The organism is Paraburkholderia eburnea (assembly GCF_002917095.1).
Lineage (GTDB): Bacteria > Pseudomonadota > Gammaproteobacteria > Burkholderiales > Burkholderiaceae > Paraburkholderia > Paraburkholderia eburnea.
Genome location: NZ_PQGA01000008.1, coordinates 56,245 through 171,587, shown reverse-complemented (window position 1 = coordinate 171,587; position 115,343 = coordinate 56,245). Strand labels below are relative to the sequence as shown.

Sequence of the window (115,343 nt, the reverse complement as noted above, 5' to 3'; positions counted from 1 at the left end):
TGGCGCAAACGGTGAACCCACAAGGCGCTGAGGTCTGGGCGGTGCAAAGCGTACGGCTCACCCGGGATGGCGACGGCGCGGCGAACACGAGAGGAGTGAAGCCGTTCCACTCGCTCGACCACAGTGTTGGATTCGCGAGTTCCACGGATCGGCGGCCGTTGCTCTACTGGGTTGCGTCGCGCCCGGGAGGCCATGAGACGGCCGTTGCGGGCGGGGGCTGCATGCTGGAATTTGTCACCGCACTCGGGGAGTCAGGAGAACCGCTGCGGGACGAGCAGATTGATGCGACTCTGCTTTGCACCAACGGCGCCGGGCCCAGTTCGATGCAGTGGGGACAACGGGGCGGCGACTTCACCCTTGCTGACCGAAGCGTCGTTGCCCGGGTGAGCCTGCTGCGGCGGCCGACTGACGTCACCGCGCGCCCGGTGCCCAAAAGTCAGTATTGGTGCGTCGTCCGGAGTCTGTCCGCCGGGCCGTTCAGCCTCGATCAGAGCGGTTTGCCGGCTCTGAAGTCGTTGCTCGAAGCGCACGCACCAAACCGTGGCCAGACGAACGAGGACCAAATCGATGCCATAGTCGGGCTGTCGCGGGAGACTGCGATGGAGTGGATCGTCGAGAAACCCCAGTCACGGATGGTGCGCGGGCTGCGTGTGCGGCTGAGCGTCGATGAGCAAGGGCTGGCCGGGGTGCCGCTCACCATTTTCGCGCGGGTTCTCGAGAGCATCTTTGTGCGCTACGCCCCTGCGCACAGCTTCGTGCAGATCGTGATCGTTTCGGCGTCGAATGGAGCGGAGTTGGCGCGCGGGCAGCTCGTAGCGGGCGCTGTTCCGGTTCTATAAGACTCGACAGAGCAATGAAGCGCACGCCATCCGTGGCTCTGCCGCCCCGCTGACCTCCAGTGCGGATGCCAGGCTCGGCGCTGGTGCGATCCATGCAGCGTTACGCGCAGGTGTTTGCTGGCGACTCATGGGAAGGCATGTGGCCGGCGCAGCCGTTCGTTTGCACCCGCCGGCATAAAACGGTGATAGCGCCACGTAATCTGATCCGGCAACGGCTGGCAGGTTGCCGGGAGTGTGCGATCGAAGACACAACCGCGCGGCGGGTGCACGCGATGTCGGCGCAGGCCGGGGCGACGTGACTGGATGCCCCGTGGCGTGGCACTATGTATCACTGCGTCCGACGTCGCCGTAAGCGTGTTGATTGTCCGGGGACTTAGGGCGGCCCGGCGGATAGCTGGAATTGGGTCGTGCGCCGTCAGCCCGGAGCGAGTTTCCGCGACCGTGAGGAAGAGCCCCAGCATGCCGGGGCTTCTACTTTATATGTCTCGGTGCTTCGAGGCAGGCGCGGCAATGACTGCTCAGCTAATGGTAGCGGCCGAACAACTTCCCGCGACAATTGACCGTCTTTGGCCGGGATCTGTCTCACGAGATCGGCATTCGCGGCTTCGACAGCATTAGGTCGCGGTCGACTGCACACGACCCACAACGGACGTTCGCGGTTTCCGTACGTGGCCGTTCAAAATCAAGCAGAAATCTTACCTCTAATTATTCGCGCGGACCATTTTCATCGCTGCAATTACTGGTTCGATGAAGAACATGCGACCGGGCTGGCCCTGAACATCCCCGGCCATCAATTGGGTAAGTACCGGTGCGACATCTCCATTCGGCCTAGAGATGTTCCATGTTACGACCTCGGTTGCACCTGAAGCATCTGCCCCAACCACATGTAGTTGTTCTCCTATAATCGGCAGGGCTCGAATCGGGCGATCGTTATGTTCTCTGAGATCACGCAACCAAGTTTCGCTTGTCCAGATCATTGCATAAGCCTTGAGATAGAACGCACGGTCGGCAACATTTCGCCAAAAGAGGAACTTGTCAGCTTGGTCGGCAAAGGCTGTCGACATGAAGTCAATTTGCTTCCAATCCTTGTCATAAAGAACAAGCATTGGCATGTGATTTCCATGATGCTCGAATGTGAACTGAGCCATCTTGGCTTGTACCGCCACAATTTCGGCAAGCGATGAGGGCTTCGGAGCCGCTGTCAAATCTTCCTTTAGCTGTAGTAATGCCGGCGGTGGCTTGTAACTCGGGTCTGCGTCCACCCGGACAGTGGTATGCTTTCCCATGCCGGGCTTGCCAAATTTCATGAAGCGGACCTTCGCAACATCGGTCGACGAAGGATCGATGTCCGTCGGGTGTGGAATGGAAGCATCTAGCACCGAATCCAGGTGCGCAGCCAGATCGCTACAGACCCGATGGAGTTGAGAGTATGCGTACGTGAGTGCGTAGATAAGCTCATACGCAGGCAATGAGTTCGCTACCCACAACCGCTGGATCTTGAGTACAGCTGCATCGACAATTCCGGGCGGAAGTTTGCGGAGCGCCGCCAGAAGCAACTGCTCGATGTCCGCCTTCAGCAATTCTTTTCGACTAGTCTCAAGAACCATATCCTCATCGGACACATGAGAGAAGAGCACAGTTGCTCGCAGTGTGCTCTGCATTTCTAGGTCGCCTTCCTTCTCGATGACGTTTCTTGCGTCCTTGGCCCACGACATCACATGATCGTCTGCCCAAGACTGAAGCACATTTGCCTTGTACCAGGTATCAAATTCTGGAATCGTCGCTTTGTTTTTCTGGATGATGAAGGTAACTGTGCGTGATGTTTGGAGAAACTGATTGGTATTCAGTCGAAAGAGATCCGGTGAAAAATAAGTCTCACCGCAGTTGCGCAACAACTGGGCGAGATCGCGGAGACGGCGTTCCCATGGGCGTATGATGCTTCACTCTCGCGCGCTTTTCGGCGCTTGTTGGGTGGGTGATTTTCAGCAGAATCTTGTGATGTTTGCAGCCACATTGTCAACGATCTGGTGGCAGACGTCGAGCGACCGAAACTGGCCGGGCACGGAAGCATGCGGTTTGCATCGATGCGCACGCGAGTGGTTTAGCTGACCGGCGCAACTCGACCCCTGCCGGTCATCCAGAATTCTCCGCAACGGATATTCATGGCAGCAGCGCCAGGCTTGTTTTTTTGGACGGGCTATATTCGCTGAATCTCATCCAGGATCGGACAGAAGAAACCATGAGTCTTCACACGTACATGCTTTTTGTCGGTGCGAGCTTTGTTTTGTGCCTTGTGCCGGGCCCCGATATGCTGTTTTTGCTGGGGCGGACGGTGGCACAGGGACGTACGGCGGGTCTATGCGCCGCGCTCGGGATCAATCTAGGCGCTTACATGCACTTGCTTGCTGCGGTCACCGGTCTATCTGCGCTCGTTTTAGCATCAGCGACGGCGTTCACCGCCGTGAAGTGGGTGGGAGCTGCATACCTGCTCTATCTTGGATTGGGAGCGTTGCGGTCGAAGGGAAGCATTGCCTTTCCCGTCGGAGACACTCGGAAGAAAGCATTGCGGCTAATTTTCTGGCAAGGATTCCTGAGTGATGTTTTGAACCCGAAAGTCGCGCTGTTTTACATCGCATTGCTTCCCCAGTTCATGAATGCGCATGACCCAAGCCCTGTGAAGCATCTCATCGCGTTGGGCGTAACGGGCAACATGGTCGGAATTGCAACGAGCATCATCTATGTGTTTCTCGCCGCTCAGATGACAAGCGCACTTCGCCGTAACCGAGCTATATCGTCGTGGTTGACCAAGGCTATGGGGGCTCTGTTTGTTGGACTAGGATTTAGGTTGGCAACAGAGAAAATTTGATCCTGGTTTTCCTCCACCTGCGCGTAAATGGTCGCCGCCCCAAGGGCGCAGCAGTGTCAGAGTAAACGTTCGAGACCGGCTACCGTTACGGCGACTCAATGAAGCCAGGTTGTGTCCCGAATGACCCTTCATGGCCGCACGCGACCCAACGACGAGGGACCAGCGCCGATCCGTTCCGATCTTCTGACTCTGCGGCGATTCAACGGCCGATCCCGGGGCGAAGCGGTCGTCCTTGCGCCTGTATCCTCAAGCTTTCGGAGCCGGCGCCATTCAAATTGGCAATTTGTCTCGTGGGAAGTGCGAGGCGCACAACGCTTTGCGTGATTTGTCCGTTTGTGCTGTGAGCCTGTCGTTTCGGAATGCGTTTCTACTGCTAGTCTTGGTGTCAGCAACCGAATTCAGCCGCATCGCAGCATGACCGATCTGTCGCTTGTCCCGTGAAAAGGAGCTGGAACATGGAACAGACTTTCGATTCCGCGCAACAGCTTGACACGTGGCCCGGAAGCGCGGTGTATGGTTCTCTCGTCCTGAAGCTCTACGACGCATGGGTGCTGGGAATGTCCAACCGATTGGCCTGGCGGTGCAGTACCAAACGGGTGCTGCTACCGTTTTACCGGCACCATGTGGGCGAACACCATCTGGAGGTCGGGGTTGGGTCGGGTTTCTACCCGGCCCATGCAGACTTCCGCGCCGAACATCAGGCTACCTTGCTCGACCTCAACGAGCACACTCTCGCGACGGCGGCATGCCGACTCGGCCATACCCAGACCACGCAACTGGTGGGCGACATTATGAAACCGCTGACGATGCTTGATGGGTGCCGCTTCGACTCGATCGCGCTGTTTTACCTGCTGCATTGTTTGCCGGGCACCATGAGCGAGAAAGCGTGTGTGTTCGCACAATTGAAGGCGCATCTCGCGCCGGATGGCGTGCTGTTCGGAGCGACGGTGCTCGGCGACGAAGCAGGCCATAACCTGTTCGGGCGCGCGCTTCAGCGTATCTACAACCGCAAGGGCATCTTCGACAACCGGCACGACACGCTGGAATCGTTGCGTGCCGCACTCAGTCTTCATTTCGCCAAGGTCTCCGTCGATCAGGAGGGGGTGGTGGCGCTGTTCGTTGCAAGCGCACCGTTACAACGCGCAACGCAGGCCAGCATGTGTTGACGGTGATTTCGATCCGACTTCAATCGACGACCCATCCGGCGTATTGCTGGCGTACAACCCAGCCCGCCTCAATGTCGGCAAAGGCCGATGAAGGATCGTTCGTCTTTGACGAGTGGATGGCGGGTTACGGCGCGAAGCCGACGCCTGACCGTCCGACTAACGCCCCATACGCGCGCACGGTCGCATCATCTGCGGTCCCGCCGCTAACGTCCCCGGCAGGCCGCCAGGATGCCTCTCAGCAGATCGACAGGGGGCGGCGGACATCCCGGGATCGACACATCGACCGGCAGGATCGACGAAACCGGTCCGCACACGGCAAAGCTGCCGGCAAAAACACCGCCCGTACATGCGCATTCGCCCGCAGCAACAACGAGCTTCGGGGCGGGTGTCGCGTCATATGCGGACAGCACGGCCGCTCTCATGTTAAGCGTCACGGGCCCGGTGATGAGCAGCAGGTCAGCATGACGCGGGCTCGCGACGAACCTGATGCCCAGACCCTCGATGTTGTAGTAAGGATTGTTTAGCGCGTGGATCTCCAGTTCACAGCCATTACAGGAGCCCGCATCAATTTGCCGGATGCACAGCGCTCGCCCGAGGAGATCGAGTATTTCGCGACGAATCTCCTGTTCTTCATGTCGCCATGCCTCTTCTGCCGTCGGCGCCGGTTCGTCCGGAAGGCCGGTGCGCGCGAATTGCCGGATAAGCTGCCACATCAGAGATCGTGCCCCGCGTAGTTCAGGTTGAACGACTTGTTGATCAGCGGAAAATCAGCAACGATGTTGCCGATGATCGCGTGCTCAAGCGCGGGCCAGGCCTGCCATGACGGATCGTGGCAATGGCAGCGCGAAACCACGTCGCCCGCGTCCACCTCGATCGCGACGAACACGTCGCCGCGCCATCCTTCCACCCAGCCTGTCCCGCGCGAAGGTGTCGTGCAGGGTTTCATGTCGACGGCAACCGGTCCGGCCGGAAGGCCGGCCAGCAGCGCACGTATCAGGCGCAGTGACTCGTCGATTTCAGCGAAACGCACGGCAACGCGCGCGGCGACGTCGCCCCGCGGGTCGCTTGCCGCCTTGACGGCCACTTCGTCATACGGGGCCGGTTGCAAGGCCGCGCGCACGTCAAATGGGTGGCCGCTGGCGCGGGCCACCATGCCGCGCACGCCGAAATGCCCGGCAACCTCGGCAGTCAACCGGCCCGTCCCGGCGAAGCGGTCCTGCAATCCCGACTGGTCTTCGTAGATCCTGCGCAAGGCGTGGACTTCGCGCTCGATATGGTCGCACTGCCTGGCCAGCGCCGTTCCCGTCTCGGGGCGAATATCGACTGCCACGCCCCCCGGCACGACCCGGTCCATCAGATAACGATGCTCGAAGGCGTGTGCGTTCATCCGGATCCAGTCCTCCTTGAGCCGCGAGAACTGGGCGAGTCCGAAGGCAAACCCGGCATCGTTGCCTAGCGCGCCGAGGTCGCCCAGATGATTGGCGACACGTTCCCGTTCCAGCAGGAGGGCGCGCATATACAGCGCGCGGCTCGATATCGCGGTACCGCACGCCTGCTCGAGCGCCATGCAGTATGCCCATGAAAACGCGACGGTCGAGTCGCCCGCGATCCGGCCCGCGACCCGGTGGCCACCTGACGCCGGGGTTCGTTCGAACAGCCGCTCGACGCCTCGGTGCACGTAACCGAGACGTTCTTCAAGGCGCAGCACCTTCTCCCCGACGACCGAGAACCGGAAATGTCCCGGCTCGATGATGCCTGCGTGGACCGGCCCGACCGCGATTTCGTGAACGCCATCGCCCGCGACCTGCACGAATGGGTAGTCCGCCTCGCTCGACTCGAACCTTTCGACGCCGGTTGCCTGCTTTTGCAACGGGAAATAGTCACTGGGCCAGTTTCCGTGATTGAGCCACGGGCGGTTGTCCTGGGCGTCGCGGGCCCGCAAACCGGTGAGGTCGAAGATGGCCCGCTGCATGCGCGACGCGCACGGAAAAATGACCGCAAGATCGGGGAAGCTCCCGCCGGGATGCGGGCTACGCCCGGTCACGAGGCGCGCCCACAGTATCCCGTCTTCGCATTCGTACGCGGCGTTCGCCGAAAAAATCCCGTCGGGCGCTTCGTTGCCCCACATCGCAATGAGCCGGCTCCGATCGGATTGCGCGGTGCGCGCGACCTCGAGCCAGCCCGATTCGTCGACGTCCGCAATCGTTGCCGGAACCTGACCGGGACTGCGCGTGAGGCGAGTCGCTGCGCCGATCGGTAGCGATTCGAGTCGCATGCTTCAGCCCCCCAGTATCGTTGCGGCCTGGCGATACCATGTTGCCAGGTAAGGTGGCACATAGAGACCGAGCATCAGCCCGAGGCCCAGATGCACGAATACCGGCAGCAGTGCGGGGCTATGTTCGAGCGGTTTTGCCGTTGTCGTTCCGCCGAACACCATTTGCTGCACGCGCGCGAAGATTGCCGCAAACGCGACGGCAAGGCCGAGCAGGAGCAGAGGGGCCGTCCAGGGTATCGTATTCATGGCGGTCGTCAGGATCAGGAACTCGCTCGCAAACACCCCGAACGGCGGCAGGCCGAGAATCGCAAGCGCACCGAGCATCATCCCCCAGCCGACGGTCGGGCTGACCTGCAGCAGCCCGCGAATCCCTTCGATCGCCTGCGTGCCTGTCTTCTGTACCGCGTGCCCCACCGTGAAGAAGATCGCCGACTTGACGAGCGAATGGACGGTCATGTGGAGCAGCCCGGCGAACGTCGCGATCGGGCCGCCCAGTCCGAACGCGAAGGTCATCATCCCCATATGTTCGATCGACGAATATGAGAACAACCGCTTGACGTCCCTCTGGCGGAACAGCGAGAACGAGGCAATCAGCACTGACACGAGCCCGAACCCGACCAGCAGGCGCCCGGGCAGACCATTGCCCAGTGCGCCGTCGGCGAGCACCTTGCAGCGCAGTACCGCGTACAGCGCGACGTTCAGCAGCAGACCCGACAGCACGGCCGAAATCGGCGTCGGGCCTTCGGCGTGGGCGTCCGGCAACCAGCTATGCATCGGCACCAGTCCCACCTTGGTGCCGTAGCCCACGAGCAGAAACACGAAGGCGATCGATACGATGTTCGGGTCGAGGTGCGTCCTCGCCGCGGCCAGGCTTGTCCAGAGCAGTGCATCATTGCCGATCAACTGCTGGCTCGCAGCGAGGTAAAGCAGGATCGTGCCGAACAATGCCTGCGCGATGCCGACGCCGCACAGGATGAAGTACTTCCAGGCGGCTTCGAGGCTCGCGGCTGTCCGGTAGACGCTGACGAGCAGCACGGTCGCGAGCGTGGCGGCCTCCATCGCAACCCACAGCACACCGAGATTGTTGGTCAGCAGCACAAGCAGCATCGTGAACACGAAGAGCTGGTACATGCTGTGATAGAGGCGCATGCGCGTTGCCGTCATCCGGCCGCGCGCCTCTTCGACCTGCATGTACGGTCGCGAGAACAGTGACGTCGTCCAGCCGACGAACGCGGTCAGCGCGACGAGGTACACGTTGAGCGGATCGACGAAAAATGCCCGTCCGAACGCAAACGACGGCCCGTGTTCGACGGTGCGCGCGGCGAGCACGAGCGTCGCCGCGAATGTCGCAAAGCTGAAGGCGACGTTCAGGTGACGCGCGACATGGCTGGGTCGTGTGGCCGCCAGGCAGGCGGCGGCCACGAGCGGAATGCCGAGCACGGCGAGCACGACCTGAGCGTCACTCATCCTTGAGTTTCTCGATGTGATGGATGTCGAGGCTGTCGAACTGCTCCCGGATCTGGAACATGAACACGCCCAGAATCAGGAGCCCAACCAGCACGTCCAGCCCGATGCCGAGCTCCACGATCATCGGCATACCATTGGTCGCAGCCGTCGCCGCGAAGAACAGCCCGTTCTCCATCGACAGGAAGCCGATCACCTGCGGAATCGCTTTCGCGCGCGTGATCATCGCCATGAGCGACAGCAACACGCACGCGAGCGCGATCCCGAGTGTTCCGTGCGCAACCGAGGTCGCGAGCCGGCTGATTGGCGAGGCGACGTTGAACGCAATGATGACCAGCACGATGCCAATCAGCATCGTCGTCGGAATGTTGATGAGCGGCTCGACATCGGCCCGGACGTCCAGCCTGCGCACAAGCCGGTACAGGATCCACGGAATCACGCCGACCTTCAGCGCGAGCGTCAGGCTGGCGGACACGTACAGGTGCGCATCGCCCGTCACGAATCCGAGGATCAGGTTTGCCAGCACGAGTGCGATACCCTGCAGCGTGTAGAGGTGAATCAGCGAGAGGATGCGGCGCTGGCTCAGCATCGCGAACGACAACGCGAGCAGAATCGCTGCGAGGAAGTTGATGAGTTGCGTCGCGTAACCGTGCATTCATGCCCCCAGCAGAATATGCACGAGCATACCGATGACCGCGAGCAGGAAAGCGGTGGCGAGAAACTCGGGAACCCGGAAGATCCGCATCTTCGCGTTGACGGTTTCGACCACGGCAAGCGCCGCGCCGCCCACCATCAGCTTGATGAAGAGCACGGGCAGCGCAAGCAGCAGTGCAAGCGGGTTGCCCGCGCCTGCGATGCCCCACGGTACGAACAGAGCCAGGCCGATGCACGAGTAGGCGAACAGCTTGAGGCTCGCTGCCCACTCCATCAGCGCGAGATGTCGCCCAGAATATTCGAGGATCAGCGCCTCGTGGATCATCGTCAGTTCGAGGTGGGTGGCCGGATTGTCGACGGGTAGCCGCGCGTTCTCGGCGAGCGACACCAGCGTGAACGCAATACCCGCAAAGGCCAGGCTCGGATAGATCGCTAGCTCACCCCGGCCAAGTGTCGCGACGATGCTCGTGAGCAGCGTCGACTGCGTGATCAGCGAGGCGGAAAACAGCACCATCAGCAGCGCGGGTTCTGCGAGGAAGCCGATCAGCATCTCGCGGCGGGCGCCGAGCGTGCCGAACGCGGTGCCGACGTCCATCGCGGCGAGCGACAGGGCAACGCGTGCGAGCGCAAACAGGCCGACGAGCGCGATCGCGTCCGCAGCGGGCGACAACGGCAGTTCAGTCGAGAGCGTGGGCACGATCGCACACGCAAGCGTCATCGCGGCCCAGACGACGTAGGGTGCGCCACGGAACACCGGACTTGCGGTGTGTGCGACGACTGATTCCTTGTTGAACAGCTTGTGGAGCATCCGGTACGGCTGCCAGATGGATGGCGCACGCCGGTTCTGCAACCATGCGCGGCACTGGTTGATCCAGCCCGTGAGCAGTGGTGCGGCCGCAAGCGCCACGACAATATCGAGAGCCTGCGAGATCACGCCGGACAGGCTCACCATCGTTTCACCAGCATCAGGAGCAGGATCAGCACAGCAAAACTGTAGGTCAGGTACACCGCGATCTTGCCCGTCTGCAACCGGCCAGCCCATTGCGCCGCGCGTAGCGTGAGTGCCGCGATACGGTCGTAGAGCAGGGACCACGTGCGGTCGGTGACCGATACGCGGTAGACCGGCTGCGTGTCGTAAGGCGACGGCAATTGCCGCTCGACGCGCAGCAGCGGCGCGAAGATCTCCCGGATCGGTTGCCCGAAGCCTTCGGCCGTGTCCTGCATGCGTGCCGTTGTGAACGGAAAGCCGCAACTCCAGGGCGCCGCGCGCCGCAGCCGGCCGTGATAGAAGCGCCGCACCAGGACCCAGGCGAGCGTGCAACAGGCAATGAAGAAAAGCATGAACACGGCGGGCATGTAACTCGCCCGCGCAGTCGACACCGGCGCGAACATCAGCCAACCCTGGTTGTTCGCAGCGACGCCGCTCCCAACCAGCGCACGCGTGACGGGGTCCAGTATCTTGACGAATTGAACGGGCATCAGCCCGAGCAGCACGCCGACCGCCGCGAACCAGCAGAACGCCAGCCGCTCCCACGTATTCGCGTCGCGTGCGCGGGCCAGTTTCGCTTCCCTCGGCTGCCCGAGGAACACGATGCCAAAGAACTTGACCATCGTGTAGCCGGCCAGCGCCGCCGACATCGCGACCAGCGCGGCCACGATCGGCACCGTCATGGCGAGCACGGAATTGGGCCAGCCCGACGCGGACAGGAAGCTCTGCAGCAGGAGCCACTCCGCGACGAAACCGCTCAATGGCGGCAGGCCTGCGCTGGCCGCGACGCCGGCGAGCACGGCCCACGCGGTCCACGGCATGAAGCGGATCAGGCCGCCCAGCTTGCCGAGATTGCGCTCCCCGGTGGCGTGCAGCACAGCGCCCGTACCCAGGAACAGCAGACTCTTGAACGATGCGTGCGCGGCGATCTGGTAGAGCATCGCGGTCAGCGCCAGGGCCGACAGAAGCGGCATGCCGTAGGCACGAAACAGCACCGCGAGTCCGAGCGCGGCGATCATCAGGCCAACGTTGTCGATCGACGAATACGCGAGCAGGCGCTTCATGTCGACCTGGATCGTGCTGAAGACCACGCCGAGCAGCGTGGTGCCGACGCCGAGCACGAGCAGCAGCGCGCCCCACCACGCGATCTGCACGTGCAGCAGGTCGAATACGGTGCGCAGCATGCCGTAGAGGCCGACTTTCAGCACGAATCCGCTCAGGAGTGCCGACACGGGCGACGGCGCCGCCGGATGCGCCTCCGGCAGCCAGACATGCAGCGGGAACACGCCGGCCTTGGCGCCGAATCCGATCAGCGCGAGCAGGAACGCGAGCGATGCCCAGAATGCGTCGGGCGACTGCGCGCGCATGTTGGCGAAGGTGTAGTCGCCGGTGCGTGCCTGGAGAATGCCGAAGCACAGGAGCAGCGCCAGCGCGCCGACATGCGAAATCAGGAAATACAGATAGGCGGCGCGGCGGATCTCGCCGATACGGTGATTGGTCATCACGAGGAACGTGGCGGACAGCGTCAGCGTTTCCCAGGCAACCATGAACACGTAGGCGTCATCCGCGACGAGCACGAGCGCGATGCTCGCGACGCACAGGTGATATTCAAAACAGATGAGGCCAGGCGCGGTCCCTTCGCCTTTGCGGAAATAGCCGGCGGAAAAGGCGCCGATCCCCGCGCTGACGACGCCGAGCACGAACAGGAAATAGCCTGACAGCCGGTCGAGGCGCAGATGGAACGGAAGGCCGGGCAGACCGACTGGCAGCACCAGGGTGGACGGTTCGGCGAAGACACCGGCAACGCCTGCCGCGCCCAGCAGCAAGCCAGCCAGCGCGCCGAGCGGAAACAGGCCGTGCGCGACGAGCCGCGTGCGATGCAGAACCCCAAGGCCCAGCGCGCCGATTGCGAGCCAGGCAGCCACGGCCAGCAGGACGAAATGGATGACCGGTACGGGTGCCATCCGGAATGTCTCCAGTGCGCTCGGATTGAACGATGAGCCAGGACCGGGCACGACGCGACGGCCCGACCATGGCCATAATATTACATCGAAAGTTTCATATGGCTAGCAGGATATGATAATAGCGTTATCATATGAGCCACATGATGCCGAAAATCGGGCGCGTCCGGTGGACAGGCTGCGTCCGGCGCAGTGCTTCAAAGCCCCCTATGCCGGATACGTGTCCCTGATCCGGGCGATCGTCTGAAGATCCTATGCCAGCACGGTATTTTCGAAGTCTCACGGGAACAAGCCGCAGTGCAAGCGCGAACCGTCAACTCGGGGTGTCGCTTGCTTTTGTCGCCGGCGCAGCCAATGCCGGCGGCTACCTTGCGGTCGGGCAATACACATCGCACATGAGCGGTATCGTGTCGGAAATTGCCGACCAGACTGCGCTCGGCGATGCTCGGCTTGTGCTGGCCGGTATCGGTTCACTCGTGTCGTTTCTTGTCGGCGCGGGGTGCTCGGCCGTGCTCGTCAACTGGGGGCGACGGCGCAGCCTCCAAAGCCAGTACGTCCTGCCGTTGCTGGTGGAGGCCGCGCTGCTTCTTCTGTTTGGCCTGCTCGGCAGCCATCTCGCGTTATGGGAGGCGTTCTTCGTGCCTGTGACCGTCATTCTGCTGTGCTTCATGATGGGGTTGCAGAATGCGATGATCGCGAAGCTGTCGGGCGCGGAGATCCGCACGACGCACATGACCGGCATCGTGACGGACCTCGGGATAGAGTTGGGCAAGCTCTTTTACTGGAACGGGTCGGCAGTCGATTCAGATACGCACGCGGTCATCGCAAACCGTGCGAAGTTGAGGACCCATGGGACGATGCTGGCTTCGTTCTTCGTTGGCGGCCTGACAGGCGCAGTCGGGTTCAGGAGCGTGGGTTATGTGTCGACCGTCCCGCTCGCTGCAGTACTCGTTACCCTGGCGGTTGTCCCTGTAGCTGACGATGTGCTCGCGTATTTCTGGCGGCGGGAACGAGGACAGTAACCGGACAATGGGTTGGGTGACGGCCGTAACCCATTGTCCCGACCGTGTTGCTGGAACTCCGCCGATGTAGTCATGGACACATTCGATAAGTCGTGCGACCTGTTTTCGGTCATCGCCTTCAACGAGTCGCCTCATGAGTCACCCAGATCTCCGCGCATTAATTCAATTTAGGCAACCCACACCTTTTCACATAGTCTGGATGGCCTGCGCGCGATCGCATTACTGGTCTTCCCGTTTGTTCCGAGCCCCATCCCAATGGTCGTCCCATTTAACACCTCCCATATGGAGATGTTGCAACGACTGATTGAATCCGCCGTCTGCCTTGGCCACAAAGTGGTGGAGCAACTGGCGCTTCACACTTATTCAATACTGCCAGGTATTACTACAGAGAAAATAGACTTTCTGACGCAGTAAGACTTAGCGATCGTCTTGGCCATGGCGTGCGAGCGGAGGACAAAGTCTACCGATTCCGACCTGTTGCCGGTACGGGTATGTCCCAACCCGGGCGGATCACGAAGCCGCTGGGCAACGCGCTACGATAGCCGGCGCGGCATTGAAAAAAATACCATCGCCCGTACGAACTGTGTGCGGGCACTCATTTTGCTACTCAAAAGGATTTGCGGTACCCAGAACCGCCAGCGAAGGCCATGGCATTCCAGTACCATGGCAGGAGCCACGCCGATTGGCCCGCAAGGCCGGCGCGCTCGACGGCGGCTGGTGCCCGGTTCTGCAAGGAGACATCACGCATGCGTGCAATGCCTTATCTAGACGGCTCCACAAGTGAAGCACCGGTACGCGATCTTCGCCGCGTGCCCATTCATCCCGATTACTGGTATCCGCTCGCCTGGTCGCGGGAAGTCAAGGCGGGCAAGGCGCTGGGCGTGCATTTCGCGGGCGACCCGATCGTGCTGTTCCGCACGGAGTCCGGCAAGGTGTTCGCGCTGGAGGACCGTTGCGCGCACCGCCAGGTGCCGCTGCACAAGGGCGTGGTCGACGGCGAGTCGCTGCGCTGCGGCTACCACGGCTGGACCTACGATTGCTCGGGCCAGTGCGTGGACGTGCCGTACCTCGGGCGCGAGCGCTTGCCCAACGGCGTGCGCGCCTACCCGTGCCGCGAGGCGCACGGCATGATCTTCGTGTTTCCGGGCGACGCCACGCTGGCCGACGTGCGTCCGGTGCCGACGCTCGCCTCGGCGCAAGACAAGGCGTACAAGACGCGCCGCTTCGGCCGCCCGGTCAAGTGTCACTACTCGTTCATGCACGAGAATCTGATGGACATGAACCATCAGTTCCTGCACCGCCGTCAGATGGGCCAGATGCGCGCGCGCTCGCTGGGCCGCCGGCGCGGCGAAGGCTGGATCGAGGTGGACTACACTTTCGTGCGCATGGAGGGCAAGCAGCCCGCGGGCGAGGCACTGGTCTTCGGCGGCAGCAAGAAGCGCGAGGATCAGAGCGATCAAAGCGTCATGACCATCCGCACGCAATACCCGTTTCAGACGCTGCAGATCCATTCGAGCGACGGCACGCTGGTCATGGACCTCTGGATCAACTATGTGCCGCTCGACGCGCAGCAACGCACGAACCGCACGTTCGGCATGCTGTCGATCCGCCGGCCCTCCGTGCCGTTCCTGCTCGACCTGGGCTGGCCGCTGCTGGTGTGGTTCACCGAGCGCATCTTCGCGGAAGACCGCACCATCGTCGAACTGGAGCAGGCCGCGCACGACATGCAGGGCGCCGACTGGAACCACGAAGTCTTCCCCGTCATCAACGAGTTGCGGGATCTGCTGCGCAGTTGCGGCGCACGCGCGGTTATTCCGATCCGCGACGTGACGGATCTGGTGTGATGCGGCTCAGGCGTCCGCTTTCTTCGTCGGCCTTGTTGTTGCCGTGGCCCTGGCGGGCGCCTTCTTTGCCTTTGCCGCTTTCTTGAGCTGATTGAATTCGATGGCTGCGCGGATCAGCGCCTTGAGCGCCCGCGCCTTGATCCTGTCGCCTTCGAAGAAGTCGATCGCGCGTCGCGCGTTGCCTTCCAGCCCCGCGTTGAAGAGGCCGTCCGGGTCGGGCAGGCTTGCGCCGTACTGGAAGGTCAGCTTCACCTTGCCCTTGTGCGCGTTCGCTACCGCGATGATGCCGTCGCGTTCCCAGACCGGGCTGCCCATCCACTTCCATTCTTCGACGATGTTCTTGTCCGCTGCGAGGATCGTTTCGCGCAAGCTGGCAAACGTTTCGCCGCGCCAGTCGGGGATGCTCGCGATCAGGGCGTCGATCTGTTCGGATGGCGTCATGGTGTCTCCATGCGTGTAAAAACTACACGATACAACCCGTTTTAGCGTACTCAACGTACCCGAGCATCGGCACTACGGCGGACAGCGGTTCGGCAAGGACAAAAGCCGCGGCTGTTGCGGCGACCCGCGCAGCAGGCGCTTGACGGCCATGGTGAGCAGCAGCGAGTCCCGAGTGGCGGCAAACCCGGGTAGCGCCGCCGCGAGTGTATCGCCTGCTCAGTGCACCGTGAAGCTGTAGTGACCCGTGGTGCGGTGGCCGTCTGCCGCGACGGCAATCCAGGTGACCGTGTACTTGCCCGCGCTCAGCGCATTGAGCGGCACCGACATGCGCTTCTTGTTGGAGGCATCGACGGCGGCCTTGTCGCGGATCACCGACTTGCCCGCCGCATCGGCGACCTGGATCGAGCTGAAGGCGGGTTCGAGCGCGTCGTCGAAGTCGATCGTCACGGCGTTTTGCGCAGCCGTCACGGTCGAGCCTGCGGGCGGCTCCTGATGCGTCGGATAGGCGTGCGCCCAGGCGAGTTGCGCGGCGCCGAGCGCGAGCGCGGCGGCAGCAAGGCGGAAAGCGGCAAATTTCATGGCGGATTCTCCAAAAGAGCGATTACTGGAACAGCGGCTTGCCGACCGAGTTCGGCGCCACGTCGTCGAAGAAGATGTGCGTCTGCACGAGGATGCCCACATGTGAACCGCTCGCGCGATTGACCGGAATCTGCGCCTCGATGCCGAGCTGGCCGTAACGGTTGATCCAGATGAAGCCCGGATTGATCGTGCCGGTCGTTTGCCCCTGACTGCGCGAGAGCGGTACTTCCACGAGCGGGATGAGGTTCGAGAACGGCTGCGGCAGGCCGAGGTCGTGCACGTGCTGTTGCAGGTACGGCAAGCTGTACTGGAACGTGAAACCGTAGTTGAAGGCGTTGGGCTGGCCCGCGCCGGTGGTGAGCGACGGACCCAGCTCGCCGGTGATGGCGATCGGGCGCAGCCACGCGAGCGTGTCGGGCAGGTCGCCCATGCCTTTGCCCGCGTAGAGCGTGGGCGAAATGGTCGAGAAGTTGTCGCCGATGGCGCGGCTGCCGGTGCCGCCCAGTTCGGCGTCCACGCCCACCGAGGTCATGAACTCGTGGGCATCGTTCACGTAGAGCTGGTATTTGAGGCCGACGCCGAAGTTGTCGAAGCCGCGCGCCGTCGGGTTGTTCTGCATGACGTAGCCGCCGTCCACGGACAGCGCGAGGCGCGGCGTGAGCAGCTTGTCATATTCGAAGTCGAACGAGTTGATGCTCTGGTCGCCCGAATCACCGGGCACGCGCACGTGGCCGAACTGGAGATCGGCTTCGTCGCCGACGCCGGGATCGTCCACGGCCATCGTCGCCGGAAAGACGCGGTCGCCCGCGATCGCGTGGGCGTTCGCCGCCTGCGGCGCGCCGATGAGCGAGCCGAGAATCGCGCAGGCGAGCGTGATAGCCGTGCGCGGGAAAAGATCAGACATGATGGTCCTGGTGCTATGAAGGTGTGCGCGTCGTGCATGACGACATGCCGCGCGTGCAGACACGCGGCGACACGCGTATTCGTATCGCCGCAAGGTTGGGCACGATCAGGTCAAACCAGGGGCGGGGCGCGCGCGAGCGCAAAAGTCAGCGGTTCGACGCGCGCGAGGCGCTCGAAGCGCACGGCAACACGCGCATGTTCGAGGCGCATGGCCAGCGCCAGCGGCACGGGCACGCCGGGCATCGCCGGCAGGTGGGCGAGCAGGTTGCAGTAGCCGCAATCCTGGAGGTCGGCGTTGGGCGCTTGCGCGTGGTTATGTGTGCCGCTATTTCCGCTTATGCCTTGCGTATGACGCATCGACGGCATGTCGCAATGCGCTGACATCATGGACGGCTGCGCCGCGAGCAGATGCGAAATCATCGGGGCGAGCGTCGTCATGAGGATCGCAAGCGTCCCCAATAGACTGACCAGCCTGAGATGAAAACGGCGCATGGCGTAGCGAAAACGGCGGTAGAGACGCCGCGATTATGCCACGCGCGCTTCGGGCGTCGATCCGCGCAAGCGTTGCGTCGCGTCATGCACACATTTCGTCATTTAGCTAAAATTCAAAATGACACAGGAGATCGTATCGATGGATGACATCAGCCGCATCAGCGCGCTCGCCAATGAAAGCCGCCTTGCCATCATGCGCTGGCTGAAGGCGCCGCGCCGCCATTTCCCGGTGCAGCCGCACGGCGACATCGACGAACTGGGCGTGTGCTGCACCTTCATCACGGACAAGCTCGGCATTGCACCCGCGACGACCACGCGCCACATGCGCATCCTCGCCGATGCGGGTCTCGTGCGCGCCACGCGGGTCGGCAAGTTCACTTACTACAAACGTATCGACGCGGAGCTAAAAAAACTCAGCCGCGAACTTTCACAACTCTGAGCCAACGCAAAAGGTCCAGCATGGATGAACTCGCATTACTCGGGGACGCCGATCAGCGCGCCCATCGTTATCTGGCCACGGTTGCCCAGCGCCGCGTGTTTCCCGACGCCGGCGCGCTGGCCGGTCTCGCGGCGTTCGACGAACCGCTGCCCGACGAGGGCGCGGCGCCGTCCGACACGCTGCGCCTGCTGGACGAAGCCGGCTCGCCCGCCACCGCTGTTTCAAATGGCCCGAACTACTACGGCTTCGTCATCGGCGCCGCGCTGCCGGCTGCGGCCGCCGCCGAACGTCTGATGCTGGCGTGGGACCAGTGCGCTTCCACTTTCGATAATTCGCCGGCCGCCGCGACCATCGAGCGCATCGCCGGTCGCTGGGTGGTCGAGGCGCTGGACTTGCCGCGCGAGAGCGCCGTGGGCTTCGGCACCAGCGCGACGGCCTGCACGCTCGTGGCGATTGCCGCCGCGCGTCGCGCGCTGCTCGCGCGCAAGGGCTGGGACTTCGACAGCGACGGATTGACCGGTGCGCCAGAAGTCAAGGTCGTGATCTCCGAACTCGCGCATATCACGGTCAAAAAGGCGCTGCGCGTGCTCGGCTTCGGCCTGAAACGTTTGATTGTCGCGCCGGTAGATAGTTGTGGGCGCATCGATCTGGCACGTTTGCCCGCGCTCGACGACATGACGATTCTTTGCGTGCAGGCGGGCGAAGTGAATACCGGTGAATTCGATCCGTTCGCCGCGCTGATTCCGCGCGCGAAGGCGGCGGGTGCGTGGGTTCACGTGGATGGCGCATTCGGCCTGTGGGCGCGCGCATCGGCGAAATCGGCCTTGACCGATGGCGTTGAACAGGCGGACAGTTGGACCGCCGACGCGCACAAGTGGCTCAACACCCCCTATGACGGCGCGATGACGATCTGTCGCGACGCCGCTGCGCTGGCTGCAGCGATGAACGCCGATGCCGTGTATTCGATGGCGTCGCTCGATGCGCAGAAGAATCTGAACCTGGAGTTTTCGCGACGCCCGCGCGGCCTGCCTGTTTGGGCTGCGTTGCGCAGCCTGGGCCGCACCGGCGTGGCCGCGATGGTGGAACGGCATTGTGCGCTGGCGGCGCGTATCGGCGAAGGGCTACGGGAGGCGGGCTACGAAGTGCTCAACCGTGTCGTGCTCAATCAGGTGCTTGTGCGTGCGCAGAGCGATGCGCAAACCGTCGCGATTCGTGAAGCGGCGCAGGCCTCCGGCGAGGTGTGGTTCGGTGCAACGCTCTGGCAGGGGCGGCCCGCCTTTCGCATCAGTGTTTCGTCGTGGCGCACGCAAGAAACGCATGTGGAGCGGCTTATCGCACTGCTGGCGGCGTTGCGGGAGCGGCATTCGGGTTGATCCGATTTCCCATCACGACGTTTTAAAAGACCAGGCCCGGCCGCGCCGGGCCTTTCCCTTCCCGCGCGATTAGCTCTGTTTCAGGAAAGGTACTTTCGCGCGCGTCGTCTTAATTCTCTTGCCGCCTGCGCTGACAATCGCGATCTTGCGTGCGCACGGCCGTGCGCGCCCCGCCTTTACCAACAACAAAACGGGTATGCGGTGCATCGCGTGGTGTCTGCGCGCCGCCCGAACGCCTGCAAGACCAGCACATGATGAACAGGAAAGTCCTCTCCACCTGCGCCGCGGGCCTCTGCGGTCTGAGCGCGGGTGTCGCTCACGCTCAGAGCAGCGTCACCCTCTATGGTCTTATCGATACTTCGATATCCTATGTAAGCAACCAGCGCACCAATGACGCCGGTTCGTCCGGCAGCGGCAATGTGTCGATGACTAGCGGCAATCTCAGCGCGTCGCGCTGGGGGCTGCGCGGCAGCGAGGATCTGGGCGGCGGCGCGTCGGCTATTTTCATGCTCGAAAACGGTTTCTCGTCGGTCAACGGCAAGACCAGCAACGGCGGCAATCTGTTTGGCCGTCAAGCCTACGTGGGCTTGCGCGCGAACGGCTACGGCACGTTCACGATGGGCCGCCAGTACGATTTCATCCTCACCTTCGTCACGCCGCTGGGCGCGGCGGGTTCGGGCTGGGGCGGCAATCTGGCGATGCATCCCTACGACAACGACGATTCGATCCAGAACATCCGCATCAACAACGCCGTGCGCTACACGAGCGAAACGTATCGCGGCTTCACGGCGGGCGCGATGTATGGTTTCTCGAACACGCCAGGCAGCTTCGGCAATAACGCTGCGTACAGCGCGGGCCTCTCGTACGCGAACGGCCCGCTCAAGGCCGGCGCCGCCTTCCTCAAGATCAATCGCGATGGCCACGTCGCCAATCCGGACGGCGCGGTGAGCACGACCGATGGCTCCGCGACCATCACTGGCGGCGATCAACTGATTGTGGCCGTGGGCGCGCGCTATGCGTTTGGCCCGCATTCGGTGGGCGTGAGCTGGACCCATTCGGCCACGGATGATGTCACAGGCGTGTATCAGGGCGGCAAGATCGCGTCGCTCAAGGGCAATACGCTGATCTTCGATAATTACTCGATCGATGGCCGCTACGCCGTCACGCCGTCGCTGTATGTGTCGGCGGCCTATACCTATACGCAGGCGCGCTTCGATGCGGGCGCGGGTTCCGCGCGGCCCAAGTGGAACCAGGTCGTCGCGCAGGTCGACAAGCAGGTCACGCCGCGCACGGACCTCTATCTGGAAGGCGTGTATCAGAGCGTGAGCGGCGGGCGCAATGTCGCCGCATTCGACGCGTCCGTCTACACGCTCACGCCGTCGTCGAACAGCAATCAGGTGGTGGTGGCGCTGGGCATGCGGCATCGCTTCTGATTGACGCGTTTTCTCAGGCGCCTTTCGCCGACTCCAGCAGCCATTGCGCGAGCCGCTGCGCGCCGTCCGGCATTTCCGCGTCGGCGCGCCAGCACAGGTAGTAGTGGCGCCCGTCGTCCAGTTCGTGATCGAACAGCTTGCGCAACGCCCCCGAGGCCAGTTCGCGTGAGATCAACGGCGCGCGCAGCAAGGCCGCGCCCAGATCGGCCATGGCGGCGCTCAAGGTCAACTGGCCGTCCTCGAAAAGCGGGCCTTCGGTGCGCGTGACGTGACGCACGCCCGCGCTTTGCAGCCAGTTCGCCCAGGTGCTGCGGTCCTCGTCATGCACGAGCGGCACGCCCGCGAGATCGGCGGGCTTGCGCAGCGGACCGTAGCGGCGCTCGAAGCGCGGCGTGCACACGGGCACCATCGCGCCCGAAAGCAGCGGCGTGCTCGTGTAGCCGACCCAGTCGCCGGTGCCGAAGCGGATCGAAAGATCGGCGGCGTCGCTGCGGTAATTGCGGTGATTCGCGTAGAGCACCGTTACGTCCACGTCGTCGTTGGTCGCAAGAAAGTCGTGCAGGCGCGGAATGAACCAGCCGATGCCGAACAGCGGAATCAGACTGACCGTGATCTGGCGGCGAGAGGAGCGCTCGCGCACGAAGCCCGTCGCGCTGCGTAGCACCGAAAACGCCGCGCTGATCGAGCGGTAGTAATCGCGCCCCTCGTCGGTGAGCACCAGCGAGCGGCCGTTGCGAACGGTCAGCGGCGTTTGCACGAACGATTCGAGCAATTGCAATTGATGGCTCACCGCCGAGGGCGTGATTTCCAGCTCGCGCGCGGCCGCGACTACCGAGCCATGCCGCGCGAAGGCCTCGAAGGCGCGCACCGCGCGCAAGGGCGGATCGTCGGCGATATGCTGAATTTTATTCATGTATCGAATTATATCGAACGGCGCGCGGTCGGATGAAAATGCTATTTAAGTCGATAAATCAATTATTTATCGACTATCGTGGCACATGGGAATAATGATCGAACTAAAGATAATTTAGGCGGTTTGGCATCAAACCGTAATCTTTTTCATTATTCAAGGGCGGCGCGCCACGCGCCTTCCCGGTCCCCCATCGCACGCGTACTCACACATGAAAAAGACAACCCTGCTTTTGCCGATCGCCGCGCTGTCTGCGACCCTTTTCGCCACCCTCTTCGCGGGCGTCGCCCAAGCTCAGGATGAACAGGTCGTCCTGATTGGCCTGGCCGCGCCGCTCACCGGCGGTTCCGCGCGCATCGGCAAGGATCTGGAGAATGGCGCGCAGCTCGCCATCGACGATGCCAACGCAAAACATCCGGTCATCGCCGGCAAGCCCGTGCTCTACAAGCTGGCGAGCGCCGACGATCAATCGGACCCGCGCACCGCAGTGACGGTCGCGCAGCAACTCGTCGATCGTCATGTGATCGGCGTGGTGGGGCACTGGAATACCGGTTGCAGCGTGCCGGCCGCGCGCGTCTATCACGACGCGGGCATTGCGCAGATCGCGCCGGCCTCGACGGGGCATCAATACACGCTGCAAGGCTTCGACACATCGTTTCGCATCATGGGTCACGACGATGACGGCGGCGCTTACACGGGCGCCTATGCCGTGAAGACGCTCAAGGCGCAGCGCATCGTGGTGATCGACGATCAGACCGCGTTTGGCGCGGGACTGGCGAACCAGTTCATCAAGGGCGTGCAGGCCAATGGCGGCACGGTGATCGATCATCAATACGTGACCGACAAGACGATCGATTTCAGCGGCGTGCTCACCGAAATCAAGAGCAAGCGGCCCGATCTGGTTTTCCTCGGCGGCATCGATGTGGAGGCTGCGCCGCTCGTGCGCCGCATGCGCCAGTTGCACATCCAGGCGCCCCTGCTGGGCGCGGGCGGTTTCGTCAGCCAGACTTTCCTCAAGCTCGCCGGGCCTGCAGGTGAGAGCGTGACGGCGCTCGAACCGGGCCGTCCGCTCCAGCGCATGCCGGGCGGCCCCGCGTTCGACGCCCAGTACCGCGCGCGCTGGCACGCGCCCATCGAACTGCATGCGCCGTTTGCCTACGATGCGGCTGCAACCATCATTGCCGCCACGCAGCAGGCCAATTCGACCGATCCGAAAAAGATCGTCGCAACGCTGCACGCGATCCGCCGCGACGGCGTGACGGGCACTATCGCGTTCGATGCGCAGGGCAACCTCAAGGACCCCGCGTACACGATCTATCAGGTTCGAGGCGGAACGTGGGCCGTGGTGGACGTGCTGGGCGGCGGTGCGAAAGCCGCGGCGCACTGAAGATCGAGGAGTCGACCATGACACAGCAAGACGATCAGCATCCCGAACAAAATGAAGGCGTGAATGGCGTGACGCTTGGCATTCTGGAGCGCCGCCGCATCGAGGCCGAAATCATCAAGCCGATCTACGAAATTCTCAAGCGCGACTTCGGCGCGGATCGCGCCCAGGCCGTGATCGCCGAGGCCGTGCGCGGCGCGGCCGTCGATGCGGGCCGCGAGTTTGCGGCCCGCGAGCCCAATGGCACGAGCATCGCCTCGTTCGTGGCGCTCCAGGTGCTTTGGGAAAAGGACGATGCGCTCGACGTCGAGACGCTGCGCGCCGACGCCGATGCTTACGACTACAACGTCCATCGCTGCAGTTACTCCGAGATGTATCACGCGATGGGGCTGGGGGAAATCGGCCATCTGCTGAGCTGTGCGCGCGACAGCGAATTCATCGCGGGCTACGATCCGCGCATCGAACTCACGCGTACCAGCACGATCATGCAGGGCGGCAAGCGCTGCGATTTCCGCTATCGGATGCGCGATGCGCAAACCGTCGAAGATCGCGCGGGGAAAGCGCATGGCTGAACACAACCTCACGAATATCGCGGCGTTGCGCGTGAATGGCACGCGCCTGTGGGATTCGCTCGAACGCATGGCACAGATCGGCGCGACGGAAAAAGGCGGTGTCTGCCGTCTCGCGCTAACCGACCTCGATCGCGAAGGGCGCGATCTGTTCGTGCAATGGGCGCGCGAAGCGGGTTGCACGATCCGCGTCGATCGCATGGGCAACATTTTTGCGCGGCGTGCGGGCCGCAATCCGGACGCCGCGCCGGTCTTGACCGGCTCGCATGCCGATACGCAACCCACGGGTGGGCGCTACGACGGCATCTATGGCGTGCTGGGCGGTCTCGAAGTCGTGCGCGCGCTCAACGACGCGGGCATTGAGACCGAGCGCCCGCTCGAAGTGGTGATCTGGACCAACGAGGAAGGCTCGCGCTTCGCGCCGGCGATGATCGCCTCGGGCGTCTACGCGGGCGTGTATCCACTCGAATACGGGCTGTCGCGCTCCGACGCATCGGGCACGACGATCGGCGAGGCGCTCGCCCACATCGGCTATGCAGGCGACGAGCCGGTGGGCGGCACGCCGGTCCACGCGGCCTACGAACTGCATATCGAGCAGGGCGCGATTCTGGAGCGCAGCGGCAAGACGATCGGCATCGTCACGGCGGGACAGGGGCAGCGCTGGTACGAAATCGAACTCGAAGGCGTGGATGCGCACGCGGGCACGACGCCGATGGACCTGCGCCGCGACGCGCTGGCAGGCGCGGCGCGCATGATTGTGTTCGTGGAGGCGCTGGGACGCAGTCATGCACCGCATGGGCGCGCGACGGTCGGCATGATCGAAGCGAAGCCGAATTCGCGGAATACCGTGCCGGGCCACTGCTTTTTCACGGTGGAATTTCGTCATCCGGAGTCCGAAGTATTGGCGCAGATGGATGCGCAGCTTCGTGCCGAGCTGGCGCGCGTGGCGCAGGAAGCGCAACTCGCCCACAAGATCGAGCAGATTTTCAATTATGCGCCCGTGCCGTTCGCGCCCGAATGCATTGAGGCGGTGCGTCGCGCCGCGAACGAACTTGGCTTGTCCCATGCCGAAATCGTCTCGGGCGCGGGTCACGATGCCTGTTATCTCGCGCGCGTTGCGCCCACCGGCATGATCTTCGTTCCCTGCGTCGATGGACTCAGCCACAACGAAGGCGAAGCGATCACGCCCGAATGGGCCGAAGCAGGCGCGAACGTGCTGCTGCACGCGATGCTGGCTAGCAGTCTGGCGATCCCGGGTTAAAGATCGAGCACGAGCAGCAGGGCAGGAATGGATTGCCGGCTGCTTTTTTTCATCGGTTAGATAAGTGTCGCGATGATCGGATTGACCCTCGATCACGCGCATGAGACAGGTGCCGCACACACCTTGCGCGCCGGAGGTCAGCACCTCCGCGCATGAACCCACGCGGCCCGCAGAAATATAAATGGCTGCCAGCGGGCGCATTCGCCTGCATGGCCGCGATATCGAAACACGGCGCGCGTTTTTCTCTCATGCATGAGCGGCGCCTGGCAACGGGCGCCGTTTTCTTGGCGCCACATCTGCAACTAACCGCCAATCCCGGTCGATCTCATTGAACGCCGTTCCACGGCGCACCCTGTTGCTCACGGGCATCCCGGACGGGAAGTCGAGATATTTGCATTTTCTAAAGATGTCTGACGTCGTACTTATCTCGACGCTTAGCTGTTTTCGCTTCTGTTCGTTTTGTGCTCTATTTCCTATTGACTGCGTTCGAAAGCGAACATAGCATCGGTTTCGCGTCGAATGCGCCAAGCGATGCTTAGCGCATTCACGCGAAAGAAGTCGTTGCTTCTCCCAAGTAAGTTATACGACAACGTAACAGATCAAAACAAAGAAGGAGACAAGCGGTATGGAGGCAGTCTCGCAAGGCATCAAAGGATTGCGCTGGTGGATCATCGCGCTGGTCTGCATCGGCACGATCATGAATTACCTCACGCGCAACTCGCTTGGCGTGCTCGCGCCCGCGCTCAAGGGCGAACTCAACATGTCCACGCAGCAGTATTCGTACGTGGTGGGCGCGTTCCAGGTGGGCTATACGATCATGCAGCCGGTGTGCGGCATCATCGTCGATCTGATCGGGCTGCGGCTCGGTTTTGCGCTGTTCGCGGTGCTCTGGTCCGCGACCGGCGTGCTGCACGGATTCGCCACGGGCTGGACCTCGCTTGGCATGATGCGCGGGCTGCTCGGGGTGTTCGAGGCGGCGGCTATTCCGTCGGGCATGAAGGCGGTGGCCGAATGGTTTCCCGACCGCCAGAAGTCCGTCGCCGTGGGCTATTTCAATGCGGGCACCTCGCTGGGCGCCTTGCTCGCGCCGCCGCTGGTGGTATTTCTCTCGCTGCGCTATGGCTGGCAGTCTGCGTTTGTGGCGACGGGCGCACTCGGTTTCGTCTGGGCCGCCGTCTGGTACGTGCTCTATCGCTCGCCGGCGCAGCATCCGCGCATTTCAGCGCAGGAATTGAATCTGATCGAAAGCGGTCAGGCGCGTGTCGCGCCGGTGAGCCGCCGCCCGGTGCTCGATATTCTCGGCTCGCGGCGTTTCTGGGCGATTGCACTGCCGCGCTTTTTCGCGGAACCCGCCTGGCAGACCTTCAGTTTCTGGATTCCGCTGTATCTCGCCACCGAGCGTCACATGGATCTCAAGCAGATCGCGCTATTCGCGTGGCTGCCGTTCCTCGCGGCGGACATGGGCGGCATTCTCGGCGGCTATCTCTCCCCCTTCCTCATGCGCTATTTCCGCATGCCCTTGCTGTGGTCGCGCGTCGCGGGGGTGGTGCTCGGCGCGTTCATGATGATCGGTCCCGCGTGTATCGGCCTCGTTGCGTCGCCGTATACGGCGATCGCGCTGTTTTGCCTCGGCGGCTTTGCGCATCAGATGTTGTCCACGCTCGTCAACACGCTCTCCGCCGATGTTTTCGATCCCGACGAAGTCGCCACGGCCAGCGGCTTTGGCGGCATGGCGGCGTGGATCGGGGGCTTGAGCTTTTCGCTGGTGGTGGGCGCGCTGGCCGACAAAGTGGGCTTCGGGCCGCTGTTTGCGTGCCTGGGCGCATTCGATCTGATCGGCGCTGGCTTGCTGATTCTGCTCATACGCGGACAGACAAGAGAGGCGCGCGGTGCGTTGCCGGTTTCGAGCCATGCTGCCCGATATGCATCGGACTCCATAAAATAAAGGCGATCCACTAAAGATGAAAAATTCACACTTCTCGTATCGTACGTACCGCGGCAAGGCCCTCAAAACGTTGCTCGTTGCAGGTGCATCCATAGGCGCATTCGGCGCGCACGCGCAATCGAGCGTCACGCTCTACGGCGTGCTCGATGATTCGATCGCCTACGTCAACAACCAGAAGGGCCATTCCAACGTATATCTGCGCCAGGGGAATCTGTACGCGTCCAAATTCGGCTTCAAGGGTGCGGAGGATCTGGGCGGCGGCACGAGCGCGATTTTCGACCTGCAGGCAGGCTTCGATCCGAACAATGGCACGGCGTCGTCGGCGGGGCTGCTGTTCAATCGTCAGGCTTACGTAGGTTTGCAAAACAGGCGATGGGGCACGCTCACGATGGGCCGACAGTACACGCCGTACTTCCTGCTGGTCGGGCCGCTCGCTTCCAGCACGTATCTGACCGGCGCAACGGGCGCTCATCCTGGCGATATCGACAGTCTGGATACGACAGTGCGCATCAACAATTCGGTCACGTGGACGTCGCCCACCTGGCAGGGTTTTAGCGCGAGCGCGCTTTATGGCCTGAGCGGCATTCCGGGCAGCGTCGGTGCGGGGCAGACCTGGAGTGGGGCGGTGCGTTACGCGATCGGCGGCGTCAATCTCGCTGCGGGCTTTCTGCGGATGAACAACACCGGTCGCACTGCCGGTTTCGATGCGGGCGCGACCGGGTCGTTCGCGACATCGGCGCTTAATGCGGGCTATCTGTCGGCGCGCGCGGTGCAGAACGCGGCGGTCGCCGGGACGTGGACAACGGGCGCCCTGACGCTCGGCCTCACCTATACCAACGTCGAATATCTGTCCGGCAGCTATTCGGCGTTCCGCGATACCGCAGTGTTCAACACTTACGCGGCGCTCGCGTCCTGGCGTTTCACGCCCGCGTTCGATGTGGCCGCTGGCTACGCGTGGACGCTCGCCTCCAGGGCCAACGGCGTCGCGAGCGCCGCTCGCTATCAGCAGGTCTCGCTCAAGCAGGCATATCACCTGTCCAAGCGTACGACGCTTTACGCTTTGCAGGCATGGCAGCACGCGAGCGGGCAGACGCTCGGCTCGAACGGCGCCATCGTCGATGCCGTGCCGGACGTAGGGGATTCGCAGAATTCGTCGCCTTCGTCCACGCGCTCGCAATTCGTCGGGATGCTCGGCATCGCGACGGTATTCTGAAAAACTATCAAGCAATCCCAAGGAATCGCCAGATGGCATCGCTACTGAATCGCCCATTTTTCCGGCCGGTTGACGAAGCGCGCAACCGCCTGATGCTGCAAAGCGCGCAAGGCGCGACTCTCGAAGTCTTCGTGCTGGAAGAGGACATCGTGCGGGTGCGCGTGCTGCCCGACGGCAAGCCGCACGGCCCGCGCACCTGGGCGATTGCGCCCGGCATGGACGATGTGCCGCTCGAAGGCCGCGACCGGCTCGATCTTTCGGGCTTTGCGCGGCCGCGCTACGTCAGTGAGATTACGCCCGACTGCATGCGCGTGAGCACATCTAAAATCCGCTTGACGGTCAGGCTTGACGGCGGTTTCTGTTCGTGGGAAATCAATCAGGATGGAGAATGGTATGTGGCGATGGAGGATCGTCCCACGCAGGCCTATAACTTCGGCTGGTGGGACGAGCGCGTCTATCACTACGTGCGCCGCCTGCCTGGCGAGATGTACCTTGGGCTGGGCGAGCGCGCGGGCGCGCTCGATCGCGCCAATCAGTCGTTTCGCATGACCAATGTCGACGCGATGGGCTATAGCGCCAAAAGCACGGACCCGCTGTACAAACACATTCCGTTCTACCTGACGTGGCGCGCACAGACGCAAACGGGTTTTGGCCTCTTCTACGACACGCTCGCCGACTGCACCTTCGACATGGGCCGCGAACTGGACAACTATCACGGCCACTATCGTCATTTCGTGGCCGATCACGGCGATCTCGACTATTACTTCATCGCGTCGGCGGGCACGCCGCTCGATGCGGTGCGCCGATTCACGTGGATGACGGGACGCCCCGCGCTGATGCCGAAATGGGGCCTCGGCTATTCCGGCTCGACGATGACGTACACCGACGCGCCCAACGCCCAGGCGCGCATGAACGAGTTCACGGATCGCTGCGCCGAACACGACATCCTGTGCGATTCGTTTCATCTCTCGTCGGGCTACACGTCGATCGACGCAAAGCGTTATGTGTTCAACTGGAATCGCGAGAAGTTTCCCGACGTCGAAGGCTTCGTCAATCGCTATCTGGAGCACGGTGTCAAGCTGTGCGCCAACATCAAGCCGTGTCTGCTGCGTGATCATCCCGAGTTCGAGCACGCGCAGCGCGAAGGTCTGCTGATTCGCGCCGCCGATGGCGAGCCTGCCTGGGTGCAGTTCTGGGACGAAGTAGGCGCGTACCTGGACTTCACCAATCCCGCGACGGTGACGTGGTGGAAGGCGCGCGTGACTGATGCGCTGCTGCGCTACGGGATCGCCTCGACCTGGAACGACAACAACGAATTCGAAATCTGGACGCCGGACGCGTTCGCGCACGGCTTCGGCAAAGCGTTTCCGGCGCGCGAGGCGAAGGTGCTCCAGACCTTGCTGATGATGCGTGCCTCGCGCGATGCGCAACGCGCCTATGCGCCCGACAAGCGGCCCTTCCTGGTGTCGCGCTCGGGCTGTGTCGGCATGCATCGCTACGTGCAGACGTGGTCGGGCGACAACGCCACCTCGTGGGAGACATTGCGCTACAACCTCAAGATGGGGCTGGGGCTGGCGCTCTCAGGCGTCTCGAACATCGGCCACGATATCGGCGGCTTCGCGGGGCCCGCGCCGGAGCCGGAACTGTTTATCCGCTGGGTGCAGTTCGGCGTGTTCATGCCGCGTTTCAGCATTCATTCGTGGAATGACGACGGCACGGTCAACGAGCCATGGATGTACCCCGAACTCACGCCGCGCATCGCGCGCCTGGTGAAGCTGCGCTATCGGCTGATGCCGTACCTCTATCAGTTGCTGCACGATTCCAGCGCGCGTTATGAGCCGGTGCTGCGTCCTGCTTTCGCGGAGTTTCCGGCGGACCCGCAGTGCTATGCCGAATGCGACGACATGATGCTGGGCGCGTCGCTGCTGGTCGCGCCGGTCGTGGAGCCGGGCCGGCGCGATCGGCAGGTGTATCTGCCGGCGGGTGCGCGCTGGTTCGACTACTGGAGCGGCGAGGCCTTCGACGGCGGCCAGACCGTGACGCTGCCCGCACCGTGGGACGCGCCGGTCATGCTGATCCGCGAAGGCGGCGTGATCGCGCTCAACGTCGCGCAGCAGCATTTCGGCCAGCGCGCCGATCGCCGCGCGTTCATCGTCGCGCCGATGGCGGGTGAAGGCAGCGTGAGCGCGCAGTACGTCGAGGACGATGGTGAGACCCTCGCGTGGCGCGAAGGGGCTTGCGGCACATGGCGCATTGCCGTGCAGGGCGGCCTGGAATCGCTTTCGATGACGGTCGATCGGGACGGCGACAAGACGTTCCTGGCCACCACGATCGAACTGCATCTCCCGGCTCACGAATCGCGTCCGATCGTGCTGGGCGCGGGCCGCATCGTCGCAGATACGCGCGACGGCGGCTGGCGCACGCTGACGGTCGATCTGGGCGACTGAGGCGCGCTTTAGATCGTCATTGCGCGCACGTCGATGCGCGCAAGCCGCTTGACGTGGCGCGGTGCGGGCACGAGGTCCGCGCCCGAAAACAGCACGGGTGCGCCGTCGGCTTCGGTCAGCGGCTTGCCGCCACATTCGTAGACGACAATCGCCTGCGCGCCGACGGACGTGTTGAACAACTCGTGCCACGTGAAGGGCACCGCGTAGCCGTCATGGCCGATCGCGAGAAAGATCATCCGTTTGAATTCGCCGTGAACCTCGCAACGCAGCCCGGCATGTTCGATCAGATCGGTGAGCCGGACGCCGCGATACGGCTCGACGGAGCGGATGAAACGCTGCGTCGTGTAGCAGCGCAAGTCGAAGGGCGCGCAGGTCACCGAGGGGAAAGCGCGCAGCGCGTCAAGCGTGAGCGACTGCGGACGCAGCAGGCGGCCCGTCAGCAGCAGCGCGGTTGCCTGCCCGGTCGGGGCGATCTCAGGAGCGGTGGTCTGCGCGATATCCATCGTCGGGTCTCGGGGCCGTAGCGGCCAGTCAGTGGATCGAGAAACGGAGCGTTATGATCGCATGTATATTACGCACGGCGCGAACGATTCTTCAATGCGCCGTGCTGCATGGGCGTTATGTCGATGCGGTTATTTGAGGGGTGGGGTCGGAACGCTCAATCTTCCTCCCACGCCTCGTCGTCCAGCCCCCGCAACCCGTCCAGCCTTTCAGCAAGTCGCGCTTCCATGCCGCGCGGCACGGGCTGATACCAATGCGGCTGCGTCACGCCATCGGGAAAATAGCGCTGTCCGGCCGCAAGCCCGTGCGGTTCGTCATGGGGATTTCGATACCCGGCGCCTTGCCCGCCCGCGAGCGCCAAAGCCTGCGCCGCCACGCTCAAATGCGCCGGCACCGGCCGCGCCCCGTCTTGCGCGACAAATCCACGCGCGTGCATGAGCGCGACCCCGCCCGCATTGCTCTTCGCCGCGCAGGCCAGCAACAGCACGGCTTGTGCGAGCGCCAGATCGCCTTCCTCGCCGCCGAGCATCTCGCTTGCCTTCACGGCATCGCTCGCGTAGCGCAGCGCGCGCGGATCGGCGAGGCCGATATCGTCCCAACCGATCGCGATGATGCGCCGCGCGAGATAGCTGCGCTTCACGCCGCCGTCCAGCATGCGCGTGAGCCAATAGAGCGCGGCATCGGGGTTCGAACCGCGCACGGATTTGTGCAGCGCCGAGATCTGGTCGTAGAACTGCTCGCCGCCCTTGTCGAAACGCCGTGCGCCGCGCGTGAGCAGGCCTGAGACGAAGGCTTCGTCGATACTGCGCGTGCCCGTCGCCGTCGCCAGTGTGCGGATCTGTTCGAGCAGGTTGAGCAGCCGGCGCGCGTCGCCATCGGCGTAATCCAGCAGCGCGTTCACCGCGCCCGCGTCGAAGTCTAGATCCACCAGCGCCCGCTCGCGCGCGCGTTCGAATAACTGGCGCAATTCGCGCGCATCGAGCGGATGGAGCACATGCACGCGCACGCGCGCGAGCAGGGCGCGGCTCACTTCGAAGCTCGGGTTTTCCGTGGTCGCGCCGATCAGGATCACCTGTTCCGCGCGCACGAAGGGCAGCAGGGCGTCCTGCTGGCTGGCGTTGAGGCGATGGATTTCGTCGATGAACAGAATGGTGCGGCGGCCCGTGCGCGCGAGACGTTCCTGCACGCCATCAAGCGTGGCGCGGATCGCCTTGATGCCATCGAGCACGGCTGAAAGCGCGACGAATTCGCCGTCGAACGCCTGTGCGGCGAGACGCCCGAGCGTGGTCTTGCCGACGCCTGGCGGCCCCCACAGAATCATCGAATGCGCCTCGCCCGCCGCGAACGCGCGTTGCAGTGGTTTGCCCGCGCCGAGCAGATGCGCTTGCCCGATGACATCGGCGAAAGTCGCGGGGCGCAGGGATTCCGCGAGCGGCACACGTGGCTGGAGCGGCTGCGCCTGCGATGCGAACAAATCGGCCATGAAGCGCGAACCTCTCCCGTACCCTGAAGCGCCATGCGGAGCCGGGATTATGCCGCGAGTTCCACCGCGTTGCGTGGATTCACTCCATCTCGCCGCCATGCGCCTTGTGCTGCGCCGCAAGCTTGTCCTGCTGCGAAGGGGGCACGGGATCGTAGTGGCTCAACTGAATGCTGTAATTGCCATTGCCGCCCGCCATCGCGTTCAGCCGCGATTGATAGTCGTTAAGCTCCGCGAGCGGCACCTTGCCCGCGATCACCATCGCGTTGCCGTTCACGGTGCGCGTGCCGTGCACCTGGCCACGCCGCGCCGATAAATCGCCGATCACGTCGCCCATGGCCGCTTCGGGCGTCATGACCTCGATATCGACAATGGGTTCGAGCACCACGGGCTGCGCCTTGAGCACGGCGTCGATAAACGCCTTGCGCCCCGCCGTGACGAAGGCGACTTCCTTCGAATCGACCGGATGGCTCTTGCCGTCGAACACCGTCACGCGCACGTCCTGCATCGGAAAGCCCGCGAGCGGGCCGCTGTCGATGACCTGCTGGATGCCTTTTTCGACGGCGGGAATGAACTGCGTGGGGATCGCGCCGCCCTTGACGGCATCGACGAATTCGAAGCCCGCGCCACGCGGCAATGGCTCCACGCGCAGCATGACTTCGCCGAACTGGCCCGCGCCGCCGGTTTGTTTCTTGTGGCGGCAATGGCCTTCGGCGCGCCCGCCAATGGTCTCGCGCCACGCGATGGTCGGCGGGCGCGTCAGCACTTCGAGCTTGTGCTGGTCGGTGAGGCGCTCCAGCAAATAACGCAGATGCAGTTCGCCCAGGCCGCGCACGACGGTCTCGTTGGTGCCGGCCGGATGGCTGATGACGAGGCAGGGGTCTTCGGCGGCGAGCTTTTGCAGCACGTCCCAGAGGCGTTGCTCGTTGCCGCGCCGCGACGGCTCGATCGCCAGGCCGTAAATCGGATTCGGAAAATCGGGCGGCGTGAGATGGATGTTGCCGTCCTCGGGCGCGTCGTGCAGCACGTCGCCAAACGCGATGTCCTCGGCTTTCGCCACCGCGCAGATGTGGCCGGGGCCGGCACGCGCGATCTCGGTGTGGTCCTTGCCCTGCAGCATCAGCAGATGCGCGACCTTGAAAGGCTGGCGGCCATTGCCGATATAGAGCTGGCTGTCGCGCGTCACCGTACCCTGATGAATGCGGAACAGCGCCATCCGGCCGATATACGGGTCCACCACGACCTTGAAGACGTGGGCGAGTACGTGTTTGTCCGCGCGCGGTTCGGCGCGCACCGGCTCGGTTTTATCGGCGATTTCACGGTAGAACAGCGGCGGATTGCCTTCGGTCACGTTGGGCAGCAGGCGCACGAACACGTCGAGCAATTGAGCGATCCCCGCGCCCGTTGCCGCGGAAGTAAAGCACACGGGCACCAGATGACCTTCGCGCAGCGCACGCTCGAATGGCTCATGCAGTTGTTCCGGACGAATCGCTTCGCCCTGTTCGAGGTAAAGCTCCATCAATTCGGCGTCGAGTTCGATCACTTGATCGACGAGCGCATTGTGCGCCGCTTCCACCGAATAAAAATCCGCCTCGCCGGACGGATTGAAGAAGCAGTCGACCACATCGGTCGCGCCTTTTGCAGGCAGGTTGATGGGCAGGCACTGCTTGCCGAAGGTTTCCTGAATCTGCGCAAGCAGGGCAGGGAGATCGACCTTTTCGGCGTCGATGCCGTTCACGATGATCAGGCGGCAGAGCTTGCGCGCCTCGGCGGCGGCCATCATGCGGCTCGTGGTCATTTCGATGCCGGTGCGCGCGTCGATCACGACCGCCGCTGTTTCCACGGCCGGCAACGCGCCGATGGACAGGCCCGCGAAGTCGGGATAACCGGGCGTGTCGAGCAGATAGATGCGCGTGTCGCGATAGTCGAGATGCGCGAGCGCGGAATTGAGCGAGTGGTGATATTTGCGCTCGAGCGGATCGAAATCGCACAGCGCGGTGCCGCGGTTCACGCTGCCCTGCGCGTGCAGCGCGCCGCTCTGATGGAGCAGGGCCTCGGCGAGCGAGGTCTTTCCGCAGCCGGCATGACCGACCAGCGCGACTGTGCGGATGGCTTCGGGACTGTAATCCATGGTCGCCATCGTCCAGAAGTGGATGTTCGGGCATTATTGGCGAAAATCCACCGTACTGCCAACTAACTTCGCTTGGCGTGGGTCTGTGCCCGCGCTTTCGCTGCGGCGCAATATTTCAAGGGGGTTTCCGCTTTGCCTGGGTGACTACCCAGGCGATCGATGAGGACCGTAAGCAGATCGATCGGCAACGGAAACACGATGGTCGAATTCTTGTCGGCGGCGATCGTCGTAAGCGTTTGCAGATAGCGCAGCTGCATCGCCTGCGGCTGTAACGCGAGCCGTTGCGCGGCCTGCAGCAAGTGTTCGGACGCCTGCAATTCGCCTTCGGCGTGGATCACCTTGGCGCGACGCTCGCGTTCGGCTTCGGCCTGGCGCGCAATCGCGCGGATCATCGTTTCGTTCAGGTCCACGTGCTTGATCTCGACGTTCGAGACCTTGATGCCCCAGGCGTCCGTCTGCGCATCGAGCGTCTTCTGGATATCGGCGTTCAACTGCTCGCGCTCGGCCAGCAGCGCGTCGAGTTCGTGCTTGCCGAGCACCGCGCGCAGCGTGGTCTGCGAGAGCTGGCTGGTGGCCTCGAAATAGCGCGCTACCTGGATCACGGCCTTTTCCGGATCGACCACGCGGAAATAGACCACGGCGTTGACTTTCACCGAGACGTTGTCGCGCGTGATGACGTCCTGCGGCGGCACGTCGAACACGATGGTGCGCAAGTCGATGCGCACGGCCTGCTGCACGACCGGCAGGATGAACACGAGGCCCGGCCCCTTGACCTTCCAGAAGCGGCCCAGCATGAAGACGACGCCGCGCTCGTACTCGCGGAAGATGCGGATGGCGGAGACGGCGAGCCCCACCGCAAGCAATATCAGCAGACTCGAAAAGCCGAAGGTGAAACCGATCATGGCGATGCTCCTCCCGGATGGGGTTCGTTATGCGGTTGTTTTGGCGCGGCCGCGTCGCTGAGCGGCGCGACCGTGAGCATGAGGCCGTTGCGCGCCGTCACGCGCACGCTCGCGCCCGCCGCGAGCGGGGCCGCACACGCCACGCGCCAGCGCTCGCCGTGCACGCGCGCCCAGCCGGTCGCCGGGTTTGCGCCGCCGTGCTTGTTGCCGTGCTTGTCGCCGAAACCGCCGCCGCTTTCGATCTGCAAGCCTGCATCGATGATTTCGCCCACGCTGCCGATCATGGCTTCCGAACCAGTCACCACGGGTCTGCGCCGCGCGCGCAGCGCGACGGTGGAAACGCACGCGACGAACACCGCGCCGCCCAGCGCGAGTCCCGCGATCAGCGGCAGCGGAACGCCATAACCGGGCACATCGGTATCCATCAGCATCAGCGCGCCAACCGCGAACGCAACGATGCCGCCGAAGCCGAGCACGCCGAAGGTCGGCAGGAACGCCTCGGCGACGAGGCAGCCCAGACCCAGCAGCACCAGCCCGAGGCCCGCATAGTTCACGGGCAGCAGTTGCATGGCGAAAAGGCCGACCAGCAGGCAGATGCCGCCCGCGACGCCGGGCAGCACGAAGCCCGGATTGGCGAATTCGAAGAACAGGCCGTAGACGCCGATCGTTAACAGAATCAGCGCGACGTTCGGGTCGGCGATGATCGCGAGAAAGCGGCTGCGCCAGTCGGGCGCGACGAAGACGAGCGCGGCGTGCGCCGTCGCCAGCCGCACATTGCCCGCCGAGGTGGCGACCACGCGGCCATCGAGCTTGCGCGCGAGATCGGCGGGGTCCTGCGCGATCAGGTCGATGACGTGCTGGTCGAGCGCCTCGTTGGCGGACAGGCTGAGCGCCTCGCGCACGGCGCGTTCGGCCCACACGGCATTGCGCCCGCGCAGCTGCGCGAGGCCGCGAATGTAGGCGGCCGCGTCGTGGGTCATCTTGCGGGTTTCGGTGGAGGCGGTGTCGCCGGGCAGCGGCGCTGAAGCGCCCGACGCGGCGGACGGTCCGGGTATGCCTGGCGCGCCAGGTGAGGGAGGTGAGGGAGGAGAGGAGGGCGCGCCCATGCCGATCTGAACCGGCGACGCCGCACCGAGATTCGTCCCCGGCGCCATCGCCGCGACGTGGCTCGCATAGACGATGTAGGTGCCCGCACTCGCGGCGCGCGCGCCGCCCGGCGCGACGAACGCGGCGACCGGCACGGGCGAGGCGAGAATGGTTTTGACGATCTCGCGCATCGCGGTGTCGAGACCGCCTGGCGTATCGAGCTGGAGAATCGCGAGTGCCGCATGCTCCCGGGCCGCGCGGCCCAGTGTGCGGACGATGAAATCCGCGCTGGCGGGGCCGATCGCGCCATCGACGGTCATGACCACGACCTCGGCCGGCGCCGCGGCCCAGGCGCTCATGCGTGCGGCCAGCGCGCCGACGGCCACGAGCGCCACGAACAGCGCGACACGCATTCCCCGCGCCGATAGCAGCGGGTGCGCACGGCGGGGATGAGGCGGCAGCGTGTCGTGCTCCGCCGCCCGGGTGGGGCGATGAGCGCGCATCGGAACGTCCGGACGGGCAGTGGGGTGGCCCGATATTCAAAGCTTAGGCGCTTTGCGCACGTTTCGCCGAGGCGCCTGGTGGTCCTGCGAACCCTTACGCCAGCGCCCCTTCCTCACCGACCTTGAACACCGCCACCAGCCGGTCGAGTTCGGCGGCCTGCTGCTTGAGGCTTTCGGCGGCCGCCGCGCTTTCCTCGACGAGCGCCGCGTTCTGCTGCGTGACCTGATCGAGTTGCTGCACCGCATCGCCGATCTGGCCGATGCCCGCGCTCTGCTCGACGCTCGCCGATGTGATCTCGCTCATCATCGTGCTTACGCCCTGCACCTGCGCGACCACGTCGCCCATCACGCGGCCCGCATCGGCGACGAGGCGCGAACCCGTATCGACGGTCCCCGCGCTGTGTTCGATCAGCGCCTTGATCTCCTTGGCGGCCTGTGCGCTGCGCTGCGCGAGATTGCGCACCTCCGAGGCCACCACGGCGAAGCCGCGGCCCTGCTCGCCCGCGCGGGCGGCCTCGACCGCCGCATTGAGCGCGAGAATGTTGGTCTGGAACGCAATACTGTCGATTACGACGATGATCTCGGAGATCTTGCGCGAGGCCTCGCTGATCTGCTCCATCGTGCTGACCACCTGGCCGACCACCTCGCCGCCCTGCGAGGCGGCGGTGGACGCGGTGCTGGCCATCTGCGCGGCGGTGCGCGCGGTGTCGGTGTTGTTCTTCACGGCGGCGGTGATTTCCTCCATCGAGGCCGCGGTGCGTTCGAGATTGCTGGCTTGTTCCTCGGTGCGCTGGCTCAGGTCGGCGTTGCCCATGGCGATTTGCGTCGAGCCAATGGCGATCGACGTCGACGACGCGCGCACGCGGCGCACGAGCGTGCCCATCGTCGCCACGAAGCGGTTGAAGGCATCGGCCAGTTGCCCGAGTTCATCGCCGGTCTCGACCGCCATCTGGCGCGTGAGATCGCCCTGGCCGTCGGCGATTTCCGCGAGCAGCATGGCGGCGCGGCGCACGGGCGCGGCAATCGCGCGCCCGACCAGCAGGATCACGCCGAGCGCGGCAGCCAGTCCCACCACGGCGGCGATCAGCGTGGCCGTGCGGATCGTGCGCTCGAATGGGCCGAGCAGTTCCGCCTGCGGCACCTCGACCACGACGTAAGCGTCCAGCTCCGGAACGAACGATGTCGCGACATAGCGCGTGCCGCCGGGCGCGGGATAGGTCAGCGCCGCATAGGGCTTGCCGCCCAGCAGCGCGGCGGCGGTATCGGCGGGCATGCCCGGCATGTCCTTGAGGAAGTGCTTGCCGTCCACGAGGGAGGTATCGCGATGGATCATGATCGCGCCGTCCGGGTGGACGAGATACGCGAAACCCGTCTGGCCGATCTTGTAGCTGGCGATGCCAGCTGCGAGCGCATCCACGGAAAGCGCCATGCCCGCGACGCTGGCGGCGTCGCCCGCACCCTGTACGCGCGCGTTGATGAACATCATGTAGCCGCCGACGGCGACATCCCGGTCCATATTCACTTCATACGGTTTGCCCGTGGCGAGAAAAGCCTTGAGCCAGCCGTCCTGGTCGCCGATTTTGCGTTGCAGGCCGGCTTCGGTGTAGTAATTGCCGGTTTTCGCCGAAACCCACTGCACGCTGGCGGCTTTTTCCTCGGCCTTGATGCTGGCGGCGAGGCGCGTCCAGTTGGCCGCGCCGGCGTCGGGTTCGCCATCGGCTTCCCATTGCTGAAGGAAGGGATCGAGCGCAATGGCGCGCGCGGCGGTGATCGGGCCCGCGAGTTGGCGCTGCACTTCGGCGCGGATGCCGTTGACGGCCGTGGGCAGTTCATCCTGCACGACGCGCTCGCGCACCGTATCGCCGATCAGCCAGATGCTCAGCCCGCTCGAAATGCCGATGAAAATCAGCAGGCAAGTGGTCATGCTCAGGACCAGCTTGTTCTGGATGGAAAGTTTGCGCCAGATGGACATGAAAGTTTTTCGTCAGCTAAGGAACCGGGACCCGTGCAGACGTTATCGGTCGTTTGGCGGTGGAACTTCATGGGGTAGCGCGTATAGCGGGTATATGCCGGCGGGAGCGATGGCGACGGGCGCTTTGTGCATTCAGGCGCCCGAATGCGTTGTGCTGAATGCCGCCCTTATTTCTTACTACCGTCCCATGAACGAAGGCAGGGCGTTAAGCGGCACCATGCCGGCGGGCGGCGGCTGAAGGCGCGATTGCTGCACGATGTGCGGAACGCTGCTGTAAGTCATATGCGAATGAGTCGAGAACTGCGCGATAGGCATGGGCCGTGTCGCGCCGCCCTGATTGATGATGGCGGCCGTCTGTTCCGTTCCGGGCGTGTTGGCCCAATCGAACCATCCAGCCGTGGCGGGACCATGGGGAGTCACGCCTGCGTCGAGTTGCATGAACACCCATCCCGTCGAATAGGACAGCCACACACGGCGCCACTTCAGAAAGTCCATGCCGAGCAGCATATCCGCGGGGAACGTCGCATCGCTGACCTCCAGCTTGACGTTCTGAAACTCACGCGCGCCGATTTGAACCGTGTCGAAGCGGTGGATTGCGAGCGAAATCGCCGCGCCGTTAAGGCCATGGCCGGTTTTCTGCGGATCCAGTTGCAGTGTGTCTGCGTAAAGGCCCACGCGCTGCGCGCCGTAATGGCCGACGAGGGACGGCATCGCGCCGGTATCCAGTGTCGCCAGTATCGGATGGTGGTTGAGCGCCATCTGCATGATGAAGCGATGCTGACTCGTATAGATCGGCGAATAGCTCTGATAATCGCCTTGCCATGGGGCGAAGCGGCCGAGGCAGTTCTGCGCCGTATAGAGCGTCATCGTATGGTGCGGGAAATCGAGTTCGACGTCATAGCGCGACAGGACGTTAGCGCCCAGCACGCCGGCAGGGACGACGCCGTTATAGGCCGTGAAGGCATGCGCGCCGAAAGTCGGCACGCGCAGGTCGCTCCATTGAGCCGGACCGAGTTTCAGGGAAGCGACGATGCGCGGGTATTCCGGATCCGCTCGTGGTCCGACGCCTGCGAGGGTTTCGGCTTTCGACGTGTCGACAGGCAGGTTGAGCGCATCGGCGGCTTCGGGCGTCAGCGTGGTTTTGGCCGCGCTCGTGTCGACCGCCAGGGTTTGTGCAACGCCGTTGACCTCCACGTCGACGAGATAATGGCCATCGCTTTCGGTGAGGGGAAGGGTGGCGTCGGCGTGTAGCTGGCAGGTGTTGGCAGGTATTGTGGCCGTTTGTTGCGCAGACAACGACAACGGCAATGCGCAAATGCTCGCGACGGCGAGCACGACTGGTATCCGGATTGTGCTCTTCATTTTGAAATGCCAATGGTGTCCGTTTTTCGATGAATGAATTCTCCGAATTTATTGGTGAAACGGTGCGATTGATGAGGGCAATATGATTGCCATCAAAAATGCGGTCTTATTTAGTTGGTTTTATTTTTGATATTTACATCGTTTTATCGATATAAATGAAATTGTTGAGTGCGCGTTAGCGAAATGAAATGCCCATAACATCAGGAGTGTGAATACGTGCCATCGATTGCTCAGACGGCAATCGTTTGGCTACGCCGCGCTCGAAGACTCATGGATCGGTTGCCGCTGGCACATACCACGATCCTGCGTCGGGTAAAGCGCCTTAAGCCGGAGCTCGTCAAGCGCGGGAACCGGATTGGCATATCCATAGGCCGGTTATGGCGTGTTGACGAGACTTGTCTGAAGATTCGTGGCAAGCGGGTCTATCTTTACCGGGCGGTAGCTCGGGGTGACCCGATAGTGGACTTCATTCTCCGGGTGAAGCGCGACGTGAGCGCGGCCCAGGCCTTTGTCTTGATACAGACTTCACGCAATCCGGCACCGACTATTTTTTCTTTGCTGGTTTGATCGGAACGGGGGTTTTCGACGTTGCCGGCCATGCGCCCTCCACAGCAGGTGACAGCAACTTCTTGGGCTGCTTGGGCTTTTTCGGCTCGCGGTTACCGCGCAGTTGACCTTTTGCCATTCTATTTCTCCTGTGTTCTCAGTTGCGGAAGCAACTGCAATTATCCCTGCCTGGAGGTGCTTATGCAGACCTCATATGGCTAGAGAAATCCTCAGTCAATCGAGATCGAATATCTGTTTTGCGGGCCGCCTTTATACAGGTTTCTGGCCATTCCCAGGATTCGGTCGCGGTTGCGGTCGAATACCGCGAGCAACGCAGACTCGTCCGAACCCGTGTCTGGATTCAGCTTTGTCAGCATGGCGTCGTCGACCAGAAAGGCAATCTCGCGAGCGTTGTCGTAACCCCAGAAGCACACACAATGTCTGGACGCGTCGTGGATACGGCTGGGATTCGGGAAGTTGAGCACCGCATGACCTTTTCCCATTTCGTTACCGCTGGCTGTCATATCGCCACTTGTTGGCGTTGACATCCAGGAGGGCATCATTTTCGAGCCGCTTCTGGGCGCGCTCGCCTTCCGCTTTCTCCAGCGCAGCAGCGCGCGCTTTCTGTGTGATAGCGAAGTCACTTTGCCTGACGGGTGACGGTGAATACTGGTTGGTTCGTTTGGGCATACTGGCTCCATAAGGAATTCGGAAGGGCTTCGGCGGCGAACTGATTTCGGCATTCACCTTCGGTTCGAAACCCAGGCAGTCGCTTTAAATGCCACTCGAGCTTGTGCCCTTGCGATCAGTGCGCGTTATAGCCCCAGCCGGGTCATCAAATCGTTCGATTTGAGCGATTCGTGCAGGAAATTCTCGATCGGCTGAGAAAGGCCGTCGAACAAGACGGGGCGAATGTAGAGGGCACGACGCGCGAAATGCGCGAAATGCGCGAAAGATGTCGTCGCGATGTCTCTCGCCGTGATCGTTATGGTGTTTCCTTTTCAGGACACCATATTGATAGAAGCGGTAGAAAAATTGTGCGGCGTCGTTTCAGAGCCGACGACCGCGTGCCGAGTCCGATGAGAATGCGCTCTTTGGACCCGCAATGCAAGCGTAATTGCAAACTTTCACCGCGATCGCCTGGCAGACACCTGGAGAAATAATCCGCGAAACCCAGCGCTTATGCCTTGACGCTCCGGTTATCTGATGCTGGAAATGTTCGCAGGAACCGGATTCTGGCGACCCAGCGTCTTTCATGTGCCCGGTCTCCATCGCGGCATTGCGCTGCTTGCTGGTCCTACGAGTTTGACCCGTCCGGCAGGTTTAGAATGAGGAACCTGCGCGGCAGTCGGTACGGCATCGGACAGCGCGGGTCCTGGTACGGATTCCCTGGAGCAAGACATGATGGATGAACAGCGGTTGAGCGGCAACCACTTGCTCTCGGTCCTGCCGGCGGCCGAGTGGGCGCGTCTCACTTCGCATCTGGTTCAGGTGGACATGCCGCTGGGGCAGGTCGTATACGAATCGGGCGACCAGCTCAGCCACGTTTATTTTCCAACGACTTCGATCATCTCACTGCTGTACGTCATGGAAAATGGCGCATCCGGGGAAATTGCCATCGTGGGCAATGAGGGGATTGTCGGCATTGCCATTTTCATGGGTGGCGAAACGACGCCTAGCCGCGCGGTCGTCCAGAGTGCGGGCAAGGCGCACCGTCTCGACACCCGTTTGCTCAAGGAGGAGTTTAATCGTGGTGGTCCGATGCAACGGCTGCTTCTACGCTATACCCAGGCGCTGATCACGCAAATGGCGCAGACCGCCGTGTGCAACCGCCATCATTCGATCGATCAACAGCTGTGCCGCTGGCTGCTGTTGAGCCTCGACCGCCTTTCCTCCAACGAACTGAAAATGACCCAGGAGCTGATTGCCAACATGCTGGGCGTACGCAGGTCGGGTGTCACAGAAGCGGCGATGAAGCTGCAGGAAGCCGGATTGATCCGCTATAGCTACGGCCACATTGCGGTGCTGGATCGGCCGGGGCTCGAAAAACGTGTGTGCGAGTGCTACAGGGTGGTGAAGCGTGAATTCGACCGCTTGCTGCCCGATCTGAAAGCACTGTGAGGGGCCGGGAGCGCCGCGCGAATGGTTTTAGTGACCACGGGCATGTCGGTTCGCATCGAAATACCCCCATTGTCCAATGCCGTACAGATGCGGCGTCTGATTGTCGAAATGATCGAGCAAGGACAGACGCATGAAATGCCGGACTCACTCAGGACCGGCTGTCCGTCCTGAAAGACGGAAAAGGGAAAGCCGGCGAAACGCCGGCTTTTTCATGAAGCGTGTCCGTGACAAATCAGTGCGCTTATTCGTCACGTAGCTGGCGCGGCGTCTGAGGCAACGGTTCAGGTTCCGACCAATATCCTTCTCGGTTGTAGAACTCATGCAGGGCCACCTCGTAGCTTCGATGAACGGGTATCGAGTCGTCGTAAGCCGGGCTGCGCCGGATCATATCGCGTGTGAGCGGGGTAGACACGGTTGCGGCGAACCAATCGACGAGTTCGATCCAGCGCGTGGCGATCAGGACTTCCTTTCCTCCCGGCCACCAGTTGTGCGTATCGACCTTCAGATAGCGCAGGACCCACGCCCTATCGTCAAAGATGAAGTCCGAAACATGGCCGATGGTGCCGTCTATCGTTTCGATCTGATAGCCCCTGACTTCGTCCGTGCTGCGCAAATGGACGTCGGGCAACGCCCGGTTGGTATGCAGGGTGGGGCGCACGGGCACGGCAGCCTCCGAGGGCGTGGGATCAGCCGCGACGGGATCGAATGCGGGCCAGGCACCCATTCCCCATAGGTTCGGTCCACCCCAATACGTCGGATAGTTGTAGTAACGCAGGTACTCGATTTCATGCTGGCGCGAGACCGGCTGGTGCGTGTCGAGTGTCGGGCTTTCACGCACCTGTTGCCGTGTCAGATTGACATGGACTGTGTTCGATGACCAGTCCACGTGCTTGAGCGAGTAGGGAGAAATGAGCACCTGTCTATCGTGGAGCCAGTTTCCGGTATCGACCACAAGGTAGCGAACGCCCCATGCCTCGTCGTCGAAATAGACCTGATTGATGCTGCCGATTTCGCCGTCCGAAGCACGGATGCCGCATCCGTGCAGATCTTTTATGCTTCGCAACATGACGTCTCCATGATGTCGGAAACGGTGCGTCGATGGCATTCGAAGCGCCGGGCACGGCATCGATTAGCGTGAATTGAGCCGCGTAACCTTGATATCTCCGACGCTACGCCGAATCTCCTCTCGACGCGGTACGACACCGTACAAACTCGCTATCCGCTGTATTCGTTGTGCCCTGCCGGCGCGTGACGATTCACCTGGATTCGCCTCGAAAACCGCAGGAAAGTCCTGCACCGTACAGACAGGCAGCGGCGTGGGGCACATGATCGGGCTTCACGCGAGGGATCGCTCTCGTGTTAGTCAGGAGGCGTCTGTGCACTATCCCCTTTATGTCCAACGGCGTGATGGCAGCGGCTATCGCGGCACCTTCGCGGATTTTCCATGGCTCGAAATGGAAGGGGACACACTCGACAGTCTGGCACTGGATGCAGAGCGTTTCGTGCAACGGCTGTATCACCGAAGCGAATGCATTATCCCTGCGCCCACCTACGACACGTCGAAACTGCAAGCGCTGGAGATGGACGATGGAGACGGTTTGTGGATGTTCGTCGATATCGACCTGGCGGCCGTCCAGTCGCACTCCGTGTTCATTCAACTCAGCCTCGGCAAGAGCTTGCTGGAGGCAATCGGCCAGGCGGCGCGACGGCAACATATGGGCAGGTCGGCTTATATCGCACAGGCCTGTGTTCATGAATTGGCGCTTGAGGGGGATGACCGGGCGCTGCTGCGTTTCTGACCTGAAGGGAGGACAAGATGAGCCAGACACTTACCGGCTTCACGGCGGGCATCGCGGCGGTGCTATTCGTCGCGGTCTATCTGGCCGTGCGGTACTGGAGCCGGCAACGGTATCCCATGATGAAATCCGCTGTGTCGGACACTGCCAGCGGCACAAAGACCCAACGGCGCTCGCTGAGTGCTGACGCCCAACATCCCTCCATGGATGTTGATTGACGGAGGCATGACATGACAATCGCAGTATGGGGAATCGCAGCCGGAATGGCATGGATGTTCGGCTTTGCATGGTATCGGCGCGGTCATTGGGCGGACGCACGGCCGCGTCCTTGACCGGGGTGCATGAACACGCCCGTTGTCAATGTCGTTATCAATGTCATTGCCAACATGGACAACTTCGCGCGGCGCGATGCCGTACAAATTATTCGTACAACTACTGGTTTGAGACCGGCATGAGGAGTCTGGACCAGCCGACCAAGTGGCGGGTTTCCCGCTACCTTGATTCGACTTCGCCCTGGAACAGCAGGGAGCCCGTGCGCGAGGAGCAATTCGGCGAGGCACGTCTGGCGCAACACGCGAAAAATCTGGCGAGCGCGCAGAGCGTCTTTTCCGGTGCGCGCCAGCCCGTCTCTGGTCACGCGGTTCGCGTTAAAGGACAACGCGCGCCGTCTGATGCAGGCGTGGTTGGAGGGAAGCACAATCCAGAACGATGTTTTTCCATGCTCTTCCTGTCCTGTCGTGCGCAGGGTTGGAATTGGGCGCAACATGACTTGGGAATAGCACTGTCGAATTCGCGATGGTTTTCCCGGCGCGCTGGGGATAGATGATGGAAACGCGCCTTGACACCTTCAATGGCTCGATGACGCTTTAACTCCGCCTTTCGCGGCTGCAGGAATGCCATTGCGCGGACGATCAGCTCTCGCGCGAGCGAGCGATGCGGCCAGGCTTCCAGCTTCGCTTCGACACGCCTCACTTGTCCGAACGGCTCACGAAATGGTGTATCTGTTCTGGGGGCCGCTGGTATAGAGGGTTCGTGCGAGTTCCAGAATGCGGTCGCGGTTGCGGTCGAAGGTTGCGAGCAACGAGGACTCGTCAGAAATCATCTCGGGATTGAGTTTCAGCAGCATCGCGTTGTCGACCAGAAAAGCAATCTCGCGAGCTTTGTCGTAGCCCCAGAAGCACACACAGCGTCTGGAAGCATCGTAGATCCGACTGGGATTGGGAAAGTTGATCATCATGCCGCCTTTTTTCAAACTACTCTCCGGGATGGATTCGTGGCAGTCACGCGAGCGCATCTCGCGGTGAGGGCTGAAGCAATCTGGGGCGTCGATAGCGAACTGTAGGCGGCAGCACATTGCCCATATTCAGCATGCGCTTTTCACGACGGGGATGCAAGTGAGATCGCGCCATCTCGGTCGCATCGAGAGTCAGTATGCCGAGGCGATAGGGCAATTCGCTTATCCGCATAGCGGGCATCGCCAGTCTTCGGAAACTGTCGCCGACGCTGCGAATTTCCGCTGGCCTGTTCAGAGAAGGGCGACCGTGCATATGCCTGCAGCGACACCTACAATTCAGATACGGATGGCCATCGTGCAATCTGGTAGGAGAGCTTCATGTCACAGTCAATGATTGGTGTTGTAGTGGGTCTGGTTGTCTTTGCCGTTGTCGTGGTTGCATTGGTCCGTCGGTACAGAGTCGAGCATCCAGGCGAGGGAAGGTTCCAATGGATGGACTCACATCTTATGAGGTGGATGCATCGCAAACACTAGTCCCTTAACGTCATCGGCGGAAAAGGGGCTTGCGATGAATTGCGCCGCACGTCGCGCCCTCGGAAGGAGATCGCTATGAATAGGCCTTGGCTCAGCGTGGAGGCGATTCTCGAACAGTTTCGCTTAAGTGCCGAGGAATGTGCCGAGGAGTCCTCCGGCCGGCCTGCCCCTGCTGATTGCGTGCAGTGGCTAGCAGAGTTCCTGGCGCGCGAGCACGCAACGATGAATGCAGAAGACTGGGAGGCGCTTGTCCACGTGGGTGGCACGCTTTGGCGGGATGAAACGACGAAAATGCATTGAATTTCGTGACCGGTGGCATTAGATGAGGCTGGGCGGACACGGCAAAAGTCCGGTAGCGTACAGACGTGTGACCTGACTGGTCGCATGATGCGTTGACCTGTCCTGGAAGCGACTTGGGCAAAGAGCGCAGGAGATGGGGCTTCACGGAGGAGAAAGACAGGACGATGGCAAGCGATGACCGTACGAATTGACCGGTAGTGGAATCACCATCGACAGACATCAGCACATAAGCGCGAGGAAGACCAACGATCACTTGTGGGTATCACGCAGGAGTTCGCAAAGATGACGCAATACTATGCGGGAAAGTCGCACGATGATGAAGTGGCCGCTCGAGCCGGACGCCTACAGCGGGCGCACGAGCCGCCAGGCGGCAATATGGCGATAGAAGGAACCGAAGCGGACGCGCAACACAGTTGCGGCGAGTTGACGGAGCGAGGCAAGGAGGTTTGGCGTCAAGGAAGCGGCATCGATGGCGGCGGCATGGTGCTTGTGTCCACGCGACGCAAATCGCCTTGATCCAATCGAGTTGAAAGTCGCGAATGTAGTGGCCCGCTGATGGCGGGATACCTTGTAATTCGATTCAGCTTTCGCGGCGCACGCCGAAACTCACAGCGGAAATGGCAATGGACATAATCGAGATCTATTGCAGTCCGAACGGTGACAGATGGTTGCTTTGCGACGGCGCAAATGAGGTCGCGGTCATTCGGCATGTGCCAAATGCCGCGTCGGGTGGAATCGTCACGGAGGTACCCGTTGAAGCGTTTCTGGCAGCGGGAAGAGCGGGGCAAAGTGGGCCGCAATACGAATCGTTGCGGGAGTTTCTCGCTGGGGCTGAATCCTGCGACGCCCGGTACGATACCGTGCCGTCACTATCGCCCACAAACGTTGCGGCTATCGTTTCACAGATCCCCCAGGTCCCACAGCCCGCCGCTGAAGCTCTGCTGCTGAGTGCAGCCCGCGTACGTACGTTTGCGCAACAGCGTCATCTGACCAACGCGAGTGGGTTCTTTTTCATCCGCAACGATCGTCTTTTTCTCGTCACGAGCCGTCACGTTCTGATCGACTCGCCCAGCCTGCATTTTCCGGATCGTATCGAGGTCGAGCTCCACATCGATCGCGAGAACCTCGGCGCTTCGACGTGGTTCTCGCTGCCCCTGTATTCGGCGGGTACGGCGCTTTGGCGTCAGGCCTCGGACGACGGCGGGGATGTCGACGTCGCGGTGCTGGAAATCTGCAAGAACCGGTTGCCGCCAGGGGCTGTCTTCTCCGCCTTTGGCCCCGAAAACCTCCCCACGCCAGGCCGCGCGATGCCAGCTGGTGCTTCCATACTTATCGTTGGTTTTCCACTGGGCTTTCATGACTCGCTGCATCACCTGCCTGTCGTCAGGCAAGGCATCATTGCGTCCGCATTCGGACTTCGGTTTGAAGGCAGGGGCTGTTTTCTCACCGATGCGCGAACGCACCGCGGCACGAGCGGTGCGCCTGTGGTGACGAGCGCAGCATCGATGCAAGCGGACGGCGCAGGGTCATCGCTTCCATGGACACTGCTGGGTATTCATTCGTCGACAGTTGACATGGGAGCACGCGATAGGGACGTCGATGAAAGCCTGGGTCTCAACAACGCGTGGTACGCTGACGTCCTGATGACGCTGACGGCCAGTCACCCCGGGTGATGCAGTCACGCTGCCTATATGCCTTGTGACCGGCCGGGACAAGGCGCACCATGGGTTTGGGAATCGTACTTTCGATCTGCGATGGTCTTCCCAGTTCTCGACGGGAGGATTGATGGAAGTGAGTGTTGACACCTTCAATGGGTGGCAAACGAGAGCATCCGTCGAAAGCAGGCCAGAGTCACGCAAATCGCGCTACTACATGGTGCCGCCCTTTGCATACAAAGAATTTTCGATGGCCAAACTTGTTTATCCGGCGAAAGGGTGCTGTTTATGAATCGATCGATCCCCTATCGCGGTTTCGAAATCCACCTCAATCTGAATCAGGTTGCTCCCGACATGTATAACGTGACCTTCCAGATAACGGGCCACAATGTCGAGCGTCTCAGCGTTGATGGTGCGATCGTGCCTGTTCGTCATGGTCCGTTCAGTGAACGCTGGGCCTACCTCGTCGGGGAAATTGCGGGGCAGGCGGCGATCGACGTTCTCATTGGTCTGGAATCGTAGTTTGGCCAACACACCCGTATCTGTCGAAGCGTATAAATGGAGCGCGTCTGCGGCGCGTCTGAGGCGTACGGTGCGCCTGGTGCAAGACGAGCAGCGGTAAGAGGCTGCACGTCGTCGTGCCGCTCCATGGGAGGGCTACGACGATGCGCAAGCAGCTTGATTCGGCCTGAAGCGCAGGCTCAGACCGCGGTGAACTCGATCCGGTCTCGCCCGGCGCGCTTGGCCGCGTAGAGCATCTGGTCCGCGCGCTGATACATGTCCCACGGCGTGGCCGACGTCCCGTGCTCATGGGTGTGCTTGTGCGCGCGCCACGCGACGCCCATGCTGATCGTGAGCGCATGCCCTTGCAACTCGCGTTGCGGCGGCTCCAGCGTTCTCACCGCCTGTTGCAGGCACTGCGCCACCCGTAACGTCTCGCGCGCGGACTCCGCGAACAGCAGCACGCAGAATTCATCGCCGCCCAGCCTGAACAGATAGTCGTCGCCGGTGCGCAATCCGCCCGTCACGGCACGCGCGACGGCGCGCAGCACACGGTCGCCGGCGTTGTGGCCAAACGCGTCGTTGATGAGCTTGAAATTGTCGATATCGAATACGCACAGCGCAGCGGTATGCGTGCGTTCGCGCAGTCGCGCGTCATGCGCCAGCACGACTTCCAGATAACGCCGGTTATAAACGCCCGTGAGCGCATCGGTGACCGAGAGTTCGGCGAGTGTCGCATTCTCGGCTTCCAGTTCCCGGATGTACCGGATCAGACGCTGGCGCTCACTGCGCAAGCGCGTGGGGAGTATCGATGCAGGCGCAAAAGGTGTGGCGCGCGCACGGTGCGCGCGCCATTGCGCCGGCGGGGGATGGGGACGTGCGCGCGCGGCGTAGCTTGCGCGCTTCCTGAAGGCGTTCGTGTTGCGCATGAGGTCTCATCGTGTGGCTGTCAATGCCTGTCGTGACCGGTTGGACTGCTTTGCCGCCTGATTTTGCCGTCTAATGAAAAACTCAATAAGCAGGCGGATTAAGCTGGCTTGAATAAGCAAACCACCGGATGTTTTATTGCATTATCAGCGAGGCTTGCACACGGGACTGTCAGGCATTGTCAAACACGAACGGTCATGCATCGATATGCCTGTGACAGTGCATATCCTTACATTGGAATCTCGGATGTGAGTTTGATTTTTTGCATCGGAATATCGGTTTTAACACTTTGCACGCCGGGAATACGCGTCAGATAATCCATCAAAAAGCGGCGATATTCATCGAGATCGGCGGCCACGATGCGCAGCAGAAAATCGCAGTCGCCCGCCATCAAATGACATTCCACCACGTCGGGAAAATGGCGTACCGCCTCGGCGAAACTGTCCACCGTGTGCGCGTCCTGCCCCTTGAGCCACACGCGCGCGAACACGGTCAGCGCCTTGCCGACCTTGGCCGGATCGAGTACGGCCACGTACTTTTCGATCACACCGGCTTCCTCCAGCAGGCGCACGCGCCGCAGACACGGCGACGGCGACAGCCCAACCTGCTGGGCGAGGTCGACATTCTGCAAACGGCCGTCACGTTGCAGGGCGTTGAGGATGCGGCGGTCGATGGCGTCAAGCTTGAGATGGCTTTCCATATCGATATTTTGCGGATTCGTGGCATTGGGTGCCAAATTGTCCCGCCTGCATGGCCACAACGCAACCCGATTCGAACGCATTCGGCAGAAAATATCGCCTTTGCAGGAATTGTAATTGTCATGAGCAGTGTGCCTACCTCTGCCGCCTCCGCGCGGCGTTCCATCGATACTTCCGAAGTCGCGCGCGGCATGCGCGCGGCGCTGCCCATCATGATGGGTTTCATCCCGTTTGCATTGGTGCTGGGCGCCCAGGCGGCGCAAAAGGGCCTGAGCAATATTGAAGTTCCACTGATGACCGGCGTGAATTTCGCGGGTGGCTCCGAATTCACCGCGGTCCGCCTGTGGACCTCGCCGCCGCATATCGCGCTGATCGTGGCGATGTCGTTTCTCGTCAATGCGCGCCATATTCTGATGGGCGCGGCGTTCGCGCAATACATCCGCCACGTGCCGCTGCGCCGCGCGCTGCCCGCGCTGTTCCTCATGTGCGACGAAAGCTGGGCGATGGCGATGGCCGACGCGAAAGCAAGCGGCCACGGGCGCGTGAGCGTGGCCTACTACATGGGCGTCGCGATCAATCTGTGGCTTACGTGGGTGTCGTTCACGGCGTTGGGCGCGGTGCTCGGCCCCGTGCTGGGCGATGTGCAGCGCTATGGTTTCGACATGGCCTTCACCGCGGTTTTTCTGGTTCTGCTCAAGGGCATGTGGAAGGGTGCGCGGGCGAGCCTGCCGTGGCTCGTGAGCCTCGCGGCGGCAGGCGTGACCTATCTTTATGTGCCGGGCGCCTGGTATGTGGCGGTGGGCGCGTGCGCGGGCCTCGTGACGGCGGTGCTGCGGGAGCCGAGCCATGCTTGAAGGGTCAACGCTCGCGACGCTCGCCACCATCTTGCTGATGGCCGTGACGACATACCTCACGCGCATCATCGGCTACGTGGCGCTGCGCGATCGCACGCTCAGTCCGCGCATGCGCGCGGTGATGGAGAATGTGCCGGGCTGCGTGCTGATTTCCGTGATCGCACCGGCATTCGTGTCGCGCAATCCCGCCGATCTCGCGGCGCTCGCGATTACGCTGTTCGCCGCGACGCGGCTCTCGTTACTGCCTACGGTAGTGATCGGCGTGGCGGCGACAGGCATACTGAGGCATCTGTTCGGCTGACAGGCGTGGCCGAATTCAATCGACCACGAACACCGCATGACAATGACCGATATGACCGGGACTCAGGCGTTGACGCAGGACCATTGGATCGCGGGTCCCATGGGCAAGCTGTTCGCGCGTAGCTGGCAGCACGGAGCGCCCGTACGGCGCGCGCCAATCGTGCTGCTGCACGACTCGCTGGGCTGCGTCGCGCTGTGGGGCACGTTTGCGCAGACGCTTGCGCACGCAACCAAACGGCGCGTGATCGCTTACGATCGCGCGGGTTTTGGTGCATCGGATGCGCGTACGGACCGGCTGGGCGCAGGATTCGTGCGCGACGAGGCCGAGCGCTTTTTCCCGGCGCTATGCGAGCAGTTGGGTGTCGAACGCTTCATCGCCTTCGGTCATAGCGTTGGCGGCGGCATGGCGGTCGAATGCGCGGCGCAGCATGCAGGGCAGTGCGATGCGCTCGTGACCGAGGCCGCGCAAACCTTCGTGGAAGACCGCACGCTGGCCGGTATTCGTGCTGCACGCGAGCAGTTTCGCGATCCCGCGCAGTTCGCGCGTCTCGCGCGCTATCACGGTGACAAGACGCAGTGGGTGCTCGATGCGTGGATCGAAACGTGGCTGTCGCCGGAGTTCGCCGACTGGTCGCTCAATGCGGTGCTGCCGCGCGTATCGTGCCCGACGCTGGCGATACACGGCAGCCTCGACGAATACGGAACGCGCGCGCATCCCGAGCGCATTGCGGCGCGCGTGAGCGGACCTGGGCGCGCGGCGATCATGGAAGGCGTGCGTCACGTCCCGCATCGCGAGCAGGAAGCGCAGGTAGCGGCGATGGTGGCGGAATTCCTGCAGACGCTCGACGATTGATCGGCGCGGCTGCGAATCGGCTTTTTCGTCCCTTTCACATGGCTGCAAAAAATTCCCGGATTTTTTGGGCGCGGGTCTTCAAAAATCCAAAAAGAGTCGATACAATGCCGATCCCTTGCCTAGGTGGCGAAATTGGTAGACGCACTATCTTGAGGGGGTAGCGCCGCGAGGCGTTCGGGTTCGAGTCCCGACTTAGGCACCAGGATCAAAAGAAACCCGCGAAAGCGCAATGCTCTCGCGGGTTTTTTCATGGGCGATGGCATCGCGCATTTGCATACAGGCACAAAGCACGGAGTACACGTTGGGCAGGAAAAAGAGTGCGGAGAAGTTGAAGGTCGTCGCCGTGCGCGTCGATCCGGCCATCGAGCGCAGATTGCGGCTCCTTGCTGAGATCAGCGGCCGCAAGCCGTCGTATTTCCTGCAGCAGCTGATCGAGGGTGGCCTGGGTGCGCTGGAAGAGGCATGGCTGCCTGCGGACGTGCTCGCCCAGGTGCGGGCTGGAACAGTCCCCGAGCCGGCCGGCGCGCAATCGGGTCCGGATCTGTTCGGCGATATGGAACAATGACACTGGCGTGATTCAAGGTTGAATAAAGGTTGATTTAAGGCCGCGTTAAGGCGCTGTTGAATACAGTCGATAGTTTCCATTCTCACCATCGCCTGGTTGGAGATTGCGCCCATGAATTCCACTGTCAACGTCACTTTCACGCCCGAGCAGGCGCTCAGCAAGGTGCCTGCGCTCACTCTCGGCTTCTGGATCATCAAGATCGCCGCCACCACGCTCGGAGAAACCGGCGGCGACTGGGTCACCATGTCGCTGAATCTGGGCTATCTTGTCGGCACGCTGATTTTCCTTATGGCATTTATCGCGCTGGTATTCGCCCAGGTTCGCGCGGAGCGCTTCAACGCGTGGCTTTACTGGGCGACGATCATTGCGACGACTACGCTCGGCACCACGCTCGCCGACTTTTTCGATCGTTCGCTGGGCATCGGCTATCCCGGTGGCGTTACCGTCATCGTCGTTTTACTCGCAGCGAGTCTGGCGATCTGGTATCGCACGGAAGGCACGGTCGCGGTGGAGAGCGTCGCGACGCCGCGCGTGGAGTGGTTTTACTGGATCACGATTCTCTTTTCGCAAACGCTCGGCACCGCGCTCGGCGATTGGGTCGCCGGTGACGACCGTGGTGGCCTTGGCCTGGGATTCGAAATGGGCGCGGCCATCTTCGGCCTGGGCATCGTCGTCGTTGGGCTTTTGTGGCTGGGCACGCGCGTCTCGCGCACTTTCTTGTTCTGGGCCGCTTTCGTGCTGACGCGGCCGCTTGGCGCCACGTTGGGCGACCTGCTCGACAAGCCGCTCGCGCAGGGCGGCCTGGAAGTGAGCCGACTGTACGCCTCGGGCATTCTGCTGGTCTTTATCGTTGCCTGTATCGCGCTGATTCCGCAACGCGCCGCACGGCGCGTATCGTGAAATCGATGACGGGTATTTAAGCCGTCAACACCGCCTTCGGTTCGAGAAACGCCTCAAGGCCATATTTGCCATATTCGCGCCCGATTCCCGATTGCTTGAAGCCGCCGAACGGGGCCGCCGGTTCGTGCGCGAGCGTGTTGACCAGCACGCGGCCCGCGTCGATGCGCGCGGCCACGGCGCGAGCGTGCGCTGCATCGCGCGAGCAGACATAGGCCTGCAGTCCATAGGGCGTATCGTTCGCGATCGCGATGGCATCCTCGGCATCGTGATACGCGATGATGGAAAGCACCGGCCCAAAGATTTCCTCGCGGGCGATGGTCATGTCGTTGCGCACGTCGCTAAAGAGCGTCGGGCGCACGAACCAGCCCGACTCCACGCCTTGCGGCCGACCCTCGCCGCCCGCGATTAGACGCGCGCCTTCGTCGATGCCGATGCGGATATAACGCTGCACCCGCTCCCATTGCTTCTGGCTCACCATCGGACCGACGCTCGTGCGCGGATCGCGCGGATCGCCCGATTGAAACTCCGCAACTGCAGCGACGATCTTTTGCTCGAATTCCGCAAGCCGTGCTTGCGGCACCAGAATGCGCGTTCCGGCGATGCAGGCCTGGCCGCTATTCATGAATCCCGCCTGCAGCGCGAGCGGAACCACCTCGTCGAAGTCCGCGTCGTCGAGCACGATAAAGGGGGATTTGCCGCCCAGTTCCAGCGTGACGCGTTTGAGCGTTTGCGCGCCGGCGCGCAGAATCGATTTGCCCACCGCAGTCGACCCCGTAAACGAGAGCTTGGCGACATCGGGATGCGTGCTGATTTCCGCGCCCACCGTTTCGCCGCGTCCCGTCACGATGTTGAAAACGCCCTTGGGCAGGCCTGCTTCGTGCAGCGCTTCGGTGACGACGCGCGTCTGCATCGCGCTCATTTCGCTCGGTTTGACGACGGCCGTGCAGCCCGCCGCGAGCGCGGCAGCCAGCTTGCCGCAGATAAAGCCCGCATCGCTGTTCCAGGGCGTGATCAATCCCGCGACGCCCAGCGGCTGCATGACGACTTCCGCCGTTCCGGCGCGGCTCACGAACGAATAGGCTTCGAGCGTATCGGCGGCCTGCTTGAGCACGTCGCTCGCGTGGCGTGCCATCCAGCGGCCGCGCGAAACCGGTGCGCCGTATTCCTCGACGATTGCTTCGAACAGCGCGTCTTCTTTCGCCACCACGGCTGCGTGCATGCGCCGGAGCATCGCCACGCGCTCGGCCTTGTCCGTGCGCGAAAACGCGGGGAAGGCTCGCTTCGCGGCGGCGATGGCGTCGCGCGCGTCTTCGGCGTCGGCCAGACGCACCCGGCCGATCACCTGTTCCGTCGACGGGTTGAATAGGTCGAAGTATTCGTTCCCATGCGGCACGACGAAGGCGCCGTCGATATAGATGTGCTCGATGTTCTGCATATTCTGTCTGCCAGTGCGTTGTCCAGATCGCAAGATAGACCGATGCTATTGACCTGACTAGCCGTACAATCCGGGATAACCTATTGAGCGATCCAGGATAATGAAAACCTCCGGACTGACCGAACTGGAAGCCGTGCTCGCGGTGGCCCGCCGACGCAGCTTTCGCGCTGCCGCCGACGAACTGAGCGTCTCGACCTCGGCGCTCAGCCACGCCGTCGCGGCGCTCGAAGCGCGCATCGGTGTGCGGCTGTTCAATCGCACCACGCGCAGCGTGTCGCTTTCGGAGGCGGGGGCGCAGTTCGTGCAGACCGTGGCGCCGGCGCTCGCGACCATCCAGACCGCGCTCGATCAGGCGGGCAGCTTTCGCGACACGCCTTCCGGCACGTTGCGCATCAATACATCGGCAGGGGCGGCGCGGCAGGTGATGTCGGTATTTATTGCTTTTCTGCAGCGCTATCCCGAGATGAAGCTCGACATCGTCACCGAAGGACGGCTGGTCGATATCGTCGTCGAAGGGTTCGACGCGGGCATCCGGCTGATCGACACCGTGCCGCAGGACATGATTGCCGTGCCGTTCGGCGAAAGCCAGCGTTTTGCTTTGGTAGGGAGTCCAGAGTATTTTTCGAGGCATAAGCCGCCGCGCACGCCAGCGGATCTTGCCAGACATCGCTGCATTCGAAGCCGCATGCCGAGCGGAGTGATCTATCAGTGGGAATTCGAAAGGCGCGGCGAAGTCGTGCGCGTGGACGGCGAAGGCGCGCTCACGCTGGACGAGCCCAACCTGATGCTCGCGGCGGCGCGCGCGAGCCTGGGCCTTGCGTATCTGACCGAGTGGAACGTCAACGCCGATCTGGAAGCCGGGACGCTCGTGCGTGTGCTGGAGGGCTGGACGCCCGCGCTGGACGGCTTATGTCTGTACTACCCGGGGCGCCGCCACGTACCGGCGGGATTGCGCGCATTGATCGAGACGATCCGTGAGCACGCCGACGCAAATAAAGGAGGTGTCGCCAGAAAGACGGCACGCATCAAGCGCAGATCGCGGACCTGACGATGGACGAAGATCGGCTCGGCGAAAGCGCGTATCGGTGCTTCGTTGCGCGCGAGGAAAGTCCATTGCCCACGTGCGTGATGACGAGCAAACCGGCCTTCACCAGCGCGGAAAGATGGGCTGGCATGGCCGATTGGGCGAGTCCGCTGCGATTGTCGAGATTCACTTAACTTGGAACCGGCCGTCACGGCGCGACAGGGTTTTCCGGGGAGTCTGCTCAGACAACTTTGAACCCGTGGTTCGTTTAACTTTGAACTTTCCGGGTTTGGATTCGTTAAATTTTGAACTTTCAGTAAAGTCGACCCGATTGAGTGTGTCAAAACTCAGAATCCCCCGTTTTTCGGGTATACCGACCACGACAGCAGGACGCCAGCGGCTTCGAGCCGGAAATCGTAATGCAGGCGGCTGGCCCAATGCTTCTGGATCACAAACGACAGGGCGCCCTTTTTCCGGCGTGCTGTTCTTTTCGGCGCAGCCGGTTCCGGCGTCGACTCGAAATTGTGCTTGCGGACGTAAGCAGTTCGTAGTGAGCGCTTTACGAAGTGCGCAGCCCCAATAACCTGGTGGCGTTTTCCTTGAGTATCAGCGGCCGCACTTCGGGCTTGATATCGAGCGTATCGAAGTCTGCCAGCCAGCGATCTGGACGTATCAAGGGGAAGTCCGAAGCGAACAACACGCGCTCGCGCAGCAGCGTGTTCGCATACTTCACGAGCTCCGGCGAGAAGTATTTGGGCGACCAGCCCGAGAGGTCGATGTAGACGTTCGGCTTGTGCGTCGCGATCGAAAGCGCCTGCTCCTGCCAGGGCCACGACGGATGCGCGATCACAATCTTCATGTCGGGGAAATCGGCGGCTACGTCGTCAAGATAAATAGGCTCCGAATATTTCAGGCGTAAACCGCCGCCGCCGCGCATACCCGAGCCCATGCCAGAATGGCCGCTATGAAACACCGCAGGCAAGCCATATTCGGCGATGACTTCGTATAGGGGATACGCCAGCCGGTCGTTGGCGAAAAATCCCTGCATCGTGGGGTGGAACTTGAAGCCGCGCACGCCATGCTCCTCGATCAGCCGCCGTGCCTCGCGTACGCCGAGCTTGCCCTTGTGCGGGTCGATGCTGGCAAAGGCGATCATGATGTCCGCGTTCTGCTGTGCGAAGTCTGCGATCTCTTCGTTGGCGATGCGCCGCCGGCCGATGTTCGCCTCGCAGTCGACCGTGAACATCACGAAGCCGATCCTGCGTTCCCGGTAGTGCTCGATCGTTTCAGGAATCGTCGGGCGGCGTCCCTGTTTAAGGACGGTGCCGAAGTATTTGTCGGCGGCATCGTCGAACTCCTTCGCGAAGAGGTCGGGCGGCTGGCAGCACGACACTTCCGCGTGAACGTGCGTGTCGATGGCGACGAGTTGTTCGATATTCAAGGCTGTCTCCCCTTTATCCTTGATGCGCGGCGGCGCGCGTTGGCTATGCCTCGCGCATGACCCAGCCGTTCGTTTCCATCGTTTTCACGACTTCGTTGGCTGCCTGGGGCGTGATGAATGAACGCTCGGCAATCTGCGCATTCGACGAGCGTCCGCGCGCCCGCAATATAGAAAGCGCGGTGTATTGCGGCAGCGTGAGGCCGTGCCGCGCGAGCGTTTCGGAAAGGCGCCGAGAGACGGCGCGGTCGAGCTGGCCGATCAGATAGCTCAGGCGCGTGGGCGGCACGGTATGCGGGCTGGCTTCGGCGGATTGGCGCACAGTCCTCGCGCGGCGCCGAGGTGGAGGTTTTCTGTGTCATCGTGTTCGAGGCGTCTTACGTGAATTCGGGGTTTGTACCGACGAGATCATATTCTACTTTACATATCAGGTTGCCTGATAGTAAATTGATTTAAGGCCGCGAGTGCGGCAACGTTCACGGAGATAGACAATGAGTTATGAAGGTCGCTGGAAAACGGTCAAGGTTGCGGTGGAAGGCGGCATTGCCTGGGTGACGCTCAACCGCCCGGAAAAGCGCAATGCCATGAGCCCGACGCTCAACAAGGAGATGATCGACGTGCTCGAAACCCTGGAGCTCGATGCCGAGGCCCAGGTGCTCGTGCTGACCGGCGAAGGTTCGGCCTGGACGGCCGGCATGGACCTGAAGGAATATTTCCGCGAAGTCGACGCTGGCCCCGACGTGCTTCAGGAGCGCATTCGCCGCGATGCCAGCCGCTGGCAATGGCAACTGCTGCGCATGTATTCGAAGCCGACCATCGCGATGGTCAACGGCTGGTGCTTCGGCGGCGGTTTCTCGCCGCTGGTGGCATGCGATCTCGCGATTTGCGCCGACGAAGCGACGTTCGGCCTTTCGGAAATCAACTGGGGTATTCCGCCGGGCAACCTCGTAAGCAAGGCGATGGCGGACACGGTCGGCCATCGCGAGGCGCTCTACTACATCATGACTGGCGACACGTTCACGGGCCCGCAGGCCGCGAAGATGGGCCTCGTCAACAAGAGTGTGCCGCTTGCGCAGTTGCGTGAGGAAACGCTGGCGCTGGCTGCCAGGTTGCTCAACAAGAACCCGGTCGTACTGCGCAACGCCAAGCATGGCTTCAAGCGTTCGCGGGAACTCACGTGGGAGCAGAACGAGGACTATCTTTACGCCAAGCTCGATCAGGCCAATCATCGCGATCCTGAAGGCGGCCGCGAAAAGGGTCTCAAGCAGTTCCTCGACGACAAGAGCATCAAGCCGGGCCTGCAGGCATACAAGCGCTGAGTGAGCGTACAGAGGAGACAACGACATGCATGAAACCCGCCTCCTGATCGGCAGCGCGGCGCGAGCCGCGTCGACCGGCAAGACCTTCGAGCGCATCGATCCGGCCACGGGCGAGGTCGCCACGCGCGCCGCCGCCGCCTCGCTGGACGATGCCGATGCGGCCGTCGCCGCCGCAGCCCGCGCGTTTCCCGCATGGGCCGCGCTGACGCCCACGGAGCGCCGCAAGCGCCTGCTGGCCGCGGCCGACCGCATGGATGCGCGCACGCCGGACTTTATCGCGATCGGCGCCGCCGAAACGGGCGCGATGGCCAACTGGTACGGCTTCAACGTCATGCTCGCGGCCAACATGCTGCGCGAGGCGGCGGCGATGACCACGCAGATCGACGGCGCGGTGATTCCTTCGGATATCCCGGGCAGTCTTGCGATGGCCGTGCGCCAGCCTTGCGGTGTCGTAGTCGGCATGGCGCCCTGGAACGCGCCCGTGATTCTCGCGATGCGTGCGCTCGCCATGCCGCTCGCTTGCGGCAATACGGTGGTGCTCAAGGCATCGGAAGGTTGTCCGGGCGTGCATGCGCTGATCGGCGAAGTACTCAGCGAGGCGGGCCTGGGCGGGGGCGTCGTCAACGTGCTCACGCACGCACCCGAAGACGCGCCCGCCATCGTCGAGCGCCTGATCGCGAATCCGGCTGTCAAGCGCGTGAACTTCACGGGCTCGACGCGCGTGGGCCGCATCGTCGCCGAGCTTTCCGCGCGGCATCTGAAGCCCGCGCTGCTCGAACTGGGCGGCAAGGCACCGGTACTCGTGCTCGACGATGCCGATCTCGACGCGGCGGTGGAGGGCATCGCGTTCGGCGCGTTCTTCAATCAAGGGCAGATCTGCATGTCGACGGAGCGCGTGATCGTCGATCGAAAGATTGCCGATGCATTCGTCGACAAGCTCGTTGCAAAGGCGCGCACCCTCAAGGCCGGCGACCCCACGCAGCCGGGTTCGGTGCTGGGCACGCTGGAGAGCGAAGCCGCCGCGCGGCGCGTTCGCGCGCTCGTGGAGGATGCGCGGGAGAAAGACGCGAAGCTGCCGCTAGGCTGCGAGGTGAATGGCGCGATCATGCAGCCCGTGATCGTGGAAAACGTCACGCGCGAAATGAAGCTCTATGCCGACGAATCGTTCGGCCCGGTCGTGACGGTGCAGCGCGTGGATTGCGACGAAGAAGCGATAAGCATTGCCAACGATAGTGAGTACGGCCTTTCGGCGGCCGTGTTCAGCCGCGATATCGCGCGCGCGATGAACGTGGCGAAGCGCATCGAGTCGGGCATCTGCCACATCAACGGGCCGACCGTGCATGACGAGGCGCAAATGCCGTTCGGCGGCGTGAAGGCAAGCGGTTACGGTCGCTTCGGCAGCAAGGCGTCGATTGCCGAATTCACCGACCTGCGCTGGATCACCGTGCAGACCGGCCCGCGTCATTATCCGATCTGAGCGCGCGCGCCCATCACAACATGAACCATCGGGCCGGCTGAGGCAACCCAAGCCCGGCACCGGTCATCACAGGAGACAGGCTTTGGATTCGGAGCCGACCCCAACGCATGCCCGCGCCGGCGTGCCGCCGGCCTTCGCCGGTTATCGCACTGTCGCCATCGGCTCGGCCGCGCCGCACATCGAACGGCGTGGCGACTGCTGGTATCTGCGCTCCAGCGAGCCGCTCGGTGCTTTTCCCGAGCGCATCACCGACCGGCTCGTGAGCGGTGCGCGCGCTCACCCGGATCGCTGGCTCGTGGCGCGCCGCGACGCCGACGGGCAATGGCAGGGCATCAGCTACGCGCAGATGCTCGAATGCGCGCGCTCGATCGGGCAGGCCCTGATCGAGCGTGGCTTATCGGCGCAGCGCCCCGTTGCGCTGCTTTCGGGCAACGGCCTCGAACATCTGCAAATGGCCCTCGGCGCGCTCTGGGCCGGTGTGCCCTATGCGCCCATTTCGCCCGCCTATTCGCTCGTGTCGAGCGACTACAGCAAGCTGCGGCACACGCTGAGCGTGCTCGATCCGGGACTGGTGTTCGCCGCCGAAGGGCCGGCTTTTGCGGCGGCGCTCGATGCCGCCGTGCCCGATCATGTCGAGCGCGTGGTCGTGACGCCGTCCGGCAGCGCGCGGCGCGAAACCGCGTTTTCGGCGCTGCTCGAAACGCAGGCGGGCAGCATCGAAGCCGCGCAGGCGCGCGTGAATGGCGACACGATCGCGAAGTTCCTGTTCACATCGGGCTCGACGCGCCTGCCCAAGGCCGTGCCGACGACACACCGCATGCTGTGCAGCAATCAGCAGATGCTGCTGCAAACCTTCCCGCAGTTCGGCATCGAGCCGCCGGTGCTGGTGGACTGGTTGCCCTGGAATCACACCTTCGGCGGCAGCCATAACGTGGGCATCGCGCTCTACAACGGCGGTACGCTCTATATCGACGACGGCAAGCCTGTTGCGGGTCGCTTCGAAGAGACGCTGCGCAATCTGCGCGAAATCGCGCCGACGCTCTATTTCAATGTACCCAAGGGCTGGGAAGAACTCACGGCCGCGCTCGAAACCGATGCGGTGCTGCGCGAGCGGTTTTTCTCGCGCGTGAAGATGTACTTCTTCGCGGGTGCGGGTCTCTCGCAAGCAGCGTGGGACCGGCTCGAACGCGTGACCGAGGCGCACTGCGGCGAGCGCATTCGCATCATGGCCGGCCTTGGCATGACCGAGACGGCGCCGTCCTGCCTCTTCACCACCGGGCCGGTGATGGGCTCGGGCTATATCGGACTGCCCGCGCCGGGTTGCGAGACGCGGCTCGTGCCCGTGGACGGCAAGCTCGAGGCGCGCTTTCGCGGACCCAACGTGATGAGCGGCTACTGGCGCGCGAGCGCAACCGACAGTCACGACGTTTTCGACGAGGAAGGCTATTACCGCACCGGCGACGCCGTGCGGTTCGTCGATCCGCAGCGCCCCGAACTGGGCCTGCTATTCGACGGACGCATCGCGGAGGACTTCAAGCTCAGCTCGGGAACGTTCGTGAGCGTGGGGCCGATGCGGACGCGCATCGTTTCGGACGGCGCGCCATATGTGCAGGACGCCGTGATTGCAGGCATCGACCGCGACGACATCGGCGTGCTGATCTTTCCGCGGCTCGATGAATGCCGCCGGCTTGCCGGGCTCGATGCCGGCGTCAGCGCTCGCGATGTGGTGGATGCGCCCGCCGTGCGCGCCTTTTTCGCCGCGTTGATGGAACGCCTCAATCGCGAGGCGACCGGCAGTGCGACATCGATCACGCGCCTGTATGTGATGGACGTGCCGCCTTCGCTCGATCTAGGCGAGATCACGGACAAAGGGTCGATCAACCAGCGTGTCGTGCTGGGGCAGCGTGCCGCGCTGGTCGAAGCGCTATACGACGCACAGCTTGCCAATCCGCGCGTGATCCTCGCGCAGTATCTGCAACGGGCTTGAGGGGCGGTTACGATGAGTCTCGATTATCGGGTCCCGCTGCGCGACATGCGCTTCGTGATCGACGAATGGATTGGCGCGCCCGCCTGGTGGCGCAGCGTCCCGGTCTGGGAGGACCTGGACAGCGCCATGGCGCAGCAGGTGCTGGAAGAAGCGGCGCGTTTCGTCGTGGAACGGATCGCGCCGCTGAATGCGGCCGGCGATCTGGAAGGGTGCCGTTTCGAGGGCGGCGAGGTCACGATGCCGGCCGGTTTTCGCGAGGCCTACGCGGACTTCGTGGCGGCGGGTTGGCCCACGCTCGCGCTCGACACCGACGCGGGCGGCCAGGGCTTGCCGCAACTGCTCGAAGTCGCGCTTCAGGAGATGCTCGCGGCGGCCAATCACGCCTGGCTGATGTCGCCCGGCCTCACCCACGGCGCGACGGCGTGTCTGATGGCGCACGGCTCGGACGCACTCCAGCGCGACTGGTTGCCGAAAGTGGCGAGCGGCGAATGGCTCACGACGATGTGCCTGAGCGAGCCGCAGGCGGGCAGCGACCTCTCGCTGCTGCGCGCCCGCGCGATGCCCGAGCCGGAGCGCGACGCCTGGCGAATTCAAGGTAGCAAGATTTTCATCAGCGGCGGCGATCACGACCTGACCGACAACATCGTCCATCTCGTGCTCGCGCGGCTACCCCATTCACCGGCGGGCACCAGGGGTTTGTCGCTCTTCGTGGTGCCGAAGTGGATCGCCGGCGCCAACGGCGAGCGCGTGCGCAACGGCGTGCACTGCGAGGGCATCGAGAAGAAGATGGGCCTCAAGGCAAGCCCGACCTGCTCCATGCATTTCGAAAACGCGCTGGGCTGGCTGGTGGGCGAACCGCATCGCGGGCTCGCTTCGATGTTCGTGATGATGAACGCAGCGCGCCTGCAGGTGGCGATGCAGGGTGTAGGCCACGCGCAAGTGGCCTGGCAGCGCGCTCACGCTTACGCTCATGAACGCGCGCAAATGCGCGCCGTGAGCGCGCCCGCGAACTACGAGGGCGAGCCGGGGCAGGCCGCCCCGATTGCGTTCCATCCGGCCATGCGGCGCATCCTGCTCGATCTGCGCGCGACGGTGGAGGGTGAGCGGGCCATCGGCTACTGGATCGGCTATTGGCTCGACGTGGCCGCGCGGCACCCCGAGGCACAGGAGCGCCAGGCGGCGGGGCAGCTCGCCTCGCTGCTCACGCCGATCGCCAAGGCGTTCTTCACCGCCAATGGCTTCACGGCGGCCTCGAATGCATTGCAGGTGTTCGGCGGATACGGCTACATCCACGAATACGGTGTCGAGCAGACCGTGCGTGACAGCCGCGTGGCGATGCTCTACGAAGGCACGAATGAAATCCAGGGCATCGACCTGCTCGTGCGCAAGGTGCTCGGCGACGGCGGCGAGGCGCTGCGTGGGTTGCTCGCGCATGTGAATGGCGAGGCCACGTGCTGCGCGGCTTCTGGCGACGCGGTGCTGCACGACGTGGGCGCGCGTCTCCAGGCGCTGGTCGCCGAGGTGCAGCGCGTCACGGGTGAAATCGAGCGCGGCAGCATGGGCGATCGTGAACTGCCTTATCGCGTGGCCGACGACTATCTCGCGCTGCTGGGCTGGCTTCTGCTGGCTTTCGCGTGGGCGCGCACGTTGCGCATCGTGCTCGACGCAGCCGCCAACGATCCGTTTTACGCCGAAAAGCGTAGCACGGCGCAGTATTTCTTCGCTTACCCGCTTGCGGCATTCGATCATCGGCTGAGCCTGATCGAAGCGGGCTGTCGCGCGCCGCTGCCTCATGCGCAACACGCCTTCAGTGATTAGTTATCCAAACTAGTTACAGAGCGGTGAAAGGCTGCGCCAAGCCATTACAAAACCAGGAGACAACGTGTCGTCATCGACTACGCAAGTGAGCACGCGCACGGCGGCGGGCACCGCATGGGTATTGGGGTTATGCCTGATCGTGGCGGTGCTGGAGGGGATCGATCTGCAATCGACGGGGGTGGCCGCGCCGCGCATGGCGCGCGAGTTTGGCCTTTCGGTGAGCCAGATGGGGCTTGCGTTCAGCGCGGGCATGCTCGGGCTGTTGCCCGGCGCGATGCTCGGCGGCCGTCTCGCCGACCGCATGGGCCGCAAGCGCGTGCTGCTGCTTTCCATGGTGGCGTTCGGCGTGTTTTCGCTGCTGACCGCGCATGTGTGGAGTTTCTCCACGTTGCTGGTGGCGCGGTTCCTGACGGGGCTCGGCCTCGGCGGCGCCATGCCCAACGTGATCGCGCTTTCCGCCGAGGCTGTGGCGCCCAGGCTGCGCAATACGGCGGTCAGCATCATGTATTGCGGCATGCCGCTGGGTGGTGCGCTGGCGGCGCTGATCGGCGTGCTCAACGCGGGCGATACCGAATGGCGTCATATCTTTTATGCGGGCGGCGTGGGGCCGCTCGTCGTCGCGCCGCTGATCCTTGCCTGCCTGCCGGAATCCGCCGCGTACGAGGCAGCGGCCAGCCGGGCGCAGTCCACCCAGGGCGGACCGCCGCCCACCTTGCGCGTGCTGTTCGGCGACGGGCGCGCGGCCGTGACGGCGCAAATCTGGATCAGCTTCTTCTGCACGCTGATCGTGCTGTATTTCCTGCTCAACTGGCTGCCTTCGCTGATCGTGAGCCGTGGCCTCACGCGCAGCCAGGCCGGCATTACGCAAATCTTCTTCAACGTGGGCAGCGTGATCGGCGTGCTCGCCATCGGCATGCTGATGGATCGCCTGCGCCCTGTGCGCGTCGTCGCGGCGGTCTATGCGGGCATTGCGGTTTCGCTCTTCATGCTGGCCGGCGCGGGGAACCTGTTCTGGATCTCCGTTTCGGTGCTGCTGGCGGGCATGGGCGTGGTGGGCGCTCAGTCCATGCTCTATGCGCTTTCGGCCGCGAGCTACGCCACCGTCATGCGCGGTACCGGCGTGGGCGCGGCGGTCGCGGCGGGCCGCGTCGGCTCGATCGTCGGTCCGCTGGCCGCCGGGCAGTTGCTGGCAGGCGGCGCTAGTGCGACGACCGTCATTGGCGCGAGCGTGCCGGTGACGCTGGTGGCGGCGCTCGCGGCGCTGCTGGCGGTGCGCCGCGAGCAGGCGTCCTGACGCGTCGTATCAGAGGTCGAGCACGAGCATCGGCGTGCGCGCGCGCGAGCAGCACGGCAGCAACTGGTCGTTGGCGGCGCGTTCCTCGTCGGTCAGGTAGAGGTCGCGATGGTCGGGTTCGCCGGCCAGCACACGCGTCAGGCAGGTGCCGCACACGCCTTGCTCGCACGATACGGGCACCTCGATGCCGCCCGCACGGAGCGCCTCGACGATCGTCGTGCCTGCGGGGACGTCGATCACGCGCTGGCAACTGGCGAGCGTGACCTGGAAGGCGCCGTTTGCAGCCGTATTCGCAGCCGTATTCGCATCCGCGTTCGCTGGCGGCTGCGCAGCGCTGAAGTACTCGCGATGCACGTTCTGCGCGGGCCAGCCGGTACGCGCCGCGGCGGCGAGGACCGCGTCGATGAAGCCCGCCGGGCCGCATACGTAGACGTGGGCGCCGTCGCGCGGCTGCGCGAGCACGCGCTCCAGGTCGATGCGCGCCGCGGGACCTTCGCTGTCGAAGTAGAAATGCGTGCGCTCCGCAAAGCCCGGCTCGGCAAGGCGCTCGCGGAAGGCGGCGCGCTCGGGTTCCCGCGCGCAGTAGTGCAGCTCGAACGGGCGGCCGGCTTCGTTTAACTGTTCGGCCATCGCCATGAGCGGTGTGATGCCGATGCCGCCGGCGAGCAGGATGGTGTGCTGCGCATCTTCGTCAAGCGGAAAATGATTTTTCGGTGTACTGATTTCCAGGCTCGTGCCGGCGGAAAGCGCGTGCATTGCGGTCGAGCCGCCGCGCGACGCCGGATCGCGCAATACGCCGATGCGGTAAGCAGCGCCGTCGGACGGCCGGTTGCAAAGCGAATACTGGCGCACGAAGCCGCCGACGTGGACGTCGATATGCGCGCCCGCCGCGAACGCGGGCAACGGCGAGCCGTCGCCGTTGGCGAGTTCGAATACGCAGATGTCGGTGGCAACGGCAAGCTTACGGGTGAGGGTGACTTTCATGATGCGTGCGGTCAGGAGAAGGAAGAAGGCCGCGCACTCGCGCGCGGCCCGGCTATCAGACGGCCTCGGTCGTGGCGCGGTGCTCTTCGGCGATCAGCCGGTCGAGCACGCGGCGCGACTGCACGCCGCCCGCATCGATGTTGAGTTTCAGAATGGGCCGCTCGGGCCATGTGAGCAGGTTGCGCTGCTGCGATTCGAGCATGTCGAGATCCTCGGAGAATATCTTGCCCTGGCCCGTGCGGATCGTTTCGGTGAGCGCTTCGTCGTGCACGGCGAAGCTGCGCGCCATGCCCCAGAAGTACCAGATCGACGTTTCGGTTTCGGGCGTGATGAAGTCCACCACGATGCTCGCGGCCTTGTCGCCAGGGGCGGCGTCGTAGCCGCCTTTACCCGCGTGCGCGACGCCCACTTCGATCATCACGTGGCTGGGCGGCGAGAAGTGGCAGATCTGCCAGCGGTCGCAAGGCACATCGTCGGCGAGGCCGTTGCCGCGCAGCGCCGCCGCCCAGAACGGCGGCGGCATGATGTTGTGCATGAAGCGGCTGGTCGTGACCACATCGCCGTTGACCGTGGTCTTGGGCGGGGCTTCCTCGATTTCAGGTTGGCCGATGCTCGATGCGTGCACGTAGGTTTCGTGCGTGAGATCCATGAGGTTATCGACCATCAGGCGGTAGTCGCACTGAATGTGATAAAGGCCGCCGCCGTAAGCCCACGCGGGATTTTCGGCCCATTCGAGGTGGTGGATTTTCGAGGGATCCGCCTGCGCGGCATCGCCAGGCCACACCCAGATGAAGCCGTAGCGCTCCACGGCAGGGTAGCTGCGCACGGACGGAATACCGCCCACGCGCTGGCACGGCATGCTCACGCATTTGCCGTTCGCGCCCACCGTGAGGCCGTGATAGCCGCACACCAGATGGCCTTCGCGCACGCTGCCGAGCGAGAGCGGCGCGCCACGGTGCGGGCAGAAGTCTTCGAGCGCGGCGACGTTGCCTTCGGCCGTGCGCCAGAACACCATGCGCTCGCCACAAATCTGCCGCCCGAGCGGCTTGCCCTCGATTTCATCGGGGGTGCACGCGACATACCATGCGTTTTTCAGGAACATGCGTCTCCTCCATGGCGTGTAGCCACGCCTTTGGTTTCAGTATCAGTGGGGGGCGGCAAGCGTGCCGCCGGTGGTTTCAAGCCGGGGTTCGCGCCTTCAGCGCGGATTGCGGCGGATCAGGTTGGCGCCAAGCAGCTTCGTCATGGCGCGCTGGTTGTCGAGCACACGGCGCAGGTTCTGGTGCGCGATGTGCGAATGCTCGCGCATCAGCGCTTCCGCACGCGCGCCTTCGCGGCTTTCGATGGCTTCGAGCACGGCGCGGTGCTGGGCCTGCGCGACGATCAGCGTTTCGCGCGCGCGCGGGTCGAGCGATTGCACGACCACGAATGCGCTGGCCGAGGCGAACGGCAGCGTGGCGACTTTTTCGATCTGACGCGCAACTATTTCGCTATCCGAAGCGATGGCCATCAGGCGATGAAAGCGCCCATTCGCCTCGACATAGCGCGAGAACGTTTCCTCGGTCAACTCGCCCACGAGCAGTTCATCGATCTCGTCGATGCAGTCGTGCAGGTCACGGAACATCGAATGGGTGATGCCGCGCTCGGCCGCGAGGCGCGCAGCCAATCCTTCGAGCGTGCCGCGCAGTTCGATCGAGTCGCGTATTTCGCTTTCCGAAAACGAGCGCACGGCATAGCCACCGCTCGGGATGGGTTCCAGCAGTCCTTCTTCCTGCAGGCGAATGAGCGCCGCGCGTACCGGTGTGCGCGAGACGCCGAGGCGTTCGACCACGCCGAGTTCGGAAATGCGTTCGCCGGGAGAGATGTCGCCGCCGAGTATGAGTTCGCGCAGTCCGAGTTGTGCCTTGACGGTCTGCGAGGCGGCGGAGCCGGCGCGTGTGCTGGCGGGGGTGTCGTCGATGCCGTTCATGCCTAAGGGAACCGTAGAAAACGTAAGTGGGGCGAGTGCGGGGAGCATCCCTGCGCATCAGGCTTTGTTGTGTACTGATTGTATACATGAGCTTCGGATTTTCAACCGATAGCTCGATGATTTACGGGTAAACGTGGAAAAGTAAGGCGTAAGTAAAGATAAATTGTGTACAACCTGGGTGTTTTTTTGATTGACATCAATGATGGGCGTTTTTACGATCTCACTCGAAGTTCGATAAACGAAACAGCGTTCGCAATGCGAACACATAACAATCAAGGAGACTACCGTGTCGAGGCCTACCCCCACGCACGATCTGAAAAACGAACGCAGGACGCTGGTCCTGCTCGCCATCGGCTTTGGTCTGGTCGGACTCGACCGGTGGATGATCGCGCCGCTTTTTCCCCACATGATGAAGGACCTGGGCCTTGGCTATCAGCAGCTTGGCTCGCTGATCGGCATTCTCAGCATCGCCTGGGGCGTGTTCTCGATCGTGATGGGGCGTCTGTCCGACCGCATTGGCCGGCGCAAGATCATGATTGCGGCAATGGTGATGTTCTCGCTGCTCTCCAGCTTCTCGGGTTTCGCCACCGGTTTCGCGAGCCTGCTGCTGATCCGGGCGCTGATGGGCATTGCGGAGGGCGCATTCACGCCGACGAGCGTTGCCGCGGTGGGCGAGGCTTCGCACCCGTCGCGCCGTGGCCGCAATCAGGGTTTGCAGCTCAGCATGTTTGCGCTGATGGGCCTCGGCCTTGCGCCCATCATCGCGACGCAACTGCTGCGCGTCGTGCCCTCGTGGCACTGGGTATTCGCGGTTTCGGCGGTTCCCGGTCTGATCGTGGCGCTGCTGATTGCCACCTTGCTGCGCGACGCACCGCGAGCCGCGCCGGCGGCCGGTGCGCAGGCTTCGGCCAGCCCGCGCTGGAGCGAGCTTTTCGGCAGCCGTAATGTCCTGCTGGCCATGCTGGCGACATTCTGCGCCATGGCCGGCATCTTCGTGATCGGCGCGATGGTGCCGAATTATCTGGTCGACTACCTTCACCTCGACACTTCGCAAATGGGCTTTGTCGTGTCGGCGATCGGCTTCGGCGGCTTTCTCGGCGAGTTCGGCCTTGCCAGTCTTTCCGACTATGCGGGGCGGCGTCTGACTTCGGTTCTCGCATTCACGGGCGCCGCACTTTCGCTCTATGTCTTCGCCCGTATCGGCGCGAACCCGTGGACGCTCTTCATCGTGTTGTTCGTCGTGTCGTTCTTTGCGCTGGGCATGCTGGGCGTCCTCACCGGGCCAATCGCAACCGAAGCGGCGCCGGCGGGTCTGGTCGCCTCGGCCATCGGCATCACGTCCGGTGCGGGTGAGATTTTCGGCGGCGGCGTGGCGCCGGCCATCGCGGGATATATCGCACAGCACAACGGCATTCAGTTCACGCTGCAGTTCGCGCTCGGCGGCCTGATCTGCGGCATCTTCGTTTCGATGTTCCTCATTGAAACCGCACCGCGCGTGGTGGCGCGGCGCTCGGCGGTGGGCGCACTGCAATCGGACTGAAACATTGCCGCGACGGCGCGTTCTGACGCCGTCACACCGCCGGGAAGCGTTGAAGTTATTTCAATTAATAAGGTATCCGTAGTAATCGGATGGCGATAAAGGTAAAGGAGACGTCAATATGAAAAGCCTCGCACTGTGGTGCACGGTGATATCGACAATGGCTTGCGTGCAGGCGCACGCGGAAGGCGGCCCGGCGGGTGACAGCGTGACGCTGTACGGCATGGTCGACGCGGGCGTGTCGTGGGTCAGCAACGAAGGCGGTCACTCGAACCTCAAGTTCGACGACGGCATTTTTACCCCCAACCTGCTCGGCATTCGCGGCAGCGAAGACCTGGGCGGGGGGCTGCGTGCCGTGTTCGACCTGGTCGACCAGTTCTCGATGGCGACCGGCGCGATCGTGTCGGGACAAGGGATCTTTGGCCGCAATGCCTACGTCGGACTTGCCAGCGACCAGTACGGCAAGCTGACGATGGGCAACCAGTACGACTTCATGACCGATTCGCTGTTCTTCGGCCACGACGATGCGGCGATGGAAGTCGGCGGTCTCTATGACTTCCGTGCGGGGCCATTCGCGAAGATCGGGATCCCGGGCAATCCGCCGTTCGCGCAGCAATTCGACTGGGACCGTATGGCCGGCGCGACGGTCGAGAACTCGGTCAAATATCAGTCGCCCTCGATGGGAGGCTTCAGCTTTGGCGGCCTGTACGGCTTTGGCGGCATTCCCGGCGCATTCGGACGCGGCAACACCGTGAGCGCCGGCGCGAATTACGCCAACGGGCCGTTTGGCATGGGGGCAGCGTATACGGAAGTCAAATATGTCGAGGACGGCGAACCCGACGTCAATATCCGCAACTGGGGCGTGGGGGCGCACTACGACTTCGGCAAGGTCATGGCGACGCTGTTGGTCACGACCGTGCGCAACACCTCGAACGGCGGTGCGATCGCGCAGGGCGAGGTGGGCGCGAACTGGCTGCTGGCACCGGACTGGGCGATTGCCGCCGACTATATGTACATGAAGGGCAACGGCTACCTCGGCAACAATCATGCTCACCAGATGACGGCGATCGTCGATCACTTCCTGTCCAAGCGAACCGTCGTCTATGCGGAAACCGTTTATCAGCGTACGAACGCGGGCGCGCAGGCGCTCATCAGCGGTGTGCTCGATCCCAATGGAACGTCAGGCGGCCCGAACCAGTTGATCGCGCGTGTCGGAGTGCAGACGCGCTTCTGAGCGAAACAGCTGTTGAAGTTCGTAGTTGCTGCTAATGACGTCCCTTCCAGCGCTAATCGTGTCCGTCAATTCCGCTAACGCAACGTAAGCGCGTCCACCGTACCGTCTCGACGGTCTGACCAGAAGTTGCCGGAGTAGTCCCCACCACATCGAGTAGTGGGGACTACTTTGACGACAGAAACGCCGAAAAATCGGGCCGCAACGCACCTGCGCCGAGCCGGCCCATGTGCTGGTCTCCAGGTTCGCAGACCACGTGCCGCGCTACCGGCAGTCGGTCATTGCCGTGCTCTGGGCGCCGTTTAGCGCCCGAAAAAGACTTTGTAGACTTATAGCCATGCCATGAGAAGCATGGCTTGTCAGGTAAGCGATAGGGCGCGGCGGCACTTGCGTCGCCAGCCAATACGCTGCCTCATGCCTCAACGACGAATCGGCTCGAAGCCGCCGTGACGCTGTGATGGGCGCGTCGGCGTTCCCATGCACTCGCGAAGCCGGCATCCACTGCCAGCCTGTCCCACTTCCTCCCGCTAATTTCCTCCAGCTAATGCTATCCCGAGCGGGTAAACCACGAACAAGACATCATATGACTTTCTGACTTTATGAATTAGACTGGCTCCCAATGAGAAGTCAGTTGCGGCCGCCGGCACAGGTGTAGTGCCTCGCCACCGCATCATCGAAACGAGACAGGAGACGACGCGAATGCATACGATGTTGGCCGCTTATCTGCCCGGAAACGATACGGTTGAAATGCGCCAGGTTCCGGTACCGACGCCAGGCATCGGGCAGGTCCTGATCAGGATGCGGGCGTCGGGCATTTGCGGCAGCGATGTTCATTACATCTACCACGGGCATCGGGGCACGGCTTCGCACCCCGAACCGCTCTATCAGGGCGTGGTCAATGGTCATGAGCCGTGCGGGCAGATCGTCGCCGTCGGCGACGGATGCCGCCATTTCCGGCCGGACGATCGCGTGCTCGTGTATCACATTTCAGGCTGCGGCTTCTGCGCGAACTGCCGCCGCGGCTATCAGATCTCGTGCACGGGGCGGCAGAAGGCCGCCTACGGCTGGCAGCGCGACGGCGGCCACGCCGAGTTTCTGGTGGCGGAAGAACGCGACCTGATCGCGCTGCCCGACAGCCTCACTTACGAGGACGGCGCATTCATCTCCTGCGGCATCGGCACGGCCTACGAGGGCGTCACCCGCGCGGACGTATCGGGCAGCGATTCGGTACTGGTAGTGGGCCTGGGGCCGATCGGGATGGCAGCGGCCATGATCGCAAAGGGGCGCGGCGCGAAGCGCATCATCGGCGTGGATACGCAGCCCGCACGGCTCGACGCCATGCGGGCGCTGGGGCTGGCCGACTATCTGATCCCGGCAAGTCCCGACGCGCTGGAGCAAATCCGCGAACTCACCCGCGGCGGCGCCGATGTGGCGCTCGACTGCTCGGGCAACGCCGCGGGCCGCTTGCTGGCGCTGCAAGGCTCGGGCGACTGGGGCCGTGTTGTCTATCTAGGCGAAACCGGGCATGTCCAGTTCGAGGTCAGCGCCGATCTGATGCACCGTCAACGCCGTATTTTCGGCTCGTGGGTCACCAGCCTCGCGAACATGGAAAAGTGCTGCCACGATCTCGAGGACTGGAAACTGAAGCCGCATACGATGATCTCGCACCGTTTCCCGCTAGAACGCGCGGACGAGGCCTACGCGCTGATGGCCAGCGGGCGCTGCGGCAAGGTCGTCATCACATTCGACGTATGACCGTCAGCGAGTCTATTGCGAGCACAAAACCCATGGCGCTGATCGACCTTCACACAGAGCACCTGGACGCCACGGTATCGACGCTCGGCGGCACCCTGCTGCGCCTTGATGCCCGTCGTGGCGGGGAACGCCTGCCGCTGCTGCGGCCCGCGCCGCTTGACGCGACGATACCGGCGCTGCGCTCGGCCTGTTTTCCGCTCGTGCCGTTCGGCAACCGCGTGCGCGGCAATCGCTTCGCCTGCGAAGGGCGCCCGTACGCACTCGAGCCCAACCAGCTTTGGGACGAGCATTACCTGCACGGCGACGGCTGGCTCGGTCGCTGGAGTCTCGCGCAAAGCGATGCCAGATCGGCCACGCTCGTCTACGAACACCCCGCCGACGCGGCGACGCCGTACGCGTACCGCGCCACGCAGCACTTCGCGCTGAGCGGCGACACGATGACGATGACGCTCGCGGTCACGAATCTCGGTGCACCGTTGCCGTTCGGCCTGGGTTGGCATCCTTATTTCGTGCTTGAGCCGGACACGCGCCTGCAGGCGCCTGCCACATCGTACTGGACCGAACGCGAGCACTATCTGCCCGGAGACGAAGCGCCCGTACCCGAGGCGCTCGACTTCCGCGCGGGGGCGCCCTTGCCGCGCCGCTGGGTGAACAATGGCTTCGCCGGCTGGGACGGCGCGGCGCGCATCGTTTGGCCGGGCCGCGATCTCGCGCTCTCAATCGAAGCGCCGGGCGCCGGTTACTACTTCGTGTTCGTGAGCGACACCGGGTTCGATCCGCACTATCATCACGACTATTTCTGCTTCGAACCGATGACGCACGCGGCGGACAGCCATGCATCGCCCGACCCGCGCGGCCTCGTCACGCTGGCCACCGGCGCGGACATGGCGTTGACGATGCGTCTTACGGTATCGAATCTAGCCGGAGCGTGCAGATGAGTACAGACACCAACGCGGCACCGCCCGCACGCGACAGCGCCATGCCGCGCACGACGCTTAGCGAGCGTGTCGCTGCGAAGCTCGGTCAGTTGATCGTTGACGGCGTACATGCGCCGGGCAGCTTGCTGCCTACCGAGCCCATGCTCGAAAAACAGTTCGACGTGAGCCGGGTCACGATTCGCGATGCGGTCAAGCTGCTCGCGAACTGCGGGCTCGTCAAGGTGCGTCACGGCTCGGGCATGACGGTTCAGCCGCCGGAAAACTGGCAGTACCTCGATCCGCTCGTGCTGTTCGCCCACGTGAATTCGCCGCGTAGCCAGAAAATGCTCAACGAGATTCTGGAGGTGCAGCACTTCGCGGAAGCCGAACTGGCCGCGCTCGCGGCGCAACGGCGCACCGAGGCGAGTCTTGCGCGCATGACGGAACTCGTCGAGCAAATGCAAACGCATATCGGGAACCACGCGCGCTACACCGCGCTCGACCTCGAATTCCATGAAGCGATTGCCCAGGCGGCCTCCAACGATCTGTTGCGCAATATGCTCGCGCCGATTCACCGGGTCGTGCGCGACGGCTACATGCTGACGACCGAGCTGGTGGGCGCGCCCGCGCGATCGCTGGAAGGACACGCCAGGATTCTGCGCGCCATCGAGCAGCGCGATCCGAAGGCGGCCCGGGAAGCCATGAACGAGCACCTCGATCTTTTCCGGGAACACATCGACATGCGTTTCGGCGCAACCGGCGGCACGCAGCAGCTACGTCACGAGGCATCCACGCCTTCCTGATTCGCGGCACCCGCGCAGCGAAATCCGTTGCGCAAGCGAGCGGCATCCAGTCGATTCCGCTCCTTTAAAATTAATAAGGACTGCAATTCAAAGGAGACGAAAGTGAGCGTATTAACCTGGCGAAACCTGACCCGGATCGGACGCGCGGGCGCTGCGGCCTGCATCGCGCTGCTCGGCATTCTGAATAGTATTTCGTATGCCGAAGCAAAGGACGTTTCGGTCGGCGTGCTTTATCTCGACTCGCAAGGCTATTACGCCGGCGTGCGCAGCGGCATCCAGCAGGCGGCCGCCCAGAGCGGTGTGAGCGCACGAGTGCTCGACAGCAACTCGGGCGGCGACCTTTCGAGGGAAAGCTCGTTCATCGACTCGATGATCGCGAGCAAGGTCTCGGCCATCGTCGTTTCCGCCACTTCGGTCGATGGCTCCGTGCGCGCGATCCGGGCGGCGTCGCGCGCGGGGATTCCCGTCGTTTGCTACAACACCTGCATCAACCAGCGCGGTGTCGATCAATACGTGTATGCGTACGTCGTGGGCGATGCCTACGCGTTCGGCCAGAAGCTCGGCGAGTCCGCCGCTGACTACCTGCTCAAGGCCGGCGTGACGCATCCGCGCATTGGCATCCTGAACTGCGAGTTCCTTGAGGTTTGCACGCAGCGGCGCAAGGGCTTCGAAGAGGCGCTCAAGCGCCGCATCCCGGATGCACAGATCGTCGCCAACCAGGAAGGGACCATTCTCGACAAGGCAATTTCCACCGCGCAAGCCATGTTGGCGGCGCAACCCGGCATCAACGTGCTGGTCGGCGAATCCGGCGGCGCGACGCTTGGCGCCACCAAGGCCGTCGAGAAGTCCGGGCGCGCCGGTTCGGTGGTCGTGTTCGGTTGTGACATGACGGCGGACATTGCGAACGAACTGGCGTCAGGCACGGTGCTCAAGGGCATTGTCGACGTGTCCGGCGTCGAGGTCGGCAAGCTCGCCTTCGCACAGGCGATGGACGCGGCGCAGGGCAAGAAGCTCACGTCGAAGATCGTGCCGGCCACGATCACCGCCTACACGAGTCCCTCCGCCGCGAACGCATGGCGCAAGGCGCACGCCGACGGCCTGCCCTGATTTCGCGATGCGGTACCCATCGTTTCGTTCGAGACCGGAGACGTTTTCGTGAACACAGTATCATCCGATTCCGGCGCCGCTGCCGAGGCGGCTGTCGACGCAGTTGCGGAAATTCGCAACGCCGTAAAGCGATATGGCGGCGTGCTGGCGCTGGACCACGTCGATTTTTCGATTCAGGCCGGCGAAGTCCGCGCGCTGCTCGGCAAGAACGGCGCCGGCAAATCAACGCTGATCCGTCTGCTGACCGGCGCGGAATGCCCCGATGCCGGCGAGGTTCTCCTGTGCGGCAACCGCGTGCCGGACAACCCCGATACGCGTGCGCGACACGCCGCCGGCGTCGGCGTGCGAGTCGTCTATCAGGAGTTGAGCCTCGTGCCCGACATGAGCATCGAGGAGAACCTTTACCTCGGCGCATGGCCGCGAAAAAGTCTGGCGCTTGACTATCAGGCCATGCGTGCAGGCGCGAGGGCCGCTCTTGCACATCTCGGCCTTGATAACCTCGATCCGCGCCAAACGGTAGCCAGTCTGACCGCAGCCGAGCGCCAGCTGGTCGAAATCGCGCGCGCGCTGATGGGGCAGCCGCGCCTCGTCATTCTCGATGAACCCACGAGTTCGCTTACCGACCGCGAGGCGCGCCGCGTGCTCGACGCAGTCAGGAAGATGAGCGCAAACGGCATCGCTGTGATCTACGTGAGCCACCGGATGAAAGAGATCCGCGAAATCGCGCAGACCGCAACAGTCATGCGCGACGGACGCGCCTCGCCCACGCACCGCCTGGCCGACATGAGCGACGCCGATATTGTCGAACTGATGCTCGGCCACGGGCAGGCGATCGTGCAGGAAACGCTGCGCTCGCATGTGCTCGACGAGATCGCGCTGTCCGTCAGCGGCCTGTGCGCGCCGCCAAAACTCGCCGGTGTCGAACTGACGCTCAAGCGCGGTGAAGTGCTCGGCCTGGCGGGACTACTTGGCTCGGGACGAAGCGAACTCGTGCGCGCGATCGCGGGACTCGATCCGGTGAGCAGCGGCGAACTCGTTTTCCGCGGCGAGCGCTACACGCGCTGGAACTACCGTCAACTGCTCGCGCGCGGCCTGGGCTTTACGCCGGAAAGCCGCAAGGAACAGGGCATCTTCGCTCAACTGGGCGTTGACGAGAACATCGTGCTGACGGCGTTGCGCAAGGTCTCGCGCGGCCGCATGTTATCGGCCGCGCACGCCCACGATGCGGCCGCGGCCGTGATCCGCCGCATGGGCATCAAGGCCAGCACGCCCGCAATACCGATCAGCACGCTTTCCGGCGGCAATCAGCAAAAGGCGGTGATTGGCCGCTGGGTTCACGCGCAGGCACAGATCCTCTTGCTGGACGAACCCACACGCGGCGTGGATGTCGATGCGAAGCAGCAGATCTACGCGATCATGCGGGCGCTCGCGGCCGAAGGTAACAGCGTGATTTTCGTATCGAGCGAGCTTGAAGAGCTACCGCTCGTGTGCGACCGCGTGGCCGTCATCCGGGACGGACGCATCGCCGAGGAGCTTGCCGCTCCCGCCATCACCACGCAGGCGCTGATGTCCGCCTGCCTGTTCGAAACATCAACAGGAGATTGACGATGAACCTGTCAGCTGTGAGCGCCACGCAAGCGCGCCCGAATTTTCGTTTCAACCAGCATTTGAACGAGATCGGCCTGCTCGGCGTGATCGTGCTGCTCTATATCGTTTTCGGCGTGATGGCGAACGGCTTTTTCTCATTTGAAAACCAGATGAACATCCTGCGGGATGCCTCCACCATCGGCATTGCCGCCTGGGGTGCGACGATGATCATCATTGCCGGCGAGATCGATGTCAGCGTGGGGCCGATGGTCGCGTTCATTTCCGTGATTTTCGCGTATCTGCTGCGCTTTCATGTGCCGCTCGCGGCGGCGACCGGCCTCGCGCTGATTCTCGGCGCGGCGCTCGGTGCGGTTGCAGGCGCGCTGCGCGCGCTTTTTAACGTGCCTTCGTTCATTGCCACGCTGGGGCTGTGGAGCGCGTTGCGCGGGCTCGCGCTCTTCATGAGCAATGCGCTGCCCATCACTTTCGACGAAAGCGATTTTCTCGACCGGCTCGGCGACAACGTGCTTGGTGTGCCTTGCTCGGCGCTCGTGATGCTGGTGCTGTTCTTCGTATTCCTGTTCGTGAGCCGCAAAACGGCCTATGGGCGCTCGACTTTTGCGATCGGCGGCAACGCCCATGCCGCCGCTCTATGCGGCATCGACGTGAAGCGCATCCGCATGGCCCTCTTCGCAGTCGCGGGCATTCTTGCCGGCATCTCGGGCATCCTGTTGACCGCGCGGCTCGGCTCGGGCAACGCGGGCGCGGCCTCCGGTCTGGAATTCGACGTGATCGCCGCTGTCGTGGTGGGCGGCACGTCGCTCTCGGGCGGCCGCGGATCGATGACGGGAACCCTGCTCGGTGTGCTCGTGATCACGCTGATCGGCAACGGGCTCGTGCTGATGGGCGTGAATCCGTTCTTCCAGCAGGTCGTGCGCGGGTTCATCATCGTGGTTGCGGTGTTGATGAACATTGGCCTCAGCAAGCGGGGCAGCCGCTAATCCGGCGTGCAAGGGGCGTTGCCGGGCCGCACACGTTGCTTTCGCGGTGGCGTCCGGTGCGTCCGGTGCGTGCGCGCGCCTGCGCCCCGGTCCGCAGGCAGGGCGCCCGTGCCCTGGGCACAACCCGTGCGATTGCCGATCGCCCAGATGCGTCAGGGAGCGGGCGACCACGATCAGAATCGCTGGCGGATGCCGGCGGTCACGACCGTCTGCACGGAGCCCGTCGAAGGCGTCGAGCCGATGATCGCCGCCACGGCCGGGCGGCCGGTGGAGTCGGTCCCTGCCGCGTGCTGATAAACGCCGATCAAATAGAGGTCCGTGCGTTTGGAGAGCGCGTAGGTGGCGCCGAGATCGACCGTGTGATAGATCGCGCTGCCGTTACCCACACCCGTGCCGTTCGTGTAGTCGTACGAAACAGCGAGCATTAGCGCGGGCGTCACCTGATAGCGGACGTTCAATTCGGCGCTGTTGAACGCGGCATGGCCCGTATAGGCGCCTTCGTTCGGGCTAAGCCCCGCAACCGTTACCGAGCCGAGGTTCGCGAACCGCGTGTTGGAATAAACGGTGGAGACGGTCGCGTTGCCCAGCACATACTGGGCGCCCGCGGCTACGATGTGCTCGGAGCCAGCCGACGCATAGCCGCTGATGATCGGATTGGCGATGTTGCTCGCGGTGGTGCTGTCGTTGGCTTTGTCGCCCCAGAACGAAAAGTTCGGCCGGTTCACGTACAGATAGCCCGCAGCAAGCGTGAGGGGGCCATTCGCGTATCCGCCGCCTACCGACCAGATCTGGTTGCGCGAGACGCTGCCTGGCTGGCCGCCGAAGCTGTAAAACGCGCCAAAGCTCAGACCGTTCCACGTCGGGCTCTGATATTTGACGGCATTGTTGATGCGGTTCGAGTTGTTCAGGTTGTCGAGGTCGGCAGGGTGGGTACCGTAACCGGCGCCGGACGCGGCCCACGTCGAACCGGCGACGAGCGGATAGACATAATCGGCCTGCGACGAATACTGCCGCCCCAGCGTTGCCGTGCCATAGGTCTGGCTCGACAGCCCCACGAATGCTTGCCGCCCGAACTCGGTGCCGTTCTGCCCCATCGTGCCATTGGCCGGATTGAAGCCGGCTTCGAGCGTGAAGATCGCGCTCAGGCCGTTGCCCAGATCCTCGCTGCCGCGCAGCCCCCATCGCGACGCAGACTCGTTGCCGCCCGTCAGCGCGATCTGGCTGCTGCCTTTCGAGTTCGACGTGTAGGTGAACCCGGCGTCAACCACGCCATATAACGTGACGCTGTTTTGCGCGTGAGCGAGACCGCACGCGGCAAACGAGGCCGTGACAAGAATAGTCTTTTTCATCGACGATCATCCTTTTTTACATTATTAGTATGACTAAATAAATGAGCTAAAACAGCCATGAAAAATGGCCTGGGGGAACTCAGGAGAAAGCGTTTCTGCGAACGTCGGTGGCCGGACGGGGGTCACGGATGAAGATGCCGGAGAGCACGGCGCCTATGAGGGCGACGGCGCCGGCAAGCACGAATGCGGTTGCGAACGAGCCGCTGCGCTGGACGAGCAGGCCGGTGACCGCCGGCCCGATCACGCCGGAAAGGCTGCCGACGCAATGCATGCAGCCGCTCACGCTGCCGACTTTCGCGGGGTGCACGACGTCCTGGACGATGGCCCAGTACAGCGCGCCCGTGACGTAGAGCAGGAACAGGGCGACGGACATCAGCGCGATGGCATTGACGGCGGTATGCACCGAGCCCGCGACGGCCACGCATATCCCGGCCGCGACAAGGCAGACCACGAGCACGATCTTGCGCGAGAGCATGAGCTTGCCGGTCCAGCGGAAGATCGCATCCGAGATCATGCCGCCGGCGGCGAGGCCGACCGTGCCCACGAGCCAGGGCACGATCGTCGCAAAGCTCATCTGCTTGATGTTCAGATGGTGGGCTTCGACGAGGTAGCTCGGGAACCAGCTCAGGAAGAAGAACAGCACGTAGTTGTAGCTGAAGAACGCGACGGCGGCGGCGATGATGAGCGGCTGGCGCAGCCAGGCGATGAGCGGCAGGTTGGCGCTGGCGGAGTCGGCGAGACCGGCGGCGGCGTTCGGCGTGCCCGACTGGCGGCTCGCCGTCGGTGCGGCGTCCAGCGAGGTGACGAGGCGGCTGCGGCCGGGGTTGTCGGCGGTGACGGCGATCCATACGACCACCCAGACCAGACCGATCGCGCAGATGATCCAGAAGGCCGGCCGCCAGCCGAAGCTGATCGCGAGCAGTCCGATGACCGGTCCGGCGATGGCGCCGCCGAGCGGCGAGCCGGCGCTCAAAAAGCCCATGGCGGTCGCGGCCAGGCGGTGCGGCATCCAGTTGTTGACCATCTTGTTCGCCCCGGCGCAGAGCGGCCCTTCGGCCATGCCGAACAGCACGCGCACCACGAGCAGGCTCGCGAAGCCAACCGTCACGGCCGTGAGCCCGCAGAACAACGACCAGAGGCCGACCGCGAAAACGTAGACGAGCTTGGGCCCGAGCCGATCGCTCGCGAGGCCGCCGACGAAGTTAAAAAGCGCGTAACCGACGAAAAAGCTGCTGAATACGATCCCCATCTGCGCTGCATCGATACCGAGGTCTTTCTGGATCAGCGGCGCCGTGAGCGAGAGCGCCACGCGGTCCAGATAGTTGATGCCGTAGACGAGGAATAACAGGAACACCGTTATCCAGCTCATGGTGCGTTGCTTCATGCTGCGTCTCCTGAAATCACGTTATTGAGTTTGGTTTCATCGCCGGCGATGGAGCCGGCTGCGCTCGCGGTCCCGACCCGACCGCTTCGGCGCGGTTTCAGCCCCGATCGGCGATCAAGGCGTCGGTGCCATGTTTGCGCAGGGTCGTCAGATGGCCCGCCAGGCGTTCGACAAAGCTCTGCGGCCACGTGGCGGCGCCGAATACGCTCGTGTGCGCGAGCGCGGCTTCGACGGCATCGAGCGATGTGCTGGCCGCGCGCAGCCGCGACGCAAGCGCCTCGGCACCCGGATCGCTGATGACGAGCGGCTCGCCCGCATCGTTGCGTGCGGTCTCGAGGTAATGCAGCCACGCGGCCAGCGCGCGTTCGAGCCAGGGCCGCTCGATACCGGCCGCGAGGCTTTCGCGCAGCGCCGGCAGCCAGCGCACCGGCACCTTCTGCGTGCCGTCCATGGCGATCTGGCGCGTCTGATGCGCGAGCGTCGGGTTGCCGAAGCGGGCGAGCAGATCCCGGCAATAGGCCTCGACGTCGAAGCCCGGCGGCGCCATCACGGTGGCACGCAGGTCCTCGGTCATCACGCGGCGCACGAACGCGGCCGTCGCGGCGTCGGCCATCGCATCCGACACGGTGGCGAGGCCGCGCAGTTGGCCGACATAGGCGATGGCCGAATGCGAGCCGTTGAGCAGCCGCAGCTTCATCGCTTCGTACGGGTGCACGTCGGACGTCAACAGCGCGCCCGTGTCCTCCCACGCGGGCCGCGGGCCGCTGAAGCGGTCCTCGATGACCCATTGCGTGAACGGCTCGCAGACGATCGCGGCCTCGTCGCGCAGGCCAAGGCGGCGGCCCGCCTCGTCGAGCGTGGCGGCTGTCGAGGCCGGCACGATGCGGTCGACCATGGTGTTGGGAAACGCGATCGTCTCGTCGAGGCGGCGCGCCAGCGACGGGTCGAACAGCCCGGCGTACTGGACGAGTAGACGGCGCAGCGTGTCCCCATTCGCCAGTATGTTGTCGCAGCAGACGACGGTGAGCGGCGCATCGACCGGACGTCTGCGGATACCGGCGGCGAGCACGCCGAGCGTGGTCTGCGGCGCATCGGGGGTCACGATGTCGTGGCGGATGCCGGGGTCGGCGACGTCGAGTTCGGCGCCCGCGGGCGCGATGTTGTAACCCTTCTCGGTGACGGTGAGGCTGACGATCCGCACGCCGGGATCGGCGATGGCGTCGAGCACGCGGGACAGCGCCGCGGGCGCATAGAGCGCGCCGCACAGGGCGCCGACCACGCGGCTTCGCGAGATCTCGCCGTCGCGCTCGGTGACCGAATAGAGATAGTCCTGAGCGGCGAGGACGTCGGCCATGCGGCGCTCGCGCAAATGGACGCCGAGGATGCCCCAGCGCGTGTCGCCGCGTTCGAGTAACGGCTCTGTATACAGTGCCTGATGGGCCCGGTGAAACGCGCCGAGCCCCAGATGAATGATTCCCGGGCGCACGCCCCGGCGGTCGTATGTCGGGCGCGCCATGCCGGCAGGAAGCGCCGGTAGCGTCTGGTTGCTCAAAAGTGTCGCCATCATCTATCCAATATCTACCATGGTACGATTTGAGATGAGCGAAGCTTATGCGCTGCGAAGAAACGATTTTATCGGTGTAAACGCTACAATCGCACCGCGCCGTCCCGGTGCTACCATGGTACAAACAACTGGCAGCGTCTCAGAACATGACTACGACAACCCCCGTATCGCAGGAAGACGCCGTCCTCGCGGCATTAAGCGGGTTCAAGGCGAATCCCGAGCAGTCCTACCGCCCGCAGGTCCATCAGTTCCTGCGCGATACGATCGTGCGCGGCGTGTTGCCGCCTCACACCAGCCTCTCCGAAGCCGCGATCTCGGATGCGCTGGAGGTGAGCCGCACGCCTGTGCGCGAAGCGCTCGCCCAGCTTGCCGACGAGCATCTGGTGAACATCTACCGCAAGGTCGGCACGATCGTCGCGCCGATTTCGGTGTCGCAGCTGGAAGAAGGGCGTTTTGCACGCAGCACGCTCGAATGCGCGAACCACGTCCAGCTGGCCCAGACCATCACGCCGCAGCAGCTCACCGAGTTCGGCCAGATCGTCGAGCACCAGCGCGAGGCGGTTGCGGCCGGCGACGTCGATCACTTTTTCAGTCTCGACGAGTTGATGCACCGGAGGCTGTTCGAGTTCGCGGGCCGCGCGCATGTCTGGGAGATGCTGCAGCCGATGAAGCGTCAGTTCGACCGGGTGCGCTGGCTGCTGCTCGATCGAGTGGTCGATCATGCGGAACGCGCGCTGCGCGAGCATGAACTGATCCTCGCGCACGTGGCCTCGCGCAATATCGCGCAGCTCGGTGCGACGGTGGCGAGCCATATCGATCGGGTCGGTTCGCATCTGCCCGAAGTGCGCGGACGTGTGCCCGATTATTTCGTCGATTGAATCACCGCTTGAATCACCGCCTGAATCGTCGCTTGAATCGCCGGCTCAAGAGCCGCATGGGAATGGAGAGGACAATTGAAGATTGAACGGTTGCAGACTATCGTGACCTGCCCCGGCAGAAACTTCGTGACGGTGAAGATCGTCACGGACGAGGGTGTGTACGGCCTGGGCGACGCCACGCTCAACGGGCGCGAGCTTGCGGTGCACGCGTATCTGGAGGAGCACGTGTTTCCGTGCCTCGTGGGCCGCGATCCGCGCAACATCGAGGATATCTGGCAATACCTGTATCGCGGCGCGTACTGGCGGCGTGGCCCCGTGACGATGACCGCGATCGCGGCGATAGACATGGCGCTGTGGGACATCAAGGGCAAGCTGGCGGGTATGCCGGTCTATCAGTTGCTCGGCGGCAAGAGCCGTGACGGGCTGATGGTCTATGGCCATGCGAACGGCCGCGATCACGAGGAAGCCATTGACGAAGTGCGCAAGCACGTCGAGGAAGGTTATCAGGCTATCCGCGTGCAATCCGGCGTGCCCGGGCTCGACAAGGTTTATGGCGTGGGCAAGGTCAAGGGCGAATACGAGCCTGCGCAGAAGGGGCTGCCGCCCGAGGAGCCGTGGGACACGGCGCTTTATCTGCGTCATACGCCGGAACTTTTCCGCAAGGTGCGCGAGGCCGTGGGCTTCGAGCCGCATCTGCTGCACGATGCGCATCACCGCCTCACGCCGATCGAGGCCGCGCGCCTGGGCCGCGATCTCGAGCCGTACCGCCTGTTCTGGCTGGAGGACGCGACGCCTGCCGAGAACCAGGAGAGCTTCCGCCTGATCCGCAGCCACACCACGACACCGCTTGCGGTGGGCGAGATATTCAACTCGATCTGGGACTGCAAGGATCTGATCCGCGAGCAGTTGATCGACTATATCCGGGCCACCATCGTGCACGCGGGCGGCATCACGCATATGCGGCGCATCGCCGACTACGCGGCGATGTATCAGGTGCGCACAGGCTTTCACGGCGCGACCGACCTGTCGCCGGTGTGCATGGCCGCAGCGGTGAACTTCGGGCTGTGGGCGCCGAACTTCGGTGTCCAGGAACTGATGCCGCACAACGCGCTGACGGACGAGGTGTTTCCGCATCGATACCGCTTCGAAAAGGGCTTCCTCGTGATGGACGACGCGCCGGGCCTGGGCGTCGACATCGACGAAACGCTGGCGGCCAGGTATCCGTATGAGCGCGCCTACCTGCCCGTTGCGCGCCTGCGCGACGGGTCGATGTGGAACTGGTAAGGATATCGAATGAAACCGGAAGGAAGGGACCTGAATATGTTGAGCGTCGTTGTCGATCGTCCGAACAGCCTTGCCGTGCGAGAGATGCCGCTTCCCCAGCCCGCCGAGGGCGAGGTCCGCGTGCGCGTGCGTTATGCGGGCATCTGCGGCTCGGACCTGCATATCTATCGCGGACACAATCCGTTTGTATCCTACCCGCGCATTATCGGCCATGAGTTCGTGGGCCGTATCGAGTCGGTAGGGGCGGGCGTGGATGCTGCCCGCGTCGGAGAACTGGTCGCCGTGGACCCCGTGATCAGTTGCGGGCAGTGCCATGCCTGTCGTATCGGGCGGCAGAACGTGTGCCGCAATCTCGTGGTGCTGGGCGTGCATCGCGACGGCGGCTTCAGCCAGTACGTCTGTGCGCCGTCGAAGAACTCATTTCGTATTCCTGACGGAATCGCCGATAGCGGTGCGGCCATCGTCGAACCGTTTGCCGTAGCCGCAAACGTGACCGAGCGCACCGGAGTATTGCCGGACGACGTTGCACTGATCTACGGTGCGGGCACCGTGGGCCTCACGATCCTGCAGGTGCTCAAGCGCGTGTACGGTGTGCGCGCGTTCATTACCGACCAGCTCGACGAACGGCTCGAACTGGCGCGCCGCTGCGGTGCGGCCGAAGGCGAGACGATCAACACGCTTCGGGAGTCATTGCCCGAGGCGCTGCAAAAGCGCGGTGTCGATGGTGGCCCGACGCTGATCTTCGATGCGGTCGGCCATCCTTCGATCCTTGAGGAAGCCGTGCGGCTCGCCGCACCGGCCGGGCGAATCGGCCTGCTGGGTTTTTCATCGACGCCTTCGGCAATCCCGCAGCAAGAACTGACGAAGAAGGAGCTGACGCTTTGCGCGTCGCGCCTGAACTGCGCGATGTTCCCGACGGTGATCGACTGGCTCGAACGCGGCCTCGTGACGCCCGAGTCGATCGTCACGCACAAGGTGGATTTCCGCGAGGTCGATCGCGCCTTCGATCTGGCCGAGCACAGTCCGAAGGACACCTGCAAGGTGCTGCTCGACTTTGGTGCGTGAACCGCTACGTGTTTTTAAACATGAAAATATGCAAGCGATGCCAGGCATCCTCGTGCCGCAGCGCTCCGGCATCAACAGCGTCGCACAGATCAAGGGCCGTACCGTAGTTATTTCATCGGTGCGCGGCAGCATTTCGGAGTACCGCGCCTCGCGCCAGGTCATCAGCAGGTCCAGATTCTCACCGGCGCGCAGCCGCCGGTGGGCATCGAAATCGCTTTTCGGCGGCTTTGTAAAGCGCGCGTTATACGCCGCCATGAAGGAGGGTGCCCTGGCATTGGCTTCGGCAAGCGTGTTGATGCCGCGCAGCCGCAGTTCCTTCACGTGGCATTCCCGCAGCTTCTCGCCCGCCAGCGTGGGCCCAAAATCCGCGTAGCGCTCACGGACGATAGAAAGCGCTCGATCGGCCGTCCTCGCATCCAGCCGGTTGTTGCCTGGCCTTGAGCGTTTGCGTGACACGAGGCCGCGGGTCCATGTTCGCGCAGCCGCGCTACGAGCCGGCGAATCTGCCGTGTCGTCAGCGCCTGACGCTGCGCTGCGCGCCACGGTTTGAGCCTGCCGTCCATCACATCCTGAATAAGCTTGAGTCTGTCCAGTTCGCGCATTGTCATTGTTATCCGTTCTGTTGCGGCTGCCATCGAAGCGCCCGAAGCTGGATCTCTAGCGAGCGGCAAGCTTACGATGAACGCGAAGCGGACTTTTGCAGGGTTCAGGTTTTGTCTTTTACGGGTTGCAGCTCATGCAGTGTCGAAGATCGGATCATGAACGAGCAGGGCATCCGCGCCCGTTCCACTGACAGTTGCTGACCGATTGCCTGGTTCGCAAGGTTCCCGTAACGCCACAAGCGAGACGATGCCTGCGGTCAACCAGGGGAGGACGAATGTGGCTGCAAAGAGATGATGATCGCCTGACGGTCTGCAACCGTTTGCATGCAACCAGTTCACCAGAGTAATCGCAGCGATGGTCAATGGTCCGGTGAACGCGATAGTTATGCGAAAGGCATAAATCGTCAACCTGGTGCCGACGTTCGATTCTTGTCGGTCGTGAGGGCGCTTTCAGCGACGCGGAGGCGTTCGAGGTTCATGAAACCACGAGCTATTCCTCAACGAAGCGTCGGAGTTTCGATAGTTCGAAGGGGTCTCGCCCGCTAAAAATTTCGTTGAGCGAACGACGCGATGCCCCGATTAGACCGCGCTGGAACACGTCTTCAAGCGCTGTTCTCTGTTGGATTGCTGCTGCTGCGTTTGTGGGCTAGACATAACCGTGGACTTTTATTGACACGGTGAAGACGCTGCGACTTATAGCCTTCGTCCGCTATCAACGCCTGAAGAGTACAGGCGCGTATGATGATCGAAGGTACACCTAAGCGCAGCTTTACAACCGACCGTGCGACTGCAAGGCAGGGTGTCGTCTCGAAGGGGTGTTTGCAATGTCACCACTCCTGCTATATGCACGCAAACAATCAATCCTGGAGATAACGAAATGCCCGCTATGATGAAAGCAGCCGTGTTCGTCGAACCCGGTCGCATCGAACTTGCCGACAAGCCGATTCCCGATATCGGTGCCAATGACGCATTGATTCGCATCACCACCACCACGATTTGCGGTACCGATGTCCACATACTGAAGGGCGAATATCCGGTCGCCAAGGGCCTAACGGTCGGTCACGAACCCGTTGGCATTGTCGAAAAACTGGGGAGCGCCGTGGTCGGTTATGAAGAGGGCCAGCGCGTGATTGCCGGTGCGATTTGCCCGAACTTCAATTCTTATGCTGCGATGGACGGCTATCCCTCGCAGGACGGCAGTTACCTGATCGCAAAAGGTCAATGCGGTTGTCACGGCTACAAGGCAACGGCGGGCTGGCGTTTCGGAAACCTGATCGATGGCACCCAGGCGGAGTATGTGCTCGTGCCCGACGCTCAGGCGAACCTCGCGCCGATTCCGGACGGCCTGACCGACGAGCAGGTGTTGATGTGTCCGGACATCATGTCGACCGGCTTCAAGGGCGCGGAGAATGCCAACATAAAGATCGGCGACACGGTGGCCGTGTTCGCGCAGGGGCCGATCGGCTTGTGCGCCACAGCGGGTGCGCGCCTGCTCGGCGCGACCACCATCATCGCGGTGGACGGCAACGATGCGCGACTGGCAGTCGCCAAAAAGATGGGCGCCGATGTCACGCTCAATTTCAAGAAGTGCGACGTGGTCGATGAGATCATGAAATTGACCGGGGGACGTGGCGTCGATTCGTCGATCGAAGCGCTCGGCACACAGGGTACCTTTGCCTCGTGCCTGCGGATACTGAAGCCCGGCGGTACGCTGTCGAGCCTGGGGGTGTACTCATCGGACCTGACGATTCCGCTGTCGGCATTCGCGGCGGGGCTGGGCGATCATAAGATCAACACCGCACTGTGTCCGGGCGGGAAGGAGCGGATGCGCCGCTTGATGAACGTGGTCGCATCGGGGCGACTCGATCTGGGGGAACTGGTGACGCATCACTACAAGCTCGACGACATCGTTGAGGCGTATGATCTCTTTGCCAATCAGCGCGATGGCGTGCTAAAGGTGGCGATCAAGCCAATCTGATCAGTTGGACCGGGGCGTGCGTTGCGGGTTCTTTTAACGTGGCGCACTTCGGAGTTCATTGTCAGCCTTCAGTTTGGCTTCGCGCAGGTTCGTTTCAAGCGTGGCAATCACGTGGAATACGAAAATCCGGGGTACGCTCCGGGCCCGGTTGGCGACGATCTTGGCTCACTGACCGCATGACCGGAATTGGGTGCGGATTCAACCGGCCATTGGATTCGCCTTCAGCATAGTAGCCACGGATCACTGTGCCGCTGAACGTTCGCAACTTTATCCTGGCACAGTGAGGCCGACTTACGGCTTCCGCCGCAGCCTCGGGACGGGGAAGTCTCTTTCATTCTCCAAGTTCGGGCGCGACTGGACCTGCAGCCTTTACGTCGATTCTTCCTGACCGAACTCGCCGGTGCCGACCTATCCCTCGTGTCCCTGCACGACACGATTCCTTCCACCGTCCTTGGCCCGATAAACCGCCTCGTCGGCGATCTTGAACAGTTTGTCGAAGTCGCACGGCTGCGGTGGGGTGATTGTGCTTACACCGATGCTAGCCGTGATGTCGAGGTCGCCCGGCCGCAGCGATCGCAGCGCTTCTAGCAGCCGCTCGGCATAGGCCAGCGCCTGAGTCTTGCCGCAATGGGGCAGCAGTACGATGAACTCTTCGCCGCCGAAGCGCGCGGCAAAGTCCTCCTCACCGCAGCGTTCCCCGAGGAGTTTGCCGAGGCCGGCCAGCACGCGGTCGCCGCGGTCGTGGCCGTACGTGTCGTTGATGGCCTTGAAGTGATCCAGATCGACGATCAGCAGGCTGAGCGGCTGCTGATCGCGCTCAGCCTGCACACACAGTTGGGGCGACCTCTCGGCGAGGTAGCGCCGGTTGTACACGCCCGTGAGCGGATCGCGGATGCTGTGCTCGCGCAACTCCCGGCGCTGCGCGAGCACCTCATCGAGCAGTTGCTTGGCGGACACGAGGTTGCCGACCCTCGCGATGAACTCCTCCTCGATCACCGGTTTGGACACGTAATCGTTCGCGCCTAGCTTGAGCATCTCGATCTTGCGGGCGGCATCTTCAGTGGCCGACAAACCGAGAATCGGCGTGCGCGCAACCTCGCTCTCCATCGCGCGGACCGACCGCACGAGGCCGAGCCCCGAGATCTGCCCGGCTAGCATGATGTCGCTGACGATCAGGTCGTACTGTCCGTCCGGAATCGCGTCGAGTGCGGCTTCGGCCGTATCGAACTGATCGACGGTCAGCGACATCCGGGTCAGCATGTGCTTGAGCAGGGCGGCCGTGGTCGGGCTGTCTTCCACCAGCAGCACGCGGCCCTTGTACTGGCGCTGCATGCGTTCGATATAGTCGCGCAGCGAAACCTGGATTTCGGCAAGCCGGGTTTTATGGAACAGCTCGGTCACGCCGGCTTCGAGCGCGCGCTGCAGCAGCAGCTCGCTCTCGTCCGACGTGAGCATCAGCACGGGCAGCAAGCGGTGGGCCGCGTTGGTCCGCAGGGTGCGGCAGAAGTCGAGGCCGCTTTGATCGGGCAGATTCAGGTCGAGAATCACAACGTTGAAGGTTTGCCTGTCGAGGGTCGCCGTCGCTTCGGCGGCCGTGCCGACGGTTGTCGTCTGAAAGCCCAGCGCCTGCAGCGTGTGCTCGATGATTTTCACGAAGACGGGCGAGTCCTCGATGATCAACGCGTGCATGTCAGGACTCCTGAAGCGCTGCCTGGGCGGCGACGAGTCGACCAGGCAATTGGGCGAGGGGAAGGACTTCGTCCACCACGCCCGCATCGACGGCAGCCTGCGGCATGTTCGGCACGACGCAGTCGCCTGGACTTTGCGCGAGCGTCAGCGCGCCGCGCTCGTGCATGTGGCGTAATCCGTCGGTGCCGTCGCAGCCCATGCCGGTCATGACGAGGCCGATTGCCCGGGCGCCGCAAGTTCGCGCCACCGAATCGAACAGCGGGGTGGCGGAGGGCCGGTGGCGCACGACCGGAGGTCTGCTGGACAGCGTCGCGACGAGGAGCGGTCCCTCGGTGTCGACCTCCAGATGCACGTTGTCGGGTGCGAACATCACGTGTCCCGGAAGCAGGGGCTGGCCGTCACGCGCCACGCTGCAGCGCAGCCTGCAACAGCCGGTGAGCCACTCGGTCAGCCCGCCGACGAAGCCGGGCGAGATGTGCTGGACCACCACGATCGGCAGGCGGAAAGTATCCGGCAGGCCGCCCAGCAGGACGGCCAGTGCCTGCGGGCCTCCGGTCGATGCGGCAATGGCCAGCAGCTTCGGAGCTGGCCCCGGTTTGCGCGCGGGCGGTGCGGCCGATAAAGGCGAAGCGGGCGGTGCCTGCGGCACTGCGGGAGCGGGCGCCTCGGCGGCGGGCGGCGTCGCCGGCGGCGAGCCGTTCTGCCTCCGGCGGATCACACGAACGCCCGCCATGGCCCGTACGGTCTCGATCAGTTGCCGCGAAGCCGCGGCGAAGCCCGCATGATTCGGCGAGGGCGGCTTTTCGACGACGGCGACGGCGCCGTAGGCGAAGGCGCGAAAGCTGATATGCAGCTCCGGGTCGTCGAGCGCAGCGCTGACCACGACGATCGGGGTGGGCGCGCGCTCCATGATGAGGCGCGTGGCCTCGATTCCGTCCATCCCCGGCATCCGTACGTCCATCGTGATTACGTCCGGGTGGAGCCGCTCGGTCAGTGCAACGGCCTCTTTGCCGTCGTGTGCAGTGCCGGCCACGTACAGTCCAGCCTGCCGGAAGATCTCCTGCAGCAGCAAAGCCATGCTGGGCGAATCCTCGACGATGAGAACACTAACCATTGATGCTCCGTCAGATTAATTGGCGCAGGGCGTCTAGCATCGCCTGGGATTCGAATTCACTCTTCACGATGTAGGCGTTGGCGCCGACGTTGACGCCTCGCAAGCGGTCTTCCTCGCTCGCGAGCGAGCTGACGATGATGACCGGTAGGTCCGTATGGTCCTGGCTGTGGCGGATGCGCTCGGTCAGCTCGAAGCCGTTCAGCCGGGGCATCTCTACATCCGTGACCACGACGTCGAAGCTGCCGCCCTGAAGCAGCTCCCAGCCCATCTGGCCGTCTGTGGCCAGGGTTACGCGATAGCCTTTCGACTCGAGCAGGTTCTTTTGCAGCGTGCGCGTGGTGATTGAGTCGTCGCAGACGAGGATATGGGGGGCGTAGGCCGTGCTCTCGGCCTGTACGTCGTGCAGGGGCGGCAGGACGGTCCGGGCCTCGTCGCGCAGCGCCCGTTCAGCGAGATCGTCGATGTGCAGGACCATGACGATCTCGCAGCTGCCGGTAAGCGTTGCGCCGCTGATGTTGGGAACGGAATGCAGCGGGGGTGGCAGCTGCTTGATCACGATCTCGCGCTCGCCCACGACCTCGTCCACGAGGAAGGCGACCTGCGACCACCCCCGTGAGACCACGACCACCTGCAATGCGGCGTCCGGCTCGGCATCTTCCCGTGCGGGCAGTTCGAGCGTGTTGGCGAGGTCGCGCAGCGGCACCGGCTGTCCTGCCAGCAGCAGTGCCTGGCTGCCGGCAACTTCGAGAATCTCGCGGCGCGCGACCTCGACCACGCGGTCAACGGAAGTGCTCGGAATCAGCAGATTCTCGCGGCCGGCACGTACGTGCAGTCCGCGCTCGGTGGAGAGGGTCAGGGGCAGTTCGAGCGTGAATGTCGTGCCGCGGCCCGGCACGGTGTCGAGCCGTATCAATCCCTTGAGCTTGCGCAGATTGGCCATAACTACGTCCAGACCGACGCCGCGGCCCGACAGCTCGGTGACGGCCTCCCGGCTCGAAAACCCGGGCCGGAAGATCAGGGCCAGCATCGCCTGTTCGTCCATTTGCGCGAGTTCGTCCGCCTGGATCAACTGCTTGCGCAACGCGACTTCGCCAATTTTGACCGCGTCTATGCCGCGGCCGTCGTCGCGGACCGTCAGCAGGACCTGGCCACCCACGCGGGCGACATCGAGCCAGATGTTGGCGGTCTCGTCCTTGCCCGCAGCGCGGCGTTCGTCCGGCGTTTCGAGCCCGTGATCGACGGCGTTGCGCAGCAAGTGCATCAGCGGATCGCGCAGCCCGTCCAGCACGGCCCGGTCCACTTCGATCTGGTCGCCACTGATATGAAGTTCGACGGTCTTGCCGAGCTCGCGGCCAATGTCGCGTACCACACGGGCCATGGGCCGCAGCCGGTTGGCGACGGGTACCAGTTGTAGCAGCCGGATATCGCCCTGCAGGGCTGCGCTCAAGTGACTCGTGCGGTTCAGCGTGGCGCGCATGCCCTTGCCCAGCGCGGCCGCGTGGCGGCGCAACTGGATCAGCGCAGGTAGTGCGTCCCTGGCCGCCTGGCTGAGCCCGGATGCGGCGGCGTCCTGCGTACGCAGCCCCCGAACGACATTGCGCCAGGGCTGCAGCAGCGTTTCGAGCTTGCTCAACTGCCGTTCGAGTGACTGCACGTCCTGGAAGTGCTCGCTCATGGCGATCTTTGCCATCTGCAGATCCTCGGCCAGTGCCGCGATGCGCTGCAGCCGGCCCGGGGCGATCCGCAAGGCTTCCTGATCGGCATCCTCGCCCCGCGGGCGCGCGCGTCTCTCCGGCCTGGCCATTGGCGTTTCCGGGGGCACCCGTGCGGAAGGCGGGGTTGCCTGCCCGGCCTGCGGCGTAGCGGCCGCAGGTGGCGTATTGGCCACTGCGGCGGCCCGGAACCGTGCCTCGGTGTCGGCCGACGCCGGGACGGAACTCGCAGCGGGGGGCACCCCGGGTTCGGACGAGGCCTCGCGCAAGCGAGCCATCAGTTCGACGGGAGGATCGGGGGCATCCGTGCGGGCTATTTCGCGCAGTGCATCCACGGCCTGCAGGCTCAGGTCGATCAGGGCGGGCTCGACGGGGCGGCCCGAGCGGAACGCACTGAACAGCGATTCGATCTGGTGAGCCAGATCCGCGATGTGCGTGGCGTCGATGCCGCGCGCCGCGCCTTTGATGTTGTGGGCGCAACGGAACACGCTGTTCAGGACGTCCTGCCGAGCGTCACCCGCAACGCCTTTCTCAAGGCGGAGCAGCCCGTCGGCGATCTGTTGCAGTTGGTCGGCCAGTTCTGCCCGGAAGGTTTCCCGCAGCAACTGCATGAACTCGGGATCGAAGCTCATGGGGGACATCGCCTCGCGGTGGGATCAGGACTCGAGCCGGTAGATGCGCACGCTGTCGAGCATCTCACTCGACAACGCGCCCAGTTGCTCGGCCGACTGTTTCGTCTGCTGGGTCGAGTCCACGGCCTGGCGTGTCGCGTTGTTGATCTCGCGCATGGCCGTGGCGATCTGGTCGATGCCGATGCCCTCCTGGCGCACGGCCGCGACGATTTGCTGGCTCGACAGCGCGGCTTCGCGGATCGCTTCCATCAGGCTCTGCATGGCGTCGCCGACCATCTGCACCATCTGCGTGCCGCGATCGACGCCCTTGCTGCCCTCCTCGGTCGCCATGACCGCCTTGTCGGTGGCGCGCCGGATGTCCTGAAGGATCGCGTTGACCTGGATCGTGGCTTGCTGCGACTGCTCGGCCAGCTCCTTCACTTCGGCCGCCACTACAGCAAAGCCTTTGCCGGCCTCGCCGGCCTTGGCGGCTTCGATCGACGCGTTCAGCGACAACATCTTGAGCTGTTGCGCGAGGCTGTTGACGGTGCCGGTGATTTCTCCGATCTGGTGGGTCTGCTCGCTCAGCGCGAGGATCTTCTCGGCGATGTCGCCCACCTGGGCGCGCACCAGCTCCATGTCATGCACCGTCTTGTCGACGATTTCGGCGCCGCGTTCGCCCTCGGCACGCGTGCGCTCGGCCGTCACGCCCAGTGTTTCGGCCTTTTCCTGGGTCTGGCGCGAGATTGCGCGGATTTCCTCAAGGGTGCTGGTGGTCTCGTTGATGGCTGCGGCCTGCTGGCTCGCGCCCGACGACTGCACGCCGACGGCGTCCAGAAGCCCGGTCACCATACTGGTCAGCCGGTGGCTGGCGTTGCCGGTGCGCGAGGCCATCTCCGAGAGGCTCGTGGTCATCTCGTTCAGGCGCAGGCCGAGGCGGGCCAGCTCTTTGTTGGCGGGCAGCGCGACCCGGCTGTCCAGCTGTCCAGCGGCGACGCGCTCCACGAACGCCGTGTAGTCGGACAGCGCGCCGCTCAGCTCGGAGGTGACGCCGTGCACGTATGTGTCGATGACGAGCTGGGAGTCGAGGCTGATGATCTTGTTGAATGCCTCGATCGCTCGTTCGGCCTTGAACGGCCGCCAGCGGTAGCGGCGCGAGATCAGCGGCACGATCATACGGGTGTAGCCTGCATAGCTGCCGAGAAACCACTGCGGCCCGAGTCCGATTCGATTGTGCACGACGCCGATGCCGAGTCGCCGCGCGAAATAGGATTCGCCGTAGTCACCGCCGAACATCTCCAGCAGGTAGGTGCGCTGCTTGGCCTTGAGCCGCTCGACGGTGGAGCCGGCGCGCTCGATGATGTCGAGCAGGACGGGATGCAGGGCGACGTTCGCATAGAAGGCGTCGACGATACGCTCCGCGTGTGGCTTCACCACGGGTTCCAGCTCGTGCAGCAACTGGGCGTCGGTCTCGGTGAAGCCGATGAAACGCAGGCGCAGCTCACGTTCGGCGGCGGAAACGTGGAACTGGCGGCTGTCGTGGGATTCAGCATTCATTCGTGGCGTTCCTCGGGGCTAAGGTCGGAAAGGATCCGATCCATGTCGAGCAGCGTGATCCGCCTCTTCAGCAGGCCGGTCACGTAGGCGGGTGGCAGCTTGCCGTGGGTGGGCGGCGGCGGCCCAAGCGTGTCGAGCGGATAGGTGTCGATGTCGATCGGCTCGTCGACGTGCAGGCCGATAGTGAGTCCGGCCGCGCTGACGACCACGATGCCGATTTTGGAGGCGCCGGTGGCGGTCCCGGCATCGGGAGCGGGGCCGGGTTCGAGGCCGAACAGGCGCGCCAGCGCGAGCACGGGCAGCATTTGCCCGCGTCGGTTGATGACGCCGGAGAAGGCCGGAGGCGCGCAGGGCACGCGCGCCACGTGCTCGACCATGAGCACTTCGTCCACGATGCAGTACGGCACGCCGTACTCCTCCTGGCGGCCAAGCCAGAAACGCACGTAAGGTTCGAGCCGCTGCGGCGCCACGGGCTCGGGCGGTTGTGCGAGTTCGCGCGCGCGACGCTGCAGCAGCTTCGCGCTTTCGGGGATGGCCAGCAGCGCGGCGAGGGGGGAGAGCGGCGGCTTATCCGGGGCGGGACTCATGATGGAGTGACAGTTCGTTGTCGATAATTTGGGCAAGACGCCCGCAGCTCATGTGTTCCGCGCCCTGCAGCGCGCGGTCCGCTGGGGCCGCGGCCAGGAGGTTGCGCACGTTGTACAGGCTGCGCAGGCCGCCTTCGCGGCGCCCCGCGCCCAACTGTAGCAGTGCGTATTGGTAATGCGCCAGCACGAAGTCCGGCTGCAGGAAAATGGCGCGCCGAAAGGCCTTCAATGCCTCCTCGACGCGACTGGCCTCCTGCAACAGCAACGCGTGGAGGAAATGCGCATCCGGGTCGGTCGCCGCAAGGGGCAGCGCGCGTTCGCACCAGCGCAGCGCCGCGTCCTGCTGTCCCAGGTTGCCGAGCGCCCGGGCCACCGCGAGCGAGGCTTCGCTGCTCGTCGCGAAGCGGTCTGCCTCCCGTTCGGCGAATTCGGCGATCTCCTGCCAGCGTTGCGCGGCTACCTGTTCCTGCAAGGTAGCGAGGAAGTCGGCGTGACGGTCGGCAACCGCCGGGCGCGACGCCTTCGCCACAGGACGGCTACCCGACGGCAAACCCGCTGCGTGGCGCGCGCCGCCCAGCGAGCCTGGCACGGCTGGCTTGTTGGGTCGCTTCGGCGTGGGCGTTTGCGGCGACGCGTGCTGCAGCGGCTTGCGGTAGAAGCACATTCCGGGGCGCATCTCGATGTCGAGGCCCGGGATCTGCGGATTGACGAGATCCGACGCGCCGAGCAGCAGCACCCCGCCCGGCGCCAGCGTCGCGACGATGCGCTGCAGGATCTCGCGAACCCGCACGGCATCGAAATAGATAAAGACGTTGCGGCACAGGACCAGGTCCATCGCGTGCAGGTCATTCAGCATCGAGGGGAACGTGTCCGCCGCGAGATTCTGGTAGATGAAGCGCGCTCGGGTGCGCATCCAGGCCTTCACTTGCCGGGTGTCGTGTTTGCCGGTGGAGTCGAAGTAATGCAGCCTTCGGATGTTACTGAGGCCGCGCAGGCTCCAGTTCGAATAGACGCCCTCGGTGGCCCTGCGCAGTGCCTCCACGTTCAGGTCGGTGCCGAGCAGATGCAGGTTCCAGTCGTCGGGACGGTCGATCAGCTCGTCGAGCATGATGGCGACCGAGTACAGCTCCTGGCCCTCCGACGCGGCGGCGCTCCAGATGCGCAGCGTGCGGCTGCTGCTCTGCCGCCGCGCAATCAGGTCGGGCAAGAACTCCTGTTCGAGAAAGGCCATTTGCGCGCGGTCGCGGAAGAAATGGCTTTCGCCGATCGTGACGTTCGCGATGAGATGTTCGACGACGGGCGCGTCGTCCGGTGCCGTGGACAGCGCTCGCAGCAACTCAGGCGGATCCGCGTAGCCGAAGCGCCCGCAAGCCTCCGCCGCAATCCGGGCCAGTTGCTCTCGCTGGTGATCGGCGACACGCAATCCGACGCGGCGCTCGATCAGCGAGCGCAGGTCGTGCATCCAGCCTGCTTTGTCTGCGTCGAGGGTAACGTTTGACATGATGGGCTCAGGCTGGAAGCAAATCCGCCAGGACGGCTTCGGTATCGAGCATGAAGACGAGGCCGTCGCCGTTGTCGAACACGGTGACGAACGGCGCCTGCGTGTCGCGCACGACTTCGTCGACGCGCCGCCGGCGCCCACTGACGAGCCTCACGCCGTCCACGCTTTCGACGACGAGGCCACAGCGTCGCCCGTTCGTCTCGCACAGCACGACCGGCGTATCGGTATGCCAGGCGAAAGCCGGTCGCTGCAGATGCCGGCCGAGGTCGATGACGGGCACGGCCTCGCCACCGAGGTTGAGCAGCCCGACGAAGTGCTGTGGCGCCGAAGGCACCTCCTGCAGCGCCATCAGGGCCAGCACCTTGGTCACATGACCAAGAGGCATGCACAGGCGCAGTCCAGGCAGGGCGAAGTAGAGGGCGAGCAGGTTGGGCACGTGAACTATCCCTTGATCGGTACGTTAATCCGGCGACGAACGGCGGCCGCGCCCGGCGTCCAGCCCCAGTATCGCCGCGAGCTTCGGCCAGCGACGGGCCGCGTGGCGCCAGGCGTCCTCGGTCTGCCGGTCGAAATAGCGCGCCGGGTCGAAACCGTCGAGATGGCCTGCGAGATGGACGATATCGTTGGGGCCGGTCAGATCCGGTGCGGACTTTCGGTGTGGCATCACTTGCCCTCCATCCAGACGTTGTCCGAGGTACGGATCACATAGCCGGTCGGCGTCGTCAGTGTGATCGTCGCTTCATTTTCGCCCACCATGCGCGTTTGCGGCAGGTTCTGTGCGTACTGCGCGAGAGGTGGCGCCTGTGGGGCGAACGGGTTTTGCGCAACGAGGTTAGCCAGCAATTGCGCGAGCGCAAGGAAGCTGGTCGGCGTGTCGATGCTGATTGCCGTGTGCGGTGCGTCGGGCGCGCTGGCGGCGCCGGTCACGCCGTTCGGCTTGGGCAGGCCGATCAGCGTCACCCCGACCGGCAGGTGAATGATCCGCGGCGTAGGAATCTCGCGCATGCCGGCGATCTGGTTGGCGTCGCCGCGCAGCGCGGCACCGTGTTCAGGGACGAAAACGAGCACGGCCTTGCGGCCCGATTGCTGCACGAGGTCGATCAGCTTGTCGATGTCGTCGAGCAGCATCTTCAGGCGCAGCGGGTACGACTGCAGGCTGTTCATGTTGTTGCCGGGAATGCGGTTGCCGTCGTGCAGCGTGACCGTGTTGTAGTAGAGCGCGACCGGGCCACCGCCGGCGGCGAGGCGCTGCTGATACCAGCGAGACAGCACGGCGTAGTCGCCCACGAGCGGCGAGTTGTCGAACTCGCGCATCACGACAGGCAAGCCGTCGTTGGGGAGCAACTTCACGCCGGTTTCACGCTCCACGATGCCCTTGAAGTCGTCGAACTGGCCGTTGTGGTTCAGCAATGCCTGCGGCGTGAAGCCGAGCTGCGCGAGGTCCGCGAACAGGTGGCACTGCGCCGGCGCCGGGCCGTAGAGGTCGCGGTGGGCTTCCTGCCCGCAGGCGGCGCGCAGCACACGCAGCGCGGCGGGTCCGCTGTAGCTTGCGGCGCCGCTGAAGTTCTGGAACACATAGTCGAAGCGCGAGAACAGTGGGCTGTTGCGTGCGTTCACGACGTCGAGATCGTCCCACGACAGCGAGCATATGTGAATGACGATGATGTCGAACTGGTCGAGGCCGCCGACCGAGTAGTTCGACGTGGTGCAGGCGAGCGTGCGGCCATCGGGCAGGAGGAGCGTGGCCGGCACGTGCAGGGGGATGCGGTGCGACACGCGCACCTGGCGCGCTTCCTGCGCGACGCCGACCGCCGCGCCGAGCACGATCATGTTGATGGCGCCCCACGCCATGTTCATCAGCACGGTTTCCGGCTCGGAACTGTGCAGGAACACGATCCGGAACACGCCCGCGAGCATCGCGGCGACGTTGATGCCGAGCAGCACCAGATACGGCTTCGAGATCGTCCAGTCGAGGTATCCCTCGTCGATCTGGCCGCCCTTCGCGGTGACGTTGAATTTGCCCAGCTTCGGGTTGATGAGCGCCATCGTGGTTGGCAGGATGATGTACCAGGCGAGCACCGACTCATAGACCTCGGCCCAGAACGAGTGACGATACTGACCTTGAATGCGCGAGTTCGCGAGATTCGATGTGACGAGGTACGGCAGCACGTACGCAAGGATGATCGTGGCCCGCGTATTGATCATGTGCAGACCGAAGAACAGGTACGCGCCCGGCATCAGCAGGAACACAAGCCGCGGAATGCCGTAGAAGAAGTGGAGCATCGCGTTGCTGTAGCAGATGCGCTGGAAGAACGACAACCCTTTGCCGAACCACGGGTTGTCGACGCGATCACTGGCGAGAAGCGCGTTTGACAACACGCCCGGGCGCACCTTGCACCGCTTCTTTTCACCGTGCAGCATTCCCGTCGCATATGCGCTCCCGGAGCCATGCATCGAAAGATCCCCTCAGTTCCGGGTGGCACAGGGCAAAATCCACGGTCGCTTTGAGGTAGCCGAGCTTGGTGCCGCAATTGTAGTGGGTACCGTCGAAGTTATAGGCGAGCACCTGCTCATCCTTGAGCATGGACTGGATGCCGTCGCTCAATTCGAGCTTGCCGTTCACGCCCGGTAGTTGTGCGCGCAAATGCCGGAAAATACTGGGCATCAGCACGTAGCGGCCGGCCACCCCGATGTTCGATGGCGCCGCGTCCGGCGCAGGCTTTTCGACTATCTTGCCGATACTCATCACCCGTTCGTCCCAGTAGCGGCCACTCACGACGCCATAGGCCGAAGACTCCTCGGGTTCGAACTCCTTGACGGCCACAACCGAACAGTCGTAGTGACTGAACACCCGCACCATTTGTGCAAGGACAGGTGGTTCGCCGACGAGCAGATCGTCGGCCAGCACAACCGCAAACGGCTCCTTTCCCACCAGTTTTCCGGCGCATAGGAGCGCGTGCCCGAGCCCAAGCGGCTCCGGTTGCCGCACATAGACGCACTCGACGTGGCTCGGCTTGATGTTCTGCACGAGATCGAGCAAAGCCTGCTGGCCCTGTAATTTGAGCACCTGCTCGATTTCGTATGACTTGTCGAAATGATCCTCGATGACCCGCTTGCCGCGACCGGTCACGAAGATCAATTGCGTGATGCCCGCGGCGACGGCCTCTTCGACCGCATACTGAACCAGCGGCTTGTCGACGACGGGTAGCATCTCCTTGGGACTAGCTTTGGTCGCGGGAAGAAATCGCCTGCCGAAGCCGGCGACCGGAAACACAGCTTTTCTCACGCTGAGCATGGTGTCACCTGTTCGACGGATGGGGGTCAGCTAACGGCAGGCCTTGATGCCGTCGAGTCATCAAGGCGGAACGTCGGGCGGCTCATCTTTCTGGTTTTCTTTAACGGCATTATGCCCAACTCCGGGCCATACGGTTCCTCCGGGCAAGTTCATCCCGGTCGCCGATGAGAGTGGCCTGATTTAAGCGAATTTCGACAACGGGCTCCGCACACGATTTCCATTGCACTGGAATTAAAATCCATTATACTGGATTGATGAATGTCGAAGCCCTGCTTGCCAAACGTGTTCGCGACCTGCGCAAAGCGCACGGCCACACGCTGGACGATCTGGCCGAAGCCAGCGGTGTGAGCCGTTCGACGATCTCGCTGATCGAGCGTCAGGAGATCAGTCCCACCGCCGTCGTGCTCAACAAGCTGGCCGATGCGCTGGGCGTGACGATGGCTGCGCTCTTCGCCGACGATGCCAATGGCGTGGCGCAGGAGCCGCTTGCGCGCCGTGCGGATCAGCAAACCTGGCAAGACCCCGCCACGGGCTATCTGCGCCGCCATGTGTCGCCGGTGAGTTTTGCTTCGCCGCTCGAACTGGTCGAAGTGAGTTTCCCGGCGGGTGAGAGCGTCACGTTCGATAACGTGACGCGCCTTGCCGTGACGCATCAGCAGGTCTGGGTGCTGGAAGGCGAAATGTCCATCAGCATCGGCGAGACGGCATGGCATCTGAAAGCCGGCGATTGCCTGGCGATGGTGCTCGACCAGCAGATTGTTTTTCACAACCCGGGCCGCAAACCCGCGCGTTACGCGCTGGCGTTGACGACAGTATCCACGACTCAAAGGACAACGAAATGAGCGATCACATCATCGTGCAATGCACCCATGAGCGTCATGCCGATGCGATCCTGGAGATCTTCAACGACGCGATCGTCAACTCGACCGCGCTTTACGAGTACAAGCCACGCGACGCGCAGAAGATGGCCGCCTGGTTCGACGCCAAGCGAGCGGGAAATTTCCCGGTGATTGGCGTGGAAGACGAACACGGCACGCTGCTGGCCTTTGGCAGCTACGGCCCGTTCCGCGCATTTCCGGCGTTCAAATACACGGTCGAGCATTCCGTGTATGTGCACAAGGATCATCGCGGTCGTGGGCTTGGCCGCGTGATCATGGATGCGGTGATCGCCGCTGCGCGCGAGAACGATGTGCATGCCCTGATGGGTGCCATCGACGCGACGAATGCGGGCAGTGTCGCGCTGCACGAGCGGCTGGGTTTCAGGCATGTCGGCACGCTGCCGGAAGTGGGCTTCAAGTTTGGCCGCTGGCTCGATCTGGCGTTTTATCAATTGCTGCTCGATACGCCGGTGAATCCCGTCGACGGCTGAGTATCGACAGATCGGCCGGAGCGGCCATTTGCTTTCGCGCGCTGTGTTCGATTCTCCGCGCTTCCCACACTCCCGCTACACTTCAGCCGATATAGCGGCTCATATTGCCGGCCTTATTTCGTGCGGTCTGTATGACCGCATCGAAGCCTTCTAATCCGCAAATTCGCGGCGCAATTCGGCAAACATACGCGGCTCCCATTCCCGCGTGCCGATGAGCAAGCCCGTGCCGCGCCGATGCGTGAGCGGCGCCGACGCCGACTCGTCATGCAAGGCCGCGAATTTGCTGCGCAGCCGCCGCAATTCCACCGATAGTTCCGCGCGCGCCGCCTCGGTCAGCATGCCTTGCGTGAATTCGAGCGATTCGCTTACGCCACCGAAGCTGTCTTCGAGAAAATCCCCCAGCCCGCGTGCCTTGAAGTATTGCCGTATCGGCCCACCGGGAATCCAGTCGAAATCGCGCGCCACCAGCAGGCGAATGCGATCGCCGGGCAGCAGCGCAATCAGGCCCATACGATCGAGCGAGAGCAGCAGCTTGAGGCATTCCGCGCGCGTGACGGTGTAGGTCGCGACGATATCGTCGAGCGACCAGTGGTTGAGCGCGCAGACGCTCACCAGCAGCAGCCGTTCGTTCGAAACGAGTTGTGCTTCCTGCGCCTGGGTGAGGATGCGCAGTTGCGGTACCGTCGCCGCGGCTTCCTGCACCAGTTCGGCGAGCGTGAAGCCCAGCAGTGCGCCTATTTCTTCGAGCCGATCGAGCGTGAATCGCCCCTTCGAAAAGAGCCGCTTGACGCTGGGTTCGGAAACGCGCAGCGCCTGCGCGACGTCGCGATAGGTCAGACGCCGTGCGCGTAGTTGTCGCTTCAGCGTTTCGACCAGTTGGGTGGTTTGGCTCATCGAAAGTATTAAAAAATGATACGTAAGGTGGCAACCGAGGTCACTCTAGCATGAATTTGCGACTTATTTGATCCTCGTCGGCATACTGCCTTACAACTTCTGACCACGCGTGCGTCGCCGATGGCAAGCTGTAACGCGCTCCCTTTGACCGATCATTCTGCAAGCTCACGAGCCTCCCATGACCTCTACCGCAAGCCGCGAACGCCGTGATGAACCCTCGCAGTTCGCCCTGTTGCGCGAGCGCCGCTTCGCGCCGTTCTTCTGGACGCAGTTTCTCGGCGCGCTCAACGACAACGCCTTCAAGATCGGCTTCACGTCGCTCGTGACCTACGAGGCGTCGAGCTTCGCGGGCGTCGATGCGAAGACGGCGGCGTTCGTCATTCCCGCGCTGTTCGTGCTGCCCTTCGTGCTGTTTTCGGCGACCTCGGGCCAGATCGCCGACCGCTTCGACAAGGCCACGCTTACGCGCTTCGTGAAGAACTTCGAGATCGTCGCGATGCTGACCGGCGGTGCGGGTTTCATGCTGCATGGAGCCGCGCTGCTTTATCTCTGCACGTTTCTGATGGGCGTGCATTCGACGCTATTCGGACCCGTGAAATATGCGTATCTGCCGCAGCATCTCACCGATGCGGAGCTCGTGGGCGGCAACGGCCTCGTAGAAATGGGCACTTTCGTTGCGATCCTCGTCGGCACGGTGGCGGGTGGTGCGGCCGCCGCTGAGGGTGTACATGGCGTGACGCTGCTGGCCGGCCTGTGCGTGGCGCTGGCGATCGTGGGACGCATCGTGTCGGCGCGCGTGCCGCAGTCGCCCGCGCCACAGCCCGATCTGCGCATCAACTGGAACCCGATCGGCGAGACGTGGTGCAATCTCAAGATCGCCCGCGAAGATCGCACCGTGTTTCTCGGTCTGCTCGGGATTTCGTGGCTCTGGTTCGTGGGTGCGACGTTTCTTTCGTTATTCTTCGGTTTCGCGAAGGACGTGCTCAGCGCGAATCCCGACGTGGTGACCGTGCTGCTGGCGACATTTTCGGCGGGCATCGGCATCGGTTCGCTGCTGTGCGAGCGTCTTTCGCGTGGACGCATTGAAATCGGCCTCGTGCCGCTTGGCTCGATCGGCATGAGCGTGTTCGCCATCGACCTGTTTTTTGCGAGTCACGCGCTGCCGGTGCATGCGCATCTGCAATCGGTCAGCGAATTCGTGAGTGCTGCCGCTCACTGGCGTGTGCTCGCCGATCTGTTTTTGCTCGCGATGTTCGGCGGTTTTTATAGCGTGCCGCTTTATGCGTTGATCCAGAGCCGCAGCAAGGCGACGCATCGTGCCCGCATCATCGCGGCGAACAATATTCTCAATGCGCTATTCATGATTGGGTCGGCGCTGATGGGTGTGGCGCTTGGCGCGGCGGGCGTGGGTATTCCGGGTCTTTTCCTCGTCACGGGGCTGTTGAATATCGTGATCGCCGTGTACATTTACTCGCTCGTGCCTGAATTCATGCTGCGTTTTATTGCATGGGTACTGGTGCGCACGTTTTATCGCGTCAGTCCCATCGATACGCAACGTATTCCGCACGAAGGCGCTGCGGTGCTCGTCTGCAATCACGTGAGTTTTGTCGACGCCATCGTGATCATGGCCGAAAGCCCGCGTCCGATCCGCTTCGTGATGGATCACCGCATATTCCGCTCGCGCCTGGCCGGCTGGTTGTTCCGCCATGTGAAGGCGATTCCGATTGCCCCCGCGCACGAAGATGCCGCGCTCCTCGATCAGGCTTATTCGCGCTGCGCGCAAGCGCTTTCGGAAGGCGAACTGGTCTGCATTTTTCCGGAAGGCAAGCTCACACGAACGGGTGAGATGAATACATTCCGCCATGGTGTCACGGAGATCCTGCGCCGCGTGCCCGCGCCGGTCGTGCCAATGGCGCTGCAAGGGCTGTGGGGCAGCGTGTTCTCGCGCGACGAGCAGGCCCGCATGCCGCGCCCGCTGCGCCTCGGGGGAATGAGCCGTCTCACGCTGGCCGTGGGCGAGCCGCTTGCGCCAGCCGATGCCTCGCCGCAACGGCTGCAGGAAATCGTGCAGACGCTGCGCGGCGCGCAGCCCTGAAAAATGCACGACACACGTATTCAGCAAACTCATTTAGTTTCCTCGACCCCATCATGAACAAACCCTGGCTGAATTCCTACCCGTCGGGCGTGCCGCCTGAAATCGACCTGTCCCGCTACGGTTCCATCACGGCGCTTTTCGAGGAGAGCTTCCGGCAGTATGGCGAACGGCCTGCGTTCGCATGCATGGGCAAGTCGATCAGCTATGCGCAACTCGATGCGCTTTCGCGCAGGCTGGCTGCGTGGCTGCAGTCGAGGGGCCTCGCACGTGGCGCGCGTGTTGCGATCATGATGCCCAACGTTCTGCAATATCCGGTCGCGCTGGCCGCGATCCTGCGCGCGGGCTATGTAGTCGTGAATGTGAATCCACTCTACACGCCGCGCGAACTCGAGCATCAACTCAAGGACAGCGGCGCGGAAGCCATCGTGCTGCTGGAAAATTTCGCCACCACGCTGCAAGCGGTCGTGCAGCACACGTCGATCAAACATGTTGTGGTTGCAACGATGGGTGATCTGCTCGGCATGAAGGGCTGGCTCGTGAATTTCATGGTGCGGCGAGTGAAGAAGATGGTGCCCGCATGGAGCTTGCCGGGCTATACGAGCTTCAACGCGGCGATCGGCGAGGGGGCGCGTCAGTCGTTTCAGCCCGTGCAGCAGGGCCTGGACGATATCGCATTTCTCCAATATACGGGCGGCACGACGGGTGTGTCGAAGGGCGCGACACTGCTGCATCGCAATCTCATCGCCAACCTGCTGCAGACACAGGCGTGGCTCGCGCCGGCGCGCGCAAAGCGTCCTGACGTCATGCAGAACGTGACCGTTGCCGCGCTGCCGCTCTATCACGTCTTTGCATTGACGGTGTGCGGCTTGTTGAGCATTCATACGGGCGGTCTTTCGGTGCTGATTCCCAATCCGCGCGATATGGCCGGTATGATCGAGACGCTGCGCAGCTACCGCATCACCATGTTCCCCGCCGTAAACACGCTCTATAACGCGATGCTCGATCATCCCGACTTCGACAAGCTCGACTTCTCGCAGCTTTTCGCGGTCGTGGGCGGTGGCATGGCCGTGCAGGAGGCCGTCGCGAAACGCTGGTTCGAGAAGACCGGTGTGCCCGTCGTGGAAGGCTACGGCCTGACCGAGACTTCGGCATGCGTGACCTGCAATCCGGCGGTTTCCGTGACCTGGAGCGGGACGATCGGCCTGCCGCTGCCTTCGGTGGAAGTGTCGATTCGCGACGACGATAACAACGCGCTGGGCGTCGGCGTGGCGGGCGAGTTGTGCATTCGCGGGCCGCAGGTGATGGCCGGCTACTGGCAGCGCCCTGACGAAACCGCGAAGGTGATGACGCCCGACGGCTTCTTCAAATCAGGCGATATCGCGGTGATGGATGAAAGCGGTCTCGTGAAAATCGTGGACCGAAAGAAGGACATGATTCTGGTATCGGGATTCAACGTCTATCCGAACGAGATCGAAGACGTGGTGGCGCAGCACCCGGGCGTGTTCGAAGTGGCGGCCGTCGGCGTGCCTGATCGCCATTCGGGCGAGGCGGTGAAACTCTTCGTGGTGCGAAGGGACCCGGCTCTCACCGACGCGGAAATCTTCACCTGGTGCAAGGAGCGCTTGACGGGCTATAAGCGGCCCAAGCTGGTCGAGTTCCGCGATGGACTGCCGAAGAGCAACATCGGCAAGATTCTGCGGCGCGAACTGCGCGACGGGCGTGTTCGCTATCCTGAGTGACGGCCCAGTGCGTAAGAGGTCGGCCATTATTGCAATGAGGCGGTGGCTATAAACCCATAACCGACAGCAATGGCATGGAGACACGCGATCCGGACTATCTGTTCGAAGTCCAGCATCGCGGAGGAATCGGCGGCGCAGCGGCTGGTGGAGTTATTGCAGCGCGCGAAGCCGGAGGTGGGGGCGTGCCGCTGGGGTAGGTGCATTTACGACATGTGCGGCCACGTATCTGTTCATAATAGGGATGGATTCCGGGTTAGCGGCCACGCGGCTGTATTCAAACCACTTCGCTCGCATGTATGCCTTTAGCGCGAGGAGAAAAATTGTGCCCCTCCGAAGTGTCACTGCGCCATTTGCCTACGCGGGCCGCGTTCTGCGCCGCTGGTCGCGTGGCCTGCTGGCCATACTCGACGCGCGTCCGGGTCTGATCTGTGTCGCGGGCGTGTTGTGCGCCATCGTGGTGCTCGCCAGCATGATCGCGTGGCTCATCGCCGATCATACGGACCGTATCGAGCGTGCCCACGGGCGTGCGCAGAGCGTCGCTTTGCTTGTTGCGGGCGGCCTGAGCGCCAACATGCACATCTACGATGCGCTGCTCGACGACATGGCGGCCACGCGCGACCCGGAAGCGCCCCTGGCAGACAACGTTCGCGAACGTATCCGTTTCGGTCAGGCAATCTCGCACGAACTGCTCGACGATGCCTTCATCGTTGGTGCGAACGGTATGCTCGAAGCCCCCCTCGACAACCCGTCGGCACCGAGCGTCGATCTGCGCGACCGCGACTACTTCAAGGCGTTTGCGCGTGGCGATTCGCACGACCTCTATGTTTCGGAACCGCTCGTTTCGCGGATCCGCGACGGCAGGCGTTCGATCGCGCTCGCGCGCCGCATCGAAGCGCCGGACCATGCTTTCGAGGGCGTCGCGGTGCTGGCTGTGGGGCTCGACAATTTCCAGCGCTTCATCAGCAGCTTCGAATCGCGCGATGTCGTTGCGGTGCGCGTCGTGCGTCTGGATGGCGTCGTGCTGGGAAGTGCGGTACATCCGGACAATGCACCGTCTCTGGCTACAAAGGAGGTAGCGGACGGGGCAATCGAGCGTATTGATCTTGCCCGCGTGAAATGCTGCGTAGCGCATGTCAGCGGGGCACCGCTCGCCGTGATCGCGACGCCATCGACGGAGCTGACGCTGGGTCGATGGAGGAGTCAGGCGATCTGGCAGGGCGCGTTGGCGGCGGCATTCGCAACGACGCTGGTGCTCGGCTCGATGGCGCTGGAAAGCGTAATGCGCTCGCGTTACGAGGCACTGGCGGAGCTGCGCAAGATATCGCTCACTGACGCGCTGACGGGCCTGAGCAACCGTCGCGCGCTGGATAGCCGACTCGACGAAGAATGGCATCGTGCAAGCCGGAATAATCGTAAGCTATCCATATTATTCATTGACATCGATCGCTTCAAGCTCTTCAACGACGAATACGGCCACGCCGTGGGGGACGAAGTGCTGCGCAGCGTGGCGCAGGCCATCGGTGCGCAGGCGCGGCGCGCGCAGGACATGGCCGCGCGCTACGGTGGCGAGGAATTCGCGGTCGTACTGCCCGATACCGACGCGCCGGAAGCCGCACGCATGGCGGAGCGCGTGCGTCATGCGGTAGAGGAGTTGCGTATCGAACACGCAAAAAGCGACGCAGGGGCGGTGACGGTCAGCGTGGGTTGCACGACTGTCACGGCTACGGCAGGCGTCGAGCACGCCGTGGAAAAGCTGCTGGAGGCCGCCGATGCGCAATTGCTCATTGCAAAGGCGAGTGGGCGCAACCGCGTATGCGCAAGCGTGTTGGATACGTTCGCATAATACCCAGGCGCGCAGCGCACGTTATTGTCTGACTGAACGGTCTTGCCGAGCTCACGCATCGACCTTCGTTGCAGTGGCGCTGTCCTGCCGGCCAGGCGCCGCGAGCAGGCGCGGGATCTCGCTCTTGTCGTGCATGCCCAGCTTGCGATACGCGCAGCGCAGATAGTGCCGCACGGTGGTCGGCGAAATGCCCATGCGCTGGGCGACTTCCTTGTGCGATAGCCCGTCGCCGTAGTGCTGGATCGCGACGAGTTCTCGCGGACTCAGGCGATCGAGCGCGGAGCGCGTGCGGGCCTCCAGTTGAAAGAGGCCCGCCGTGGGCACGCAATGGACGGTGACGCGCTCGCCCGTATAAGGCTGCGCTCCGCCGCCGTGCAGCCAGTCGATCAGCGGCTGCGGCAAAGTCTGGTTCGCGTAGAGCGGCCAGTCCTGGCGCAAGGTGGTTTCGAATGCCTTGTCGGCCTGATGCACCGCGCCGAAAGAATCGCAGATCGCGCGTGCGGGCGAGGCGCCAGGCGTCGCGCCCCGTTCGCGCGTGAGCTGGAACGAGCGATTGATCGTCAGCGCGGCAGCAAGATGCGCGATCACGTTCGATACCTTGTGCGCGTCATCGGCGCTGAACGGCTTGTCCAGTGCGCGCCGGTACACCGAAAGAAAAGTCGTGAGTCCGAAACGGTGGTCATGCGCCGTCACCACCATCAATTGCGCGAGCCCATGTTTGACGGCCCAATTGCGAAATCGCGGGGGCACCTTGGGATCGACGACGGAGATCGCCATTGCGCGTCCATAGACGCCGAGCGTGCCGATCGCGAGCGGGTCGCAGTCGCGCACCTTGATCCAGTCCGGAAAGAACGAATCGGGCAAGCCCCACGTGAAGCTGTTGTGCATGATGGGGCCGCCGGGCGTGTGCGTGGTCACGCCGGTCCAGCCCGCGTCGAAATCGAGCAGCGCGCCCAGCAGGCGGAAAAAACCGTTTTCGAATTCGCCGATGCCGGTCTGGTTGGCGAGCGCATAGAGGTCCAGCAGCAGCACGCTCAGATCGCGCACAGCGCTGCCGTCGCTGCAGAACGGGCCTTCGAAATCGGCGCTGCGTGTGGACGGCGCGCCCGTTGCGTAGGTGTCGATGGCGATCGCGGCGGGCATGTCCGGGGCGCTGTCGAAGGGCATCGGCCGGTCTGCGTTGCGTATCAAGCGCTTCTCCTCTGCGATGCTTTTATCGTGTCTCGCGTTGCGTCTCTTGGCGCACCGATTTCCTGATTCCCGAACGATTATACGTGCCGCCGATTTTCGGCGAATAGCGTTGCGGATGGCGCCATTGCCCCCTGCATTTGAACGGGGCGGTGCGCGATGCGGTGCATGCCGCGATCGCACGCAAGCCGCCGCAAGCCCGTCTTTATGGGGCGGCCCGCCCACATCAGGGTTTTCCACAGCGTTCACTTGAACGTCTATTCACGATTTTTCCTGCTACCGACACTGCACGCAGATCCGGATACGCCGACACGGCGGCTATCGGACGAAAGCTGTTCATCACAACAACGTCGTACGGTTTGGAGAGGCGGTCGATGAAACAATGGGATGGATTTCGGCGAGTGCGCGCGAGAGCATTGGCCACGGCGATAACGCTCGGCATCGGCGCCACGGCACATGCGCAGTCGAGCGTGACGCTGTACGGCATTCTCGATGCGGGCATTCAGTACCGCACGCACGCGGACGGCGAACACAGCGCCGTGAATCTGCAGAACTACGGCGTGCTGCCTTCGCAGATCGGCATTACCGGCACCGAGGATCTGGGTGGCGGTCTGCAGGCGATCTTTCGCCTCGAACAGGGGCTGAATCTAAACGACGGCACCGCCACGGTGCCGGGCATCGCGTTCTTCCGTGGCGCCTGGGTGGGGCTCAAGGGCGGCTTCGGCACGCTCACGCTGGGGCGTCAGTTCAGTGTGCTGTTCGATCGCACGCTCTTCTACGATCCGCTGCTTTATGCAGCGTACAGCGGTCAGGGCGTGCTCGTGCCGCGGGCAGAGAATTTCATCGATAACGCCGTCAAATATCAGAGTCCCGATATCGCGGGCTTTAGCGGCGAAGCGCTGGCCGCGACGGGCGGCGTTGCCGGCAACTCGCGTTCGGGCCGCGTGCTGGAGGCGGGCGCGCAATACGCGGGCAACGGCTTTGGTGTGAGCGCGGTGATCCATCAGTCGTACGGCACGGTGTCGCCGGGCGCGGACACGTCGTCCGAGCAGCGCGTCGTCGGTGTGCTGGCCGCGCACTGGGACATCGACAAGCTGTCGCTCTACGGCGGCGGGGAACGTCTGACCGGCTCGCTCGACCCGGCCAGGACAGTCGCCTGGGGTGGCGCGCGCTACCGGCTCGATCCGGCGATCGGCTTCGCTGCGGGTATTTATCACACGTTTTCGAACACGCCGAGCGTCGGGCATCCGACGCTCTACATCGCGAGCGGTACCTACGCGCTCTCGAAGCGCACCTTCGCCTACGTGAACCTCGGCTACTCGCACAACACGAGCGGCAGCACGCAGCCGGTCTACGAATACGACTCGCTGCCTGTCGCCGGGGTCTCGCAGTTCGGCGCGATGGCGGGCATGTCCCACACGTTCTGATCCAGCGGCTCCTCATTCGCGAACTTTAACGGAACCACGACGCCATGAAAAATCCTTCTCCATCCTTCGCTGCGGCCACGTCGGTTGATTCGGCCGATGCGGCGCCGCGCGGTTTCGCCAACTCGACGCTGCGCTCGCTCGTCGTGTTCGCGGCCATCACGCCGCTGCTGTTGCTGGTTGCGCCCGCCGTCGCGGCGCAGCTTGCCGTGCAACTCGGCTTGTCCGCGTCGCAGATCGGCACGTACTTTTTCGTTGAACTGGGCGCGTTCAGTTGCGCGACGCTGCCTTCGCTGCTGTGGCTCGGACGCGTTGACGCGCGCCGCGTCGCGGCCGTCGCCACGGCGGTGTTCTGCGTGGGCAACTTCGCGACGGCACTGGCGATGCCGGGCTTCGCGGGCCTGCTCGTGTTGCGCACGTTCACGGCGCTCGGCGGCGGCACGTTGATGGTGTTGTGCATGACGAGCGCCGCGACCAGCACGAACCGCGACCGCGTCTATGGCCTCTGGGTCGTCGGTCAGCTCGTCGCGGGCGCGGTGGGGCTGTTCTTGCTGCCGCATGTGTTCGCGGGTTACGGACTGCGTGCGCTTTATGTCGTGCTCGGCGTGCTGGGTTTGTGCGCCGCGCCGCTCGTGCGCGGCTTCGATCCGGCGTTGGGCCGCGCGAAGCACGCGGGCGGCGCGGTTGCCGCTGCAAAGGCTCCGAACGCGGCACGCGCGGCGCTGAACGCCGCGCTCGTGATCGGCGGCGTGCTGGCGTTTTATGTGGCGATCGGCGGCGTCTGGACCTTCGCGAGCAAAGCCGCCGCGCTCGCGGGTTTCGATGCCGCGCATACGGGCGAAGTGCTTGCCGCCGCGAGCGTGATGGGCATCGTCGGCGCGGGCTGCGCGTCGCTCATCGGCGGGCGGCTGGCGCGGCTCGCGATGCTGCTGGCGGGCTACGCGATCCTTGCCGTGTCGCTGGCGGGACTCGCCACGCAGCCGGGGACCACGGGTTATGTGGCCGCCGTGTTCGCCTTCAAGTTCGCCTGGACCTTCGTGCTCCCCTTCATCCTCGCCGCCGCCGCGAAGCACGACCGCTCGGGACGGCTGGTCGCGTCGCTGAACTTCGTGATCGGCGCGGGCCTTGCGGCGGGACCGCTGATCGCGGGTGTGCTGCTCGACGCGGGCGCTTCACTGGCAGCGCTGTTCGCGGGCGCGGCGGCTATTTGCGTCGTCTCGTGTCTTTGCCTGCTGCGCGTCGAACGCGCGTGATTTCCATCGCCGATTTTCGGACCTAGAACCACCACCAGCAAGAGAATCTCATGAGCAAAACTGCCTTCTTCACTGACGAACGCACCTTCTGGCACACGGGCGGCACGCACGCGCTGTTCTTTCCCGTCGGCGGCTGGGTGCAGCCGCCTGCCGCGAGCGGCTACGCGGAATCGCCCGAATCGAAGCGCCGCCTGCTGGCGCTGATCCAGGCGTCGGGGCTTGCGGCGTCGCTCGACATGGGCAGCGCGAGCGCGGCTAGCGACGCAGACCTGCTGCGTATCCATCCGCGCGATTACCTCGCACGCTTCAAGGCGGCGAGCGACGCTAACGGCGGCGATCTGGGCGATCTCGCGCCGTTCGGCAAGGGCAGCTACGAGATCGCGGCGCTGTCGGCGGGCCTTGCCATGAGCGCCGTCGATACGGTGCTCGCGGGACGCGCGGCGAATGCGTTCTCGCTTTCGCGCCCGCCCGGCCATCACTGCCTGCGCGACAAGCCGATGGGTTTTTGCCTGCTCGCCAACATCCCGATTGCGATCGAAGCGGCGCGCGCGAAGCACGGTATCGAGCGCGTTGCCGTGATCGACTGGGACGTGCATCACGGCAACGGCACGCAATCGATCTATTACGAGGATGCCAACACGCTGACGATCTCGCTGCATCAGGAAGGCTGTTTTCCGCCCGGCTACAGCGGTGCGGAAGAACGCGGCGCGGGGCGCGGCGAGGGCGCGAACATCAATATTCCGCTGCTGCCGGGCGGCGGGCACGACGCGTATCTCTACGCATTCGAGCGCATCGTGCTGCCCGCGCTCGATCGCTTCAAGCCCGATCTGATCGTGGTGGCGAGCGGTCTGGATGCGAGCGCGGTCGATCCGCTTGCGCGCATGCTGCTGCATAGCGAGAGCTACCGCGCGATGACACAGCTCGTGCGCGACGCCGCCGAGCGCCATTGCAGCGGGCGCCTCGTTGTCGTGCACGAGGGCGGCTATTCGGAGGCCTATGTACCGTTCTGCGGCCATGCGATCGTGGAAACGCTCGCGGACGTGCGTACCCAGGTGGAAGACCCGATGCTCGAACTGGCCATCCTGCAGCAGCCGAGCGCGCGTTTCGCGGCGTTCCAGCGCCAGTTGATCAATGAAATGGCTGAGACGTTCGCACGCTGATGGCGCGGGCGCGTTGTCATCCTTCTGGTTGATGCCGCGCGGTGGGGCGGCTCCGTAAAGTGTGAGTCGCGCCGCCGCTTTCTGGAACGAATTGAGCGGCCGTCGAAATCAATTTATGGAGTCATCCTTATCATGTCGTCACAACCCGTCTTTATCCAGGTCGGCGCACTCGCCGAAGGTTTTGCGCCCGATAGCCATAGCCTGGCGCCTACGGGCGATCTCGAAGGCCGCCGGTTTGCGCTCGAATTCGCGGATGGAAGCGCTGCATTGTTGCATTTCGTGGGCGCACAGAGCGTGGAAGTCGAGCGTAGCGTCGGCGCACAGCGGCATCGTGCGCGTCATGAATGCCGTGTGAGTTCGGTACGCGATGGTATCTATTTCGTCGATTATGTGGGCGCCGATGAAGCGCTAGTCGATGGCGAAGGCCGTGCGCGCAACGTTTCCACGAGCTATGTACTCGATTTGCGGCGCGCTTTGTGTACGCTGGTCGTGGGCGCGCTGCCGAGCGAGGCGGAAACCCACATCGACGCTTTCACGCGCGTCGAACGCGGTATGGAACTGACTGGCGTGCAGGCGCAATTGCACCACGGCCGTATCGTGGCGGGCGAGGGCGTGGAGCCGACGCAGGCGGCGCTGCACGCTCCCACGCGCGAGTTGATCGGCATGCGCAATCTCTACACGTATAGCGCGACGGAGCGCTACGAGCACGTCTATCTGAACGAGAACTTCTATGCGTGGCAGTGTCTGTCCGGTGTGGAAGCGGGTCTTGCGGACGTGGATCGCTGTCATATGATCGCTATCGACGAAAAGCTTTATCTCTTCGTGTGGCGCGAGAAGATCGTGCCGACGCTTGGCGTCATCATGATCGACCTCGACCGTATGAAGACCGACGGCAAGATCTTCGGTTATCAGGGCAGCCGTTTTGATGCGTTGTCGAATTTTCCGGTGGGCGCGCACGCGCAGGTGCTTAACGTCACGCGGTATCCAGCATGACGCGCGAATTCGAAGGACGCACCGTGCTGGTGACGGGCGGTGCCCAGGGCATCGGGCGCGGAATTGTTGAGGCGTTCGCGCGTGCGGGGGCGAGTGTTGCTGTTGCTGATTTGCAGGCTGATTTGGCTCGGGAGTGGCTGGGTGAGATTGAGGGCGGTTCGCGGCGAGCGCATCGCGCTTATGACGTCGATCTTGCTGAATGCGGGCAGATTAATGCGCTAGTCGCGCAGGTGGAGGCCGATTTTGGACGGCTCGATGTGCTTGTGCATAACGCCGCGTATTTTCCGCTTACGCCGTTTGCTGCGATTACGCCAGAGGTGCTGGAGCGCACGCTTGCCGTGAA

Annotated in this window: 99 protein-coding genes, 1 tRNA gene and 4 pseudogenes (2 of these 104 only partly in view); 55 read left to right on the top strand and 49 right to left on the bottom strand. The window is 63.3% G+C overall.

The window, feature by feature from the left end; translation table 11 throughout:
* Window positions 1-839 carry the 3' end of a type VI secretion system baseplate subunit TssF gene (gene tssF / locus B0G62_RS16850; protein ID WP_103705351.1) on the top strand. The gene continues 1,009 nt to the left of window position 1, outside the view, so only the last 839 of its 1,848 coding nucleotides appear in the window; the start codon falls outside the window, past its left edge; it ends in the stop codon at window positions 837-839.
* A 701-nt stretch (window positions 840-1,540) separates the two neighbouring features.
* On the opposite strand, the gene B0G62_RS16845 is transcribed toward tssF, so the two are convergent.
* Window positions 1,541-2,734, bottom strand: a complete 1,194-nt coding sequence (locus B0G62_RS16845; protein WP_146055313.1) for a hypothetical protein — start codon at window positions 2,732-2,734, stop codon at window positions 1,541-1,543.
* Window positions 2,735-3,078: 344 nt separating this feature from the next.
* Here B0G62_RS16845 and B0G62_RS16840 point away from each other — a divergent pair, with 344 nt between their 5' ends.
* Both B0G62_RS16840 and B0G62_RS16835 read left to right on the top strand, forming a co-directional pair.
* Window positions 3,079-3,705: a LysE family translocator gene (locus B0G62_RS16840; protein WP_146055312.1), complete on the top strand. Its 627-nt coding sequence runs from the start codon at window positions 3,079-3,081 to the stop codon at window positions 3,703-3,705.
* 455 nt (window positions 3,706-4,160) lie between these two features.
* Complete coding sequence (locus B0G62_RS16835; protein WP_103705348.1) at window positions 4,161-4,871, top strand: class I SAM-dependent methyltransferase; 711 nt, start codon at window positions 4,161-4,163, stop codon at window positions 4,869-4,871.
* A 203-nt stretch (window positions 4,872-5,074) separates the two neighbouring features.
* Here the strand turns inward: B0G62_RS16835 and B0G62_RS16830 are convergent, their stop codons facing one another.
* From B0G62_RS16830 to hyfB, 6 genes are read right to left on the bottom strand one after another with little or no spacing between them, the layout of a single operon-like run.
* Window positions 5,075-5,584: an NADH-quinone oxidoreductase subunit B family protein gene (locus B0G62_RS16830; RefSeq protein WP_103705347.1), complete on the bottom strand. Its 510-nt coding sequence runs from the start codon at window positions 5,582-5,584 to the stop codon at window positions 5,075-5,077.
* Entirely contained in the window at window positions 5,584-7,146 is a 1,563-nt protein-coding gene (locus B0G62_RS16825) for a hydrogenase large subunit (protein WP_103705346.1), read from the bottom strand. The genes B0G62_RS16830 and B0G62_RS16825 overlap by 1 nt, the downstream gene beginning before the upstream one ends.
* Before the next feature lie 3 nt (window positions 7,147-7,149).
* Complete coding sequence (locus B0G62_RS16820; RefSeq protein WP_103705345.1) at window positions 7,150-8,613, bottom strand: hydrogenase 4 subunit F; 1,464 nt, start codon at window positions 8,611-8,613, stop codon at window positions 7,150-7,152.
* A complete protein-coding gene (locus B0G62_RS16815) occupies window positions 8,606-9,265 on the bottom strand; it encodes a formate hydrogenlyase (RefSeq protein WP_103705344.1) in 660 nt (219 codons plus the stop codon). The genes B0G62_RS16820 and B0G62_RS16815 overlap by 8 nt, the downstream gene beginning before the upstream one ends.
* Entirely contained in the window at window positions 9,266-10,216 is a 951-nt protein-coding gene (locus tag B0G62_RS16810; RefSeq protein ID WP_103705343.1) for a respiratory chain complex I subunit 1 family protein, read from the bottom strand.
* A complete protein-coding gene (hyfB, locus tag B0G62_RS16805; RefSeq protein WP_103705342.1) occupies window positions 10,210-12,216 on the bottom strand; it encodes a hydrogenase 4 subunit B in 2,007 nt (668 codons plus the stop codon). The genes B0G62_RS16810 and hyfB overlap by 7 nt, the downstream gene beginning before the upstream one ends.
* Window positions 12,217-12,467: 251 nt before the next feature.
* Here hyfB and B0G62_RS16800 point away from each other — a divergent pair, with 251 nt between their 5' ends.
* Both B0G62_RS16800 and B0G62_RS16795 read left to right on the top strand, forming a co-directional pair.
* Window positions 12,468-13,235 (top strand): YoaK family protein, encoded by a 768-nt coding sequence (locus B0G62_RS16800; RefSeq protein WP_103705341.1) that lies wholly within the window; start codon window positions 12,468-12,470, stop codon window positions 13,233-13,235.
* A 746-nt stretch (window positions 13,236-13,981) separates the two neighbouring features.
* Window positions 13,982-15,079, top strand: coding sequence for an aromatic ring-hydroxylating oxygenase subunit alpha (locus tag B0G62_RS16795; RefSeq protein WP_103705340.1), 1,098 nt, complete (start codon window positions 13,982-13,984; stop codon window positions 15,077-15,079).
* Window positions 15,080-15,085: 6 nt separating this feature from the next.
* Here B0G62_RS16795 and B0G62_RS16790 read toward each other — a convergent pair whose 3' ends face one another.
* The 4 genes from B0G62_RS16790 to B0G62_RS16775 form a co-directional block, all read right to left on the bottom strand.
* Window positions 15,086-15,520, bottom strand: coding sequence for a DUF1801 domain-containing protein (locus B0G62_RS16790; protein ID WP_103705339.1), 435 nt, complete (start codon window positions 15,518-15,520; stop codon window positions 15,086-15,088).
* Window positions 15,521-15,736: 216 nt separating this feature from the next.
* Window positions 15,737-16,099 carry a copper resistance protein CopC gene (locus B0G62_RS16785; protein WP_103705338.1) on the bottom strand — a complete coding sequence of 121 codons (363 nt, stop codon included), beginning with the start codon at window positions 16,097-16,099 and terminating at the stop codon, window positions 15,737-15,739.
* A 22-nt stretch (window positions 16,100-16,121) separates the two neighbouring features.
* The gene (locus tag B0G62_RS16780; protein WP_103705337.1) at window positions 16,122-17,003 is read right to left on the bottom strand and encodes a hypothetical protein; all 882 of its coding nucleotides are present in this window, start codon (window positions 17,001-17,003) and stop codon (window positions 16,122-16,124) included.
* Between the two features lie 110 nt (window positions 17,004-17,113).
* Window positions 17,114-17,494: a DUF2946 domain-containing protein gene (locus tag B0G62_RS16775; protein WP_103705336.1), complete on the bottom strand. Its 381-nt coding sequence runs from the start codon at window positions 17,492-17,494 to the stop codon at window positions 17,114-17,116.
* A 139-nt stretch (window positions 17,495-17,633) separates the two neighbouring features.
* Here B0G62_RS16775 and B0G62_RS16770 point away from each other — a divergent pair, with 139 nt between their 5' ends.
* The 3 genes from B0G62_RS16770 to B0G62_RS16760 all read left to right on the top strand — a co-directional run bounded on the left by B0G62_RS16770 (window position 17,634) and on the right by B0G62_RS16760 (window position 20,739).
* Complete coding sequence (locus B0G62_RS16770) at window positions 17,634-17,933, top strand: ArsR/SmtB family transcription factor (RefSeq protein WP_103705335.1); 300 nt, start codon at window positions 17,634-17,636, stop codon at window positions 17,931-17,933.
* A gap of 20 nt (window positions 17,934-17,953) precedes the next feature.
* Window positions 17,954-19,306, top strand: a complete 1,353-nt coding sequence (locus B0G62_RS16765) for a pyridoxal phosphate-dependent decarboxylase family protein (RefSeq protein WP_103705334.1) — start codon at window positions 17,954-17,956, stop codon at window positions 19,304-19,306.
* Between the two features lie 254 nt (window positions 19,307-19,560).
* Entirely contained in the window at window positions 19,561-20,739 is a 1,179-nt protein-coding gene (locus B0G62_RS16760; RefSeq protein ID WP_103705436.1) for a porin, read from the top strand.
* Window positions 20,740-20,752: 13 nt separating this feature from the next.
* Here the strand turns inward: B0G62_RS16760 and B0G62_RS16755 are convergent, their stop codons facing one another.
* The gene (locus B0G62_RS16755; RefSeq protein ID WP_103705333.1) at window positions 20,753-21,652 is read right to left on the bottom strand and encodes a LysR substrate-binding domain-containing protein; all 900 of its coding nucleotides are present in this window, start codon (window positions 21,650-21,652) and stop codon (window positions 20,753-20,755) included.
* A 208-nt stretch (window positions 21,653-21,860) separates the two neighbouring features.
* Between B0G62_RS16755 and B0G62_RS16750 the strand changes: the two genes are divergently transcribed.
* The 3 genes from B0G62_RS16750 to B0G62_RS16740 are packed head-to-tail and all read left to right on the top strand — an operon-like array spanning window position 21,861 to window position 24,863.
* Complete coding sequence (locus B0G62_RS16750; RefSeq protein ID WP_103705332.1) at window positions 21,861-23,036, top strand: branched-chain amino acid ABC transporter substrate-binding protein; 1,176 nt, start codon at window positions 21,861-21,863, stop codon at window positions 23,034-23,036.
* A gap of 17 nt (window positions 23,037-23,053) precedes the next feature.
* A complete protein-coding gene (locus B0G62_RS16745) occupies window positions 23,054-23,605 on the top strand; it encodes an L-2-amino-thiazoline-4-carboxylic acid hydrolase (RefSeq protein ID WP_103705331.1) in 552 nt (183 codons plus the stop codon).
* Window positions 23,598-24,863, top strand: coding sequence for a Zn-dependent hydrolase (locus tag B0G62_RS16740; RefSeq protein WP_103705330.1), 1,266 nt, complete (start codon window positions 23,598-23,600; stop codon window positions 24,861-24,863). The genes B0G62_RS16745 and B0G62_RS16740 overlap by 8 nt, the downstream gene beginning before the upstream one ends.
* Here B0G62_RS16740 and B0G62_RS32230 read toward each other — a convergent pair.
* Window positions 24,838-25,089, bottom strand: a pseudogene (locus B0G62_RS32230) (2Fe-2S iron-sulfur cluster-binding protein); the annotation flags it as partial. The gene B0G62_RS16740 and the pseudogene B0G62_RS32230 sit on opposite strands and share 26 nt — an antisense overlap.
* Window positions 25,090-25,488: 399 nt before the next feature.
* Between B0G62_RS32230 and B0G62_RS16730 the strand changes: the two are divergent.
* The 3 genes from B0G62_RS16730 to B0G62_RS16720 are packed head-to-tail and all read left to right on the top strand — an operon-like array spanning window position 25,489 to window position 30,468.
* On the top strand, window positions 25,489-26,808 hold the full coding sequence (locus B0G62_RS16730) for an MFS transporter (RefSeq protein ID WP_103705329.1): 1,320 nt from the start codon (window positions 25,489-25,491) through the stop codon (window positions 26,806-26,808).
* 16 nt (window positions 26,809-26,824) lie between these two features.
* Window positions 26,825-28,021: a porin gene (locus tag B0G62_RS16725; protein WP_103705328.1), complete on the top strand. Its 1,197-nt coding sequence runs from the start codon at window positions 26,825-26,827 to the stop codon at window positions 28,019-28,021.
* Between the two features lie 32 nt (window positions 28,022-28,053).
* Window positions 28,054-30,468, top strand: coding sequence for a glycoside hydrolase family 31 protein (locus B0G62_RS16720; protein ID WP_103705327.1), 2,415 nt, complete (start codon window positions 28,054-28,056; stop codon window positions 30,466-30,468).
* Window positions 30,469-30,476: 8 nt separating this feature from the next.
* On the opposite strand, the gene B0G62_RS16715 is transcribed toward B0G62_RS16720, so the two are convergent.
* From B0G62_RS16715 to B0G62_RS16685, 7 genes and pseudogenes are all read right to left on the bottom strand, one after another.
* Window positions 30,477-30,971 carry a molybdopterin-dependent oxidoreductase gene (locus B0G62_RS16715; RefSeq protein ID WP_103705326.1) on the bottom strand — a complete coding sequence of 165 codons (495 nt, stop codon included), beginning with the start codon at window positions 30,969-30,971 and terminating at the stop codon, window positions 30,477-30,479.
* A 155-nt stretch (window positions 30,972-31,126) separates the two neighbouring features.
* Entirely contained in the window at window positions 31,127-32,452 is a 1,326-nt protein-coding gene (locus B0G62_RS16710; RefSeq protein WP_103705325.1) for a replication-associated recombination protein A, read from the bottom strand.
* A 79-nt stretch (window positions 32,453-32,531) separates the two neighbouring features.
* Window positions 32,532-34,580 (bottom strand): elongation factor G, encoded by a 2,049-nt coding sequence (gene fusA, locus B0G62_RS16705; RefSeq protein WP_103705324.1) that lies wholly within the window; start codon window positions 34,578-34,580, stop codon window positions 32,532-32,534.
* Between the two features lie 146 nt (window positions 34,581-34,726).
* A pseudogene (locus tag B0G62_RS16700) lies at window positions 34,727-35,482 on the bottom strand (slipin family protein); the annotation flags it as partial.
* Window positions 35,479-37,071, bottom strand: a complete 1,593-nt coding sequence (locus B0G62_RS16695) for an NfeD family protein (RefSeq protein ID WP_103705323.1) — start codon at window positions 37,069-37,071, stop codon at window positions 35,479-35,481. The gene B0G62_RS16695 and the pseudogene B0G62_RS16700, both read right to left, overlap by 4 nt.
* A gap of 94 nt (window positions 37,072-37,165) precedes the next feature.
* Window positions 37,166-39,043, bottom strand: coding sequence for a methyl-accepting chemotaxis protein (locus B0G62_RS16690; RefSeq protein ID WP_103705322.1), 1,878 nt, complete (start codon window positions 39,041-39,043; stop codon window positions 37,166-37,168).
* 177 nt (window positions 39,044-39,220) lie between these two features.
* Window positions 39,221-40,405 (bottom strand): retropepsin-like aspartic protease, encoded by a 1,185-nt coding sequence (locus tag B0G62_RS16685; protein WP_103705321.1) that lies wholly within the window; start codon window positions 40,403-40,405, stop codon window positions 39,221-39,223.
* A 279-nt stretch (window positions 40,406-40,684) separates the two neighbouring features.
* On the opposite strand from B0G62_RS16685, the pseudogene B0G62_RS16680 reads away from it, so the two are divergent.
* Window positions 40,685-40,915: pseudogene (locus B0G62_RS16680) on the top strand (DDE-type integrase/transposase/recombinase); the annotation flags it as partial.
* A gap of 34 nt (window positions 40,916-40,949) precedes the next feature.
* Here B0G62_RS16680 and B0G62_RS31705 read toward each other — a convergent pair.
* The 3 genes from B0G62_RS31705 to B0G62_RS16670 form a co-directional block, all read right to left on the bottom strand.
* Complete coding sequence (locus tag B0G62_RS31705) at window positions 40,950-41,090, bottom strand: hypothetical protein (RefSeq protein WP_167401291.1); 141 nt, start codon at window positions 41,088-41,090, stop codon at window positions 40,950-40,952.
* A 91-nt stretch (window positions 41,091-41,181) separates the two neighbouring features.
* Window positions 41,182-41,475 (bottom strand): DUF1488 family protein, encoded by a 294-nt coding sequence (locus B0G62_RS16675; protein ID WP_244193278.1) that lies wholly within the window; start codon window positions 41,473-41,475, stop codon window positions 41,182-41,184.
* Window positions 41,459-41,698, bottom strand: coding sequence for a hypothetical protein (locus B0G62_RS16670; RefSeq protein ID WP_244193277.1), 240 nt, complete (start codon window positions 41,696-41,698; stop codon window positions 41,459-41,461). The genes B0G62_RS16675 and B0G62_RS16670 overlap by 17 nt, the downstream gene beginning before the upstream one ends.
* Window positions 41,699-42,352: 654 nt before the next feature.
* Between B0G62_RS16670 and B0G62_RS16665 the strand changes: the two genes are divergently transcribed.
* Entirely contained in the window at window positions 42,353-43,072 is a 720-nt protein-coding gene (locus B0G62_RS16665) for a Crp/Fnr family transcriptional regulator (RefSeq protein ID WP_103705317.1), read from the top strand.
* Window positions 43,073-43,313: 241 nt separating this feature from the next.
* On the opposite strand, the gene B0G62_RS16660 is transcribed toward B0G62_RS16665, so the two are convergent.
* The gene (locus B0G62_RS16660; protein WP_103705316.1) at window positions 43,314-44,138 is read right to left on the bottom strand and encodes a PRC-barrel domain-containing protein; all 825 of its coding nucleotides are present in this window, start codon (window positions 44,136-44,138) and stop codon (window positions 43,314-43,316) included.
* A 310-nt stretch (window positions 44,139-44,448) separates the two neighbouring features.
* Between B0G62_RS16660 and B0G62_RS16655 the strand changes: the two genes are divergently transcribed.
* Together B0G62_RS16655 and B0G62_RS16650 are read left to right on the top strand one after the other, a co-directional pair.
* Window positions 44,449-44,871, top strand: coding sequence for a type II toxin-antitoxin system HicB family antitoxin (locus B0G62_RS16655; protein ID WP_167401290.1), 423 nt, complete (start codon window positions 44,449-44,451; stop codon window positions 44,869-44,871).
* Window positions 44,872-44,888: 17 nt separating this feature from the next.
* On the top strand, window positions 44,889-45,086 hold the full coding sequence (locus tag B0G62_RS16650) for a hypothetical protein (RefSeq protein ID WP_103705314.1): 198 nt from the start codon (window positions 44,889-44,891) through the stop codon (window positions 45,084-45,086).
* Between the two features lie 767 nt (window positions 45,087-45,853).
* On the opposite strand, the gene B0G62_RS16645 is transcribed toward B0G62_RS16650, so the two are convergent.
* Window positions 45,854-46,105: a DUF1488 family protein gene (locus B0G62_RS16645; protein WP_103705313.1), complete on the bottom strand. Its 252-nt coding sequence runs from the start codon at window positions 46,103-46,105 to the stop codon at window positions 45,854-45,856.
* A gap of 606 nt (window positions 46,106-46,711) precedes the next feature.
* On the opposite strand from B0G62_RS16645, the gene B0G62_RS16640 reads away from it, so the two are divergent.
* The 3 genes from B0G62_RS16640 to B0G62_RS16625 all read left to right on the top strand — a co-directional run bounded on the left by B0G62_RS16640 (window position 46,712) and on the right by B0G62_RS16625 (window position 49,113).
* The gene (locus B0G62_RS16640; RefSeq protein WP_103705312.1) at window positions 46,712-46,936 is read left to right on the top strand and encodes a hypothetical protein; all 225 of its coding nucleotides are present in this window, start codon (window positions 46,712-46,714) and stop codon (window positions 46,934-46,936) included.
* Between the two features lie 623 nt (window positions 46,937-47,559).
* A complete protein-coding gene (locus B0G62_RS16630; RefSeq protein ID WP_322789238.1) occupies window positions 47,560-48,609 on the top strand; it encodes a S1 family peptidase in 1,050 nt (349 codons plus the stop codon).
* A 270-nt stretch (window positions 48,610-48,879) separates the two neighbouring features.
* On the top strand, window positions 48,880-49,113 hold the full coding sequence (locus B0G62_RS16625; protein WP_103705310.1) for a hypothetical protein: 234 nt from the start codon (window positions 48,880-48,882) through the stop codon (window positions 49,111-49,113).
* Window positions 49,114-49,292: 179 nt separating this feature from the next.
* On the opposite strand, the gene B0G62_RS16620 is transcribed toward B0G62_RS16625, so the two are convergent.
* Complete coding sequence (locus B0G62_RS16620) at window positions 49,293-50,021, bottom strand: GGDEF domain-containing protein (protein WP_103705309.1); 729 nt, start codon at window positions 50,019-50,021, stop codon at window positions 49,293-49,295.
* 227 nt (window positions 50,022-50,248) lie between these two features.
* Window positions 50,249-50,719 (bottom strand): Lrp/AsnC family transcriptional regulator, encoded by a 471-nt coding sequence (locus B0G62_RS16615; RefSeq protein WP_103705434.1) that lies wholly within the window; start codon window positions 50,717-50,719, stop codon window positions 50,249-50,251.
* A gap of 120 nt (window positions 50,720-50,839) precedes the next feature.
* Between B0G62_RS16615 and B0G62_RS16610 the strand changes: the two genes are divergently transcribed.
* From B0G62_RS16610 to B0G62_RS16585, 6 genes are all read left to right on the top strand, one after another.
* Window positions 50,840-51,571: an AzlC family ABC transporter permease gene (locus tag B0G62_RS16610; protein WP_103705308.1), complete on the top strand. Its 732-nt coding sequence runs from the start codon at window positions 50,840-50,842 to the stop codon at window positions 51,569-51,571.
* Window positions 51,564-51,872: an AzlD family protein gene (locus B0G62_RS16605; RefSeq protein ID WP_103705307.1), complete on the top strand. Its 309-nt coding sequence runs from the start codon at window positions 51,564-51,566 to the stop codon at window positions 51,870-51,872. The genes B0G62_RS16610 and B0G62_RS16605 overlap by 8 nt, the downstream gene beginning before the upstream one ends.
* 36 nt (window positions 51,873-51,908) lie before the next feature.
* Window positions 51,909-52,724, top strand: a complete 816-nt coding sequence (locus B0G62_RS16600; protein WP_407671182.1) for an alpha/beta fold hydrolase — start codon at window positions 51,909-51,911, stop codon at window positions 52,722-52,724.
* A 117-nt stretch (window positions 52,725-52,841) separates the two neighbouring features.
* Window positions 52,842-52,926, top strand: a tRNA-Leu gene (locus B0G62_RS16595).
* A gap of 99 nt (window positions 52,927-53,025) precedes the next feature.
* Complete coding sequence (locus B0G62_RS16590) at window positions 53,026-53,289, top strand: hypothetical protein (RefSeq protein WP_143886594.1); 264 nt, start codon at window positions 53,026-53,028, stop codon at window positions 53,287-53,289.
* A 111-nt stretch (window positions 53,290-53,400) separates the two neighbouring features.
* Window positions 53,401-54,189 carry a COG4705 family protein gene (locus tag B0G62_RS16585; RefSeq protein WP_103705305.1) on the top strand — a complete coding sequence of 263 codons (789 nt, stop codon included), beginning with the start codon at window positions 53,401-53,403 and terminating at the stop codon, window positions 54,187-54,189.
* A 16-nt stretch (window positions 54,190-54,205) separates the two neighbouring features.
* Here the strand turns inward: B0G62_RS16585 and B0G62_RS16580 are convergent, their stop codons facing one another.
* The gene (locus tag B0G62_RS16580) at window positions 54,206-55,624 is read right to left on the bottom strand and encodes an aldehyde dehydrogenase family protein (RefSeq protein ID WP_103705304.1); all 1,419 of its coding nucleotides are present in this window, start codon (window positions 55,622-55,624) and stop codon (window positions 54,206-54,208) included.
* Between the two features lie 100 nt (window positions 55,625-55,724).
* On the opposite strand from B0G62_RS16580, the gene B0G62_RS16575 reads away from it, so the two are divergent.
* A complete protein-coding gene (locus B0G62_RS16575) occupies window positions 55,725-56,672 on the top strand; it encodes a LysR family transcriptional regulator (RefSeq protein ID WP_103705303.1) in 948 nt (315 codons plus the stop codon).
* A 535-nt stretch (window positions 56,673-57,207) separates the two neighbouring features.
* Here the strand turns inward: B0G62_RS16575 and B0G62_RS16570 are convergent.
* Window positions 57,208-58,089 carry an amidohydrolase family protein gene (locus B0G62_RS16570; protein ID WP_103705302.1) on the bottom strand — a complete coding sequence of 294 codons (882 nt, stop codon included), beginning with the start codon at window positions 58,087-58,089 and terminating at the stop codon, window positions 57,208-57,210.
* Window positions 58,090-58,132: 43 nt separating this feature from the next.
* Window positions 58,133-58,408, bottom strand: a complete 276-nt coding sequence (locus B0G62_RS16565) for a MarR family winged helix-turn-helix transcriptional regulator (RefSeq protein ID WP_103705301.1) — start codon at window positions 58,406-58,408, stop codon at window positions 58,133-58,135.
* 169 nt (window positions 58,409-58,577) lie between these two features.
* Here B0G62_RS16565 and B0G62_RS16560 point away from each other — a divergent pair, with 169 nt between their 5' ends.
* From B0G62_RS16560 to mhpT, 5 genes are all read left to right on the top strand, one after another.
* Window positions 58,578-59,405: a p-hydroxycinnamoyl CoA hydratase/lyase gene (locus B0G62_RS16560; protein WP_103705300.1), complete on the top strand. Its 828-nt coding sequence runs from the start codon at window positions 58,578-58,580 to the stop codon at window positions 59,403-59,405.
* A 25-nt stretch (window positions 59,406-59,430) separates the two neighbouring features.
* A complete protein-coding gene (locus B0G62_RS16555) occupies window positions 59,431-60,882 on the top strand; it encodes an aldehyde dehydrogenase (protein WP_103705299.1) in 1,452 nt (483 codons plus the stop codon).
* 82 nt (window positions 60,883-60,964) lie between these two features.
* On the top strand, window positions 60,965-62,869 hold the full coding sequence (locus B0G62_RS16550; protein ID WP_103705298.1) for a feruloyl-CoA synthase: 1,905 nt from the start codon (window positions 60,965-60,967) through the stop codon (window positions 62,867-62,869).
* A gap of 12 nt (window positions 62,870-62,881) precedes the next feature.
* The gene (locus tag B0G62_RS16545; protein ID WP_103705297.1) at window positions 62,882-64,687 is read left to right on the top strand and encodes an acyl-CoA dehydrogenase family protein; all 1,806 of its coding nucleotides are present in this window, start codon (window positions 62,882-62,884) and stop codon (window positions 64,685-64,687) included.
* A gap of 64 nt (window positions 64,688-64,751) precedes the next feature.
* Window positions 64,752-65,981, top strand: a complete 1,230-nt coding sequence (gene mhpT / locus B0G62_RS16540; protein WP_244193276.1) for a 3-(3-hydroxy-phenyl)propionate transporter MhpT — start codon at window positions 64,752-64,754, stop codon at window positions 65,979-65,981.
* Window positions 65,982-65,990: 9 nt separating this feature from the next.
* Here mhpT and B0G62_RS16535 read toward each other — a convergent pair whose 3' ends face one another.
* The 3 genes from B0G62_RS16535 to B0G62_RS16525 form a co-directional block, all read right to left on the bottom strand.
* A complete protein-coding gene (locus B0G62_RS16535) occupies window positions 65,991-66,965 on the bottom strand; it encodes a PDR/VanB family oxidoreductase (protein WP_103705295.1) in 975 nt (324 codons plus the stop codon).
* A gap of 55 nt (window positions 66,966-67,020) precedes the next feature.
* Complete coding sequence (locus tag B0G62_RS16530; protein ID WP_103705294.1) at window positions 67,021-68,067, bottom strand: aromatic ring-hydroxylating dioxygenase subunit alpha; 1,047 nt, start codon at window positions 68,065-68,067, stop codon at window positions 67,021-67,023.
* A 96-nt stretch (window positions 68,068-68,163) separates the two neighbouring features.
* Window positions 68,164-68,934 carry a GntR family transcriptional regulator gene (locus tag B0G62_RS16525; protein WP_103705293.1) on the bottom strand — a complete coding sequence of 257 codons (771 nt, stop codon included), beginning with the start codon at window positions 68,932-68,934 and terminating at the stop codon, window positions 68,164-68,166.
* A 286-nt stretch (window positions 68,935-69,220) separates the two neighbouring features.
* On the opposite strand from B0G62_RS16525, the gene B0G62_RS16520 reads away from it, so the two are divergent.
* The 8 genes from B0G62_RS16520 (at window position 69,221) to B0G62_RS16485 (ending at window position 78,872) form a co-directional block, all read left to right on the top strand.
* Window positions 69,221-70,474: an MFS transporter gene (locus B0G62_RS16520; RefSeq protein WP_244193275.1), complete on the top strand. Its 1,254-nt coding sequence runs from the start codon at window positions 69,221-69,223 to the stop codon at window positions 70,472-70,474.
* 118 nt (window positions 70,475-70,592) lie between these two features.
* Window positions 70,593-71,705 (top strand): porin, encoded by a 1,113-nt coding sequence (locus B0G62_RS16515; protein ID WP_227473076.1) that lies wholly within the window; start codon window positions 70,593-70,595, stop codon window positions 71,703-71,705.
* A 696-nt stretch (window positions 71,706-72,401) separates the two neighbouring features.
* The gene (locus B0G62_RS16510) at window positions 72,402-73,457 is read left to right on the top strand and encodes a zinc-dependent alcohol dehydrogenase family protein (RefSeq protein WP_103705292.1); all 1,056 of its coding nucleotides are present in this window, start codon (window positions 72,402-72,404) and stop codon (window positions 73,455-73,457) included.
* Window positions 73,458-73,489: 32 nt separating this feature from the next.
* A complete protein-coding gene (locus tag B0G62_RS16505) occupies window positions 73,490-74,395 on the top strand; it encodes an aldose 1-epimerase (RefSeq protein ID WP_103705291.1) in 906 nt (301 codons plus the stop codon).
* Window positions 74,392-75,177 carry a FadR/GntR family transcriptional regulator gene (locus tag B0G62_RS16500; RefSeq protein ID WP_103705290.1) on the top strand — a complete coding sequence of 262 codons (786 nt, stop codon included), beginning with the start codon at window positions 74,392-74,394 and terminating at the stop codon, window positions 75,175-75,177. The genes B0G62_RS16505 and B0G62_RS16500 overlap by 4 nt, the downstream gene beginning before the upstream one ends.
* Window positions 75,178-75,279: 102 nt before the next feature.
* A complete protein-coding gene (locus B0G62_RS16495) occupies window positions 75,280-76,284 on the top strand; it encodes a substrate-binding domain-containing protein (RefSeq protein ID WP_167401289.1) in 1,005 nt (334 codons plus the stop codon).
* Window positions 76,285-76,332: 48 nt separating this feature from the next.
* Window positions 76,333-77,889, top strand: coding sequence for a sugar ABC transporter ATP-binding protein (locus B0G62_RS16490; protein ID WP_103705288.1), 1,557 nt, complete (start codon window positions 76,333-76,335; stop codon window positions 77,887-77,889).
* A gap of 2 nt (window positions 77,890-77,891) precedes the next feature.
* The gene (locus B0G62_RS16485; RefSeq protein WP_103705287.1) at window positions 77,892-78,872 is read left to right on the top strand and encodes an ABC transporter permease; all 981 of its coding nucleotides are present in this window, start codon (window positions 77,892-77,894) and stop codon (window positions 78,870-78,872) included.
* A 173-nt stretch (window positions 78,873-79,045) separates the two neighbouring features.
* On the opposite strand, the gene B0G62_RS16480 is transcribed toward B0G62_RS16485, so the two are convergent.
* The 3 genes from B0G62_RS16480 to B0G62_RS16470 all read right to left on the bottom strand — a co-directional run bounded on the left by B0G62_RS16480 (window position 79,046) and on the right by B0G62_RS16470 (window position 83,169).
* On the bottom strand, window positions 79,046-80,221 hold the full coding sequence (locus B0G62_RS16480; protein WP_103705286.1) for a porin: 1,176 nt from the start codon (window positions 80,219-80,221) through the stop codon (window positions 79,046-79,048).
* Between the two features lie 79 nt (window positions 80,222-80,300).
* Entirely contained in the window at window positions 80,301-81,605 is a 1,305-nt protein-coding gene (locus B0G62_RS16475) for an MFS transporter (protein ID WP_103705285.1), read from the bottom strand.
* Window positions 81,606-81,702: 97 nt separating this feature from the next.
* Window positions 81,703-83,169 (bottom strand): mannitol dehydrogenase family protein, encoded by a 1,467-nt coding sequence (locus tag B0G62_RS16470; protein ID WP_103705284.1) that lies wholly within the window; start codon window positions 83,167-83,169, stop codon window positions 81,703-81,705.
* A gap of 146 nt (window positions 83,170-83,315) precedes the next feature.
* Here B0G62_RS16470 and B0G62_RS16465 point away from each other — a divergent pair, with 146 nt between their 5' ends.
* The 3 genes from B0G62_RS16465 to B0G62_RS16455 all read left to right on the top strand — a co-directional run bounded on the left by B0G62_RS16465 (window position 83,316) and on the right by B0G62_RS16455 (window position 86,396).
* Complete coding sequence (locus B0G62_RS16465) at window positions 83,316-84,047, top strand: GntR family transcriptional regulator (protein WP_103705283.1); 732 nt, start codon at window positions 83,316-83,318, stop codon at window positions 84,045-84,047.
* A 75-nt stretch (window positions 84,048-84,122) separates the two neighbouring features.
* A complete protein-coding gene (gene manD, locus B0G62_RS16460) occupies window positions 84,123-85,331 on the top strand; it encodes a D-mannonate dehydratase ManD (protein ID WP_103705282.1) in 1,209 nt (402 codons plus the stop codon).
* Window positions 85,332-85,367: 36 nt separating this feature from the next.
* Window positions 85,368-86,396 (top strand): Zn-dependent oxidoreductase, encoded by a 1,029-nt coding sequence (locus B0G62_RS16455; RefSeq protein WP_103705281.1) that lies wholly within the window; start codon window positions 85,368-85,370, stop codon window positions 86,394-86,396.
* 141 nt (window positions 86,397-86,537) lie between these two features.
* Here B0G62_RS16455 and B0G62_RS32210 read toward each other — a convergent pair.
* Window positions 86,538-87,004, bottom strand: a pseudogene (locus B0G62_RS32210) (helix-turn-helix domain-containing protein); the annotation flags it as partial.
* An 871-nt stretch (window positions 87,005-87,875) separates the two neighbouring features.
* Here B0G62_RS32210 and B0G62_RS16445 point away from each other — a divergent pair.
* Window positions 87,876-88,976 (top strand): NAD(P)-dependent alcohol dehydrogenase, encoded by a 1,101-nt coding sequence (locus B0G62_RS16445; protein WP_103705280.1) that lies wholly within the window; start codon window positions 87,876-87,878, stop codon window positions 88,974-88,976.
* Window positions 88,977-89,384: 408 nt separating this feature from the next.
* On the opposite strand, the gene B0G62_RS16440 is transcribed toward B0G62_RS16445, so the two are convergent.
* From B0G62_RS16440 to galU, 10 genes are read right to left on the bottom strand one after another with little or no spacing between them, the layout of a single operon-like run.
* Window positions 89,385-90,665, bottom strand: coding sequence for a diguanylate cyclase (locus B0G62_RS16440; protein ID WP_167401287.1), 1,281 nt, complete (start codon window positions 90,663-90,665; stop codon window positions 89,385-89,387).
* Window position 90,666: 1 nt separating this feature from the next.
* Window positions 90,667-91,779 (bottom strand): chemotaxis-specific protein-glutamate methyltransferase CheB, encoded by a 1,113-nt coding sequence (cheB, locus tag B0G62_RS16435; protein ID WP_103705278.1) that lies wholly within the window; start codon window positions 91,777-91,779, stop codon window positions 90,667-90,669.
* Between the two features lie 10 nt (window positions 91,780-91,789).
* Complete coding sequence (locus B0G62_RS16430) at window positions 91,790-94,123, bottom strand: hybrid sensor histidine kinase/response regulator (protein WP_167401286.1); 2,334 nt, start codon at window positions 94,121-94,123, stop codon at window positions 91,790-91,792.
* Between the two features lie 24 nt (window positions 94,124-94,147).
* Entirely contained in the window at window positions 94,148-95,659 is a 1,512-nt protein-coding gene (locus tag B0G62_RS16425; protein WP_103705276.1) for a protoglobin domain-containing protein, read from the bottom strand.
* The gene (locus B0G62_RS16420; protein ID WP_103705275.1) at window positions 95,656-96,246 is read right to left on the bottom strand and encodes a chemotaxis protein CheW; all 591 of its coding nucleotides are present in this window, start codon (window positions 96,244-96,246) and stop codon (window positions 95,656-95,658) included. Before B0G62_RS16420 ends, B0G62_RS16425 begins: the two co-directional genes overlap by 4 nt.
* Window positions 96,227-97,747, bottom strand: a complete 1,521-nt coding sequence (locus B0G62_RS16415) for a CheR family methyltransferase (RefSeq protein WP_103705274.1) — start codon at window positions 97,745-97,747, stop codon at window positions 96,227-96,229. Before B0G62_RS16415 ends, B0G62_RS16420 begins: the two co-directional genes overlap by 20 nt.
* Window positions 97,748-97,754: 7 nt before the next feature.
* Window positions 97,755-98,183 (bottom strand): chemotaxis protein CheW, encoded by a 429-nt coding sequence (locus B0G62_RS16410; protein WP_103705273.1) that lies wholly within the window; start codon window positions 98,181-98,183, stop codon window positions 97,755-97,757.
* 24 nt (window positions 98,184-98,207) lie between these two features.
* The gene (locus B0G62_RS16405; RefSeq protein WP_103705272.1) at window positions 98,208-98,411 is read right to left on the bottom strand and encodes a hypothetical protein; all 204 of its coding nucleotides are present in this window, start codon (window positions 98,409-98,411) and stop codon (window positions 98,208-98,210) included.
* Complete coding sequence (bcsG, locus tag B0G62_RS16400) at window positions 98,411-100,168, bottom strand: cellulose biosynthesis protein BcsG (RefSeq protein ID WP_167401285.1); 1,758 nt, start codon at window positions 100,166-100,168, stop codon at window positions 98,411-98,413. The genes B0G62_RS16405 and bcsG overlap by 1 nt, the downstream gene beginning before the upstream one ends.
* A complete protein-coding gene (gene galU, locus B0G62_RS16395; RefSeq protein ID WP_103705270.1) occupies window positions 100,155-101,042 on the bottom strand; it encodes a UTP--glucose-1-phosphate uridylyltransferase GalU in 888 nt (295 codons plus the stop codon). The genes bcsG and galU overlap by 14 nt, the downstream gene beginning before the upstream one ends.
* A 254-nt stretch (window positions 101,043-101,296) precedes the next feature.
* Here galU and B0G62_RS16390 point away from each other — a divergent pair, with 254 nt between their 5' ends.
* The gene (locus B0G62_RS16390; RefSeq protein WP_103705269.1) at window positions 101,297-101,884 is read left to right on the top strand and encodes a helix-turn-helix domain-containing protein; all 588 of its coding nucleotides are present in this window, start codon (window positions 101,297-101,299) and stop codon (window positions 101,882-101,884) included.
* Window positions 101,881-102,411, top strand: a complete 531-nt coding sequence (locus tag B0G62_RS16385) for a GNAT family N-acetyltransferase (protein WP_103705268.1) — start codon at window positions 101,881-101,883, stop codon at window positions 102,409-102,411. The genes B0G62_RS16390 and B0G62_RS16385 overlap by 4 nt, the downstream gene beginning before the upstream one ends.
* A gap of 150 nt (window positions 102,412-102,561) precedes the next feature.
* Here the strand turns inward: B0G62_RS16385 and B0G62_RS16380 are convergent, their stop codons facing one another.
* Entirely contained in the window at window positions 102,562-103,305 is a 744-nt protein-coding gene (locus tag B0G62_RS16380) for a helix-turn-helix domain-containing protein (RefSeq protein WP_103705267.1), read from the bottom strand.
* Window positions 103,306-103,483: 178 nt separating this feature from the next.
* On the opposite strand from B0G62_RS16380, the gene B0G62_RS16375 reads away from it, so the two are divergent.
* From B0G62_RS16375 to B0G62_RS16365, 3 genes are all read left to right on the top strand, one after another.
* Complete coding sequence (locus B0G62_RS16375) at window positions 103,484-105,400, top strand: MFS transporter (RefSeq protein ID WP_103705266.1); 1,917 nt, start codon at window positions 103,484-103,486, stop codon at window positions 105,398-105,400.
* Window positions 105,401-105,453: 53 nt separating this feature from the next.
* Entirely contained in the window at window positions 105,454-107,139 is a 1,686-nt protein-coding gene (locus B0G62_RS16370) for a long-chain-fatty-acid--CoA ligase (RefSeq protein WP_103705265.1), read from the top strand.
* A 322-nt stretch (window positions 107,140-107,461) separates the two neighbouring features.
* The gene (locus B0G62_RS16365) at window positions 107,462-108,982 is read left to right on the top strand and encodes a GGDEF domain-containing protein (RefSeq protein WP_167401284.1); all 1,521 of its coding nucleotides are present in this window, start codon (window positions 107,462-107,464) and stop codon (window positions 108,980-108,982) included.
* 51 nt (window positions 108,983-109,033) lie between these two features.
* Here B0G62_RS16365 and B0G62_RS16360 read toward each other — a convergent pair whose 3' ends face one another.
* Window positions 109,034-110,149 carry a response regulator transcription factor gene (locus B0G62_RS16360; RefSeq protein WP_103705263.1) on the bottom strand — a complete coding sequence of 372 codons (1,116 nt, stop codon included), beginning with the start codon at window positions 110,147-110,149 and terminating at the stop codon, window positions 109,034-109,036.
* A 395-nt stretch (window positions 110,150-110,544) separates the two neighbouring features.
* Between B0G62_RS16360 and B0G62_RS16355 the strand changes: the two genes are divergently transcribed.
* The 5 genes from B0G62_RS16355 to B0G62_RS16335 all read left to right on the top strand — a co-directional run.
* Window positions 110,545-111,597 carry a porin gene (locus tag B0G62_RS16355; RefSeq protein WP_103705262.1) on the top strand — a complete coding sequence of 351 codons (1,053 nt, stop codon included), beginning with the start codon at window positions 110,545-110,547 and terminating at the stop codon, window positions 111,595-111,597.
* Window positions 111,598-111,641: 44 nt separating this feature from the next.
* Window positions 111,642-112,847, top strand: a complete 1,206-nt coding sequence (locus B0G62_RS16350) for an MFS transporter (RefSeq protein WP_103705261.1) — start codon at window positions 111,642-111,644, stop codon at window positions 112,845-112,847.
* A 50-nt stretch (window positions 112,848-112,897) separates the two neighbouring features.
* A complete protein-coding gene (locus B0G62_RS16345; protein WP_103705260.1) occupies window positions 112,898-114,007 on the top strand; it encodes a class II histone deacetylase in 1,110 nt (369 codons plus the stop codon).
* Between the two features lie 132 nt (window positions 114,008-114,139).
* Window positions 114,140-115,000: a MoaF C-terminal domain-containing protein gene (locus B0G62_RS16340; RefSeq protein WP_103705259.1), complete on the top strand. Its 861-nt coding sequence runs from the start codon at window positions 114,140-114,142 to the stop codon at window positions 114,998-115,000.
* A protein-coding gene (locus B0G62_RS16335; RefSeq protein WP_103705258.1) for an SDR family oxidoreductase crosses the window boundary here: on the top strand, window positions 114,997-115,343 show its start. 436 nt of this gene lie beyond the right edge of the window; only the first 347 of its 783 coding nucleotides appear in the window; its start codon is at window positions 114,997-114,999; its stop codon lies beyond the right edge, outside the window. Before B0G62_RS16340 ends, B0G62_RS16335 begins: the two co-directional genes overlap by 4 nt.

Coding starts and splice junctions, on each gene's coding strand:
- B0G62_RS16840 (WP_146055312.1), top strand. CDS start 3,079: ATGAGTCTTCACACGTACATGCTTTTTGTCGGTGCGAGCTTTGTTTTG.
- B0G62_RS16835 (WP_103705348.1), top strand. CDS start 4,161: ATGGAACAGACTTTCGATTCCGCGCAACAGCTTGACACGTGGCCCGGA.
- B0G62_RS16830 (WP_103705347.1), bottom strand. CDS start 5,584: ATGTGGCAGCTTATCCGGCAATTCGCGCGCACCGGCCTTCCGGACGAA.
- B0G62_RS16825 (WP_103705346.1), bottom strand. CDS start 7,146: ATGCGACTCGAATCGCTACCGATCGGCGCAGCGACTCGCCTCACGCGC.
- B0G62_RS16820 (WP_103705345.1), bottom strand. CDS start 8,613: ATGAGTGACGCTCAGGTCGTGCTCGCCGTGCTCGGCATTCCGCTCGTG.
- B0G62_RS16815 (WP_103705344.1), bottom strand. CDS start 9,265: ATGCACGGTTACGCGACGCAACTCATCAACTTCCTCGCAGCGATTCTG.
- B0G62_RS16810 (WP_103705343.1), bottom strand. CDS start 10,216: ATGGTGAGCCTGTCCGGCGTGATCTCGCAGGCTCTCGATATTGTCGTG.
- hyfB (WP_103705342.1), bottom strand. CDS start 12,216: ATGGCACCCGTACCGGTCATCCATTTCGTCCTGCTGGCCGTGGCTGCC.
- B0G62_RS16800 (WP_103705341.1), top strand. CDS start 12,468: ATGCCAGCACGGTATTTTCGAAGTCTCACGGGAACAAGCCGCAGTGCA.
- B0G62_RS16795 (WP_103705340.1), top strand. CDS start 13,982: ATGCGTGCAATGCCTTATCTAGACGGCTCCACAAGTGAAGCACCGGTA.
- B0G62_RS16790 (WP_103705339.1), bottom strand. CDS start 15,520: ATGACGCCATCCGAACAGATCGACGCCCTGATCGCGAGCATCCCCGAC.
- B0G62_RS16785 (WP_103705338.1), bottom strand. CDS start 16,099: ATGAAATTTGCCGCTTTCCGCCTTGCTGCCGCCGCGCTCGCGCTCGGC.
- B0G62_RS16780 (WP_103705337.1), bottom strand. CDS start 17,003: ATGTCTGATCTTTTCCCGCGCACGGCTATCACGCTCGCCTGCGCGATT.
- B0G62_RS16775 (WP_103705336.1), bottom strand. CDS start 17,494: ATGCGCCGTTTTCATCTCAGGCTGGTCAGTCTATTGGGGACGCTTGCG.
- B0G62_RS16770 (WP_103705335.1), top strand. CDS start 17,634: ATGGATGACATCAGCCGCATCAGCGCGCTCGCCAATGAAAGCCGCCTT.
- B0G62_RS16765 (WP_103705334.1), top strand. CDS start 17,954: ATGGATGAACTCGCATTACTCGGGGACGCCGATCAGCGCGCCCATCGT.
- B0G62_RS16760 (WP_103705436.1), top strand. CDS start 19,561: ATGAACAGGAAAGTCCTCTCCACCTGCGCCGCGGGCCTCTGCGGTCTG.
- B0G62_RS16755 (WP_103705333.1), bottom strand. CDS start 21,652: ATGAATAAAATTCAGCATATCGCCGACGATCCGCCCTTGCGCGCGGTG.
- B0G62_RS16750 (WP_103705332.1), top strand. CDS start 21,861: ATGAAAAAGACAACCCTGCTTTTGCCGATCGCCGCGCTGTCTGCGACC.
- B0G62_RS16745 (WP_103705331.1), top strand. CDS start 23,054: ATGACACAGCAAGACGATCAGCATCCCGAACAAAATGAAGGCGTGAAT.
- B0G62_RS16740 (WP_103705330.1), top strand. CDS start 23,598: ATGGCTGAACACAACCTCACGAATATCGCGGCGTTGCGCGTGAATGGC.
- B0G62_RS16730 (WP_103705329.1), top strand. CDS start 25,489: ATGGAGGCAGTCTCGCAAGGCATCAAAGGATTGCGCTGGTGGATCATC.
- B0G62_RS16725 (WP_103705328.1), top strand. CDS start 26,825: ATGAAAAATTCACACTTCTCGTATCGTACGTACCGCGGCAAGGCCCTC.
- B0G62_RS16720 (WP_103705327.1), top strand. CDS start 28,054: ATGGCATCGCTACTGAATCGCCCATTTTTCCGGCCGGTTGACGAAGCG.
- B0G62_RS16715 (WP_103705326.1), bottom strand. CDS start 30,971: ATGGATATCGCGCAGACCACCGCTCCTGAGATCGCCCCGACCGGGCAG.
- B0G62_RS16710 (WP_103705325.1), bottom strand. CDS start 32,452: ATGGCCGATTTGTTCGCATCGCAGGCGCAGCCGCTCCAGCCACGTGTG.
- fusA (WP_103705324.1), bottom strand. CDS start 34,580: ATGGATTACAGTCCCGAAGCCATCCGCACAGTCGCGCTGGTCGGTCAT.
- B0G62_RS16695 (WP_103705323.1), bottom strand. CDS start 37,071: ATGCGCGCTCATCGCCCCACCCGGGCGGCGGAGCACGACACGCTGCCG.
- B0G62_RS16690 (WP_103705322.1), bottom strand. CDS start 39,043: ATGTCCATCTGGCGCAAACTTTCCATCCAGAACAAGCTGGTCCTGAGC.
- B0G62_RS16685 (WP_103705321.1), bottom strand. CDS start 40,405: ATGAAGAGCACAATCCGGATACCAGTCGTGCTCGCCGTCGCGAGCATT.
- B0G62_RS31705 (WP_167401291.1), bottom strand. CDS start 41,090: ATGGCAAAAGGTCAACTGCGCGGTAACCGCGAGCCGAAAAAGCCCAAG.
- B0G62_RS16675 (WP_244193278.1), bottom strand. CDS start 41,475: ATGACAGCCAGCGGTAACGAAATGGGAAAAGGTCATGCGGTGCTCAAC.
- B0G62_RS16665 (WP_103705317.1), top strand. CDS start 42,353: ATGATGGATGAACAGCGGTTGAGCGGCAACCACTTGCTCTCGGTCCTG.
- B0G62_RS16660 (WP_103705316.1), bottom strand. CDS start 44,138: ATGTTGCGAAGCATAAAAGATCTGCACGGATGCGGCATCCGTGCTTCG.
- B0G62_RS16650 (WP_103705314.1), top strand. CDS start 44,889: ATGAGCCAGACACTTACCGGCTTCACGGCGGGCATCGCGGCGGTGCTA.
- B0G62_RS16645 (WP_103705313.1), bottom strand. CDS start 46,105: ATGATGATCAACTTTCCCAATCCCAGTCGGATCTACGATGCTTCCAGA.
- B0G62_RS16640 (WP_103705312.1), top strand. CDS start 46,712: ATGAATAGGCCTTGGCTCAGCGTGGAGGCGATTCTCGAACAGTTTCGC.
- B0G62_RS16630 (WP_322789238.1), top strand. CDS start 47,560: ATGGACATAATCGAGATCTATTGCAGTCCGAACGGTGACAGATGGTTG.
- B0G62_RS16625 (WP_103705310.1), top strand. CDS start 48,880: ATGAATCGATCGATCCCCTATCGCGGTTTCGAAATCCACCTCAATCTG.
- B0G62_RS16620 (WP_103705309.1), bottom strand. CDS start 50,021: ATGCGCAACACGAACGCCTTCAGGAAGCGCGCAAGCTACGCCGCGCGC.
- B0G62_RS16615 (WP_103705434.1), bottom strand. CDS start 50,719: ATGGAAAGCCATCTCAAGCTTGACGCCATCGACCGCCGCATCCTCAAC.
- B0G62_RS16610 (WP_103705308.1), top strand. CDS start 50,840: ATGAGCAGTGTGCCTACCTCTGCCGCCTCCGCGCGGCGTTCCATCGAT.
- B0G62_RS16605 (WP_103705307.1), top strand. CDS start 51,564: ATGCTTGAAGGGTCAACGCTCGCGACGCTCGCCACCATCTTGCTGATG.
- B0G62_RS16600 (WP_407671182.1), top strand. CDS start 51,909: ATGACAATGACCGATATGACCGGGACTCAGGCGTTGACGCAGGACCAT.
- B0G62_RS16585 (WP_103705305.1), top strand. CDS start 53,401: ATGAATTCCACTGTCAACGTCACTTTCACGCCCGAGCAGGCGCTCAGC.
- B0G62_RS16580 (WP_103705304.1), bottom strand. CDS start 55,624: ATGCAGAACATCGAGCACATCTATATCGACGGCGCCTTCGTCGTGCCG.
- B0G62_RS16575 (WP_103705303.1), top strand. CDS start 55,725: ATGAAAACCTCCGGACTGACCGAACTGGAAGCCGTGCTCGCGGTGGCC.
- B0G62_RS16560 (WP_103705300.1), top strand. CDS start 58,578: ATGAGTTATGAAGGTCGCTGGAAAACGGTCAAGGTTGCGGTGGAAGGC.
- B0G62_RS16555 (WP_103705299.1), top strand. CDS start 59,431: ATGCATGAAACCCGCCTCCTGATCGGCAGCGCGGCGCGAGCCGCGTCG.
- B0G62_RS16545 (WP_103705297.1), top strand. CDS start 62,882: ATGAGTCTCGATTATCGGGTCCCGCTGCGCGACATGCGCTTCGTGATC.
- B0G62_RS16535 (WP_103705295.1), bottom strand. CDS start 66,965: ATGAAAGTCACCCTCACCCGTAAGCTTGCCGTTGCCACCGACATCTGC.
- B0G62_RS16530 (WP_103705294.1), bottom strand. CDS start 68,067: ATGTTCCTGAAAAACGCATGGTATGTCGCGTGCACCCCCGATGAAATC.
- B0G62_RS16525 (WP_103705293.1), bottom strand. CDS start 68,934: ATGAACGGCATCGACGACACCCCCGCCAGCACACGCGCCGGCTCCGCC.
- B0G62_RS16515 (WP_227473076.1), top strand. CDS start 70,593: ATGAAAAGCCTCGCACTGTGGTGCACGGTGATATCGACAATGGCTTGC.
- B0G62_RS16510 (WP_103705292.1), top strand. CDS start 72,402: ATGCATACGATGTTGGCCGCTTATCTGCCCGGAAACGATACGGTTGAA.
- B0G62_RS16505 (WP_103705291.1), top strand. CDS start 73,490: ATGGCGCTGATCGACCTTCACACAGAGCACCTGGACGCCACGGTATCG.
- B0G62_RS16500 (WP_103705290.1), top strand. CDS start 74,392: ATGAGTACAGACACCAACGCGGCACCGCCCGCACGCGACAGCGCCATG.
- B0G62_RS16485 (WP_103705287.1), top strand. CDS start 77,892: ATGAACCTGTCAGCTGTGAGCGCCACGCAAGCGCGCCCGAATTTTCGT.
- B0G62_RS16480 (WP_103705286.1), bottom strand. CDS start 80,221: ATGAAAAAGACTATTCTTGTCACGGCCTCGTTTGCCGCGTGCGGTCTC.
- B0G62_RS16475 (WP_103705285.1), bottom strand. CDS start 81,605: ATGAAGCAACGCACCATGAGCTGGATAACGGTGTTCCTGTTATTCCTC.
- B0G62_RS16470 (WP_103705284.1), bottom strand. CDS start 83,169: ATGGCGACACTTTTGAGCAACCAGACGCTACCGGCGCTTCCTGCCGGC.
- B0G62_RS16465 (WP_103705283.1), top strand. CDS start 83,316: ATGACTACGACAACCCCCGTATCGCAGGAAGACGCCGTCCTCGCGGCA.
- B0G62_RS16455 (WP_103705281.1), top strand. CDS start 85,368: ATGTTGAGCGTCGTTGTCGATCGTCCGAACAGCCTTGCCGTGCGAGAG.
- B0G62_RS16445 (WP_103705280.1), top strand. CDS start 87,876: ATGCCCGCTATGATGAAAGCAGCCGTGTTCGTCGAACCCGGTCGCATC.
- B0G62_RS16440 (WP_167401287.1), bottom strand. CDS start 90,665: ATGCACGCGTTGATCATCGAGGACTCGCCCGTCTTCGTGAAAATCATC.
- cheB (WP_103705278.1), bottom strand. CDS start 91,779: ATGGTTAGTGTTCTCATCGTCGAGGATTCGCCCAGCATGGCTTTGCTG.
- B0G62_RS16430 (WP_167401286.1), bottom strand. CDS start 94,123: ATGAGCTTCGATCCCGAGTTCATGCAGTTGCTGCGGGAAACCTTCCGG.
- B0G62_RS16425 (WP_103705276.1), bottom strand. CDS start 95,659: ATGAATGCTGAATCCCACGACAGCCGCCAGTTCCACGTTTCCGCCGCC.
- B0G62_RS16420 (WP_103705275.1), bottom strand. CDS start 96,246: ATGAGTCCCGCCCCGGATAAGCCGCCGCTCTCCCCCCTCGCCGCGCTG.
- B0G62_RS16415 (WP_103705274.1), bottom strand. CDS start 97,747: ATGTCAAACGTTACCCTCGACGCAGACAAAGCAGGCTGGATGCACGAC.
- B0G62_RS16405 (WP_103705272.1), bottom strand. CDS start 98,411: ATGCCACACCGAAAGTCCGCACCGGATCTGACCGGCCCCAACGATATC.
- bcsG (WP_167401285.1), bottom strand. CDS start 100,168: ATGCTGCACGGTGAAAAGAAGCGGTGCAAGGTGCGCCCGGGCGTGTTG.
- galU (WP_103705270.1), bottom strand. CDS start 101,042: ATGCTCAGCGTGAGAAAAGCTGTGTTTCCGGTCGCCGGCTTCGGCAGG.
- B0G62_RS16390 (WP_103705269.1), top strand. CDS start 101,297: ATGAATGTCGAAGCCCTGCTTGCCAAACGTGTTCGCGACCTGCGCAAA.
- B0G62_RS16385 (WP_103705268.1), top strand. CDS start 101,881: ATGAGCGATCACATCATCGTGCAATGCACCCATGAGCGTCATGCCGAT.
- B0G62_RS16380 (WP_103705267.1), bottom strand. CDS start 103,305: ATGAGCCAAACCACCCAACTGGTCGAAACGCTGAAGCGACAACTACGC.
- B0G62_RS16375 (WP_103705266.1), top strand. CDS start 103,484: ATGACCTCTACCGCAAGCCGCGAACGCCGTGATGAACCCTCGCAGTTC.
- B0G62_RS16370 (WP_103705265.1), top strand. CDS start 105,454: ATGAACAAACCCTGGCTGAATTCCTACCCGTCGGGCGTGCCGCCTGAA.
- B0G62_RS16360 (WP_103705263.1), bottom strand. CDS start 110,149: ATGCCCTTCGACAGCGCCCCGGACATGCCCGCCGCGATCGCCATCGAC.
- B0G62_RS16355 (WP_103705262.1), top strand. CDS start 110,545: ATGAAACAATGGGATGGATTTCGGCGAGTGCGCGCGAGAGCATTGGCC.
- B0G62_RS16350 (WP_103705261.1), top strand. CDS start 111,642: ATGAAAAATCCTTCTCCATCCTTCGCTGCGGCCACGTCGGTTGATTCG.
- B0G62_RS16345 (WP_103705260.1), top strand. CDS start 112,898: ATGAGCAAAACTGCCTTCTTCACTGACGAACGCACCTTCTGGCACACG.
- B0G62_RS16340 (WP_103705259.1), top strand. CDS start 114,140: ATGTCGTCACAACCCGTCTTTATCCAGGTCGGCGCACTCGCCGAAGGT.